The sequence below is a fragment of the Ancylobacter sp. genome (assembly GCF_965249975.1).
GTDB lineage: Bacteria > Pseudomonadota > Alphaproteobacteria > Rhizobiales > Xanthobacteraceae > Ancylobacter.
The window spans coordinates 287,501-398,315 of the sequence record NZ_CBDFNE010000015.1; the positions used below are offsets into that span (position 1 = coordinate 287,501).

A 110,815-nucleotide genomic window follows, 5' to 3' on the forward strand; every position below is an offset into this window, starting at 1 on the left:
CCGGGATAGCGGCGCGTCGTCCCGGAAGGGTGCGGCAGCATTGCCCGAGAACCAGACGCCGGGATTGCGCAGACCGACGATGGATCCCAGGCGGCGCAGCGTTGCGGGCGGCCCAAACAGGAAACAGGAGCGCAGCCAAGCCTGGGACCTGCAGCCGAGGAAATCGACCGGGTCACTATAACTGTCGATGTGCCCCAGCATCACGTCGCGACCAAGCAGATTGGCCAGAAGCGGCATGCCGATGCGCTCGATATAGGCGGTGTAGAGCTGGCGGTAGGCCGAGGTGACGAAATGGACGAAATCATAGCGGGTAAGATCGAGGCGGAACGTCTCCAGCGCCCGCTCCCAGGCGGAGAATTCCCAGCAGGCATTTGAACCGCCGAGCAGCCATGTGCCATCCGCCTGCTTGTCGCGTGTGCCTTCCGGGAGCGCATTGTCGATGATGACGCAGTCGATCCGAGCGCTGGAAAGCCGATCGGCATAGTAGCCGAGCAGCTCTTCATGGGCGTGAGGATACTTCTCGGTACCGTGGCGGACAAAAAGGCTGAGAATGTTCATGAACGGGCGCGCGTTGATGAGCGGAACAGGTGCCGGATCCTGCCTTAAGTGGAGCGGGGGATCGATGTGCCTGAGGCGCGGAAGGCCGACATTGGCATGCTCGTCACATGGTAAGCTCAGCCGCGCGAGGCGCGTGACCCACTTCACCCACGGAAAGGCGGCGGCTCAGCAAGGCCTGGAACTCGGCATAAACATGCTCCGGTGACAGCAGAGCACTGATGGTATCGCGCGCCTCGATCAGCCGATCTCCGGCCGCCGCGTCGCGAAGCAGGGCGATCACGCTCTCACCGAAGGCATACCAATCGGTCACGCACGCACAATAGGTGCGGAGTTCGGGGGAGAGGCCATCGACGCCAGAGGGCCACAGAACGATGGGCCGCAACTGGCTCAGCGCCTCCAGGGTCTTGATCTTCACCCCCGTACCAGCGACGGCGGGATTGATGACGAGGCGGGCCGCAGCATAGGCGTCGCCGAGGTCTTCCAGATGGCCAAGCCAGCGGACATTGGGCTCATGACCCGTCAGAATCCTGCCCACCGATCCCACAACATGGAGCCGTGCCGCCGGCACCGCCGCGCGCACACGCGGCCAGGCAAAACGCAGGAAGTCCCGGAGGCCCTTCACGTTCATTTCATTGTGGGACGCCACCATCAGCACCACCGGCTCGGCAGGTTGCCCGGCGGCCGGTGACGACACGTCCATATCCACGCCGACGGTCAGCACCGGAGCATCAAGGCCAAGGGCGCGGAGTTCGTCCGCCTCGTCGGGCTGTATCGCGAGAACGGCATCCACGCCGCTCAGCAGATCCCGCTCCTCCGCCGGCATCAGCGCGAGCGTGTCTTCGATGCCAAACCGCACAACCTTGCTCGCCTTCGCGGAGAAGACATCGATGGTATCGACGATCTTCGTCACGTCGGGCCGAAGCAGAGGCACGCCGCGCGTCATGAAGCAGTAGCTCAGCAGGAAGGCGAAGGGCTTGGCCGCTGCATCGATCGCACACATGACCTCCAGCAGGAGATCAGGGCAGAACGTTCGCGTGATCGACAGGATCCGCCCATCGCTGTTCGCATCCTCCCTCAGGGCCTCCGCGAAGTTCCGGACATCGACGCCGGACAATGACCCAAGAACCTCCGCGAGATCCTGTCGCGCCAGGTGAACCCGCAGTTCACCCTCGCGCCCAACGACCACGACATTGTCGAACTCCGCCGCGAGCGCGACAGCACGCTCCGGTGCGAGTTCCTCCCCCGGCAACGGACAAACGATCAGCAGCAGATCAAGGCCACGCGCGCGCAGCCAGCGTGTGAGCTGCAGGATGCGGTACTCATTGCCGGCCCGGGGTGGGCAGGGCGACACATGTGACACGCACACCATGAGCGGAGCCTTCCGAGCGACCGTCCGGGCAACACCACGCTCCGTCAGACCCTGCAATCGGATGGTGAGTTGAGGCCCGTTGTCATCCGTTCTCGTTGCCGCAACCGGGCGGCGTTTCGGCAGGCCTGCGCGCATTTTCTGGCGCAGCTTCCTCAGGCCGGTTCGAAAGGATGCCTCCGCTCGGATAAAGGGCCTCACAAGCTTGAAGATGTTCGACCGCTCGGTCGCCGCCACGACCTGCCGGAGATCAGCCAGTTCGCGACGCTGTGCCTCGCATTCATGAGCGAGACGATGTTGAGCCTCGACAACACGATGATGGGCCTGCTCAAGTGCCGCATGCTCGAAGGCACTTGCCACGCGGCCCCCACATCCGGCGGCAAGGCCCGCGCGCAGGATTTCATCGATATATTGCGGCTTCTGAAGCAGCGCGTAGGCGAGATCATCGAGACTGTTGAGTTCGAATATCTGCCAGTTCGGGTCGGTCAGCGCCGCGATTTCGTCGCGCCGCTCGGGCGGCACGCCGACGATGGCCGCCTCCCGCGCCACGCCGAACATGTTTTCCCGCGCGCCAAACCAGTTGTCCGGATTGAAGGCATCCGCGACATGCACGAACAGCGCGTAGCCGAGAGAGGTGAGTTCGGCAAAACTCCGCGCGCCATCGGCTAGCGAATTACATTCCGCATAGATGACGGGCTTCAATCGCGTGATGGTTTCGGCCGCACCGCGCAGCACCGCATCCTCCGCGCCCTCGACATCGAGCTTGATGAGGTCACAGCGCCGAAGATCCAGACTGTCGATGGCCACGACCGCCACCTCGTCGAAGGTTCCTGCGTCGGCCTGCGCCGACCGAACACCCAAACCTGCGAAATTCGCCGCTTCGTCCGTCTTCATCACGTCGAGACGAGCCTGGCCCGGCGCCGCGCCCACCGCTGCGTGATGAAGATGGACGCGATTAAGCCCATTCGCGCGAATATTCGTCTCAAGGAGCGCGAATGAACGTGACTGCGGCTCGAAGGCATGGACCTGCCCTTCATCCCCCACGCGGTGCGCGAAGGCGAGCGCGTGGGTGCCGACGAAGGCCCCGACATCAATGACTGTCCCGCCCGACGGAATGACGTGGCGCAAGAAGCGCAGTTCATTCTCCGCCCACTCGCCATAGGCCCGCAAGGCGACCCCGATGACGGTATCCTTGGTGAAGAACCGAAGGGCGCCGTAACGCCCCTGAACCTCTTCCGTCAGGGAGTCGTGAGGAATGGACGGTGCCCTGGGCATGATCGAACGGTCCCTTACGCGCTGGCCAGCATGGCTTCCCGGATCAGCCAACGCCGTCCGTCGAAGCCGGCAATGGCGGCATGAGTGGCGTCGAGCATCACACGCGCGCAATCCGCCCAACGTGGCTCCGGCGCCCCTTCCGATAGGATCGGAGTCGCGATCGCGACCGGGGTGGCATGAAGCGCTGCGCCGACAGCCGCGACGAGATCATTCTCCAGACGGAAGGTCACGATCCGCTCTGGATGGGACGAGAGCGCGCCGATCTCGTCCCACAGCGCGCTTTCCCGCACGATGATCGTCTTGCCATAGGCGATCGCCTCTCCCACGGGGAGGCCAAATCCTTCGTAGTGCGACGGGAACACCACGACCGCTGCATCCGCGAACAGCCGCGCGATACGGGCGGGCGACAGGGCGCCACTTTCCATCGCGATCACGTTTGCCGACGGGACATCTTTCGCGCCTATGGAGATGAAGGACGTATAAGGAAAAGCCGTCGAAAGACTGGACAGCGTCGCGGCGACGTCCTTGTGGTCATAGCTGTTACCCATCACCAGCACGTAGGGCGCATCGGCGACGCGGCCCGCCTCCGGATCGCCAACGATCTCGGCCGGGTCCATGCTTAGATGGGTCACGAGCAGGGGCAGCCGCTCATCCGGATAAAAGCGAAAGACGTACCGATCGCGGCTATAGGCGGATATGAAGAAAAGCGTATCCGCTACCTGCCCGAGAACGGTCCAGGCACGGCCAAGCCCCGGCACCGCCGCGTAGATGATGTCCCATGCGATCGTATCGAGCATGTTGAACATGATCAGGCCCGCCACATGATGAAGATCCCGGATCGTTGAGATCGCCCAGGGCTGGTCCAGCAGGATCGCTGCCATGAACCCGCCTTGCGGGCCGCCATGCTGGAAATCGAAACTGGGGAACAAGACCTTCAGCCGATGAAACCGGGCGGCTTCCTCGGCAACAAGAACGCTGATGCGCACGCGCGGATCGGCAAGATCGTGAAACCCGCGCAACAAGCCAACAATGCACACGGCTGTCCCGTTCATCACCGGGTGCAGGCCCTTGCAATCCAAGAGAATCCGCGGACGCCCATCATCGTCGAAGGCGTCGGTCAGGATTCTCTCCAGCCGGTGTTCAGGCATGTCCCGCATCATCTCAGCGGAATGCTCGGCATCACCCGGCGGCACCCCGGCCGGTAGAACGCGGTAAGCCGTTGTGCCGCCGGGCCAGGGAACGATCGTGCGATTGCAGATGAGGCTGCGATAGCCGCGCCGCCTCAGGCCCCGCAACATCGCAGCATAGGCCTCACTGAGCGAGGTGGCCGCGAGAGGCGGCACCGCCGCCACCGCCTGCGGCGTCATCACCTGAAGAGGGGAGAGCAACTCAGGGGCCACGTAATGCGCTGGCAACAAGGCGGCCGCGGCCGCCCCGAGCTTCCATTCAGAAACGCCGGGAAGCCCGAATATGTGCCGGGCCTCCACATCACTGAAGCGAGGCTGGACGGTCGCCACCATAGGATCACGATCGGCTTCGGCTGAAAGCGCCTGCAGGGTTTGGTTGCGCCAGCGCCACGCACCGATAATGAGGGCCAGCGCTCGGCCGCGTTCAGCAGCGCCGGCAAGGGCAAAGCCGAGGCCTGCCAACGCATCGGTGAAGACCTGGGCGGGGCGCAGCGTCTCGATGAGCGCTGCATCGCCCCCCGTGGGCAGCACGATAGTGACCTGTCGACCTTCGAAGAGACCCTCTTCCAGCGCGACCCGCTGCACATAGGCCGGGAGATCGACAGCAAGGTCCTGGGTGAGATCCAGGAAGATGTCGAAAGCCGATGGTTGCATCGTGTTCACGCGGCACTCGAATCGCGCTGTGAGAAGGTTATCGCGTACAGCAAAACCTCTGGCGCGAGCAATGTCGCTGGCGGCGGCTCACCGTGGCCCGTCCATCGGACACGATGCTCGAATGAAGCGGCTCGGCCCGCTCACCGCAGATGCTGCGTGACCCGTCGCTCCGAGGAGCGGGATCGCCAAGCCCAAAACGACAAAAGCCCCGCTATCGCGAGGCCTTTCTGACGTAGGAAAATTTGGAGCGGGCGATGGGATTCGAACCCACGACCCCAACCTTGGCAAGGTTGTGCTCTACCCCTGAGCTACACCCGCCCGCTCCGTCGTCCGCGTCGGCTTTCGTTGCCGCCCCGAACGGGACGCCTCTATGCCCCAGCCTCGCGGAGATTGCAACGGGGTCCCGCAGGATTTCTCACAGCCTGTTGACGGTGCCACGTTCAGGCGAGCTGACCGGGGGCGGAAGATCAGAAGACACGCTGGGTGAAGGCGTCGGCGAGGCGCAGGTCATCGCCCGCACGCTCCAGCCGATAGTGATGGATACGTTCCCGGGCACCGCGTTCATCCATCAGGCGGCGGACCACGACGCGCTCGCCCGGATCGATGTTGCCGTGAAAATAGACCTCGCGCCGGCGCGTTGTCGCCTGTGGCGCCGACCGGCCGTCGAAATGCCACTCGGCGCGATCAATCAGGGCAATGAAGCTCGAGAAATAGAGAAAGCCGGCGCCGTTGAAATCCTGTGCGGGGCAGGGATCGAACGTGACGCACCCGTCCTCGACAAGGCCGGCGGCGGCGAATCGGGGCTCCGGCGCCGCTCCGGTGCTGCGGAAGGTTGCGGCGCGTGCGGCGAGCGATTCGCCGGCACGGCCAAGTGCCATGAGTGGGGGCATGAGCTTGGGGAACGCCTCCAGCGCTACGCGCGCCACGGTATGATTGCCGCCTCTAGGCGCCCGGCGCACAAAGGTGGAGACCAGATTCACCGTGCCGACCGGCCGACCCCGACAGGTCAGCTCGTGCCGGCTGGCACATTGGGTGTGGGTCAGACGGCATAGGGTGGTGCGGATGGTCAATCGGTCGTTCTCGCCCAGCACGGCGAAGTCAGCCTGTTCCACCGACAGCGCCCGGAACGCGGCGTAGACCGGCGCGCCATCCGTGGCGCGGAAATCGGGAACGGACCGCCCCGCCAGCTGCGCCAGGCCCATCCAGTGCCGGTGGCCGAGTTCTTTCAGCAGCCAGACCTCGGAGAGGCCGGCGAGGCAGAGCTGCGGCATGCCGAGCAGCAGCGTCTCCTCCGCCACGAAGACCTCTATCGCGGCAGGTCCCTCCGACGGGAGCGCGATATTCATGCGGCGGTGTCCCGGTCGGCGAGGGTAGCTTCGGCACTGGCGCGGCGCTCGGCGATGTGGGCGACGATATGGGCGGCGTCGCGCCCGACGCTGCCGAAGCGTCCCGAACCCCATGTGTGGAGCCAGGGCAGGCCGATGAAGTACACACCCTCCTGCGCGGTTACCCCCCGCCGGTGCTGCGGGTGGCCGGCGCCATTGAACACCGGCGCGTCGAGCCAGCGGAAATCAGGCCGGAAACCGATGCACCAGATGATGGCGGCGATGCCCGAGGCGGCGAGGTCGAGCGCGGGCCGCTCCCGCTCCGGCTGCCACACCGGCGTGTAGACCGAGGGCGGCGGCGCGGTGAGGCCTTTCTCCGCGATGTGCTTGTCGATGGCAGCGTTGATGCCGTTATAAGTGCGGTCGGCGTCGTCCAGCGCCTGGGCAAGATTGGTGTCGAACAGGAGATTCGTCCCGTCAAAGTCCCGCAAGACGCCGAACAGCTCCATCCCTTCCGTCGCGAAGCGGCGCAGGTCGATGTCGCGCCCGCCGTCGCGGCCGGTGACATAATGATTGGTGTTGTCGCGCACCCCTTCGCGCAGCGGGTGCTGCTCCACCGGCATGTCGTAATAGCCCATATCGGCCAACCAGGTGACGACATCGCGGCCGCGATAGAAGCGGGCGCAGCGCGGGGCATTGCCCACGGCGAGGAAGACCTTGCGGCCGGCAAGGTGCAGATCCTCCGCGATCTGGGCGCCGGACTGGCCGGAGCCGACGACCAGCACCGCGCCATCCGGCAGCTGGCCGGCATTGCGGTACGCGGCGGAATGGAGTTGCACGAGCGCGGGCGGCAGGCGCTCGGCCATGCGCGGAACGATCGGCTCGTGATAGCCGCCGGAGGCCACGACGACCGCGTCAGCGCTGACATCGCCGGCGGAGGTGGCGACGAGAAAACCCCCTTCGGGGCGTCGGCTGACGCGGCGTACCGTCACCCCTTCGCGGATCGGCGGATCGACCTTGGCACGGAACGCCTTGAGATATTCTAGGATTTCGTCCTTCTTCATGAAGCCGTCCGGGTCCGGGCCGGCATAGGGATGGCCCGGCAGGTCGCATTGCCAGTTCGGGGTGACGAGACAGAAATTGTCCCAGCGCTGGCTTTCCCAGGCGTGCATGGCCGTGCGCTTCTCCAGCACCAGATGGTCGATACCGGCCGCGGTGAGGTGGTAGCTGGTCGACAGACCCGCCTGCCCGCCCCCGACAATGACCACGGGATAATGCGCGATACGATTCTCGTTCATGGGTGGCTCCGGCTCATTCCGCGAATGCTTCGACGGCGACGCGGGCATCGGGATGGGTGGCATAGGCTTGGCCCGCCTGCTCCAGCCGGGCGAGCTGGCCCATGGCGCGGGAACAGGGAAAGCCGTAGCGGGCCTCGACCCGCTGGCTGGCGATGGTGAGAGCCTCGCGGCAGCGCCGCAGGAAATCCGCCAAAGCGTAGCTTTCACCTGAAGTTAGGTAGTCCTTGATGACCAGCGAGGGCGAGTAGCAGCTCTCCAGCGCGCCGTCCGGCCAGCGAATGGTGAAGCGCATTTCAGGCATGGACCGGCTCCGCGAGGCGCTCATAGGTGGAAAGATGCGCCCGCGCGGTGGCGGCCCAATCGAATCGGGCGGCGGCCAGCGGACCCTTTTTGGCAAGCCGCGCAAGGGTTTGCGGCTGCAAGGCGAGCATGAGCGCGTCGGCGATGGAAGCGGGATGCAGCGGATCGCACCACACGGTCTCATCCTCGCCGATATGTTCGGTGAAGGGCGGAATCCGGGAGATCACCGTCGGCACGCCACAGGCCATGGCCTCCAGCGCCACCAGGCCGAAGCCCTCCTTCACCGAGGCGAAGGCGAGCACGTCGGCGAGGCGGTAGAGCGCCGGCATATCGTCCTGCGGTAGCGGCCCGGTGCGGATGACCGCCTCGGTCGGCAGGCCGGACGCGGCGAGCAAATCCTTGAATTCGTTGAGATAGTCGTGATGGTCGAGCACGCTGGCGCCGCCGGCGATGACGAGCTGCGCGTGCGGATGCATCGCGCGAAGCTGTTGGAAAGCCTGCAGAATCCGGCAGCTGTTCTTGCGGGCCTCAACCCCGCCGACGCTGAGCACGATGGGCCCGGGTCCGAGCCCCAACCGGGCCGCCAGCGCCGCCTCCCGACCGTCGGGCTTGGGCGTGAAGCGCTTGGTATCTATGCCATTTCCGACCAGAACGGCGTCGATCCCGAAGGTCTCGCGCAACAGGTCCTGCCAGAGATGGCTGACGACGAAATGCCGGTCGGCGGCGCGAATCGATCGATTTTGCAAGGCCTTAAGTTCGGGATCGCGGAAGGCGTCGACATGATGCACGGTGCGCGCGAAGCCAGGGATCAGGCCGCGCTCCTTTAGCGTGGCCAGCGCGTTGGCGGATATCCCGTCCTGGGCATGGAACACATCGAAGCGGCGATGCTCCAAAGCATTGAAATAGTGGACATATTCGTCCGCGCGTTGGCGTACCATCGCCGCCACGTCGCCCGGGGCAGGCGCGGCGGGGACGCTCACCGTCGCGCACAGGCTGGGCCGGAAAAACCCCGCGCCGCGCGAGTCCGGCGCGTGCACGACGGCCTCGAAACCCAGCCGTACCAACGCTTCGCCGAGTTCCAGCGCGTGGACGACGCCGCCGCGCGGGTTGGTGGAATGGGCGAGAATCGCGATGCGCAGGGGCCGCTTCATGCCGCGTCCTCCGCCGGTCCGCAGCCGATGAGCGGCGCGCGGGCGAAATCCCACACGGTGTCAACCTCAAGCCCTTGGCGGACCGTGACTTTCCGTTCCGCCGTGACGGTGCCGACCATCGCCGCCGCAATGCCCCGTTCGGCGAGGCTGGTGAGTACGATGGGAAGGACAGTGTGTCCGATTGGGATGATGTAGCCGAAGCTCGGGAAGGTCATCAGCCAGCGCGCGGGATCGACCCCCTCGGGGGCGGGCACGGCGTCGAGGTCGATCTCGATGCCGACCCCGGAGCCCTCCGCCAGCATGGCGGCGGTGCCGACCAGCCCCGCCTGGCTGATGTCCTTGGCCGCGCGGGCCAGCCCCGCCTCGGCGAGGCGGGGCAGCAGCTCGAGATCGCCGCGCAGCCGCTCGGCCGGCGCGCCGGTGGCGGCGTCCCAATTGGAAAAGGGTTCGCGGTAGCGCCCGCGCAGATCGATGGCCGCCACCAGCACCTCGCCCGGGCGGGCGTCGAAGGAGGTGAGCAGGCGTTTCGCCCGACCCAACACGGCGACGGAGAGCTGGCCCTGCTCGCTCGCCAGATTGGTATGCCCGCCGACAATGGGCACGCCGAAGCGGGCTGAGGCGGCGCGCAGCCCCTCCAGCACCGGGGCGGCGCCGTCTTCTCCCCTGGCCCACACCGCATCGACCACCGCGAGCGGGCGCCCGCCCATGGCGGCGATGTCGGAGAGATTGACCATCACCCCGCACCAGCCGGCGAACCAGGGATCGGCGGCGACGAAGCCGTTCATGAAGCCTTCGATGGCGAACAGCAGATAGCCCTCGCCATCGGGGATCGCCGCGCAGTCGTCGCCGACGCGGATGGCCTCGCGCCCGTCAAAGCCGAGCCGGGCGGCGGCGCGGGCGATATCGGCCTTGGAGGCGAGGCCGGCCGAGGCGCGTAGCCGGCTTACGACCTCGGAGAAGGCCACCCCGGCGAAGTCGAGCCGACCGGCGGCGGGGCGGGCGAGAGTGAGTGACATGCGCCCTCCCCTCCTCACGCCACCCGGCGCGGCTGGGCGTGGAAGCCGGTTTCCGCGTCATGGATCGGCGGGTAATGCGCGAGATCGGCGCGCATCAGCACGTGCGGCCGGCCATGCAGCTGCTTTTCCTCCACAATGTCCCAGCGCAGCCGGCGGAACAGCAGCGCGTTCTGGCTCTGCACATGGGCGAGGAAGGTGGTGCAGCCGCGCGCATGGGCGGAACACACGGCGAGGCGGATCAGCGCCGCGCCCAATGCGCCGACCTTGCGGTAATCCTCCGCCACGGCAAGGCGCGAGCCCCACCATTCCCCCGGCGCGGCCTCGTGAATCCGCACCGTGCCCACCACATCGTCGGCTAATAAACCCAGCATGGAGACGGCAACCAGCGGAATGGCCACCTCGTCGATCGGGTCGCGGTCATCGCCGTCGAACAGGCCCTGCTCCTGGCAGAACACCTCGTGGCGCAGGCGGGCGGCGCCGCGCCTCTCCCAGGTCTGGGTGGCGAACTTCACCTGGAAATCGGCGGCGCGGAAGGGGCGGAAGGGCTCGAACATCACGCGCACCCTCCCGTCACCGCGCCCTGCCGCTCATAGGTGGCCAGCGCCGAACAGGCGCCGCATTTGGCGCAGCCCGCCTTCGCCTCCGTGGCCTTCAGCCCCGTCGCCCGCAGCATGCCGGCGAGCGGGCCGAGGATGGAGTTCATGAAGGCGGGCGTGGGCGTCGGGTGGCTTTCCAGCGGCGTGCCGGAAATCGGCACGAAGGGCACGACGAAGGGATAGACGCCCATGCGGGTGAGCCGGTCGCAGACGGAAAGGATGTCCCCGGCGGTGTCGCCGAGCCCGGCGAGGATGTAGGTCGACACTTGCCCGCGCCCGAACACCGGCACGGCGGCGGCAAAGGCCGCGAAATAGCGCTCCACCGACACCTGCGCCTTGCCGGGCATGATGCGGTGCCGCACCTCCTCGGTGCAGGCTTCCAGATGCATGCCGAGCGCGTCGGCGCCGGCCTCGAACATGCGGGCGAACCAGGCATCGTCATCGGGCGGCTCGCACTGCACCTGAATGGGCAGGTTCACCGCCGCCTTCACCGCCGCCGCGCTTTCCGCGAGGATCGCCGCGCCGCGGTCCTTGCCCGGCGGGGTGCCTGTCGTCATGACCATGTGCTTGACGCCGTCGAGCTCCACGGCGGCCTTGGCGACTTCGGCGAGCTGCGCCGGGGTCTTGCGCTCGATGGTGCGGCCCGCCGCCAAGGACTGGCCGATGGCGCAGAACTGGCAGGTCTTGGTGCGGCTCTGATAGCGGATGCAGCTTTGCAGCACCGTCGTCGCCAGCACGTCGCGCCCATGCAGCACGGCAATTTTGGAATAGGGAACGCCGTCGGCGGTGGTGAGGCCGTAGAATTTCGGCTGCAGGGGAAACGACACCTCGCCCAGCACCAGCCCGTCGCGGCTGATGCGGCTTTTCCCGAAGGCGTCCGGCTTCTCCACGAGATAGGGGCTCTCGAAGGCCGGCGCGGTGTGGACGGGCACCATCACCGTCATGCCGTCGAGCGTCATCGCCTTGTGGTCGGATGGCCCGGCCCCGCCCCGGCGCGAATCGGCGCCGGCGCGCGGATCAACCAGCCGCACCCCGTAGGACTGCAATTCGTTGATCAGCTGCTGCGTCGGCAGCGGCGTGAGCTCCCGCGCGAGATCCATCGGCTTCATCGGAAACGCTCCCTGTCAGGACGGGGCCATCGGCCCCGGCGGTGGTGTGGACGGGCACGGCCGGGCGAGTGTCGTGGTGGAGGCTGAGCAGTTCCGGCCGGGCGTAGTGGCCGACCGAATCCATCATCCGCTTGCGCTTGGTGATGAGGCCCATGTCGAGATCGGCGACGAGGATGCCCTCGCCGGACGTGAGCGGGGGCACGACATGGCTGCCCTCCGGCGAGATGATCGCCGTCATGCAGCCGCCGGTGAGGGCGCGGCGCAGCTTCTCCTCGGGGGAGATGCGGGCAATCTGTTCCTCGGTCAGCCAGCCGGTGGCGTTGACGACGAAGCAGCCCGATTCCAGCGCGTGGTGGCGGATCGTCACCTCGATCTGCTCGGCGAAGATCGACCCGACCAGCGAGCCGGGAAACTGCGCGACGTGGATTTCCTCGTGCTGCGCCATCAGCGCGTAGCGGGCGAGCGGGTTGTAATGCTCCCAGCAGGCCAGCGCGCCGACGCGCCCCACCGCCGTCTCCACCACCTTCAGCCCGGCGCCATCGCCCTGGCCCCAGATCATCCGCTCATGGAAGGTGGGGGTGATCTTGCGGCGCTTGAGCTTGAGCGCGCCATCGGCGTCGAAGATCAGCTGGGTATTATAAAGCGAGCCATGGTCGCGCTCATTCACCCCCAGCACGACGACCACGCCGAGCCGGCGGGCGCTGGCGCTCACCGCCTCCGTCACCGGGCCGGGGATGAGCACGGCCTGCTCATACAGCCGCAAATGCTCCGGCCCTGTCAGCACCGGGGGCAGGACGAAGGAGAAATAGGGATACCAGGGCAGGAAGGTTTCGGGGAACACGACGAGCTTGGCGCCCTTGGCCGCCGCCTCTTCCAGCGCCGCGAGCACGCGGGCGAGCGTGCCTTCCAGCGTGTCGAGATCGGGCGCGATCTGCACCGCGGCGACGCGGACCATTTTCTTTTCGGCCACTTTGCTCTCGGCCATGGCGGCCTCCCGGTTGGTCGTCATCCCGGACGGCGGCACGCCGCCGATCCGGGACCGCTCGGTCAGTGGACAGCCGTCACAGCGTCCACGTGTCGAGGATGAAGGCGTTCTCGCGGCGGTGGAGCAGCACGATGTCGAGCACGTCGAGCGGGCTGACCGGGATGATGCCGGGGATCAGCGCGCCCTCGCCATGGCCGTACAGCGCCTGCAGGGCGAAGCGGCAGGCATAGACCTTGCCGCCATCGTTCAGGATCTTCTCGATGCGGTTGTTGAAGTTGAGATGGCCGGGAAAGGCCTCGTCGCCAAGTTTGGGGAAGCCGCGCTGCACGCCGAGCGTGACGCCGGGGCCATAGAGCAGCACCGAGGTCTCGAAGCCCTTCTGGATCAGGCGCGAGGCCTGGAGCAGATTGACGAGGCCGATCGAGCCCTCGAAGGCGACGGTGTGAAAGGTGATGAGCGCCTTTTCGCCGGGGGCGGCTTTGACGTCCTCGAACTTCTTCTCTTCATAATCGACAAGCACGTCGCCCTTGGCATGGGCCGGCACGGTGATGGTGGCCATGTCGCTCTCCTTGGCTGCTGCAATGGGCCGGCGGGGAACCTGCATTGGGGGCCGGGCGGAACAGGCAATGCAATCAAGGTGCCAATTGATGGAATGATGAAAGAATCAGCAAAACAGTCAAATTACATTCAATAATACATACAATTAATCTGAGGACGGCGGCGAGGCGGTGGCGAGAGAACGGGCGGACGCTGAGAGAACAGGCGGGACTCTGCACGCTTGCTGCGCAGGCACGGCACGTCGGCGCGAGACTGGCTCTACGCAGCAAGTTGTGGACCAGGGGTGACAGGCCACCTTTGCAACATTATACAGTCAATTACGGCAAGGCCGGGAGGATACCGTCTTCCCGGCCGACCGCCATGAGCGCCGGGCTCGATCTCCGCTCGGGCAGACGATCCCGGATCGGCCTTGCGGCCGTCCGGGATGACGACAGGTGAACGCATGGCCGACTGGATTCCCGACCTCAGCCGCTCCGACAAGCCGCGCTACCTCGCCATTGCCGACCTGATCGGCGAGGACATCCGCGCCGGGCGGCTTTCCATCGGCGACCGGCTTCCGCCGCAGAGGAAGCTCGCGGCCCGGCTCGACATCGACTTCACCACCGTGGCGCGCGGCTATGTCGAGGCGCAGAAGCGCGGCCTGGTCGAATCGCGCGTCGGCCAGGGCACCTTCGTCACCGGCGCGCCGCGCCCGAAGACGCGTACACCCGCCGCGCCCAAGCCCGGCACGGTCGATCTCTCCATGAACCTGCCGCCCGAGCCGGACGACCCGGCGCTGATCGAGCGCATGCAGGAGGGGCTGGCCGAGGTGGCGCGCGATCTGGTCAGCCTGCTGCGCTATCAGGGCTTCGGCGGCACGGTGGCGGACAAGGACGCGGCGTCCGCCTGGCTGGGGCGGCGCGCGCTGGTGCCGGCGCAGGAGCGCATCTTCGTCACGCCGGGCGCGCATCCCGCGCTGCTCGGCATTTTCGGCCTGCTGGCGCGGCCGGGCGAGACGATCCTGTGCGAGGCGATCACCTATCCCGGCGTGCGTGCTATCGCCGCCCAGCTCGGCATCAAGCTTCACGGCCTGCCGATGGACCGTGACGGCATCGACCCCGACGCTTTTGCTGCCGCCTGCCGCGACCTCGCGCCCAAGGCGCTCTATCTCAACCCGACGCTGCAGAACCCGACCACGCTGACCATTCCCGAGGAACGGCGCGAGGCGATCGCCAAGGTGGCGCGGCGCTTCGGCGTGCCGATCGTCGAGGACGACGCCTATGGCTTCGTGCCGCCGCACGGCCCGCCGCCGCTGGCCGCCATCGCCCCGGACCTCACCTGGCACATAGCGGGGCTGGCCAAGTGCATCGGCGCCGGGCTGCGCGCCGCCTATGTGGTGGCGCCGGAGGTGCGCGCCGGCTACGCCTTCGCCAGCGCCCTGCGCACCGCCAATGTCATGGCCTCGCCGCTGACCACCGCGCTGGCGACGCGCTGGATCGAGGACGGCACCGCCGACACGCTGCTGCGCTTCATCCGCACCGAAGCCGCCGCGCGGCAGGCGCTGGCGAGCGAGGTTCTGCCCAAGGGCAGCTTCCGCGCCGACCCGCTGAGCTTCAATCTCTGGATCGAGCTGCCCGCGCCGTGGACCCGCTCGGCCTTTGTCGGCCATATGCGTTCCACCGGCATCGGCGTGGTGGCGAGCGACGCCTTCACCGTCACCGCCCCCACGGTGGAGGCGGTGCGCGTCTGCCTCGGCGGCCCGGCGACGCGCGCGCAGATCCGCTCGGCGCTGGACTTCATGGCGCACGCGCTGGAAGAATCGCCCGAGGTAGTGTCGGCGGTGATGTGAGCGGGCCTGCGTGCTTCGAGGCCCGGCCGATGGCCGGGCACCTCAGGATGACGACGTTCCGACCACACAAGCCACCGTCATGCTGAGGTGCCGGCCGACAGGCCGGCCTCGAAGCACGCACGCGGTCGCCCACCCCCTCACCCCAGTGCCCGCGCCGCCGTCACGAGCCGGTCGACATCGCCCTCCGAGGTGGCGAAGGAGGTGACGAGGCGCACCACGCCCGCGCCCCAGCGGTCGGTGTAGAAGCGGAAGCCCTGCGCCAGCAGGCCCTCGCAGATGGGCGCGGGCAGGCGGACGAACAGCATGTTCGCCTCCACCTTCCCCTGTATCTCCACCCCGGCAATGCCTGAGAGCCCGGCGGCCAGCCGCGCCGCCATGGCATTGGCGTGGCGGGCATTGGCGAGCCAGAGATCGCCGTCGAGATAGGCGTCCATCTGCGCGGCGAGAAACCGCATCTTGGAGGAAAGGTGCCCGGCACGCTTGCGGCGGAAGGCGAGCTCGCCGGCGCGGGCGGGGTCGAACAGCACGATGGCCTCCACCCCCAGCGCGCCATTCTTGGTGGCGCCGAAGGAGAGAATGTCGACCCCCGCCTTCCACGTCATCTCGGCGGGCGATGCGCCCAGCGCCGCCACCGCATTGGCGAAGCGCGAGCCGTCCATGTGCAAGGGCAAGCCGGCCTCCCGGCACACCGCGCCGAGGGCGGCGGTCTCGTCCACGGAATAGAGCGTGCCGAGCTCGGTCGCCTGGGTGATGGAGACGCAGGAGGGCTGCACGCAATGCACATCGCCCCGGTTGCGGCGGGCGGCCACCGCCAGCGCTTCGGGATCGATCTTCGCGTTCGCCCCCGGCACATGCACCAGCTTGGCGCCGCCGGTGAAGAATTCCGGCGCGCCGCATTCATCATTCTCGATATGGCTATCAGGATGGCACAGCACCGCGCCCCAGGGCGGGGTGAGAACGGACAAGGCCAGCGCATTGGCGGCGGTGCCGGTGGAAACCAGCAGCACGCTCACCTCGTGCTCGAACAGCGCGGCGAGCTTCGCCTCGACGCGGGCGGAAATCGCGTCGGCGCCATAGGAGGGCATCGGCCCTTCATTGGCCGCCGCCAGCGCTTGGAGGATGGCGGGCGAGATTCCGGCGACATTGTCGCTGCCGAAGCCAGGCGGGCGGGAGGCGGGGGTGTCGGTCACGGCGGGTCCTGCGGCGGTGAGGAACGGTTCGACAAGGGAGGAGACCCAGCCGGGGCGCTTGTCAATCGCGCCGGCGCGGCGTTCCCTGCGTCAAGTGCCGGATGGCGCGCGCCCGCGCGACGGGGTTAGATGGCGCGCATGAGTGCCCGCGACCATGTCGTCGCCGACCAGGAGGCGATCTTCGCCCTGCTCGCCGACCCCTCCACCTACGGCGTGAGCGACCCCGTCCGCCGTATCGACACCCATGGCGCGGTGATCTTTCTCGCCGGTGACACGGTGTACAAGATCAAGCGCGCGGTGCGCTTCTCCTTCATGGATTTCTCCACGCTGGAACAGCGCCGGCGGGCCTGCGCCCGCGAAGTGGAACTGAACCGCGCCACCGCGCCGGCGCTTTATCGCGGGCTCGTGCCGATCCTGCGGCGGAACGGGACGCTGCATCTGGGCCGGGTGGGCGCGAGTGACGCATCGGGCGAGATCGTGGAATGGGCGGTTGAGATGCGCCGCTTCGACGAGAACGCGACGCTCGACCATGTGGCGGCGCGCGAGGGGCTATCCCCCGCGCTGATCGATGCGCTGGCGCAGGCGGTGGAGCGGGCGCACCGGCAGGCCCCTGTTGTGGCCGGCACCAGCGGCCGCGCGTTGCGGGCGGTGGCGCGCAACGTCGTCGCCGGGCTGCGCGAGACACCCGACCTGCTGCCGCCGGCGCAGGTCGCCGCGCTGGAAGCGGCCTTTCTCGAAGCCTTCGACCGGCTGGAACCGCTGCTGGCCCGCCGCGCGGCGGCCGGCGAGGTGCGGCGCTGCCATGGCGACCTGCATCTGCGCAACATCGCGCTCATCGACGGCGCGCCGGTGCTGTTCGACGCGCTGGAATTCGACGAGGCACTCGCCACCACCGACCGGCTCTACGACCTCGCCTTCCTCATCATGGACATCGCCATGCGGGGCATGGCGTTCGCGGCGAATCGGCTGCTCAACCGCTACCTCATCGCCTGTGGCGACGACCCGCCCTATGACGGGCTGGGGGCACTGCCGCTGTTTCTCGCTCTTCGCGCCGCGATACGCGCGCAGGTGGGCGCGGCGGCGGCGGCCTTTCGCGACCCGGCCGGCCGGCAAGCGGCGGGCGCGGATGCACGCGCCTATCTCGCCTATGCGCAGGCGGCTCTGACGCCGCGTGCGGTGAAGCTGGTGGCGGTGGGCGGCCTCTCCGGTTCCGGCAAGAGCACGCTCGCCGCCGCGCTGGCGCCCTTCCTCGGGCCGGCACCCGGCGCGGTGCATCTGCGCTCGGATGTCGAGCGCAAGCGGCTCAACGGCACGCCGGAGCTGGAGCGCCTGCCGCCGGAGGCCTATTCGCTGGACATGACGCAACAGGTCTATGCCGTGCTGCGCGAGCGGGCGGAGGCGGTGCTGGCCGCCGGTCATGCGGTGATTGTCGATGCCGTGCACCAGCGCCCCGACGAGCGGGCGGACATTGCCGCCCTGGCGCAGGAAGGCGGGGTGGATTTTCTCGGCCTGTGGCTGGACGCGCCGGTGGAGGCGCTGACCGACCGCGTGACCGCACGACGCGGCGACGCCTCCGACGCCACGGCGGAAGTGGTGCGCTGGCAGGCGGGCCGCGAGGCCGGCCCGCTCGACTGGGTGCGGCTGGATTCCGCCCGGCCGCCCGCCACCGTTCTGGCGCAGGCCCGGGCGCTGCTGGAGGGGTAAAGATCAGTTCGGCGGCGCGCTCTCGGCGGCACGGGCGCGGGCGTCGGCGACCACGTCCTTGAAGCCCTGATAGTCGAGGGCGGCGGCGACCTTGAACGGGCCGACGAGATAGACCGGCGTGCCCGGCAGGCCGAGCGCCTCGGCCTGGTCGTTGGTGCGCCGGAGCAGGGCGCCGATCTCGCCGGCATGCGCCTTGAGGTCCTTGGCCAGCTTCTTGCGGTCGATGCCGGCCGCGCCCAGCGCCTCGCTCATCCGCTCGGTGGAGGCGCGGGCGGGCATCTTCATCAGCACCTTGTGGGCGTCGAGATAGCGGCCCTGATACGTCGCGGCCAGCGCCAGCTGGGCGGCGACGACGGAGGATTCCGACAGGATCGGCCAGTCCTTGTAGACGAGGCGGATCTTGCCGTCCTCGGCCACGAGCCGTTCGAGCTCGGGGAGCGACTTGCGGCAATAGCCGCAGTGATAGTCGAAGAAGGCGACGATGGTGACATCGCCCTGCGGGTTGCCGAAGGTCGGGGTCTGCTTGTCATTGAGCAGGGCGTCGACATCGAGCGTCTTCGCCGCCGGCGGCTTCACCTCCGGCGTGGCCGCGAGAACCGGCAGCGCGGCGGCAACAAGGGCGCCGGCGGCGGTGAGGAGCAGCGCGCGGCGCTTCATCGGAACGTCCTTCTGGCTGCGGGCACGCCCGACGGGACGCAGCCGCCGAACTAGCGGGGGCGCAGCCCGTCGAGGAGAAGGCGCTGCACGTTGCGCGTAGCCTCTTCGACAAACGCCTCCTCGTCCAGCCCCCTGCCGAGCAGCGCGTCGATCTGCGGCGCGAAGTCGGCATAGTGTTGCGTCGTCGCCCACAGCGCGAAGATGAGGTGGTGCGGATCGACCGGCGCCAGCTTGCCGGCGGCGATCCAGCCGCGGATCACCCCCGCCTTGGCCTCGACCAGCTGCCGGAGCGTGGTCTCCAGTTCCGGCAGCAGCAGCGGCGCGCCCTGCACCACTTCCAGGCAGAACAGCCGCGAGGCTTCCGGGTGGGTGCGCGAGAAGCGGATCTTGCGGGCGATATAGGCGCGGATGCCCTCCACCGGGTCGCTCTCCACCTCCAGCGCGCGCAAGGGGTCCAGCCACTCGTCGAGCAGCCGGCTCAGCACCCCGACATAGACCTCTTCCTTGGAGGCGAAATAGTAGAACAGATTGGTCTTCGAGACGGCGGCCGTGCGGGCGATCTGCTCCACCGTGGTGCCGTGCAGGCCCTGGCGGGAGAACAGCGCCAGCCCGGCATCGAGAATGGCGCCGCGCTTTTCGGCGAGGCGGCGCAGGCGGTGCGGCGTCTTCGGCCGGGCCGGCGTCGCGGCACGGGAGGGCCGCGCCGGTTCGGCGGGATGCGCGGCTCTCGGCGAAGGCTTGGTCCCCTGGCTCATGCCCTGACATGGCACGGAAAGGAAAGCCACCGCAATATGCCGGCGCGGACGCGGCGATTCGGGCCGACCGCGCCGGTCCACGCGGAGCGACGAAATTCCCATGGCGACGCGCCACGCTTCCACCTTACTCGCCTCCACCTTCCTCGCCGCCGCCCTGCTGCTCGCGGCCGCCGCGCCGGCCCCGGCGCGGGCGCAAGTGGCCGAGCCGGTCACCGTGCAAGCGGCCCCGATCGAGCGCTTCGATGCCGGCGGCGCGCGGCGCTTCGGGCCGCTGGAGTTTCGCGGCGGGCTGGTGCTGTCCTCGCCCTCGCCCCAGTTCGGCGGGCTCTCCGGCCTCATCGTGGACGAGGCCGGCGCGCATTTTCTCGCCGTCACCGACAAGGGCTGGTGGCTCTCCGGCCGCATCGTCAGCGAGGGCGACACGCCCGTCGGCATTGCGGAGGCCCGCATGGCGCCGATGCGCACCGCCAAGGGCGCGACGCTGGCGAGCCAGGGGCGCGGCGATGTGGAATCGCTCGCCCGCATTCCCGGCGGCGTGCTGGTGGGGATCGAGCGCGTGCAGGAAGTCTGGCGCTTCGATGGGCCGGACCCGCTGGTGGCGACCGGGCGCCGGCTGATTTCCGACCCGGCGCTCTCACGGCTCGGCAGCAATCAGGGCCCGGAGACGCTGCTTGCCCCGCCCGGCGGCGTGCCGGCGGCGGTGATCGTCATCGGCGAGGAAAGCCCGGACGACGCGAACGCCCTGCCCGGCTTCCTGTTCGACCCCCTCGCCGGCCCGAAGCTGAAGGGCCGCTTCACGATCACCCGCACGGACGAGTTCGACGCCACCGACGCGGCGCTTGCCGATGATGGCCACGTCTATCTGCTGGAACGGCGCTTCGACCTGCTGCGCGGCGTCGCCCTGCGCCTTCGCCGCTTTCCGCTCAGTGCCATCCAGCCGGGCGCGGTGATCGAGGGCGAGGTGCTGCTCAGCGCCAACCGGGTGGCCGCGATCGACAACATGGAAGGCCTCGCCCTTCACCGCAACGCGGCGGGCGAGCTGATCCTGACGCTGATTTCCGACGACAATTTCTCGCCGCTGCAGCGCACGCTGCTGCTGCGCTTCGCACTGGTCGAATGAGGTGGGAGACGGAAAGGCGCCTCAGCGAGCGCCGGGGGCCGCGCGCCAGGGCTTGAGCCAGCCCATCAGCGCGCCATAGGGCAGCAGCGCGAGCAGCGCGCAGGCGGCCTTAACCAGGAAATCGAAATAGGCGAGGCCCATCCACAGCGGCACGGTAATGCCGGTCGAGGCATAGGTGACGGGGAAGGACATGTCGGCATCGCCAGCGAAGGCCAGCGAGAAGAACAGCGCCGTGTCGATGGCCGACCCGAACAGGCTGCCGGCGAGCGGCGCCTGCCACCAGCTCATCCGGCGCAGGCGGTTGAAGACGCCGATGTCGAGCAGCTGGCCGAACAGGAACGCGGTGCCCGAGGCCAGCGCGATGCGCGGCGTCGCCAGCCAGATCGACAGCACCACCGCGAGGGCGAAGCCGAAATAGACCACCTGCCGGGCGACGGCGGGGCCGAAGCGGCGATTGGTCAGGTCATTGACGAGAAAGGCGACGGGATAGGAGAAGGCGCCCCAGGTCAGCACTTCCTGAAGCCCGAAGGCTTGCACGGGGTACTGGACAAGCACGTTCGACGCCGCCACCACCGCCATCATGGAGAGGACGGGGAGGGCGAGCGTCTTGAACGCGATCTCGGAGCCGGCGAGCTTCATCGGCTCAGGCGGCGGCAGCGACGCTCGCCTTGGCGACGGCGCGCTTCAGCTCGGCCGCCTTCGGCGACAGTTCTTCGCTGCGGGCCTTCAGCAGGAACGCATCGAGGCCGCCGCGATGATCGACGGTCTTGAGGGCATTGGCGCTCACGCGGAGCTTCACCGACCGCTTCAGCACGTCGCTGGTGAGCGTGACGTTCACCAGGTTCGGCAGAAAGCGCCGACGGGTCTTGCGGTTGGAGTGGCTCACGAGATTGCCGGTCAGAACCGCCTTCCCGGTAAGTTCGCACCGACGCGACATCGTGGACTTCCTTGTATCAAAACCGATGCGTCGCAGGCATTTGTGAGCGCCCGACGATCCCGCATGCGGCATCCGTGGAAATTAGAGTGCGCTCCTATAAGGGGATGACCCAGGCCCGTCAAGGCCGGAGCGGCAGGAGTCCGCCGCCCCTGTCATGGCGCTGTCGTGTTCGTGAGCGGGCGAGTCACAGTTCCGCCGCCTTCCCCCCACATCCGAAACCGGGATAAATTCACGCTTCGTCCGGCCGGCGGGGCCGATTCGGGAATAGCCTTCATGATGCGCGCCTGCCTCACGGCTTTCCTCGCGCTCGCCGGCGCGGGCACGATGGTGACGGATGCCTTCGCCGACGGGCGGCTGGACGCCCGCTACCGGCTGTCGCTGGGCGGGCTGGAACTCGGCCGTGTCGCGCTTCTCGTCGAGATCGACAGCAATTCCTATATCGCCTCCGGCAGCGGGCGGCTCACCGGGGTGGTGCAGGCGGTCTCCACCGGCAAGGGCACGGCGGGCGCGCGCGGCGCCATCAGCGGCGGCGCGCTCGCCCCGCGCAGCTTCGCCATGGAAGCGGAATCCGACAAGAAGAGCGAGGCCATCCGCCTGGTGATGACCCCCGCCGGCGTGTCGGACATGCGCGTCGAGCCACCCGTCATTCCCTCCCCCGACCGGGTGCCGGTGGCGGACAAGGACAAGCGCGGCATTTTCGATCCGATGACGGCGGCTCTGGTTCTGGTGCCCGGCACCGAGGCGCCGGTGTCGGAAAAGGCGTGCGATCGCACGCTCGCCATCTTCGACGGCCGCCAGCGCTACGATCTCGTGCTCTCCTATGAGCGCATTGACGAGGTGAAGGCTGACAAGGGCTATGCCGGCCCGGCCGTGGTCTGCCGCGTCGCCTATCGCCCGGTGTCCGGCCACAAGCCGAACCGCGCCGGCGTGAAGTACATGATGAAGAACAAGGACATGTTCGTGTGGCTGGCGCCGGTGGCCGGCACCCGCGTGCTGGTGCCGTTCCGCGCCTCGGTCGCCACCGCCATCGGCATCGCCGCGCTGGAGGCGGAAGCCTTCGAGACGCGCGAAATGGTCGGCACCCGCGCCACCCCGGCCAAGGCGGGACTGCCCTGAGCGTTCGGGAATGCCCTGAGCCTTTGAGCCATTTCGCGCGCGGGACGAGCAATCGGCCGGGGGCGTGCCCATATGCGGCTTCCCATGCTAAAAGGCGCCCGCCGGCGTTCCCCGCGACGGCGCGACGCCATGACTTTTCTGAACGGCTTTTTCTGAACGGCTCCAGCTGAACGGCTCAATGAACATCGCCGCCCCGCCGGCCCAACTGCGCTCCGACACCAAGCCCCTGCTGCCGCAGCAGCGCGCGCGCGGCGTCACCGCCGTTCTGGGCCCCACCAATACCGGCAAGACCAGCCTGGCCATCGAGCGCATGCTCGGCCATTCCTCCGGGCTGATCGGCCTGCCGCTGCGCCTGCTCGCCCGCGAGGTCTATGGCAAGCTGGTGGAACGCGCCGGCGAGCACAATGTGGCGCTGATCACCGGCGAGGAGCGCATCAAGCCGGACAATCCGCGCTACTGGGTCGCCACCGTCGAGGCGATGCCTAGGGATCTCGATGTCGCCTTCGTGGCGCTGGACGAAATCCAGATCGCCGCCGATCTCGACCGGGGCCACGTCTTCACCGAGCGGCTGCTGAACCGGCGCGGCCGCGAGGAGACGCTGCTGCTCGGCGCCGCCACCATGCGCCCGCTGGTGGAGAAGCTGCTGCCGGGCGTGAGCATTCTGGTGCGCCCGCGCCTGTCCAACCTCACCTTCGCCGGCGAGAAGAAGATCACCCGCCTGCCGCGCCGCTCGGCCATCGTCGCCTTCTCGGCCGACGAGGTCTATGCCATCGCCGAGCTGATCCGCCGCCAGCAGGGCGGGGCGGCGGTGGTGCTGGGCGCGCTCTCCCCGCGCACCCGCAACGCGCAGGTCGCGATGTACCAGAATGGCGACGTCGATTATCTCGTCGCCACCGACGCCATCGGCATGGGGCTCAATCTCGATGTCGACCATGTCGCCTTTGCCGGCGACACCAAATTCGACGGCTGGCAGTTCCGCCGGCTGAACCCGGGCGAGATGGCGCAGATCGCCGGCCGCGCCGGCCGCGCCCAGCGCGACGGCACCTTCGGCACGACCGGGCGCTGCGCGCCCTTCGACGCGGAAATGGTCGAGCGGCTGGAAGCGCACGCCTTCGAGCCGCACCGCATGGCGCAATGGCGCAACAGCCAGCTGGATTTTTCCAGCATCGAGGCGCTGAACCGCTCGCTTTCCATCCCGCCGCGCGAGGAGGGGCTGACCCGCGCCCCCACCGCCGACGACGTGCTGGTGCTGGAACGGCTGGCCGGCGATCCCGCCATCCGCCGCCTCGCCAACAGCGCGCCGGCGATCGAACGGCTGTGGGAAGCCTGCCAGCTGCCGGACTACCGGAAGGTGTCCCCGGCCTCCCATTCCGACCTCGTGGCGACGGTCTATGCCGACCTGATGCAGCGCGGAAGGCTCTCCACCGAGTGGTTTGCCAAACAAGTGGCCTTGGCGGACCGAGCGGAAGGTGACATAGACACCCTGTCGGGACGCATAGCGCAGGTCCGTACTCTGACCTTCGCGGCAAACCGGCCGGACTGGCTCGACGACCCGGAACACTGGCAGGGTGTCACGCGGCGTGTGGAGGATAGGCTGTCCGATGCGCTTCACGAGCGGCTCGCCCACCGCTTCGTCGATCGCCGGACCAGCGTGCTGATGAGACGCCTGCGAGAGAACGCAATGCTCGAAACAGAAATCACCAAGACCGGCGACGTCGTCGTTGAAGGCCATGTGATCGGCCACCTTCTCGGATTCCAGTTCGCCGCGGACGCTTCCGCCGGCGGGCCGGAGGCCAAGGCGCTGCGCGCCGCCGCCCAGAAGGCGCTCGCCGGCGAGATCGAGGCCCGCGCCAAGCGCCTGTCCGAGGCGGGCGACGATGCCTTCGTGCTCTCCACCGACGGCACGCTGCGCTGGATCGGCGATCCCGTCGCCAAGCTCATTCCCGGCGAGGAGGTTCTCACCCCCCGCCTCAAGGTCATCGCCGACGAGCACCTCACCGGCCCGGCCCGCGACGCGGTGCAGGCACGCATCGAATTGTGGCTGAAGGCGCATATCGAGAAGCTGCTCGGCGCCCTGCTCGTGCTCGGCAAGGCCGAGGACGTGACCGGCATCGCCCGTGGCATCGCCTTCCAGCTGGTCGAATCGCTCGGTGTGCTGGAACGCCACCGCGTGGCCGAGGAGATGAAGGCGCTGCCGCAGGAGGCCCGCGCCGTGCTGCGCGGCCATGGCGTGCGCTTCGGCGCCCACCACATCTACCTGCCGACCCTGCTGAAGCCGGCCCCGCGCGCGCTGGCCGCCCAGCTCTGGGCGCTCAAGCATGGCGGGCTGCAGCAGAAGGGGCTGGACGAACTCCCGCACCTCGCCGCTTCCGGCCGCACCTCGATCCCGGTCGATCCGGAAATCCAGAAGGGGCTCTACCGCGCCGTCGGTTTCCGCGTGGCGGGCGAGCGGGCGGTGCGCGTCGACATTCTCGAACGCCTCGCCGACCTCATCCGCCCGGCGCTGGCCTGGCGGCCCAATTCGCCCGGCGAGAAGCCGGCGGGCGCCTTTGACGGCAATGGTTTCATCGCCACCGTCGCCATGACCTCGCTGGCCGGCTGCGCGGGCGAGGACTTCGCCTCCATCCTGCGCTCGCTCGGCTATCGCCTGGAGCGCCGCCCGGCGCCGGTGGAGACGCCGGCGGTGGCCGAAGTGGCGGCGACCGAGACGAGCGCGATCGAGACTCCCGTCCTCGAGGCCCCTGCCATTGAAGCGGCGGCGGACATGGCCGCCCCGGACGTGCCGGTCGGCACCGATGTCGCTTTCGACCAGACCGTCGAGCCGGCGCTGGAAGAGGCCCCCGCCGCCATCGAGGTGCGCGAGGCGCTGCCGGTGGATGACGGCGCGGTTAGCGGCGAGGTGTTCACCGATCCCGTCTTCGACCAGACCGTCGAGCCGGCGCTGGAGCCGGCGGCGGAGGCCGCGGCGCCGGTGATCGAGGCGGCGCCGGCGGAACCGGCCACGACCGACGCGACGGTGGTCGACGTGGCGCCCGCCGAGGGGGCGCCCGAGGCCACGCCTGAGGTGCCCGCCGAGCCGGCGATGATCGAAATCTGGCGTCCCGGCCGTCCGCCGGGGCAGAACCGCCCGGCCTATGGCGCCCGCCGTGGCGGACGCGACAGCAACAATCGCGACGGCAATAATCGCGACGGCTCGCCGCAGGACCGCTCCGGCGCGCGTGGTCAGGCTCCGGCGGAAGCCGGCGCCACTGAGGCCCGCCGCGAGCGCCCGCAAGGCGAACGTCCTCAGGGCGAACGTCCGCAGGGCGACCGTCCCCAGGGCGAGCGTCCGGAAGGCGAACGCGGCCGCCGCCCGCCGCGCGACGACCGGCGCGAGCGCCGGCCCGAGCGCGCCGAAGGCGAGCGCGAGCCGCGCCGTGACGACAACCGCCGCGATTCCGGCCCGCGCCCGCCGCGCCCGGAACGGGGCGAGCGCCCGGACCACCGCGCCGGCCAGAACCGGCCGGAGCACCGGAACGAGCATCGCAGCGAACCGCGCCGCGACAAGCCGGTCGATCCCGATTCGCCCTTTGCCGCCCTGCTCGCCCTCAAGGCGCGCATGGAGGCGGAGAAGAAGGGCGGCTGAGCCCCATGCGCGGCGCCGGCTCCCGCCCCCGTTCCGGCCCGCCTGCGGCCGGCGTGGAAGCGGAGCCCGTCCGCCAGCGGCTTGATGTCTGGCTGTTCCACGCCCGCTGCGTGCGCACCCGCACCAGCGCGGCCGATCTGGTGAAAGCGGGGCGGGTGCGGCTGAATGGCGCGCGCGTCACCGCCCCCAGCCATCCCGTCCGCATCGGCGATGTGCTCACCCTTTCGCTCGATTCCCGGGTAAGGCTGTGGCGCGTGACCGGATTCATCGAACGGCGGGGGGATGCGCCCACCGCCCTCACCACCTATGTAGAAGTGACGGCGGAGTCGGCCCTCTCGCTGCCGCCGGACGGACCGAGCTCCTAGAGCACGTTCCGACCTGATTGCATCGCAATCAGATCGGAAAACGTCCTCTATCAATCATCAAGAGACTGATTCACCGATCAGCTTGATTCAAGCTGATCGGATCAGGCTCTCGCCGCGCGGCAGGTCTGCCATGCGCCGCGCCCATGCAGCCAAGCGCGGGATGGTGTTGCGCGGCCCCGGCAGGTGCGCTAGGGGAGCCGTTGCGGGGTTGTCCGGCGCCTCTAATTCACATGCCCCGCACGGAGACTGGATCAATGACCTACGTAGTCACGGATAATTGCATCAAGTGCAAATACACCGACTGCGTCTCCGTCTGTCCGGTGGACTGCTTCTATGAGGGTGAGAACTTCCTCGTCATCCACCCGGACGAGTGCATCGATTGCGGCGTGTGCGAGCCGGAATGCCCGGCCGAGGCGATCAAGCCGGATACCGAGCCGGGCCTCGACAAATGGCTGACGCTCAACGCCGACTACGCCAAGGTCTGGCCGAACATCACCGACCGCAAGGACCCGCTCCCCGACGCCAAGGAGTGGGACGGTGTGCCCGACAAGCTACAGTATCTCTCGCCCGAACCGGGTAAGCAGGACTGAGCGGCGGCCGTAACGGCAGCCTGCTGACCGCGCCTTTCTCCGCTGCCGCTTCCGCCGGCGGCGGCGCCGTGGTATGCGCTGCAATGCGGCAGTATTTTGATTCTCCCCAGATTTGTGCTATATAGCCCTTCGTGCAGTCGATTGGGTTTGCCATGGCGCAACGCTCCCTTCCCGGAGCGCCCCTCCCGGAACCGATGTCGGGTCTTCGCTCCTCGTGCGGCGCACGCCGCGGGAAGAGCATCCCTGAATTTTCCGTCGACGGCTGAAGTACGGCTCCCGCATCCGCGGGGCGCCGGGGTGTTTCTTTTCCCTGCGGCTGGGCCGCAGGCGGCAGCGCGCCGAGGGCGACGCGGCGCCGGATGAACCGAGACCCAGGAGCAGGCACAGAATGACGTCGACCAAGAAGCCGTCCAGCAACATCCGCCAGGGTTTCAAGACGGGCGAGCACATCGTCTATCCGTCCCATGGCGTCGGGCGTATTATGGCGATCGAGGACCAGGAAGTTGCGGGCTTCAAGCTTGAGCTGTTCGTCATCCATTTCGAGAAGGACAAGATGACGCTGCGCGTCCCCGTGCCGAAGATCGCTTCGGTCGGCATGCGCAAGCTCTCCGAGCCGACGGTGATGAAGAAGGCGCTGGAAACCCTCAAGGGCCGCGCCCGCGTGAAGCGCACCATGTGGAGCCGCCGCGCCCAGGAATATGAGGCCAAGATCAATTCCGGGGACCTCGTCGCGATCTCCGAAGTGGTGCGCGACCTCTACCGTTCCGAGGCGCAGCCCGAGCAGTCCTATTCCGAGCGCCAGCTTTATGAAGCCGCGCTCGACCGCATGGCGCGCGAACTCGCCGCCGTCGACAATCTGACGGAAACCGAGGCGATCAAGCTCATCGAGCAGAACCTGCTCAAGGGCCCGCGCCGCACCGGCAAGGGCGAGGCGGAAGCCGATGCCGCCGAGGCCGATGACGAGGCCGACACGGAGGAAGCCGCCGCCTGAGGCGCGCCGCACCCCGGCGCTCCGTCGCTGACAAGACCCGAAAGGCCCGGCCCGCGCCGGGCCTTTTCATTGACAAGGCTCGTTCATTGACAAGACCCGTTCATTGACACGGCCCGCTGGCGCCCTATCTCGCGGCGCCCGCGCGGGAACTTCCTGCCCCCCGGCGCGTTGATGCCCCGTTCGGGCCTGGGCGCGGCGCCCCCGGCGGTCATCCGCCGGTGCATGCCGTCGCCCGCCCGGCAGGTTCGGGGAGAGGCGCATGAGCGAACAGGCCACCCGCAGCACCCAGATGGCGCGCACCGCAATGGCGACGCCGCTGCTCGAACGCGAGGAAGAATACGACCTCGCCCGCCGCTGGAGCGAGCAAGGCGACCAGAAGGCGCTGCACGCGCTCATTCACGCCCATATGCGCCTCGCCCTCGCCATTGCCCGCCGCTTCCGCAATTACGGGCTGCCCATGTCCGACCTGGTGCAGGAAGGCCATATCGGGCTGATGGAAGCCGCCGCCCGCTTCGAGACGACGCGCGAGGTGCGCTTCTCCACCTATGCCACCTGGTGGATCCGCGCCGCGATCCAGGACTATGTGCTGCGCAACTGGTCGATCGTGCGCGGCGGCACCTCCTCTGGCCAGAAGGCGCTGTTCTTCAATCTGCGCCGGGTGCGGGCGCGGCTGGAGCGCGCCAATGAAGGTGGCGCCGCCCCGACCCGCGAGGAACTGCACCGCTCCATCGCCGAAAAGCTCGGCGTGAGCTCCACCGAGGTGGCGCGCATGGATGCGCGGCTGAACATTCCCGACCTCTCGCTCAACGCACCTGTCGCCGCCGGCGAGGAGGACGGAGCGGAGCGGCTCGACCAGCTGGTGGCCACCGATCCGCTGCCCGACGAACAGGTGAGCCGGGAAATCGACGGCGAGCGCCAGCGGCGCTGGCTCATCGGCGCGCTGCGAGGACTCAATGACCGCGAATTCCGCATCATCAAGGCGCGCCGGCTGACCGATGAGAGCGAGACGCTGGAAGTGCTCGGCGCCCGGCTGGGCATTTCCAAGGAGCGGGTGCGGCAGATCGAGAGCCGCGCCATCGAGAAGCTGCGCTTCGCGCTGACCAACGGGCCGGACGTGCCGCGCGGTGCCTTCACCGCCTGAAGCAGGCCCGAGGCGCAGCCTCGGCAGCCGACCTCCGCCTATTCCGCGATGATCTTGTAGGGCTCGCCATAGCCGAGCTTGTCGCCGCGATTGAGCCCGTTGAGGATCAGGAACCGCTCCAGCGCCTTGTCCTGCACGTCCATCTTCGCCGCCATCCGCTCCGGCGTGTCGGTCAGGCCGGCGGTGACGATGCGCAGGCGCAGCGGCTTGACGTTTTCCGCCTCCTCGATCGACACGCGGCGGAAGGTTTCCGCCGCCTCGCGGAAGGCGCGGTCGAGCTCCGGCGTCAATTCGCGCGCGGCGAAGATCAGCCGGTAGACATCGCTGCCGAAGCGTATGGCGAACATGCGGAACGACCACTGGTCGCCGCGCGCCACCGCCGTGGCGGCGGGGAAGCCGTTGAGCACGAGGCTTTCCACCGTGGAGATCTCCACCCCCTCGATCCAGCCTGAAGACAGGTACTGCGACAGCGACTGGTCGCCGGCGACGCGCACCGCATCGAGCCGCAGCGCCTCGCGCCCCGAGGCGCTGGCGCCCAGCACCGCCTGCGAGGTGTTCTCCAGCGTGAAGCCGGCGGGGGCGGTGAAGGTGAAGCCGAGCTTGGGATGGAAGAACCGGCTGCCGCGCACGAAGCCTTCCTTCGGGTCGTCGCCATAGACCAGCCCGTCGATCGCGGCCAGATATTGCTTGCGGTCGCGCTCCCCCGGCTTGTCCGGCGAGGCATATTCGCGCGCATTGGCCATGACGATGGAAATGCGCTCCGGCGTCGCCGGGTGCGTGGCGAGGAAATCGGGCGAATCCGCGCCGGCGCTCTGGTTCATCGACATGGAGCGCATGCCTGCCTGCCGGCCCATGGTGGTGAGGAAGCGCTCGGCGCCATAGGGATCGAAGCCGGCGCGGGCGCTGATGCCAACCCCGATCGCGTCCGCCTCCAGTTCCTGCCCGCGCGAGAAGCTGGCGAGCGACACACGGCTGCGCGCCAGCGCCAGCGCGCCGAGATCGGAATCGTTCACCACATCGGAAATGACGCGGCTGACCAGCACCGCCTGCTTCATCTGGTCCTCGCGCGTCGCCGCGTGATTGGCGATGACATGCGCCATTTCATGCGCCAGCACCGAGGCGAGCTCGGCATTGTCGGAGGACAGGGCCAGCAGGCCGCGCGTCACATAGAGCGAGCCATTGGGCAGGGCGAAGGCGTTGACCGCCGGGGAATTGAGGATGGTGACGCGGTAATGCAGATCCGGCCGCTCCGAGGCGGCGACGAGGCGCGCCACCACGACCTCGATCTGCTTCTGCAGCTTGGGGTCGTTATAGGCCCCGCCATAGGAGGCGACGAGCCGCTCATGTTCCTTGCGCTGCGCCGGGGTCAGCGCGTCGTCGCGGCTGATCGCCGAGGGGGCGGAAGCCTGCTTGTCGTCGACGGCGGCGCAGCCGGCCACAAGGAGCGCGGCCGCGAGCAGCAGGGCGCGCGGCAACAAGGCGAGCGCCCGCGCGCGCCCGAATGGCGCGGCCCGCTGCGTCCCGCTTGTGCTCCTCGCTCCTGTCACTCGTCCCCCGTCGGCCGTACCCGGCCTTCTGCCCCATTTTCCATGCCGCCGCCGCGCGGCGCCTGCGCCGCGTCCCCGGCGAGTTCGATCTGCTCAGCCCGCCGCACGGTGATCGCCGGCCCGCCGGCCTCGAACAGCGTGCCGCGCAGCCGCACAAGGCGCCCGGCAAGATCGGCCGGCGCCAGACCGCGCGCCGCCAACGACGCCTGGCCTTCGGCCTCGACCCTTCCCGTCATATCCTGCCGCCAAACCCGGCCAAAATTGAGGTAATCCACGCGGGCCGTCTTTCCAACGTCAAGAATATGGCCTGCCACGATTGTGAACCGCCCCTGCTGCGCGCGCAAAGCGGCGATATTGGCGGCCGCGAGCGGCAGCTGGCGCCACAGCGCGCGCCGTTCGCGCCGCGCCTCGGCTTCCGCCGCCAGCCAGGCGGGCAGGCAGGCGAGCACCGCGTCTTCCGGCCGCGCCAAGGCGAGGCCCTCGCGCAACAGCGCCTGCTGCAGGGTCGGCCCCTCTTCCGCCACCGCAGTCGCGCCGGGATCGGCGATCAGGGCGGCGCGCCGGCCGTAACGGTCGCGCGCCGGCCCGGCGGCGAAGGCGATCTCGCGCCCCGCGACCCGCTCCACGAGCGCCGCCCGCCAGCTCACCGTCGTGCCCGCGCCGCCGCCCCCCAGCCCGGCGGGCCGCAGGACGGAACCGTCATCCAGGACGAGATCGCCAGACGCCATCACGTCAGCGACATGGCCGCGCGCGAGCGGCACCGGCAGGCAGGGCGCGGAGACGGAAGCCGGCGGCGGGGAGGCGGCAAGAACCGCCCCTGGGACCAGCAGGCCGATGGCCGCGAGCAGCCACGGCGCGAGTCTCGCCCGGACGCGGGCACAGACGCGCGGGTCAGACGGCTTGGAGGTCGTGCGCATCGCCATGGCGTTTTCCACGCGCCTCCGGCCCGTGGCTCCCGTGCCTTTGCGGCAGCCTAGCGCAAAGCCCGCCCCTCGCCCACCCCGCCTGGGCGGGGCCTGTGCGCGGCAGAACGGCGATGCTCCCGGGCCCCCTTGATCGCCGCGCCGGATTCGGGTCATGTACGCGCGGTCACTCCCGGTAGCTCAGCAGGATAGAGCACAGGTTTCCTAAACCTGGGGTCAGGGGTTCGATTCCCTTCCGGGAGGCCGCCACCCATCCCGTTTTTTCAGATATTTAGCGCGGCGATTGTCTTATCGAATGGAGCGGTTGGACAATCACCGTTCGCGATTCATTCCGTAGGTCTTCGCCATCGTCTTTACCGCATCAGCGATGTAAAGATTGACCTGTGCATCTGTTTCAGGGTGAGCGGCGCGCGTGCAGATCGGCGCATCCTCGCCTCGGCGATCAAGCGACTTGAACCGGGCGATGTGCTTCTGGTCACGCGGCTCGATCGGCTCGCCCGCCCCACGCGCGACGCTCGAAGAGCCCCCCTACTCCAGTCAGTGTTTTTCCTGTTGCCCCTGGTGGGTCCAATGATACCGTTAGGTCAATGTTGCTGGAGATTGCGAGCAACATACGGATGGCTCGTTGAGCGGCGGGCTTATTCGGCTGGGGTTCATTGCGCTGCAAATGGCGCGGTGACGGTACTCCTGCGATAACGCAGGGAGCGGGGGACGAATGTCTAAGTTGGTATTTCGGGGCGCCCTGATGGCGTCCACAGCTCTCATGGCCCTCTCGCTGTCCTGTGCGACCGTCCGTGCCAATGGCTACGACATTCTCGAAGTGAGCGCTCCGCCTCCCGGTCAGAGCGAGACCCTCAGCTCAAGCCAGACCTGGGATCAGGTCCTCGTCGGGATTTCCACGGGTGAGACCGGCACGCTGACGGTGGGCGCCGGAGCGACGCTGACGACGACAGGGGATGGCGCCACGATTGCCAGCACTTATACGGCAGGTGGGATAATTGGCCGAAACAGCGGGTCGACGGGTACGGCGATCCTGAGTGGCGCTGGTGCGACCTGGACCGATTCGAGCAACTTCCTCATCGTCGGCGATTCGGGCAGCGGCACGCTGCAAATGTCTGCCGGCACGACCTTAAACACCAATGGTGTTTTGATCGGGAACGGCGCCGGCAGCCGCGGTGCGCTCACACTCAACGGCGCGGACGCGGCGTGGAACAACACCGTGCGCGTCGAGGTGGGCCGTGCGGGCACTGGCAGCATCATCGTGTCCGGAGGGGCGTCGGTTGTGAACCAGCAGGCGCTGCGCATCGGCCAGGGCACCGGCTATGTCGATCAATGGGCGACCGGTAGCGGATCGGTGACGGTCACGGGCGCGGGCAGTCGCTGGGTAAATTCGCTGGTGAGCGGAACGCATGTGCAGATCGCGACCGAAGCCGGTGCGGTCGGTAGCCTTACCGTTACCGATGGCGGCTCCTTCGAGACTTCGGCGGGCGGCCTCTATGCGGGCGCGGGCGCCACGATAACCGTCACCGGCGTTGGATCGGCGCTCCTCGTGGGAACCGCCCATGCGACGCCGCCCGTCGACTGGAACGACGGCGACGGCTGGCTCAGTGCCGGCGACAGCACCGTGGTCATCAGTGGTGGCGCAAAGCTGGACGCGGATGCGAGCTATATCGACGGGCCGGCCGGCACCGGCTCCATTCTCGTGACCGGCGAGGGCACCACCTGGCACAACTGGCTCAACATCTTCGTCGGCGGCAACGGCAATGGTGTCGCCACCACCGGCCACGCCACAGTGGCCGATGGAGCTGTGGCCACGTCCTATACGGCCGCAGCGGGCACCGATGTCGGCTCGACCGGCACGCTGCTGATCACCGGCAAGGGCACCCTGTTTCAGGTGCTTTCCCGTGATGGCTACGCCGGCAACTTCCGCGCCGGTAGTTCGGGCAACGGCACGGTTACCGTGCAGGACGGCGCGACGCTCTCCGCCGTCAACGTGATCATCGCCGATTATGCCACCTCGACGGGCGTGCTCAACATCGGTGCCGCCGAAGGCGATGCGCCGGTGGCCCCCGGCACCGTGCTCGGAACCAACGGTGTGCGCTTCGGCGATGGCGATGCCACGTTGGTGTTTAACCACACCAGCAGTGGGCTGACCTTCAACAACCTGCTGTCGGGAACGGGAGGCGCGATCCGTCATCTGGCCGGCGTTACCGATTTTACCGTGGATTCGCCCGGTTTCACCGGCACGCTCGATCTGATCGGCGGCACCGTGAAGCTCAATGCTGACATTGCCGGCCTTGACGTGAATGTGGGGGCCGGCGGCACGCTCGGTGGCAATGGCACGCTGAAGTCGCTCACCGTCGCGCAGGGGGGAACGGTTTCGCCGGGCAATTCCATCGGCACCCTGGTCGTCAATGGTGACGTGAACCTGGTGCCTGGCGCGGTCTATGTCGTCGAGCTGGGCAGTGCCGGCAATAGCGACCTCATCACCGCCACCGGCCAGGCCTTCCTCAATGGAGCGACCGTGCACCTCGTGCCCGTCGACCCCGAGGCGAGCTACAAGCTGCCGCAGGTCTATACCATCGTCGCGGCCACTGGCGGGGTCGATGGCAATTTCGGCAAGGTGACGACGGAATCGCTGTTCCTTTCGGTCGATGTGGACGACCTCTCCAGCGCGATCAACGTGGTGATTGCGGTGTCCGACAACGCTTTCGCCAGCGTCGCTGCCAGCGCAAACCAACGCGCGACCGCTGCCGCGCTGAGCCGGCTGCCGCAGTCCGGGGCGCCTCTCGGGCTCTACAATTCCGTGCTTTTCCTCACGTCTGCGAGCGAGGCGCGTTGGGCCTATGACCAGCTCTCCGGCGAGGTGCACGCCTCGACCCAGAGCCTGTTCATCGAGCAGTCGTCGCTGATCCGTGGTGCGCTGAATGATCGCCTGCGCGCGGCTCAGGGCCGGGTGGGTGCCTCCTCCGGCCCGGTTGTCGGATGGGCGGAGACGCCCTCCCTTGCCTATGCCGCGCCCGGGGCGGTGCAGAGCGCCGACGCCTCCATGGCGCTGAAGGCGGTCGCGCTGCCCGCGACCACCGAGCGTTTCGCCTTCTGGAGCACGGCCTTCGGCAATTGGGGCGAGATGGACGGCAACGCAAACGCCGCCAGCCTGTCCAACTCCACCGGCGGCTTCCTGATCGGCGTCGATGGCGTGGTCGGCGAGGGCTGGCGGCTGGGTCTGGCCGGCGGCTACAGCTATACGGACTTCTCGATCTCCGGACGCAACGCGTCGGGCAATAGCGACAACTGGCATATCGCCCTTTATGGCGGCAATGTCTGGGGCCCGCTCGCCTTGCGCACCGGCCTTGCCTATACGTGGCAGGATGTTTCGACCCACCGCTCGGTGGCCTTTACTGGCTATGCCGACAGCCTCTCGGCCGACTACGATGCCGGAACGGTGCTGGCTTTTGGCGAACTCGGCTATCGGTTTGACGCCATGGGCGTCGCCTTCGAGCCCTTCGCCAATCTCGCTTATGTGAGCCTGAGCCAGGACGGCTACACCGAGCGCGGCGGCGCGGCGGCATTGACCGGCGGTTCCGAGACCATGGACACGAGCTTCAGCACGCTGGGTCTTCGCCTGTCCAAGGAAGTCGCCTTCGGCGCCAGCACGGCCACGCTGCGCGGGGCGCTCGGGTGGCGGCATGCCTTTGGCGACATTTCGCCCACGGTGTCGCAGGCCTTCGTCGGTTGGGACGCGTTCACGGTCACCGGCGTGCCGATTGCCGAGGATGCGGCGGTGCTGGAAGCCGGCATCGACATGCTCGTTACCCCGTCCGCGACGCTTGGCATCGCCTATACCGGCCAGTATGGCGACGGTGTCACCGAGAACGGCTTCAATGCGAGATTGAGCGTGAAGTTCTGAGGCCGTGCCGAGCATTCACTGCCTAGGCGGGTGCAGCCAAGCCCGCCTGAGGTTCTGAGAGGGCTACGCACGCGTGAGGGGCCGAGCCTCCCGGAACCCGTTTCATGCGTGCGCGTAATTGCGCACGCGCGAGAGCACGGGAACGCCGAGGGCAACGTCAAAGGTACCTGAGATGGCAACCCGGATCTCCCACGCGAAATCCACCTTGATCGGGGCACCCTGCAATTCGAGGAAGGTGCTCACGACATTGGCCGAGGTCCGCACCTCTCGCACAATCGGCAGGGAGCGCGTCAGCAAGGCGCTGAGATGCGTAGCCTGAACAGTGTTGCGCAGCAGGCGGTAGCCTTCGGCCGAGGCGCACATGAAATTGACGTTGTTCAGTTGCCGGTATTCGTCCAAAGCGAGGACGAGGGCCGCGCCGCCGCCGAGATAACATCCGGCCTTCTCAAGCAGAGTCCCGTCAAAGGCGCCGAGCAGCTCCGCGATCCGCTGGCGATCCCCGGTCTCAGCCATGCAGCACGCCGTTCCCGGCTGTGAGGATCAGGCGCTCCAGGAGCTCGCGCTCATGGGGCGGCATGTTCCCCTGATCGACATGCCGTCCATTTCGCTCATCGAGCGAGAGGGCGCCTTTCGCGGTGAGCCGCATGTCGGAATCCATGTTCCAGGCAATGAGGCGTAGCTGCGGGAAATCGCCGATGCGGATCGTCGCTTCCTCCTCACCGAGCCCGGCACCGCGGCAGTCGTCCGCCGCGGGAGGCTCTGGCTTCGGTGGAATCGTCCCCTAGCGCTTGGGCACGGTCCCGCCCCCTCTCACCTTTCCCCCGCCTCAGAACTTCAGCGAGAACTGGGCGGTGAAGGTGTTCTGCGAGGCGTCGCCGGCGAGTTGGCCGGCATAGGTGGCGCCGATCTGCGCATTGGGCGAGAGCGCGTAGCTCAGACCCGCCTCCACGAGCAGCGCATCCTCCGCCACCGGCACGCCCGACACGCTGAACGGCGTCAGCCCACCGGCGAACTGCATGGTCGAGCTCGGCGTCACATCGCCAAAGGCATGCTGCCAGCCCAGCGTCGCATAGGGGGTCAGCGTGCGCCCGCCCACCTCCACCGTGGTGGCCAGCCGCACGCCGAGCGTGGAGTAGAACGTGCTCATGTCGTCGGTGGAGACGGACAGCGCCGCCGCCCCGCCCTCTTCGCCGAGCGAGGCGCCCGACACATTGACATAGGCGAGGCCGAGGAACGGCTCGAAGGCGATGGCGCCCACGTCCACATCATAGCCGATCTCGCCGAAGACCTGCGCCGTGCCGGTCGTGTCGCTGCCCTTGAGCGACTCGGCAAAGCCCGGGAACACCACGCTGCGCGACACAGAAAGATCGTGCCAAGTGTAGGCGGCGCCGCCGCGCAGCGCCACGGCGCCATACTGCGCCCCGGCATAGAGGCCGAGATCGTAATTATTCGCCGAGCCCGACGACGAACGCCCGTCGACATCGAAGGTCGAGCGGCTATAGCCGCCGAACAGGCCGGCGCGGGCATTCTCCGCCACCGACACATCCGCGCCCATGAGGAAGCCGCCGATAGTGTTGGAGATGCTGGCGGCGTTGCCATTGGACCAGCTGTTGCCCCAGCCGCCATAGCCCTGCGCCCACAGGGTCGGCGTGTAGCCCTCGGCCAGTTGCGCCTTTACCGGGCCGGGGCCATAGGCGAGCGGGGAGACGCCCGGCGCGGTCAGCGCCTGGCGCAGCCGCCCGCTCACCGCGTCGCGGACATAGATCGACTGCTGCTGCAGCACGCTGCTCACCGACGCATAGGCCTCGCCCGAGAGCGCGTCGAAGGCGGCGGGCGCGGCGTTCTCCGGCAGCATCAGCAGCGCGTCATAGATCGCATTGCCGCTCCCCAGCGTCTGCGCCGCCGTGGCGGTGCTGAACTGGTTCGGCGTGCGCGCATAGTCGGCGAAGGACACGCCGTTATAGTGGAGCAGCAGGTAGATGTTGTTGGTGTCGGACTCGAGCGCGGCGTCGAGGAAGGCGTAGTTCTCGGTCACGCTGCCGAAAGTGCCGGTGACGCCGCCCGTCGCGGTGATGATGGCGTAACGGCTGTCCACCTCATATTTGCCGGGCACGGCGACCAGTTCCACCTTGGCGCCCGGATCGATGTCCACAATCCCGCTCGCAACGACGAGATCATGCTCCCCGGACGGGGTCACATCCACGCGATAGATGGAATCGGCGTTAAAGCTGAGGCTGGAAACATTGATCTGGCCCGGGGAATTGCCGGGCGCCAGCGTTCCGCCGGAGTTGATGGCGACGATGTTGACCGTGCCGTTACCGCTGAGGACCGAGCCATCTCCTACCGACAATGTGTTGGCGCCGGCGAACTGGTCGCCGGCCAGGTGCAGCGTCGCCCCGTCCTGCACCGACACATAGCTGTCGATACCGGTGGCACCGGTATAAGTGAACGTACCGCCGCCGCTAAAGACCACCGCCGTCCCCGCCGCAGCGGTGATATTATTGGCGATCGTGGTGCTGTTTGACCGGTTGAAGACCAGCATGCTCAACCCGTCGACCGTGATATCGCCCGCCACCGACCCAGTGGTGCCGCCGGCGCCGATATAGAGATAGGCGCCGTTGACCGCGGTCGTCCCGGTATAGGTGTTGTCACCACTCAACGTGAACTCGCCGCCGCCAATCACCGTCACGCTGCCCGTGCCCTCGATGACACCGGCAAAGGTGGTGGCCCCCTTCACGTCCGCCGAGATGTTCTTCCCGCCGAGGACGACCCGGCTGTCCGCCTCGGTGCTGGCGAGGTTCCTGATCCGTGCGCCATTTTTGGTGCCAGAAATGTCCAGCGTCGCCTTCCCCAGCGTGACGCTGCGGGCGTCGTCGAGACTGCCCGGTCCGCTCAGCGCCAGTGTGCCGGCGCTGATGGTGACGGCGCCGTCGTACTTCGTGTTGCTTTTGGTAAGGACCAGCGTGCCGGCCCCACTCTTGGTCAAGGTGCCGCTGCCGTAGAGCCCGCTTTCGATGGTCAGCGTCTTGTCGGCAGCGACGGAGAAGGTGCCGCCCAATTCGCCGGCATCATTGCCAAGGGTGAAGGCGCGCGAGGTGGTGAGGGTTTCGGTCACAGCCAGCGTGCCGCCCTCCATCGCGACCGCCGCCGAGACATCGCCGAGGCTTTTGTCATCGCTGATCGAGAGCGTGCCTTCCCGGAGCGTCCAGGGAACCGTGCTGGCGGAGAGGTCACCGGTCAGAGTCCAGGTGGAGGTGCCGCTCTTCACCAGCAGGCCGAAACCGCCGGAGAAGCCCCCCAGGGTCGCAGCGCCGATGGTGACATTGTTGGTGCCGCCGAGAATGAGCGTGTCGGCATTGCCGTAATGGGTGACGCCGCCGAGGAGATCGGCGAGGTCACCCTCCCCATCGCCGCGCAGTTCGAGCGAATTGGTGCCAGTGCCAAACGCGATGGCGGCGGCGCGGGTCGTTCCGTCCCCGCCGAGGCCGCCCTGCACGGTGACGGTGCCGTCGAGGATGATCTTGGAATTGGTGGCCGCGATGCCGACACCGCCGGAACCATCGACAAAGGTCGGGTCCGCCACCCCCCCGGCGCCGCCGGACACGGTGGCGCCGTTGGCGACGGTGATTGTGGAATTGTAGGCGAAGATGGCGGTACCGCCATCGCCAGCCGTGCCGTTGAAGCCCTGAGTGAGGGTACCACCAGCGCCGCCCGTCACATTCGCGTTGATGTTGAGAATGGATGTGCCGGATTCGGCGAGATCAGCCCCGTTGCCGGCGAAGGCACCGATACCCCCCAATCCAGCTTTGAACGCGATTGGGTTATCGGCCGCGCCGCCCGCGCCGCCGGATACGGCCGCGTTCACATTGATGGTGGACGTGCCGAAGCCTGCGACGGTTTGGATATAGAGCCCCGTTCCGCCCTGGCCCCCCTGGTAACCGCCCGAGATAACGTCACCACCGGCTCCGCCGGTCGCCGTGCCCTGCACGGTCAGAACCGCCGGACTGGACGACTGATTGGCAAAGAGCAGGCCCGCGCCGCCCGCCTCTCCTGCCGCGGTGTCATACGCGTCCGTACCAGCGCCGGCACCACCACCGGCACCGCCGATGGCTGAGGCCGAAGTGGCGAACGTCACACTGGCTTGCCCGTCGACGACCTGAAGAGCAAAGCCGGCGCCGCCGCTGCCGCCGAAGCCGCCATTGGTACCCGACCCGCCGGCGCCGCCCGCGCCACCGAGAAAGTCCGCCGCGATCGAGGTGGCTCCGCCGCCAACCGAGACCACCGCGCCAAAGCCGCCACCGCCACCACCGCCGCCGCCACCGCCACCACCGCCGCCGCCACCGCCGCCATCGCCGCCCGTCCCGCCCGCGCCGCCCGTGAAGCTGGCAGAAGCGTTATCGAGGCTGCTGGCATCTCCGACATAGCCGTGCGCGGCGCCACCGCCGCCGCCACCGGCCGCGGCGCCAGCCCCTCCGGCGCCGCCATTGGCGCCGAGTCCGGTTCCGCCGATACCGCCAAATCCGCCGCCTTCATCGCCGCCGCCGGTACCGCCCACGCCGCCGCTGGAACCGGCGCCGCCGCCACCGCCGCCCTCCGTCCCGGTGAGTGTTCCATCTGAACCGGCGCCGCCCGCCGTCGTATACCCAGCCTTGCCACCGGCGGTGCCCTGGCCCCCATTGCCGCCATTGCCACCAATGCTGAATTCCAGCGCGCCGGCCGACGCGGTGAGCATCAGCAGCGCCGCGGAGGCGAGCAGCGAAGCACGCAGGCAGGCGCTCGCGCGGGTGGACGAACGGACGGGCGTGGTAGCGGAAACAAACGGACGCATCGGCCCCCCAGCCTAGATGTACCGACGCACTAACGGTATTTTCGTAGGATTCCACGTAGCGGTGCGCCCGGCAACGTGCCACCGCCGATGGAAGATCGTTGCCGATTGTAAACAGGCATACCGTCGCATTTCTGCAACATCGCCGCAGCAGGCGGCCGGCTTAGAGCGCTGCGTCTGCGGGCTGGGCCAACAGCGGAGCGGCGCTTCACCCCGTCCTCCCGCGCGGCAGGTGCCAGCCTTGCCCGCCAGACGCTGATTCGGCTCCGGTGCGGTGCCCACATCTGGGGCCTCTCGCTGATCTGGACCCCACCGCCCGGCGGAAAGCCAGCGATGCCCGACGCACGCACTCTGTCCCCCTGCGCGGGGTAAGTGAGGGAATGTTGACATGGGGCCTGCATCGCTGGGCCATCAGTCATTGAAGGTGACTGTTGATCCCGGTCGATGCCGGCCCTCGCCGCGGCAGCCTCCACCTCCGGGCGAAGACGCTTGAAGCCGAGGACCCGGCACAGGGGGAGAAAGGCCCGCTCGAACGAGCCAAGGATCAGGGCCACGAAGTCGAGCGCGCCACGCCCGGCCTTGATCGCCGTCTCCTTGCCGCTCCTGAACGGCCATTTGCCCGCGTCGCCGAGTTTGACAGCCATGCCCGCCGCGCCGCGCCAGACACCTCCCGGACGGCTGGCTCCGCGTGGCTGAGAAAGGCGAGTGTCCTCCGCGAGCGGCAACGGCGATGCTGCAGTGAACCCCGGCCACCCGAATGGCCAGGTGCCGCACGCACGCGATTTAGTGTAGCCGATCTGGCACTTGGCGCGCGCCCCTACGCAGGGCTCGCCTCACAAACGCTGAAAACTCATTTCTTGAAATCCACCTTCTCCGATACATATTTCGCCACCTCAACTCGACCCTGTATACCTCTCGCTTCTTTTATTTTAACTGATATATCAGGCCAATATTGTAGGGCGTATCGATATCTTATTACCGCGACCATCCCAAGCGTTATTACTATCGCTATAATTGAAGAGATCAAAATAACAAAAACAGAATAATCCTTATTTCGCGTCTGCGCATTCGATGCTATTAATGCAAATAATGCTATGAATATAACAATTTTGTACGACCTTTTTATTTCGATTATACAAAGATACGACAAAACAAATAATATATTCATATCACAAAAACCCATTAAGCGATGATCGCGCCCTGCCTTTCGCCTGCACCGGCCGCCTGAATTGTCCAGCGCACCCTCTCTGTACGCCCTTCGCGGCTAACGCCGATGGCCACACCTGCAAATACAAAACTATCAACGTGGGACGACATCATCACGCATCAACGTAATCATCTCAACGAGGTCATATTGATCGTACGATACATGAAAAGAATACTTCGCACCGTCAAACCGATCCCATGATTTCCCCGATTTGGTAGGGACTCCTAGACGATGACGCACGTCATGAGAACTACAACCAATACGAACGTCTAATCTATCAGATAGATCGCTCTCTCTGGATACAAATATCGTTGTAATTCGTTTGTCTTCATCGCAGTGAAATTCAAACCCATATTCCTCACAAGCGTACATACAATAGTATTCAGGTAAGTCGTTTACTTCACTAAGCGCGAACTTATAGTTTCTAAACGGCTCATCATTGAGCAACGCTTCAACGTTAACTCCAATGTAATCCTGCATCATCTTGCTTTTGCTATTCATGCTTAAATCGCTTTGTCAGAATCGCGTTCAGCCACCGCCTTCTCGAATGCATCATGGTCGCGTTTGGCAGCTTTATCGAGGTCCAACGCATCTTCGCGTTGACAATCTTTTATGTTGCGTCCCCCAAAGGCGGGACTTGTACGTTCGTGCACCCATCTCGGAGAGGCGACGCTGGATTTGCCTTCGCCCGTGGGCAGCGCAACAGGGCCGGGCGGCGCGCCGATAATCTGCCCGTTTGCCGCCGGCATCAGCGAAATACCGTCCTCGTGGCGCTTGATCCCTTGGGATGGGCTTGCCTAACTAGCCGGGCAAGCTCATGCGGGGCTTTGGGGGATGTCATGTCGGCGAATTGGATGGGCGGCTATGTCAGCGATGTCGCCTACACATTGGGCTATTACCGCGAACTTTCTCCGGCCTTTCTCACCTATGTCTGCGAATCCAACGGCGTGAAGGGCCCGCCGGCGGGGCGGCGGCTGCGCTATTGTGAACTGGGCTGCGGGCGCGGCTATGGGACCGCCCTGCTTGCCGCCGCCAATCCCGACATGGATTTCGTCGGCATCGATTTCAACCCGACCCATATCGCCGAGGCGCGTGCCTTCGCCGACAAGGTCGGCCTTCCCAATCTCACCTTCCTGGAAGCGAGCTTCGGCGATGCGGGGGCGTCCAGCGACCCGGTGCTGGACGATCTCGACTTCGTCACCCTTCACGGTGTTTTCACCTGGGTCAGCCCGGAGGCGCAGCGGGACATCGTCGCCTTTCTGCGCACGCGGCTGCGGCCCGGCGGCATCGCTTATGTGAGCTACAACACCTATCCCGGCTGGGCCGCCATCACGCCGCTGCAGCATATGATCCGCGAGGTGGCCGCCCGTTCGACCGGCGACAGCCTCGCCCGCATCAAGCGTGCGCGCGAGGTCATGAGCCAGCTGGCGCGGCCGGGCTGCGCCTATACCGCGCAGAACCCGGCGGTGCGGACCCGGATCCAGAACCTCGCGCAGCAGGACGCGAACTACCTGGTTCACGAGTTCCTGCATGATACATGGTCGCCGATCTATGTGACGCAGGCCTTCGAGCAGTTCCGCGAGGCAAAGCTCACCTTTATCGGCTCGGCCTCAATCGCGGAGAATCGGCTCTCCTTCGCCGTGCCGAAGGACATGCATGAGCTGGTGACCTCGGCGACCGACCTCGCCATGCGCGAGCAGGTGAAGGACTTCGCGGTCAACAAGCAGTTCCGTCGCGACGTCTATGTGAAAGGGCCGATCGCGCTGACCACGGCCGAGCAGCGGCAGGCCTTCGAGCGCGCCCGCTTCGCCCTCACCTCGATCGGCGCCGGGGCGAAGGAGAGCTGGAAGGTTCCCTCCGGCGACGCACGGCCCAAGGCGGGGTTGGTGGCCGCCCTCGCGGCGCGCCTTGGCGAGGGTTCCGCAACGGGAGCGGAGCTTCTCGAGCGGACACGTCCCGAGGGCTTCAGCGACAAGGATGTGGAGGTGGTGCTCGAACTCCTCGTGCACAACGGCGCTGTGCTTCCCTGCCGGCCCGACGGCGGCGAAGGCGACCAGAGCGCGGCGCGCCGGTTCAATGCGGCGATCTGCGCGATGGCCTCCGTCGCCGACACCCACCGCTTCCTCGCGGCGCCGGTGGCGGGCTCGGCGATCTCCGCCAGCCAGTTCGACCGTCTCGCGCTCCCCGCGCTTCTCAGCGCGCCGGACGCCTCCGCGACGGAAGTCGCGGGGCGGGTGATCAGGGAGATCGAGGCGTCGGGACAGAAGATGCGGCGGGGCGACCGGGCGCTCGGCGCGGCGGACGCCGCCGAACTGGCCGAGCCGATCGAAAAGCTGCGCAAAGGCCTGTTGCCGCTCTGGCGCCATCTCGGCATCGCGGTCTGATCCGCGCGCGGCGGCACGTGCGGCCAGGCGGCCGCGCGCGCCCGCCCGTCAGCGCGCCTGGCACAAGGCCGGGCCGTTCTCGCCGGCGGTGACGACGCCCATCGCGATGCCGTAGATCGCCTCCAGCGGGCCGAGCAGGGTGCGGCCGCCGGCACCGAAGCGGACCGCCTCGCGCGCGAACAGCGGCGCCTCATCCGCCATGCTGCACGCCGAAGGCAACGCGCAGCGCGTGGTTGACCGAGGCCGGCAGCACCGACATATGCGTCTCACCCAGCAGGAACTGATAGGACGTCGCCAGGCCCGGCACGGACGCCAGGCGCTCGGCCATCTCCCGCGTATTGTCGACGATCCGGCTCTCCAGGAAGCTGGCAAGGCGCTTTTCCGCGTCTTCGGCCCCGATCTGGAACGGGGCGAGCTGCTGCTCATATTCGCCAACCAGCAGCAACAGACGAACGTCGCCCCGCTTTGCCCCGCCCTGCCCCGCCGCGACGAAAGCCTGCGCCCGGTCGACGATGCCCGCGCCCTCCCACCAGATCGCCGGGCTGGCGGAAATCCAACCGGCGAAGGCGTCGGGCTTCTGGAACAAGGCGTGCAGCACGAACAGGCCGCCGAATGAATGGCCGAAGATCGCCTGACGGCCAGCATCCACGGGCACCCGGCGGGCGACCTCGGGTTTCAGTTCATTCTCGATGAAGGCGAAGAACGCGTCCGCGCCGCCGGTGCGGACCGGCGGGCCGCCCTCGACGAAGGGCGGGTAGGTCTGGCCCGGCGGTGGGCCGAGATCCCAGGAGCGGCGCAAGCTGTCATAGGCCTCCTCGGTGGGATAGCCGACCGCGACGATCACCCCGAAGGTGATGCCCGTGCCGAGCGTATAGGGCGCCTGCGCCCGCATGGCCTCCACCGCCGTGGCGATGACGGCGTTGCCGTCCAGCAGGTACAGCACCGGCCAGCCGCCAGCGGGCGATTCGCCCGGCGGGGTGTAGAGAAAGATGCGGTGCGGCTCGCCGCCTTCGCGCGAGGCGAGGTCGAACTGCACAGTGCCGGGGATGCGGGCGGGGATCGTCATGCGCTGTGTCTCCGTGCCAGCAGCCACATCAGGGCCGGGCAACCGATGAAGGTGGCGGTCAGGCCCGCCGGGATCTGCCAGGGAAAGGCGAGCGTTCGGCCGAGCCAGTCCGCCGCCACCATGAGGATGGCCCCGAGCAGCGCCGCGGCGACGAGCTGTGGCAGGGCCCGCTGCAGCCCGAGAAAGCGGGCGAGATGCGGCGCCATCAGCCCGACAAAGGTGAGCGGGCCGATCACCAGCGTCGCCACCGCCGTCATCGCCGCGGTCAGCACCAGCAGCACGACCTGGCTCCGGCGGGGCGACAGGCCGAGCGCGGTGGATGTCGGCGCGCCGAGCGGCACGATGTCGAGCCAGCGCGCGACCAGCGGCAGGGCGGCGAGGCTGGCCATGGCCGCCGCCGCCGCGACGGCCGCATCGGTCGCGGTCGCGCCATAGGTCGATCCGGTCATCCAGTTGAGCAGCAGCATGGCGCGCGGATCGCCGCCCGCCATCAACCCCGTGACCAGCGCGTCGAACATCGCCCCGAGCGCGACGCCGGCGAGCAGCATGCGCTCCGGCACGGCGACGCGGCTGCGGCCCAGCGCGAGAATGGCGAGCAGGGCCAGCAGGGCGCCCAGAGTCGCGGCGCCGAGCTGCGTCCCGCGTGCGCTCGACTCCAGAACGAACAGAGCGAGGATGAGGCCGAAGGCGGCGCCGGCGCTCACCCCCAGCACTTCCGGACTTGCCATCGGGTTGCCGGTCAGGCGCTGCAGCATACCCCCGGCGCAGGCCAGCATCACCCCGGCGGCGAGGGCGGCAATGGCCCGCGGCCAGCGCCAAGGCACGAGATCGGGCGCGACGCTCCAGCCCTCCGGCCCATAGCCGATGCCGAGCGACAGCAGGAGAAGCACCACGAGCACCAGCCCGAGCCCGCCGAGAATGACAAGCGGCCGGGCGGCGCGGCGGACGGCCTCTTCCGGCCCGGCGGGCCGCTGCAGCGAGAGGCGCAGACGCGTGACCAGCCATAGCAGCAGCGGCGCGCCGAACAGGGCGGTGGCGGCGCCGGTCGGCACCATTTCGGCGGCATCGCCGGCGAGCCGCTGCACGCCCTGGTCGGTCAGCCACAGCAGCGCCGCGCCGAGCAGGGTCGCGCCGAGCAGGCGGGGCCCGACCCGCCGGGCGCCGGCGGCGTTCACTAGTGCCGGTGCCGCCAGCCCGATGAAGCCGATGACGCCGACCGTGCCGACGACGAAGCCGGTGAGGGCGACGGCGAGGGCGAGAGTGGAGAGCCGGATCAGCGGCACGGACAGGCCCAGGCCCTTCGCCTGGTCGTCCTCGAGGGTCAACAAGGTGAGCGGGCGCACCAGAAGCGCGGCGGCCACGCCGGCAAGCGCCAGCCGTGGCGCCAGGAAGCGGGGAATCTCCCAGTCTTGCTGGCTCAGCGAGCCACCGCCCCAGATGAACAGGCCGGCGAGGTAATGGCTGTTGAACAGCGCGAGCATCGCCGCCAGCGCGCCGCAGTACAGACTCACCACCATGCCGGCCAGCACGACGGTGAGCGGGGAAAGCCGCCGCGACCAGGAGAGGCCGAGCACGACCAGCGCGGCGGCGAGCCCGCCGGCCATCGCCGTCCATTCCCGCCCCACCGCCAGCAGCCCCGGCGCCCACAGCATCGCCATCGCCAGGGCGAGATTGGCACCCGCCGAAACACCGAGCGTGGTCGGCGACGCCAGCGGGTTGCGCAGCGCCATTTGCAGCAGCGCCCCGGCAAGGCCGAGCGCGCCGCCGCACAGCAGCGAGGTGACGAGGCGCGGCGCGTAGCTATAGCGCACCAGCATCTGGCGGATATCGGCAATGTCGGGGGCCGCCAACGCCTCCAGCCAGAGCGAGGTGGGAAGCCGCAGCGCCAGGGTTGACAGGCTGAGCCCAAGCGCGGCGAGCGCCAGAAGGCCGATCAGGCTTCCGGGACCGAAAGAAAGCCGGCTCGTCATCCGCGCGGCGCTCCGGAGAGGGTCGCTTGCAGCAGCCGCGCGAAGCGCATGGCAGAGGGCAGCATGCCGAACATCAGCACCGGCGGCATCGCCTGCACCAGCTCCGCCCGCACGAAGCCAAGCGCGTTCCACAGAGGTGAGCGGGCCAGCGCCGCCGTCACGTCGGCGGCGATCGGCTCGACATAGATCAGCCGCGCCGCGGGCGCCCTGGCCAATTGCTCGATCCCCACCGTGGCGAAGCCCCAGTAATTGGTGGGTCCCTGCCAGGCATTGGTGAGGCCGCACAACGTCAGCACGTCGTCGAACAGGCTCTTGGTGCCATAGACGCGGACATGGCGGGTATCCATGAAGCTGACCAGAAACACCGGCGTGGCGACCACCGGCACGAGGGCGGCACGGGTCTCGTCCATGCGCGCCGCGCTGGCGGCGATCAGCGCCTCGCCCTCGCGTGACCGGCCGATCAGCCCGGCGAGCCGACGTGTGGCATCGAGGCTGCGGGAATAGGGCGTGCCGGGGTCAGGGGTGTTGATGGCGAAGCTCTCGGTGCGGGCGAGACGGTGCAGCACCGGGAGAAGGCCGGCGAGATAGGGGGTGGTGAGGATGAGATCGGGTTTCAGCGCCTGCAGCAGTTCGATATTGGCTTCCTGCGCCGCCCCCAGATTGACCACCCCCGGCGGCATGGCCGGCTCCACCACCCAGGTCGCCCATTGATCCGCCTCGGCGATGGCGACCGGCGTCACGCCCAGCGCCAGCAAGGTTTCGGCGAGGCCGTAATCGAGCGAGACGATCCGCGCCGGCGCCGCGTCCGCCCACAGACGGGACGGCGCCGCGACAAGGCCGAGCGCCGCCCCCGCGAGCAGGCCGCGCCGGGTGACAGGGTGGAGGGCGGGCACGACGGGCACCTACCAGCGGTACTTCAGCCCGGCTATGACGGTGCGCGGCATGCCCTCATAGCAATAGCCGACATCGCAGGTGACGTATTCTTCGTTGAGCAGGTTCTGGGCATTGAGCTGCGCGCTCCAGCCCTTGAGCCGGACATCGAGGTACGAGAAGTCATAGCTCAGCTTGGCGTCGACCAGCGTGTAGGCGCTGTTCTGGAACGTGTTGAGCGAGTCGCCCCAGGTGGCGCCGGTGTAGCGCACGCCCGCGCCGATCCCCAGCCCGGCCAGCTTGCTGCCCTCCTGGAACTGGTAATCCACCCAGAGGGAGAAGGCGTTCTGCGGCTGTCCCGACGGCGTGAGCCCGATCGTCTCGGGATCGCCCTCCACATTGGTGAGGTCGAGATAGGTGTAGGCGCCACGCAACTTCAGGCCCTTGCCGAGATTGGCCACCGCTTCCAGTTCGAAGCCGCGTGCCCGCACCTCGGCGGTCTGGACCTGGAACAGCGGATTGGTGGGGTCGGTGGTGAGGCCGTTCTCCTGGTTGATCTGGAACACGGCGGCGGTGACGTAGCCGTCGAAGCCGACCGGGGCATACTTCACACCGGCTTCGATCTGGCGGGCCGTCGTCGGGTCGAACACATTGCCGTTGATGTCGACGCCAAGATTGGGCGCGAAGGAGGTGGCGTAGCTCACATAGGGAGCGATGCCGTTGTCGAACAGATAGGTCAGGCCGACACGGCCGGTGAAGGCGTTGTCGTCAATATTCTCGGTGGTGTTGGCGAGGAGATCCTCATCCCTGGTCTCGACCCAGTCATAGCGGCCGGTGAGCGTGAGTATCCAGCGGTCGAACGTCGCCTGTTCCTGCACATAGAGGCCGGTCTGGCTCTGCTTCTGATCGTAGCGCGCGTAGTTGAGCGGAGGATCGAAGGTCGGGCCGAGCGGCTGGCCGTTAAACAGGGAAATGTCCGAGGCGGTGCCATAGCCGATGCCGCCATCGAGAGCGAGATAGGAATAGTCTAGTCCGAACAGCAGCTTGTGGACGACCGGCCCGGTGGAAAAATCGGCCTGGAGCTGGTTGTCGACGACAAAGGAGTCCAGCGTGTCGTGGACATAGCCGGTGTAGCGGCTGGCGGTGCCCGCCTCGTAGTCATAGGCGGAGATGCCGTTGTAGCGCACATGGGTGTCGGCATCGCCGTAGCGCAGGTTCTGACGGACGGTGAATACCTCATTGAACTCGTGCTCGGCGAGGTAGCCGATCCGCCACTGGTTCTGCTTGAGGCTGTTATAGTCGCCGATGCTCTGGCTGAAGGGCGCGTTGACGCTGCCGTTCCAGCCGAAATAGGGCATGGCGGCGGGCGTCTCCGACTGCTGGTACTCGCCAAGGAAGGTGATCTTGGTCTGGTCGTTCGGCTTCCAGGTCACGGCCGGCGCGATATAGGCCATGTCGTTCACGCCGCCGCCGAGCGTGTTGGGCGAGCCGGCGTCGCGCAACACGCCGGTCAGGCGGTAAAGTAACGTGCCGTCCTTATCGACCGGCCCGCCGACATCGAACTGTCCCTGCCACAGATCGTAATTGCCGCCCTGCAGCTCCACCTCGCCGAAGGCTTCCTCCGTCGGGCGCTTCGAGGTGATGTCGACGAGACCGCCGGGCGAGCCGAGTCCATAGAGCGCGGAGCTGGGCCCACGCAGAATGGTGACGCTGTCGACCCCATAGGGCTCGACCTTGAAGATCGACATGTTGGCACCGGGAAGCCGGAGCCCGTCCCGATAGATGCCGTTATAGGTGACGTCGAAGCCGCGAATGGAAAAGGAATCGAAGCGCGGGTCGAAGCCGCTCTCCTGCGTGCGCACGCCCGGCGTGTAGGCCACCGCCTCGGTGAGGGTCTGCACGTTGCGGTCATTGAGCTCGTCGCGGGTGACGACGGAGATGGACTGGGGGGTCTCGATCAGCGGCGTGTCGGTCTTGGTGCCGACATCGCTGGTGGTGGCGACATAGCCGACCGTACCGCTGCCCTGCACGTCGATGGTGCCGAGTTCGATCGCCCCGTCCGGGCTGGTGCCGGCCGCGTTGGTCGCGCTGGGATCGACGATGGTGACCTGATTCGGCCCGGTGAAGCGGTAGGTGAGGCCGGTGCCGGCGAGCAGGCGGGCCAGCGCCTCCGCCGGCGTCAGCGTGCCCGACACCGCCGAGGAGCGGCGGCCCTGCAGCTTCGCCGTGTCATAGAAAACCTGGACCCCGGCGCGCTGGGCGAAGAGGAGCACCCCGCGATTGAGATCCTGCGCGGGAATGTCGAAGGCGATACGGCCGGCCACCGCGGAGGCGGGCTGCTGGGCAACAGCGAGACCGGGCAGCGCGACGGAAGCAAGAAGCCCGGCGACCAACCCTGCCGTCAACCCGCGATGCCGTGCGGGAGAGCCCGCCATAGACCGCTTCTCAGCCATTTCTGTTCGTCCCCTCGTGCCAGCGCCTGGTCGCTGGAGGGGAAGACAACCGGGAGGCCCGGACCCCGTAAAAAAAATCGCGCCCTCAGTACAGCACGGTCACCAGCGGCGGCAGGGAGGAGGCGCGCGCGCCGAGTTCCGCCGTGATGGTGCGGATGACATCGTCGAGATTTCCGCTCGCGAACACGCCGCTGACCTTGCGCTGGGCGAGCCGGGGATCGGCGATGACGATGCGCCCGCGCCGGTAGCGGTTGAGCCGGCGCACCACGTCCTCCAGCGGCACCGAATCGAACACGAGCAGGCCCCGCCGCCAGGCGGTCGCTTCCTCGACATTGGCGGCGGCGACCGGGCCGAGGCCATGCGTCCCGCTATAGGCCACCGCAGAGCCCGGCACGAGCACGACGCGCTCCGCACCATCCTGAGGAAGGTCGAGCGCGATTTCGATGCGGTGCTCGATCGCGGTGACGCGGGCGCCCGTCTCCCACTCTTCGATCTGAAACTGGGTGCCGAGCGCGGTGGTGGTGCCCTGCGCCGCCGCCACCACGAAGGGACGCCGCTCCCCGCCCGCGCGCGGCGCCGCCTGGAAGAAGGCTTCGCCGGAGAGCAGAACGACCCGGCGCTCCTCATCGGTGAAGTCGACCGCGATGGCACTGTCCGGCCCGAGATCGACCAGACTGCCATCGGCAAGCGTGATCTGACGCGTCTGCCCCGGCTCGGTGCGCCAGTCGGCCGCGAGCGCGATCCAGGGATCGCCGATCTGGAAGCGCAGGGCGAGCAGGCCGGCGGCGAGAAGCAGCACGGCGCCGGCCATGCCGGCCCGGCCGAGACTCCCCCGCCGCCGGGGACGCGGCACGGCACGCAGCGGACCGGGTTCGCGGCGCAGAACGGCAAGGCTGCGCCAGGCGCTGTGCGCCTCTTCGAACGCGGCGCGATGATCGGGGTCGGCGTCGAGCCAGGCGCGGAAGGCGGTGCGCTCGGCCTCGTCCAGCGGCCCGCCGTCGAGACGGGCGACCCAGAGCGCGGCGCGCCGGTCGGTGTCCGACGATTGATCCTCGTTCACGCCCTCATCCCCGAAAGCCGCGCCGCAATGTCCTCATGCGAAGAGGACAACCGGCGCGGCCGAAACCCGTAAAGAGCCGCTGATCTAGCGCGCGCGCAGGCGCTGCGTCACGTGCTGGATCGCCAGCGCCAGGTGCTTCTGCACCGTGCTTTCGGAAAGGGAAAGCGCGCGCGCCACCTCCGGCTGGGTCAGGCCGTCGACGCGATTCAGCACGAAGATCTGCTGGGTGCGCGGCGGCAATTCGCCGATGAAGCGTTGCAGGCGTTCAAGCTGCAACGTCGCGTCCGCGGCATCTTCCGGCGACGGCGCATCCGCCGCGACCGCGCCCAGCCATTCATGCGGCACGCTGTCGGTGCGGCGGCGGGATTCCTGTTTGCGGTGATTGAGCAGGAGGTTGCGGGCGATGGTGTAGAGATAGGCGCGCACATCCTGGATACGGGTTTCCGGCCGCTCGATCACCCGCAGAAAGGTGTCCTGCACGAGGTCGGAGGCCAGATGCGTATCACCAAGCCGGCCCCGGAGATAATTGCGTAACTCCGGCCCATGCGTGTGGAACGCGATTTTCAGATCGGCAGTCACCGTGTCCAAACCTCATGCACCGTGGCGGCGCGGCTGATGATCCGGGTTCACACTTACGTGAAAATAAATAGTCTATCAATATCAATAGTTTAGAGATCATCTAAGGTGGAGCGGCGTGTTCGCGGCGGTGAGGGCAGATCGAGTCCGACCCGGCGCTGGGGCACGCACTTAAACACATTGTCTCGTAGTATATATCTACGGAAACCGACTGACTGCTGTGAGATATTGACCTCCCTCCCCGGCGTCTCTAAGAACGCCTCGCGTGAGGTTGATGCTGGCACCTGCCCGACGACGGCTCGGTGCCGTCGGCGAAGACGGTCCGGCCACGCTCCCCGGGCGCGGCGAGCTCGCTTTGCCCGTCCCGTGGCGCGGACGTCCGCACCCGCGCGCTGACAAGCGGCGGCGATCAGGAGAGAGAGGCGGATTCGATGTCGTCGGAACGGATGACGCACCTCAGGCGTCTGGAAGCGGAATCCATCTTCATCATGCGGGAGGTGGCGGCCGAGTTCGCCAACCCCGTGATGCTCTATTCCATCGGCAAGGATTCGGCCGTGATGCTGCATCTCGCGGCCAAGGCGTTCTATCCCTCGCCCCCGCCCTTCCCGCTGATGCATATCGACACGACGTGGAAGTTCCGCGAGATGATCGCCTTCCGCGACGCCATGGCCAAGCGCCTCGGCTTCAAGCTGCTGGTCCATACCAACCAGGACGGGGTGGCGCGCGGCATCAACCCGTTCGACCACGGGTCCTCGTTCTATACCCATGTGATGAAGACCGAAGCGCTGAAGGAGGCGCTGACGTTGCACGGCTTCGACGCCGCTTTTGGCGGTGCGCGCCGTGACGAGGAGAAGAGCCGCGCCAAGGAGCGGGTGTTCTCCTTCCGCACCGCCAGCCATGGCTGGGACCCCAAGAGCCAGCGCCCGGAACTCTGGAACCTCTACAATGCCCGCGTGCGGCCGGGGGAATCGATCCGCGTCTTCCCGCTGTCCAACTGGACCGAACTCGACATCTGGCAATACATCCTCGCCGAGAACATCCCCATCGTTCCGCTCTATTTCGCCGCTGAACGGCCGGTGGTGGAACGCGGCGGCCAACTCATCATGGTCGATGACGAGCGCCTGCCGCTGGCGCCGGGCGAGGTGCCGCAAATGAAGCGGGTGCGCTTCCGCACGCTCGGCTGCTACCCGCTCACCGCAGCCATCGAAAGCGATGCCGACACGCTGGAGGCCATTGTCGGCGAGATGCTGCTCGCCCGAACCTCCGAGCGCGCCGGCCGGCTGATCGACCATGACGAGGCCGCCTCGATGGAGAAGAAGAAGCGCGAGGGCTATTTCTGATGAATGAGGCGATCACCTCCCTCGGCGCCGCCGACTATCTCGCCCGCCATGAAGACAAGGGCCTGCTGCGCTTTCTCACCTGCGGCAGCGTGGATGACGGCAAGTCCACCCTGATCGGCCGGCTGCTCTACGACACCAAGCTGCTGTTCGAGGACCAGCTGGAGACGCTCGCCTCGGATTCGCGCAAGCATGGCACCGCCGGCGAGGATCTCGATTTCGCGCTGCTGGTCGACGGGCTGGCGGCCGAGCGCGAACAGGGCATCACCATCGATGTCGCCTATCGCTTCTTCGCCACCGAGAAGCGCAAATTCATCGTCGCCGACACGCCGGGCCACGAGCAGTACACCCGCAACATGGCGACCGGCGCCTCCAATTCCGACGTGGCGGTGATCCTCGTCGATGCGCGCAAGGGCATCCTCACCCAGACACGGCGGCATTCCTTCATCGTCTCGCTGCTAGGGCTGAAGGATGTGGTGCTGGCGGTCAACAAGATCGACCTGATGGACTATTCCCAGGCGGTCTTCGACCAGATCGTCGCGGAATACCGCGCCTTCGCGGCACAGTTCGGCTTCCGCACGCTGGTGCCGATCCCGATCTCCGCCCGCCATGGCGACAATGTCATCGCCTGCAGCGCCAACACGTCCTGGTATGACGGCCCCTCGCTGCTCGACCATCTTGACACGCTGGAGGTGGAGGACGGCGCCCATACGCGCCCGTTCCGTCTGCCGGTGCAGTGGGTCAACCGGCCGAACCTGAACTTCCGCGGCTTCTCCGGCACAATCGCGTCAGGCACGGTGCGGGTGGGCGAGGCGGTAGCGGTCGCCGGCTCGGGTGCGACCTCGCGCGTCGCCGCCATCGTCACCGCCGACGGAGAACTGCCCGAAGCCGGCGCCGGCCAGGCGGTGACGCTGACTCTGGAAGACGAAATCGACGCCTCGCGCGGCGACGTGATCGCGGCGGCGACGGCGCGGCCGGAGGTCTCCGACCAGTTCGCCGCCCATCTGATCTGGATGCATGAGGACGCGCTGCTGCCCGGCCGCCCCTATGTCATGAAGATCGGCACGCGCAACGTCGTCATGTCGGTGACCGAGATCAAGCACCGCATCGACGTGAACAGCTTCCAGAAGCTGGCCGCCAAGACGCTGGTGCTGAACGATGTCGCGGTGGTCAACATCGCCACCCATGAGCCGATCGCGCTCGACCCCTTCGCCGAAATCCCCCAGACCGGCGCCTTCATCGTCATCGACCGCATGACCAACCAGACGGTCGGCGCCGGCATGGTCGATTTCAGCCTGCGGCGGGCGACCAATGTGCACTGGCAGGCGCTGGACGTGTCCAAGGCCAGCCGCTCCGGGCTGAAGCTGCAGAAGCCGGCGGTGCTGTGGTTCACCGGCCTCTCGGGCGCCGGCAAGTCGACCATCACCAATCTGGTCGAGAAGCGCCTCAACGCGCTCGGCAAGCACACCTATCTGCTCGATGGCGACAATGTCCGCCACGGGCTGAACAAGGATCTCGGCTTCACCGATGCCGACCGGGTGGAGAACATCCGCCGGGTCGCGGAAGTGTCGCGGCTGATGGTGGATGCCGGGCTGATCGTGCTCGTCTCCTTCATCTCGCCCTTCCGCGCCGAGCGGCAGATGGCGCGCGAGCTGCTGGACGCCGGCGAATTCGTCGAAATCTTCGTCGACACGCCGCTGGACGTGGCGGAAGCGCGCGATGTGAAGGGGCTGTACAAGCGGGCGCGGGCCGGACAGATCCGCAACTTCACCGGCATCGACAGCCCCTATGAGCCACCGCTCGCCGCCGAGATCACCATCGAGAGCGGGGCACTGGCCGCCGAGGCCGCCGCCGAGCGCATCTTCGCCTATCTGCTGGACCAGGGCTATCTCAGCTGAGCCGGCGCGACGCCGTCATCGCCCCGCTGGGGCGGGACGGCGGGGCCGGGAGTGATGATGCTGAAAGAACTGGTGCGGGCGGTCGGACTCGAACCGACACTCTGTCACCAGAAACGGATTTTGAGTCCGCCGCGTCTACCGATTCCGCCACGCCCGCGCGGAGCGCTGTCTATAACGAAACGACGCGCGCCGCCAAGAGAAAAGCCGGCTGCGGTCAACAGCCGGCTTTCATGGCCGCGCAGGATCGGCGCGTATCACTGGGCGGGGGCGCAGGTGCCGAAGGAGGTCAGCACCTTGCCGCCGGCGAGCGTGGTCAGGGTCGCCTCGGGCTTGGCGAGCGACAGCTGGATCGCCCAGGCGGCCATATTGTCATTGCCGTCGAGAATCAGCGTGTCGCCATCGCCGATGACACTCTGGATCGAGCTGATATGCGGCACCTTGTCGTCCGACACGCTGGCGATGATCTGCTCGCCGAAATGGATGAGGAAATGCGCCGGCAGATCGATCGTGCCCAGCTCCGGCGAGGGATTGCAGCCCGCTGCGGTGCAGACGAACACCTTCTCGAACGTGCAGGCGATCGGCGCCGGGAGCGTTTCCCCTGCCGGGGCCGGCGGCGGCACAGCGGCGGAGGGCCCGGTGGAGGCGCCGGAGGAATCCAGCGCCTGCGTCTCCTGCGCCTGCGCGGCGGCGAGACCAAGGAGCAGGCAGAGCGCGGTAGCGGCCGTCTTCAGCATGGGAGTGCCCTGATGCGTGACCGGAAGGAGCGGAGCGAAGCGTCTCAGTAGACCGGCGTGCGGCACGGCGGGTAGGGCGGCGCGCCGCAATAGCCCGGGCCATAGACCGGACGCGGCGGCGGGGGCGGATAATAGGCTGGCGGGGGCGGCGGCGGCGGGGCGTAATAATAGGTCTTGGGCTGGTTCACCGCCGCGGTGACGGCCGAGCCGACCAGCGCGCCGGCGACAAGCCCGCCGATCAGCGCGCCGGTCGAATTGCCGGCACGGGCCGGCGGGCTCACCGCCAGCAGCGGCAGGGCGACGGCAAGCGCCAGTGTCGCCCGGATCGTCCACCCCAGGAATTTGCACCCCAGGAATTTGCACCCCAGGAATTTGCACCCCAGGAATTTGGTGCCGAAGACGTTCATGTCCGACCTCGCGATTCGCTCGCTCGACTATCGCGCGCGGCCCGGCCGGCGGCAAGGCCGCACCGTTGCGCGACGATGAGGCCCATCCCGCCCCGCCGTGCCGGCCGCGACCGGCGAACCATTCTCCGCGTGCCGCGTTGTTGGGGGTCGGCAGCCCTAGGGCATGGAGAGTGGAGAAGGATATGGACAGACGAGGTTTTTTGCTCGGCCTGGCCGGCGTGCTTGGCGCGGGCAGCGCCGCCGGCGCGCTGTTGACATCGTCGGCCGAAGCGGCGTTGCTGAACCAGTTGCGGGACATCGCCCCCGATGCGGAAGAGAGCCTGGACGCGGTCGCGCACGCGCCGGACGGCACGCCGATCGAGTCGACCCAATGGGGCCCGCCCGGCCCGCCGCCTCCCGGCTGGCGCCGCCGCCGTCGCCGCCGCCGGGTGTGCGCGGTGCGTCGCGACCGCTGGGGCCGCCCGGTGCGCCGCTGCTGGTATGTCTATCGCTAGCGTTTGACCGTCTCTGATGATCGAGGCCGCGAGGGGGTACTCCCGTCGCGGCCTTTGTCGTCAGACGATCTCGATTGCCGTACGCGGCCCGAGCCGGGCGATCAGGCGGCGCAGATCGCCCGGACGAAAGGCGACGCAGCCCGCCGTGGGCTCGAAGGCACCGCGCGCGATATGGAGAAACACCGCCGAGCCGCGATGGGCGCGGCGGGGGCGGCTGTTATGGTCGAGCACGACCACGAGATCATACAGCCCGTCCGCCCGCCACATCTCTTCATGCGAGGCGGGAAACGGCCGCTTGACCGGCCGGTTGTAACGGCCATGGCGCGGCGCGTCGCACCAGCCATCGTCAGGCTTGATGCGAAACACCGGAAGGCGCGTGACTGGGCGGGGGCCATGATCGGCGCGATAGCGCACCTCTCGCGCGTGCCAGATGCCCTTTGGCGTCGCGCCGTCACCTTCTCGCTTGTCGGCGCGGATTCCCGACCGGCCCAGCGCGACGGGAACAGGCCGGCCATCGACAAGCAGCCAGCCACGCTGGCGCCCATTGAGCGGACCGCCGGGTCGCGCGGCGACACGCAGGCGGGAAAGGCTGTGGGATTTTCCGTGTGATTCTGTGCGAAGGGTCTTCTTCTTCACGCCATTTCCGTTCACGATCACGTCACGAACCGGCAGCACCTTCGTCCCACGAGTCCTCGACGCTTGCCGAATGCGCTTCGCCTGCCTACTCGGGGCATACGGCATTTCACTCCAACCTCGCGTGAGAGTGGACGCACGAGGCACCTGGGACAAGGGCTTCGACGAGCGGCCTCTCTCGGGAACGCGATTATTCGGGAAAGCGATATGGCGAACGCTCTGCGAGTTTTGGTGGTCGACGACGACAAGGATCTGCGCGAGGCGCTGGTCGAACAGCTCTCGCTCTATGACGAATTCGAGGTGGTCTCCGTCGACAGTGCCAATGCCGCGATCAGCGAAGTCGAATCGACACGCGTCGATCTGGTGCTGATGGATGTCGGCCTGCCGGACAAGGACGGGCGCGAGGCGGTGCGGGTGATGCGCCAGAACGGCTTCAAGGCGCCCGTCATCATGCTGACCGGCCACGACACGGACAGCGACACCATCATGGGGCTGGAAGCCGGCGCCAATGACTATGTCGCCAAGCCGTTCCGATTCGCCGTGCTGCTCGCCCGCATCCGCGCGCAGATGCGCTCGCATGAGGCGAGCGAGGACGCGGTCTTCACCATCGGGCCCTACACGTTCCGCCCCGGCGCCAAGATGTTGGTGACCGAGCGCAATTCCAAGATCCGTCTCACCGAGAAGGAAACGGCCATTCTGCGCTATCTCTACCGGGCTGGAAAAAAGCCGGTGGCGCGCGAAATACTTCTGCAGGAAGTGTGGGGCTATAATTCAGGCGTGACGACCCATACGCTTGAGACGCATATATATCGCCTGCGCCAGAAGATCGAGAAAGACCCCTCCCACCCCAGCCTGCTTGCCACCGAGGCTGGCGGCTACAAATTGCTGCCCTGACTGGCCGATTGATTCGTCCGGCCTTGGAGTTTCGCCCGCCGAATGTCCATCGAGGACGACATCGCCTTTCTGGAACGTGTGCCGACGCTCGCATTGATGGGGCGGGAGGCGCTGCGCGTCATCGCGATCAGCGTGGACCATTTCACGCTGGCGCGCGGGCAGACGCTGTTTCACGAGGGTGAGCCGGCCGATTGCGCCTATGTGGTGCAGCAAGGCAGCCTGCGGGTGGCGCCGGAGGATCCGCAGCTGGCGATGCGCCCGGGCCAGAGCATCCGCGCCGGCGAAGGCGCGCTGATCGGCGAGATGGCGCTCCTCACCGAAACACGCCGCCCCGCCACTGCCACGGCGCTGGAACCGGCGGAGGTGCTGCGCATTCCCCGCAACATGTTCCTGCGCACGCTGGAAAGCTATCCCGATGCCGCGCGGGAACTCACCCGCCGGCTGAGCGAGCGCGTCTCCGCCACCCTTGCCGATCTCGAACGCGTGCGCGAGCGGCTGGAGGCGATCGAGGACGTGCCGCGGCCATGATTCCGGTCGCCCCCCGGGTCTGGCTCGACGAGGACGAGGTCGAGGAAACCTTCATCCGCGCCTCCGGGCCGGGCGGGCAGAACGTCAATAAAGTGTCGAGCGCCGTGCAGCTGCGCTTCGACGTGCGCGGCTCCAAGACCTTGGCGGACCACGTGAAAGAGCGGCTGGAGCTGCTGGCCGGGCGGCGCCTGACCAAGGAGGGCGTGCTGGTTCTGGTGGCGCAGCGCTACCGCACGCAGGAGCAGAATCGGGCGGATGCGCTGGCGCGGCTGGTGGAGCTGGTGCGCGAGGCGGCGGTGGTGCCGATCACCCGCCGGCCGACCCGCCCGACCCTCGGCTCGAAGATCCGCCGGCTGGAAGGCAAGGCGAAGCGCTCCGGCATCAAGTCGCTGCGCCGCGACCGGCCTTCGGGCGGCAGCGAGGATTGAGCCCAGCTAACCCCTAGAAATCCGTAGCGATTCCCTTCACTTCCCAATCGCCGTAGCGCACAGGCTCGGGGCCGTCGCGGCCGTCGATTTCCCTGGGCCCGACCACCGGCGCGGCGGACGCGGCGCGGCGGGCTTCGGCCTCGGCCAGCGCCCGCGCGGCGGCGGGGGTGAGCGGACGGCGCGGGGCCGGCGCAACGCTCTCGGTGGCCTGACCGGTGAGTGCGGTGAGGTGGAGTGTGGGACCGATCGGTGCGGTGGGATCGCTCTGGCTCATGCGCCATTGGAACCACTCGCCGCGCGCCGGCGTCAAGAGCGATCCGCTCACGAGCGCGCGACGCGCCGGCGCTGGGCTGCCAATCTTGCGCGGCCTGCCGGGCGCTCCCATTTCCCCACCGACATGCCGCAACCTGCGGCGTATGAGGGAACGATGAATTATTTCCGTACGGCCATCCTGCTCGCGGGCATGACCGCGCTGTTCATGGGCGTCGGCTTCATGATCGGCGGCCAGGGCGGCATGATGATCGCGCTGCTGGTTGCCGCCGGCATGAATGTGTTCAGCTACTGGAATTCCGACCGCATGGTGCTGTCCATGTACGGCGCCCGCGAGGTCGACCGGGCCAGCGCGCCGGAATTCTACGGCATGGTGGAGGAGCTGGCGGCGCGCGCGCAGCTGCCCATGCCGCGCGTCTACCTCATGGACAATCCCCAGCCCAACGCCTTCGCCACCGGCCGCAACCCGCAAAACGCGGCGGTGGCCGCCACGACAGGCCTGCTCCATTCGCTGTCGCGCGAGGAGGTGGCCGGGGTGATGGCGCATGAGCTGGCGCATGTGAAGAATTACGACACGCTGACCATGACCATCACCGCCACGCTGGCGGGCGCCATTTCCATGCTGGCGAATTTCGCCATGTTCTTCGGCGGCAACCGCAACAACAACAACGGCTTCGGCATACTCGGCACCATCGCGATGGTCATCCTCGCCCCGCTCGCCGCCATGGTGGTGCAGATGGCGGTGTCGCGTTCGCGCGAATATGAGGCGGACAAGCTCGGGGCTGAGATCTGCGGCCAGCCCATGTGGCTCGCCTCGGCGCTGGCGAAGATTTCCAATGCCGCGCATGCGGTGCCGAACATGCCGGCCGAACACAACCCGGCCACCGCGCATATGTTCATCATCAACCCGCTGTCGGGCGAGCGGATGGACAATCTGTTCTCCACCCACCCCGCCACCGAGAACCGCATCGCCGCGCTGCAGGCGCTGGCGCAGCAGATGGATTCGGGCGGCGGCTACAGTTCCGCAGCGCCGCAGGGCGGGCCGTGGGCGAGGGGCGGGGCTTCGCGAGCGGCGGGCCGTCCGGCCGGCAATCCCTGGGGCCGGCGCGGCGACGACGGCCGGCGCGGCCCTTGGGGCTGAGCGCGGGAGCGCTTTCGGGCGCAGCGCAGGCTGGGCGCCGGCAGCCCCGGTTTTCCAGCCCTGCGCCTTGATCGCGCGCGCATCGCGTCCCCATTGCCGCCGTGACGCTTGAAAAAGCCGCGCTTCGCCGCTATCAGAGCCGCGCGTGCCGCTTTAGCTCAGTTGGTAGAGCATCGCATTCGTAATGCGGAGGTCGTCAGTTCGAGTCTGACAAGCGGCACCATTCCTCCGCCCCGGCTTTGAGAGCCCGGCCGCACCCCTTTCCCCCTTTCCCCCTTTGCGTCATTCGTTCCGCGCCCCCGCGCGCCCTCATCCCCGGGCGTGAGCCGCGATGCCGTGTTTGCGCTGGTGCGCGGGAAATTTGTGGGTGGCCGGGTCAAGCCCGGCCATGAGGGGGCGTTGGGTTGAGAGGATGAGCCGGCGCCGCTTCCCCTTCGCTCGATACGGGTCCCTTCCCCAGCCAAGGCCGGGAGCGCGCTTCGACACCACCCCCGTTCGGTAAAGTGCCGAAGAGTGCTGCGCTGGGCTCCTGATCGCCTTCCGCTAATGCTGCGGGCGTTGGGACAAGGGGGGCGGTTCAATACCCCAACGCCCTTATGACAAGCGGCGTCCGCTCCCTCTCCCCGTGGGGGAGAGGGTTGGGGAGAGGGGTACTTGCCCTTCCGCCCCGGCGTACCCCCTCACCGACCCGCTTCGCGGGCCACCTCTCCCCAATGGGGAGAGGCACGTCGCGGGGCAGCGCCGAGCATGGACTGCGCCCCGCTGGACATCGGCTGCGCCCCAGATGTCCCTTGCCGCCAATGGTGAGTGCCACGCCTGGTCTTCGTCGCCCACGGGGTAACAGCGGCGACGCCTGTAATCATCCGATTATATCGGATGATTTGTGCGATATAATGCGTTGGATCGAACGATCATCTCCTGCGACGAAGGTGGTGCCGCAAGGGGAGACGCATCATGGTCGCACATGTCGAGATGGCCGAGGACACCCGCACCACCGAGCTCCGCGCCGCCAAGGTCTATGCCGCCAAGGTCCATGCCGCGAAGCACCCGACCGCGAAGATCGCGCCCGCCGCGCTGCTGCCCGGCCTCGCGCTGACGGCGGGCATTGCCGGCCTCGGCTTCGCGCTGCGCCAGCTGCCCATGGTCGGGGTGCTGAGCCCGATGATCCTCGCCATCATGATCGGCATCGGCTTTCATAATCTCATCGGCACGCCGGCACGGGCCAAGCCCGGCGTCACCTTCGCCATGCGGCGCATCCTGCGGGCGGCCATCGTGCTGCTGGGGCTGCAGCTCACCGCCGCGCAGGTGGCGGAAGTGGGTGCCACCGGCCTCGCGGTGATCGCCCTCACGCTCGTTTCCACCTTCCTGTTCACCACCTGGCTCGGCCGGCTGATGGGGGTGGAGCGTGGCCTCGCCCAGCTGATCGCCGCCGGCACCTCGATCTGCGGCGCCTCGGCGGTGATCGCCACCAACACGGTGACGCGCGCCCATGACGAGGATGTCGCCTATGCGGTGGCCTGCGTCACCGTGTTCGGCTCGGTGGCGATGTTCCTCTACCCCCTGCTCCCCGTGGTGCTCGGCCTGTCCCCGCACGCCTATGGGCTGTGGGCCGGCGCCTCGATCCACGAGATCGCCCAGGTGGTGGCCGCCGCCTATCAGGGTGGGCCGGCGGCGGGCGAATTCGGCACCATCGCCAAGCTGTCGCGGGTGATGCTGCTGGCGCCGATGGTGATCGCCCTCGGGCTGATGGCGGCGCGCCAGGCCCGCAGCCGCGGCGAGGATGCCGGCCGCGCCCGTCCGCCCATGCCGTGGTTCGTGCTCGGCTTTCTGGCCATGGTGGCGCTCAACAGCGTGGTGACGATGCCGGCCGAGATGAAGGCGGCGCTGGTGCTCGCCACCACCTTCATGCTCTCCATGGCGCTGGCGGCCATGGGGCTGGAGACCGACATCGCCAAGCTGCGCGCCAAGGGCGTGCGCCCCTTCCTGCTCGGCCTCGCCGCCTTCGTCTTCATCGCCCTGTTCAGCCTCGCTCTGGTAAAGATGACCGCCTGAGCGAGGCCGAGGACGGTGGATGACCCTGGAACAGCTGCGCATCTTCGTCGCCGTGGCGGAGCGTGAGCACATCACGCAGGCCGCGCGGGACATCCACCTCACCCCTTCCGCCACCAGCGCGGCCATCGCGGCGCTGGAAGCGCGCCACGCCACCAAGCTGTTCGACCGGGTGGGGCGCGGCATCGTGCTCACCGAAGCCGGGCGGCTGTTCCTGCCGGAGGCGCGCGCCGTGCTGGCCCGCGCCAGCGCCGCCGAGAAGGTGCTGGCCGACCTCGCCGGGCTGGTGCATGGCACGCTGGCGCTGGCGGGCAGCCAGACGGTGGCCAATTACTGGCTGCCACCGCTGATCGAGGCCTATCGCCGCCGCTATCCCGGCGTTTGCGTCAGCCTTTCCATCGGCAACACCGATTTCGTCGCCGCCCTGGTGCAGGAAGGGGCCGCCGATCTCGGCTTCATCGAGGGCGGCATCGAGACCCCGGTGCTGGCCACCGCCGCGGTGGCGCAGGACGAAATGGTGCTGGTGGCGCCGGTGACGCATCCCTGGCACTGGCGCCCGCCGCGCGCGCCGGCCGAGCTCATCGACGGCCCCTGGGTGCTGCGCGAGCCGGGATCGGGCACCCGCGCCATGCTGGAAGCCTATCTCGACGCGGCGGGGATCGCGCCCGCCAGCCTGCGCGTCGTGCTCGACTATCCCTCGAACGAGGCGGTGCGGGCGGCGGTGGAAGCCGGCAGCGGGGTGACGGTGATCTCGCGCCGGGTGGTGGAAGGCGCCCTCCGCGCCGGCACCATGGCGCTGATCGACTACCCCCTGCCCGCGCGCCCCTTTCTCTCGCTGCGCCACCGCGAGCGCTACACCACCAAGGCGGCGCAGGCCTTTCTCGCGCTGGCCGGGGAGGACCGGGCCGCCGCCGCACAGGGGTGAGGCGCGGGCGTGAGGGCGCGGGCCGGGACCTCACGCGGTGGAAACTCGTCCTTCCCCGCGTTTCGGCGTGGCGCCGGGCAGCCGGGACCGCCACACTGGCGCGAAGGGTGCGTGGCACGATTAGGGCGGCACATGGTAGGCGCGGAGCGCGAGACGACGGCGGCCGGCCGGCACCAGCGGCGCATCGGCGTGGTCGACATGCTGCGCGGCCTCGCGGCCAGCGCCGTGGTGCTGCAGCATGTGGCGGAATCCTCCGGCCGGGCGGAGCTGTGGCCGCTGCTGGAAGCCGCGCCCGGCGTGTTCGGCGTGGTGCTGTTCTTCCTCATCAGCGGCTTCGTCATTCCGCTCTCGCTGCGCGGCGCGCCGCGCTGGCAGGATTTCGCGCTGCGGCGGCTGCTGCGCATCTATCCGCTCACCTTGTTCGCCTTCGCCCTGCTCGGCGGGCTGATGGCTCTCGGCGCCATCCCGGCGCTGCCCGGAATCTCCGATTCCACCTATGTCTGGCTGATGAACCTGCTGCTGCTGCAGGATGTCGTCGGCGTGCCCGGCCTGCTTGGCGTCACCTGGACGCTGCCGATCGAATTCGCCTGGTACGGGCTGTTCGGGCTCTGCGTCTTCACGCTCGGCCGGCGCGGGCTGCGGCTCCTGGCGCTGGCCTTTCCGCTCGGCCTCGCCGCGCTGGTCGTGTTCTCGCTGCTCTCCGGGGTGCGCCTGCCCTTCGGCCGGATCGGCATGCTGTACGCGGCCGTGGTCGGCATGCAGGTCTATCGCCATGCCGAAGGCGAGATTTCCCGCCGGGACGTGGTGGGCGCGGCGGTGGCCTTCGTGCTGCTGATGCTGATCGCGAACGGCGTGGCGTTCGGCTATTTCACCCACCCATCGATCCGGCTGCACCACGCGCTGGTGCCGTGGCTGCTGGCCTCGCTGCTGTTCTTCGCCGCCCTGTCCGGGGTGGCGACGCCGCAGGGGTGGCTGGCGCGGGCGCTGCTTTTCCTCGGCCGGATCAGCTTCTCGGTCTATCTGCTGCACCCGATCGTCATGGTGCTGGTCCACCCCTATGCCGAGGGCTACGGCTTCATCCTCGCCGTCTGCGGGCTCACGCTGCCGTTGGCCTGGCTGAGCTTCACCTATGTGGAGACGCCGGGCATCGCGCTGGGGCGGGCGCTGGTGCGCCTTCGCCCTGCCCCTGCCACCAGCTTCTAGCGGTGGCCGAAAATGGCGCTGCCGACCCGCACATGGGTGGCGCCGAGCGTGATCGCGGTCTCGTAATCGCCGCTCATGCCCATGGAGAGGGTCTTGAGCCCATGGCGCGCGGCGATCTTCGCCAGCAGGGCGAAATGCGGCGCCGCCGGCTCGTCGGCCGGGGGAATGCACATCAGCCCCTCGATCGCCAGCCCGTGCGCGTCGCGACAGTCGGCGAGAAAGGCATCGACCTCGTGCGGGGCGACGCCGGCCTTTTGCGGCTCCTCGCCGGTATTGACCTGCACCAGCAGGCGCGGGGCCGGCGGGGCGCCCTCGCGGCGCAGTTCCTTGGCGAGGGCGGCGGCGAGCGAGGGGCGGTCCAGCGTCTGGATCACGTCGAAGAGGCCGAGCGCCTCGCGCACCTTGTTGGTCTGCAGCGGGCCGATCAGATGGAGTTCGAGATCGGGATGGGCCGCGCGCAGGGCCGGCCATTTGCCCGCCGTCTCCTGCACCCGGTTCTCGCCGAAGCGGCGCTGGCCGGCGGCGATGACGGGGGCGATGTCTTCCGCGCCGAAGGTCTTCGACACCGCGATCAGCTGAACCGAGGCGGGATCGCGCCCCGCATCCACGCAGGCCTGGGCGATGCGGGCGCGCACCTCGTCCAGCCGGGCGGTGATCGCGTTCGCGGCAGCGGTCTCGTCGCGGATGGGTTCCATGGCGCTCTCCTGCTTCGGACCCCGACCAGATACGCCAATCGCGCCCGCGCGCAAACGCGGGCCTCGCGGAAAACGCCGCAGCGCAGCGAAAGGTTGACCGGGAACGCGACTTGGTGCCTAGTCCGGCGCCATTACCTGAACCCTTGCGGCTCCTTAGTCGACGTCCGCCTATCCAAGAAGCCTGTCCATGAGCACCGAGCGCTACAACGCCCGCGAGGCCGAGCCCCGCTGGCAGAAGATCTGGGACGAACGCGGAATCTACCGCACCCGCAACGACGATCCGCGTCCCAAATACTATGTGCTCGAAATGTTCCCCTACCCCTCGGGGCGCATCCATATCGGCCATGGCCGCAACTATGTGATGGGCGACGTGGTGGCGCGCTTCAAGCGGATGAAGGGCTTCAACGTGCTCCACCCCATGGGCTGGGACGCGTTCGGCCTGCCGGCGGAGAACGCCGCCATCGAGCGCAAGACGCATCCGGGCAAGTGGACCTACGAGAACATCGCCACCATGCGCGAGCAGCTGAAGCTGCTCGGCCTGTCGCTCGACTGGTCGCGCGAGATCGCCACCTGCGATCCCTCCTATTATGGCGAGCAGCAGCGCATCTTCCTCGATTTCCTCAAAGGCGGCTTCGTCTACCGCCGCGAGAGCGAGGTGAACTGGGACCCGGTCGACAACACCGTGCTCGCCAATGAGCAGGTGATCGACGGGCGCGGCTGGCGTTCCGGCGCGCTGGTGGAACGGCGCAAGCTGGCGCAGTGGTTCTTCCGCATTTCCGACGCCTCCGAGGAACTGCTCGCCGGGCTCGACACGCTGGAGCGCTGGCCCGACAAGGTGCGGCTGATGCAGCGCAACTGGATCGGCCGCTCGGAAGGGCTGCATGTGCGCTTCGCGCTGGCCGACGCGCCGGCGGGGCGGCCCGAAAGCCTGCCGAGCGAAATCAAGGTCTACACCACCCGGCCGGACACGCTGTTCGGCGCCGCTTTCCTTGCCCTTTCCCCCGGCCACCCCGTGACCGAGACCCTGGCCGCCGGCAACCCGGCGCTGGCGAGCTTCGTCGAGGAATGCCGGCGCGGCGGCACCTCCACCGCCGAGATCGAGACCCAGGAAAAGATGGGCTTCGACACCGGGCTGAAGGTGCGCCACCCCTTGGGCGGGCCGGATCTGCCGGTCTATGTCGCCAATTTCGTGCTGATGGAATACGGCACCGGCGCCATTTTCGGCTGCCCGGCGCATGACCAGCGCGACCATGACTTCGCCCGCAAATACGCCCTGCCGATCACCCCGGTCGTGCTGCCGCCCGATGTCGACCCCGCCGGTTTCTCGGTGGCGGAGGCGCCCTATGAGGGCGAGGGCGTGCTGTTCAATTCCGGCTTCCTCGACGGCCTCACCGTGCCGGCGGCCAAGGAGAAGGTGGCGCTGCGGCTGGAGAACGAGATTCTCGGCAACGCGCCCGTCGGCGAGCGGGCGGTGAATTACCGCCTGCGCGACTGGGGCATTTCGCGCCAGCGCTATTGGGGCTGCCCGATCCCGATCATCCATTGCGATTCCTGCGGCCCGGTGCCGGTGCCGGACGACCAGCTTCCCGTGAAGCTGCCGGAGGACGTGTCCTTCGACCAGCCCGGCAACCCGCTGGACCGCCACCCGAGCTGGAAGCATGTGAACTGCCCGCAGTGCGGCGCGCCGGCCCGGCGCGAAACCGACACGATGGACACGTTCGTCGATTCCTCGTGGTACTTCGCCCGCTTCGCCGCCGAGCCCGGCACCGCGCCGCTGCAGAAGGGCGCCGCCGACCAGTGGCTGCCGGTGGACCAGTATATTGGCGGCATCGAGCACGCGATCCTGCACCTGCTCTATTCCCGCTTCTTCATCCGCACGCTGAAGAAGCTCGGCCGCGTCTCCGTGGCCGAGCCCTTCGCCGGCTTGTTCACGCAGGGCATGATCGTCCACGAGACCTATAAGGACGCGGAAGGCCGCTGGCTGTTCCCCGAAGAGGTGGAACGCGACGCCGCCGGCCAGCCGGTGAAGGTTGGCACCGGCGAGAAGGTGACGGTCGGCGCGCCGGAGAAGATGTCGAAGTCGAAGAAGAATGTCGTGCCGCCGGAAGTGGTGGCCGACACCTATGGCGTCGACAGCGCCCGCTGGTTCATGCTCTCCGACACCCCGCCCGAGCGCGACAGCGAATGGACGGACAAGGGCATCGAGGGCGCCTGGCGCTTCGTGCAGCGCGTGTGGCGCCTCGTCGGCGACACCGCCGCCCTGGTGCCCGGCGCGGTGGCGCGGCCGGATGATTTCGGTACCGAATCGCTGGCGCTGCGCCGCGCCTCGCACAAGCTGGCGGCGCAGGTGGCCGAGGATATCGAGCGGCTGCGCTTCAACGTGGCGGTGGCGCGCGTGCACGGCTTCGCCAATGTGTTCGGCGAGGCGCTGGCGGGCGCGCGCAAGACGGCGGAGGCCGGCGCGCTGGCGCCCGACCTCGCCTTCGCCCTGCGTGAGGCCGCAGGCTTCCTTCTTTCCGTTGTGGCGCCGATGGTGCCGCATCTCGCCGAGGAATGCGGGCAGGTGCTGAACGGCGCCGGGCTGATGGCGCAGGCGCACTGGCCCGAGGTGGATGAAGCGCTGCTGGTGGACGACACCGTTACGCTGCCGATTCAGATCAATGGCAAGCGGCGCGGCGAGATCGTGGTGCCGAAGGCGGCCAGCCCCGCCGAAGTGGAGAAGGCGGTGCTCGCCCTCGACCTGATCGCGCAGGCCCTCGACGGACGCGCCCCGAAGCGTATCATCGTCGTGCCGCAAAGGATTGTGAATGTCGTCGCCTGACCGGAGGAACACGATGCCCTCACGCCGCCGCCTGCTCGGTCTCGCCGGGGCGGGACTGCTCGCCCTTTCCACGGCGGGCTGTTTCCAGCCCATGTATGCCGAGACCACGCCCGGCCAGGGCTCGTCCCTGCAGGACAGCTTCAGCCAGGTGGAAGTGGTGTTCGCGCAGGGCCGCGTCGCCGACGAGGTGCGCAACGACCTGATCTTCGCCCTGACCGGCGGCGCCGGCAATCCGACGGGCGTCCCCTACAAGCTGTTCCTCGACGTGGCGAGCAAGACCAACCAGGCCTCCGTCGTCAGCCCGCTCACCGGCCTGCCGGAAGTGGAGATCGTCTCGGTGGACGTCTCGTGGAAGCTGTTCGACGCCGGCAACCTCAAGACGCCGCTGCGCACCGGCAAAGCCATCGGCAAGGCCTCGCTCGATAGCGGCTATCAGCGTTTCGCCCGCGCCCGCGCCATTCGCGACGCCGAAAACCGCTCGGCCACCGTCGCCGCCGAAACGATCAAGAGCCAGCTCGCCTCCTATTTCGTCACCGGCGGTCCGAAGACCGCCGCCCCGGGCGCTACCGCCCCTGTGACGACCGCGCCGCTGACCGAAGCGCCCGCCCCGGCGCCCGCGACCGCCGCGCCGAAGAGCTGAGGCATGGTCGCCGTACGGCCGGGCGATGTCGAGGCGACGCTGAGCCGCCTCGACCCGCTGCGCCCTGTGCTGCTGCTGTTCGGCCCGGATAGCGGCCTGGTGCGCGAGCGCGCCAAGGCCTATCTCGCCCGCGCCAGCGCGGGTTCCGACGATCCTTTCGGCCTGATCCGGCTCGACGGCGACGAGATTTCCGGCGATCCCGGACGGCTGGTCGACGAGGCCGGTACGGTGGCGCTGTTCGGCGGCCGCCGCGTGGTCTCGCTGCGCGTCGGCTCGCGCAATGTGGTGCCCGCGGTTGAAGCGCTGCTGGCCCAGCCGCCCGAACAGGCGATCGTCGTCATCGAGGCCGGCGATCTCAAGCGCGGCCAAGGCTTGCGGGCGGTGTGCGAAGCCTCGCCGCATGCGCTGGCCATCGCCTGCTATGCCGATAGCGAACGCGACCTTAGCCGGCTTATCGACACCATGATGGCCGAGGCCGGCACCCAGCTCGACCGCGACGCGCGCGGCGAACTGATGGCGCTGCTCGGCGGCGACCGCATGGCCTCGCGCGGCGAGATCGCCAAGCTGCTGCTTTACGCCGCCGGCGAACCGCGCATCACCAGCGCCCATGTGCGCGCCATTGTCGGCGACGCGTCCAGTCTCGCGCTCGACGAAATCGCCGACGCCACCTTTGCCGGCCAGCCCGCCGACATGGCGAGCGCCTTCGCCAAGGCCACCGGCGAGGGCATGCGGGCGGATATCGTGCTGGGGGCGGTGTGCCGCACCGCGCAGGCGCTGCACCAGATGCGTCTCGCCATTGAGGCCGGCGGCAGCGTCGAGCGGGCGGTGGAAGGCGCGCGGCCGGCGATCCATTTCCGCCGCAAGCCCTTCGTCGAGAAGGCTCTGCGCAGCTGGACCGTCACCCGGCTGGAGACGGCGCTGTTCGCGCTGGACGATGCGTTGCTCGCCGCCCGCCGCAATGCCGCGCTCGGGCCGGCCATCGCCGAGCGGGCGCTGCTGCAGGTGGCGGCGCAGGCCCGGCGCGGCTGAGACGGCGCGCCCGGCTTAGACGCCGGCGAGCCGGCGGCAGACCTCGTCGAGCTGATCGAGCGAGGAATAGCGGATGCGGATCTCGCCCGCCTCGCCATCATGCTTCAGCGTCACCGCGAGTCCGAGCTCGTCGGACAGCCGGCGCTGCAGGGCGGCGGTGTCGGCGTCGAGCGCCGGGTGCTTCGGCTTCTTCGGCGGCTTGCCGGCCGCTTCCGCCTTGGCGACGTTGAGCTCCTGCGCCAGCGCCTCGATGGCGCGCACATTCATGCCCTGCTCGACAATCGCCCGCGCCAGCGCTTCGGGATCGTCCTGCGTCAACAGCGCCCGCGCATGGCCGGCGGAGAGGCGGCCATCGGCGAGATAGGCCTTCACCGGTTCCGGCAGGCGCAGCAGCCGCATCGTATTGGCGACATGGCTGCGGCTCTTGCCGATGACGCGGGCGAGATCGTTCTGCGAATAGCCGAACTGGTCGGCGAGCGACTGGTAGCCCGCCGCCTCTTCCAGCGGGTTGAGATCGGCGCGCTGGACGTTCTCGATGATGGCGATTTCCAGCGCCTCGCGGTCATTGACCTCGACGACGACGATCGGCACCTCATGAATGCCGGCCCGCTGCGACGCCCGCCAGCGACGTTCGCCGGCGACGATCTCATAGGCGTCGCGCTCGCCGGCGACCTGGCGCACGACGATGGGCTGGATGATGCCGCGCTCGCGGATGGAAGCGGCGAGATCCTCAAGGTCCGCCTCGGCAAAGCTGCGGCGCGGGTTGCGTGGATTGGCGCGCAGAAAGGCCAGCGGCACCTTGCGCGCCCCGCCGGGGACACGGGCCCGCTCATTGGCCGCGCCGCCATCCTCGCCCATATCGCCGATCAGCGCCGCCAGGCCGCGCCCGAGCCGCGAGCGGCCGCCGTCTTCCGCCATCGCCATCGCTCCCTCCCTCAGGCCGCCGCGACGCGCAGGCTGCGCTCGCGCTGAATTATTTCGGAAGCGAGACGAAGATAGGCCTGCGACCCCACGCATTTGAGATCGTAGAGCAGGACCGGCTTGCCATAGGACGGCGCTTCCGACACCCGCACATTGCGCGGGATGATGGTCTCATAGACCTTGGCGCCCATGAACTGGCGCACATCGTCCACCACCTGGGTGGAGAGATTGTTGCGCGCGTCGAACATGGTCAGCACGATGCCATGAATGGACAGGCCGGGATTGAGCGTGGTGCGCACCTGCTCGACGGTCTTCAGCAGCTGCGACAGACCTTCCAGCGCGAAGAACTCGCATTGCAGCGGCACCAGAATCGCGTTGGACGCCGCCATGGCGTTGACCGTGATCAGGTTGAGCGACGGCGGGCAGTCGATCAGCACATAGGTGTATTCGGGATCCGTTCGTTCCGGGTCCGAATCGGCTGTCCCGTTCAGCCGCCGAATGGCGTCGCGCAGGCGGAAGGCGCGGTCGCGCTGGCTGGCCAGTTCCAGTTCAATGCCGGAGAGGTCCAGCGTCGAGGGCGCGATGTGCAGACGCGGCACTGCGGTTTCCAGCACCGCGTCGCGCAGCTCGATCTCGCCGGTCAGTACATCATAGGTGGAGACGCGCCGACGGCTGCGCTCGATGCCGAGCCCGGTGGAGGCATTGCCCTGCGGGTCGAGATCGATGATCAGCACCGTCTCGCCAATGGCCGCGAGGGCGGTACCGAGATTGATCGCCGTCGTGGTCTTGCCGACGCCGCCCTTCTGGTTGGCGAGGGCGAGCACGCGGGGAACTGCCCGGGGCGCGGCGGGAGCGAGCGAAGCCTCAGTCATGATGTCCACCCTGCAAAAAACCGACCTCTCCGGCCGCGTCGGCCCTCAAGGGAACCGCGCTGCGGACGATCAGGACATGCCCGCCGCCACCGGTCAGGCTGGGCGAGATTTCACTGTTGATTCTCCAAGATTTAGCTGACTCGGTCAATTCGTTATCAACATCTTGTCCCTTCAGGAACAGGCCCGTCGCCCCCTGTGCAAGGAACGGCGCCACCAGCTGGAGCAGGCGCGGCAATGGCGCAAGCGCGCGGGCCGAAACGACCTCGACGCCCGGCGCCAGCGCGCCGGCGACCTGCTCGATGCGCGACGGGACCACCGTGACGGGAAGGTCCGCCAGCCGCGCCGCCTCGCGCAAAAAGGCGGCCTTGCGGCTATCGCTCTCCACCAGCGTCACATCCGCGTCCGGCCGCTCCGCCAGCGCCGCCGCGACGACGAGGCCGGGAAAGCCGCCGCCGGAGCCGAGATCGACCCAGCGTGTGGCCGTTCCGGCCAGTGGGAGCAGCTGCAGCGAATCCGCTACATGCCGCGTCCACACCACGGGGAGCGTGGCCGGCGCGACGAGATTGATGGTGCGCTGCCATTTCTGGAGAAGGGCGACGATGATGTCGAGCCGCTGTTCTGTTTCACGTGAAACAGGCGTGAGGCTCATTGCATGGGCGCGGTCGGACGAATCGTTCTGGGACATGGCGCAGCATACCGCATCGGCGGCCGGGGATCAGCGAAAGACCGGGGGTCGCGCCGGTTCAGGAGGCCCGCTTTGCATGGGCGGCGAGCAGTGCGAGCGCGGCGGGGGTCATGCCATCGATGCGACCCGCCTGACCAATGGTACGGGGCCGAATCGATTCCAGCTTGGCCTTGAGCTCATTGGAGAGTCCCGCCAACCCGCGATAGTCCATCTCCGCCAGTTCGGCCGCTTCCTCGCGGCGGAAGGCGGCGATATCGGCCTCCTGCCGATGGAGATAGACGGCGTATTTGGCATCGACCTCGACCTGCTCGCCAATGCGCGCCTCTTCCGCCTGTGCCTCCGGCCAGATGCGGCAGATATCGGCCCAGTCGACCTGCGGGTAGGAGAGAAGGTCGAACGCCGTGCGCCGCTGGCCGTCGCGATTAAGGGTGAGGCCGTGCCGGTCCCCCTCCCCCGGGGTGATGGAGACCGAATGTGCCCAGGCCGTCACCCGCGCCAGCGCCTCCCGGCGCCCGGCGAAGTGGTGGCGGCGGGCGTCGCCGACGAGCCCGAGCGCCTCGCCCTTGGCCGTGAGCCGCTGATCGGCATTGTCCGCGCGCAGCGAGAGACGGTACTCCGCCCGCGAGGTGAACATGCGGTACGGCTCCGACACACCGCGCGTGACGAGATCGTCGATCATCACGCCGATATAGGCTTCCGCCCGATCGAAAGTCGCGCCGTCCTGGCCACCGGCGCGGCGGGCGGCATTGAGCCCGGCGACCAGCCCTTGTGCGGCCGCTTCCTCATAGCCCGTCGTGCCGTTGATCTGGCCGGCAAGGAAAAGGCCGCGCGCCTGGCGCACCTCCAGCGTCGGCTCCAGCTCGCGCGGGTCGACATGGTCGTATTCGATGGCATAGCCGGGCCGCAGCACCTCGACCCGTTCCAGCCCCGGAATGGTTGCCAGCAGCGCGCGCTGCACCTCTTCCGGCAGCGAGGTGGAAATGCCGTTGGGATAGACGGTGGGGTCGTCCAGCCCCTCCGGCTCCAGAAAAATCTGGTGGCCGTCGCGCTCGCCGAAGCGGACGATCTTGTCCTCGATCGACGGGCAGTAGCGTGGGCCGACGCTCTGGATATTGCCGGAATACATGGCCGAGCGCGCGATATTGGCGCGGATCACCGCATGGGTTTCCGGCGTGGTTCGGGTGATGCCACACATCACCTGCGGGTTGGTGATGGCGGTGGTGAGCGCCGAGAACGGTTCGGGCGGCGTGTCGCCCTCCTGCATCTCCAGCCCCGCCCAGTCGATGGTGCGTCCGTCGAGACGCGGCGGCGTGCCGGTCTTCAGCCGGCCGAGCCGCAGCCCGAGCGCGGCGAGCGACGAGGAGAGCCCACGCGCCGGCGCCTCCCCCATGCGGCCCGCCGGGATCTGCCGGTCGCCGATGTGGATCAGTCCGTTGAGAAACGTGCCCGTCGTGATGACGACGGCGCCCGCCGCGACATGGCGGCCATCCGCCAGCACCAGCCCGGCAACGCGGCCATCCTGCATGATGAGGCGGTCGGCTTCGCCTTCGACCACCGACAGGTTCGGCTGCGAATCGATTTCCCGCTGCATCGCCTGCGCGTAAAGCTTGCGGTCGGCCTGGGCGCGCGGGCCGCGCACCGCCGGTCCCTTGCGCCGGTTGAGCAGCCGGAACTGGATGCCGCCCTGATCGGCGACACGGCCCATCAGCCCGTCCAGCGCGTCGATCTCGCGGACCAGATGGCCCTTGCCGAGCCCGCCAATCGCCGGGTTGCACGACATGGTGCCGAGCGTGGCGTGGCTGTGCGTCACCAGCGCGGTACGGGCACCGAGCCGGGCGGCCGCGGCCGCCGCCTCGGTGCCGGCATGCCCGCCACCGACGATGACGACATCGAAGTGAAGATCGGGAGATGCGGAAGCGCTGGTCATGGGCTCGCGGATCATGGCTCGCGGTTCATGGGCTCGCGGCGTTTTCGCGCGTCGCTGAAAGCACGCGCACGGATCGGCCGGCAAAGGGAGAGTGCCGTTTGAGCCAGCGTTTCGCCGCGCCGTCAAGTCGCGGGGGTGGCGCCTTTGTGGTGGAGAACGCGCGGAGCTGATTCACGTGAAACATTTCGTTTACGAATCGGCCCCGCTGCGGCCGGTGTTTCACGTGAATCCGAGGGCGTTACGGGAGCCTATTTGCCGATGCAGAATTCGCGGAACACGACATCGAGAAGATCCTCGACGCCGATGGCGCCGGTCATCCGGCCCAGCGCCCGCGCGGCGAGGCGCAGCTCTTCGGCGAGGAGTTCGTCGTCGAGACGATCCCACTGCGCGAGGGCGTGGGCGATGTGGGTTCGTGCCTCTTCGGCACTGCTGCGGTGCCGTGCCCGCAGCAGCGCCGGGTGCTCCCCCGCCGCCCGCTCAGCGATGAAGCGGCCAAGGGCGCCGGTGAGTTCTTCCAACCCCTCGCCCCGCGCGGCGGAAACCGTCAGCTGATGGCGCGCCCAGGCAACCTCGAGCGTGGGGGAGCCCTCCGCCCGGTCGACCTTGTTGCCGAGCAGCCAAAGCGGCGCGTCGGCCGTCACGGGGGCCTCGGCCGGCGCGGCGCCGTCGGTGAGATCGTGTACCCAGAGAACGAGGTCGGCTTCCGCCATGCGAGCACGGGCGCGGCGAATGCCTTCCGCCTCCACCCGGCTTTCCGCCTCGCGCAGGCCGGCGGTGTCGACCAGCGTGGCCTTGTGGCCGTCAAGGTCGAGCGCGACTTCCAGCAGGTCGCGCGTCGTGCCCGGTTCATCGGAAACGATGGCGACCTCGCGCCGGGCGAGCGCGTTGAGCAGCGACGACTTGCCGGCATTGGGCAGGCCGGCAATGGCGATGAGCGCTCCCTCGCGTACCAGCGCGCCGCGCCGGTCCGCCAACGCACGGGTAAGTTCGTCCAGAAGCGCCACCACTTCCGGCTTTGCCAGCGCCCGCGCTCCGGCCGGCACGTCGTCCTCATCGGCGAAGTCGATGCCCGCTTCCACCAGCGCCATGGCGCGGATGAGCCGGCCGCGCCAGGCTTCCACCTGCTGGCCGAGATGGCCGAAGGCATGGGCGAAGGCCAGCCGGCGCTGCGCCTGCGTCTCGGCCGCGATCAGGTCGGCGAGGCCTTCGGCTTCGGTCAGGTCCATCCGCCCATTGAGAAAAGCGCGGCGGGTGAACTCGCCCGCTTCCGCCGGCCGCAGGCCGGGCACCTCCAGCACCCCGCCGAGCACGGCGGCGACCACGGCGCGGCCACCATGGATCTGCAGCTCCGCCATGTCCTCGCCGGTCGCGCTGCGCGGGCCGGGGAACCACAGCACGAGCCCCTGGTCCAGCATCTCGCCGGAGACGGGATGGCGCAGCCGGGCGAGCTGGGCGCGGCGCGGCTCCGGCAGGCGCCCGGCGAGCGCTTCGAGCGCCGCCCCCGCCTGCGGGCCGGAGAGGCGAATGACCGCCACCGCCCCGCCGGTGCCGGAAGAGACCGCCGCGATGGTGTCGCCCCGCGCCCGGCCCGGTGCCCCGCCCCCTGCCCCACCGCCCGGACCGGTCGCCTTTGCGTCGGCCGCGATTGCGCTATTTTTCTGCACGTCCACCCGCTACGCCCTATCTGTTGAATCGGCCGCCTTGACCCGCGGCCACGATACCCCGTCCCAAGCCGGAGCGTCATCTTGCCCAACCAGCTCGCCGCCGCCGCCAGCCCCTATCTGCTCCAGCACAAGGACAACCCCGTCGACTGGTGGGAATGGACGCCGGAGGCCTTCGCCGAGGCGCGGCGCAGCAACCGGCCGATCCTGCTCTCCATCGGCTATGCCGCCTGCCATTGGTGCCATGTGATGGCGCATGAGAGCTTCGAGGACGCGGCGACGGCGGCGGTGATGAACGAGCTGTTCGTCAACATCAAGGTCGATCGCGAGGAGCGGCCGGAGGTCGACCAGATCTACATGGCAGCCCTCCAGCAGCTCGGCGTGCAGGGCGGCTGGCCGATGACCATGTTCCTCGATGCCGAGGGCGCACCCTTCTGGGGCGGTACCTATTTCCCCAAGGAGGCGCGCTATGGCCAGCCCGCCTTCACCGATGTGCTGAAGACCATGGCGAACGCCTATGCCGCCAGTGATCCGCGCATTGCCCAGAACCGCGTGGCGCTGCTGGAGCGGCTGCGGCAGAAGGCGCGGCCGGCGGGCCAGGTGGTGATCGGCACCAATGAGCTCGACGATATCGCCGGCCGCGTTCTCGGTATCATGGACACCGAGCATGGCGGGCTGCAGGGCTCGCCGAAATTCCCCAACACGCCGTTCCTCGAACTGCTGTGGCGCGGCTGGGAGCGCACCGGCCGGCAAAAGCTGCGCGACGCGGCGCTGCACGCGCTGGACGGCATGAGCGAGGGCGGCATCTACGACCATATCGGCGGCGGCTATTCCCGCTACAGCGTCGATGACCGCTGGCTGGTGCCGCATTTCGAGAAGATGCTCTACGACAATGCGCAGATCCTCGACCTGCTCGGCCTCGGCTATGCCGAGACCGGGGCCGAGCTTTTTCGCGCCCGCGCCATTGAGACGGTGGGCTGGCTGCAGCGGGAAATGCTGACCGAGGGCGGCGCCTTCGCCGCCAGCCTCGACGCCGATTCCGAGGGCCATGAGGGCCGCTATTATGTCTGGACGCTGAAGCAGGTGCTGGAGGCGCTGGGGGCGCAGGACGCGGAATTTTTCGCCCGCCATTACGACATCGCCCCGTTCGGCAACTGGGAAGGCGTGTCGATTCCCAACCGGCTGAAGGAGATGGAGCGCTCGGGCGCCGACGAGGTGCGGCTCGCCATGCTGCGCGACAAGCTGCTGGCCGTGCGCGAAAAGCGCGTGCCGCCCGGCCGCGACGACAAGGTTCTGGCCGACTGGAACGGGCTGATGATCGCGGCGCTGGTCGGCGCCGCCCCGCGCATCGGCCGGCCGGAATGGGTGGAGCTGGCCGCCGGCGCCTTCCGTTTCATCGCCGAATCGATGGTGAAGGACGGACGGCTCGGTCATAGCTGGCGCGCGGGCCGGCTGGTCTTCCCCGGTCTCGCTTCCGACTACGCCGCGATGATCGGCGCGGCGTTGGCGCTGGCCGAAGCGACGGGCGAGCCCGCCTATCTCGACCGGGCGGTTGAGTGGCAAGGGATGCTGGAGCGGCATCACGCGACGGAAGCGGGCGGCTATTACCTCACCGCCGACGACGCGGAAGGGCTGATCCTGCGCCCGGAGGCCACCGCCGATGACGCCGTGACCAACCCGCAGGCGCTGATCGCCCGCAACCTGGTGCGGCTCGCGATCTTGACCGGGGACGACGCCTATCGCGCCCGCGCCGACCGCCTGTTCGCGGCTCTGCTGCCGCGCGCTGCGCCGAACCTCTACAGCCATGCCGGCCTGCTGAACGCGCTCGACACGAGGCTGCGGGCGCGCGAGGTCGTCGTCATCGGCGCGGGTGCAGAGGCGGAGACCCTCGCGGAGGCCGCCCGGCGCCTGCCGCTGGCAGATGTCAGCGTGCAACGCGTGACCGGCCCCTCCACCCTGCCCGCCGATCACCCGGCGCGCGCGAAGGCGACAAGCGTGACGAGCGACACCAGCGGGTCAGCCGCCGCCTTCGTCTGCGCCGGCGGCAGCTGCTCGCTGCCCGTTACGGAGGTGAATCGACTGGAGGAGCTGCTCCGCGGCAGCTGAAGGGAGGGCCGATGACGCCCCCTCGGCTTGCCGGCATGAGCGGGCGATTGGCGCGCCGCCGGCGGCATCTTTGGGCGAAATCGGCCCTTGCGGCGGCGGGTGTGGGTAAGCCTGTGGATAATCCGGGGAGAAAATCCCGCACCCCCGCACAAATCAACAGAAACGGGCGCTGGCGGCCGTTTTGCCTTTTGTGATGGATGAATCGGACGACACGTCTCTCGCCCGCCCTGAGTCATTTCTGGAGGCCATCATTTCGTAAGCGAAATGATGAATTTTAGGCGAATTTGCCAGAGATATAGAAGATTCGGACGCCTTTATTGCGAACCCGCAATCAGCGGCGCTGGCGCCGCATTCCCGGACGGTTATCCGTGTCCAGCCGGCTGAACTTCACATTGGCCAGCATCAGCGGCACCACCAGCATGAGCGCGCCGGCGAGGTCCGCCTGCAGCACATAAGCGAGCCCGAGTTCGGCCCGCACCGCCGGCCCGATGACGGGATCGGCGAAATCGGCGATGAGGCTGGCGACGAACAAAGCCGTGGGCAGCCACACGGCGAGGGGAAGCCACCAGCGCCGGCAGGCCATGACCCAGCTGAGCGCGGCGATGCCGATAACGAACAGCCAGAGTTCCGCTGGCGGCGGCTCACGTTCCGCGACGCCGGCCTGCACCGGCAGCGCCAGAAGCAGTGTGAGGGGAAGCGCCATGACGGAAAGCCGGTAGAACTGCCCTGCCCTCATGCCCGCCTCCCCGCGGTCTCGTTTCGGCTTTGCGCCTTAGGTGTTCATGGAATCGAAGAAGTCGCCATTGGTCTTGGTCTGGCGCAGCTTGTCGACCAGGAACTCGATCGCGTCGACCGTGCCCATCGGGTTGAGAATGCGGCGCAGGACGTACATTTTCTTCAAAACGTCGGCCGGCACAAGCAGCTCTTCCTTGCGGGTGCCCGAGCGGGTGATGTCGATCGCCGGGAACACGCGCTTGTCCGACACCTTGCGGTCGAGGATGACCTCGGAATTGCCGGTGCCCTTGAACTCTTCGAAGATCACTTCGTCCATGCGCGAGCCGGTATCGACCAGCGCCGTGGCGATGATGGTGAGCGAGCCACCCTCTTCGATGTTGCGCGCCGCGCCGAAGAAGCGCTTGGGCCGCTGCAGGGCATTGGCGTCGACGCCGCCGGTCAGCACCTTGCCCGACGACGGCACCACCGTGTTGTAGGCACGGCCGAGACGGGTGATGGAGTCGAGAAGGATGACCACGTCGCGCTTGTGCTCAACGAGGCGCTTGGCCTTCTCGATTACCATCTCGGCGACCTGCACATGGCGCTGCGCCGGCTCGTCGAAGGTGGAGGAGACGACCTCGCCCTTCACCGAGCGCTGCATGTCGGTGACTTCCTCCGGCCGCTCGTCGATGAGCAGCACGATGAGGTAGCACTCGGGATGGTTGGTGGTGATGGACTGGGCGATGTTCTGCAGCAGCACCGTCTTGCCGGTGCGCGGCGGCGCGACGATGAGGCCGCGCTGGCCCTTGCCGATAGGCGCCACGACATCGATGACGCGGGCCGAGAAATCCTTGCGGGTGGGGTCTTCGATTTCCAGCTTCAGCCGCTCGTCGGGATAGAGCGGGGTCAGGTTGTCGAAGTTGATCTTGTGCCGGATCTTGTCCGGGTCCTCGAAATTGATCGTGTTGACCTTGAGGAGGGCGAAATAGCGCTCCCCATCCTTCGGGGAGCGGATCTGGCCTTCGACCGTGTCACCCGTCCGCAGGCCGAAGCGGCGGATCTGGCTGGGCGAGACATAGATGTCGTCAGGGCCCGGGAGGTAGTTCGCGTCCGGGGAGCGCAGGAAGCCGAACCCGTCGGAGAGGATCTCGACCACGCCCTCGCCGATGATGTCGGTGTCCTTGGCGGCGAGCTGCTTGAGAATGGCGAACATCAGCTCCTGCTTGCGCAGCGTGCTGGCGTTCTCGACCTCAAGCTCCTCGGCGAACACCAGAAGTTCGGCGGGGTTCTTGGACTTGAGGTCCTGGAGCTTCATTTCCCCCATGGGAAAAGGCCTCGATATCTAAATGTGGACGTAGCCGGCCGGGAAGTCCCGCCGAAACGACAAAAGGTGGGAAGCGCTGGTCTGCGGACCCAGGCCGAGGGGATCGGCTTCTTATCCGGCACACCGTGCGGCATCGGGGAAGATGCCCGCCTGAACGGAGCGACAGCCAGCTTCGTGGAGTTCGCGCACCATAGGCAAAGGCACGATTCGGCGCAAGTGCGCCGCGTGACGCTTTGAACGCGTCAAAACGGCTTTACGATGACCATGATGACGATGCCGATCATCAACAGCGTCGGCACCTCGTTCATGATGCGGTAGAAGCGGGCCGGGCGGACATTGCGGTCGGCGGCGAAATCCTTCACCCAGCGCGACAGCGCGCCATGAAAGCCGCTCATCGCCAGCACCAGCGCCAGTTTCACGTGAAACCAGCCCGACGTGAACCAGCCTCCGTCCCAGGCGAGCCAGAGGCCGGCGAGCCAAGCGACGATCATCGCCGGGTTCATGATCGCCTTGAGCAGGCGCCGTTCCATCACCTTGAAGGTTTCCGATTGCGGCGAACCCTTGGGCGCGTCGCAGTGATAGACCATCAGCCGCGGCAGATAGAGCATGCCGGCCATCCAGGAGATGATGGCGATCACATGCAGCACCTTGATCCACTCATACAGCATGGAACGCCTTCGATCCTCGCCTGGAGCCTGATCCGATCAGGTTGCATCAACCTGATCGGTGAATCAGTCTCTAAAGTATTGATAGAGAACGTTTTACCGATCTGATTGCGATGCAATCGGATCGGAACGTGCTCTAGACGCCGCGAATCCGCGCGATCATCCGCTCGACATGGGCGATCGGCGTTTCCGGGCGGATGCCATGGCCGAGATTGAACACATGCGAGGCGCCGTGGAAATCCGCGAGAATGGCGTCGATGGCGGAATCGAGCGCCGCGCCGCCGGCGATGAGGGTGAGCGGATCGAGATTGCCCTGCAACGCGCATTTGCCGCCCAGCGCATAGCGGGTCGCCTTGCGGTCGGCGGTCCAGTCGAGGCCCACCGCGTTCACCCCCGTCGCCTGCACCATCTCGGTAAGCCCGGACAGCGTCGCCCCCTTGGGAAAGGCGATGATGCGCGCGTTGGGCACTTCCGCCCGCACGGCGGCGACGATGCGGCGGATCGGGTCGATGGACCAGCGGCGGAAGCTCTCAGGGTCCAGCACCCCGGCCCAGCTGTCGAAAATCTGCACCGCATCGGCGCCCGCCTTGAGCTGGCCCACGAGATAACGCGCGGAGGTTTCCACCAAGAGATCGATCAGCGCGGTGAAGAACGCCGGGTCCCGCAGCGAGGCGAGGCGCGCCGGCGCCTGGTCCGGCGTGCCGCGCCCGGCGATCATATAGGTCGCCACCGTCCATGGCGCGCCGCAGAAACCGAGCAGCGCCGTCTCAGCGGGCAGCTCGGCGCGGATGCGGCTGACCGCTTCCAGAACCCGGTCGATCTTGTCCGGGTCGAGCGTCTCGCGCAGCGCCGCCAGTTCCGCGCCAGTGGTGACAGGCACCAGACGCGGGCCCTCGCCGGCCTCGAAGGTCATCGGACAGCCGAGCGCGTGCGGCACGACGAGGATGTCGGAGAAGAGGATCGCCGCATCGAAGCCGAAACGGCGGATCGGCTGCAGCGTCACCTCGACGGCATAGTCGGGCGTGTAGCACAGGGTGAGGAAATCGCCGGCCTTGGCCCGCACCTCGCGATATTCCGGGAGATAGCGTCCAGCCTGGCGCATCATCCAGATCGGGGTGCGGCTGGGCACATGGCCTTCCAGCGCTTGGAGCAGGATCGGCTTCTTCGTCACGCTGGCCCCTGCCGTGGCGCTGTCCATTCCGGCGCTTTCCATCCGCTTGTCCCCTGCCTCTTCATACTTCTTTAAGCACTTTGAATAGAAGGTTGTCTGTGTAGTGAGCAGGGGATTAGAGATGTTCCTCCCCGCCCACAACAGACCCCCAGCCTTGCCGCGGACCGGCCGCGCGCAGACGAATCCAAAATTCAGCCGGTTTAAGGGCTTAAGCGCCGCGTGCGGGGTTATCCACGCAGTTCGCCGCAGGCGCCTTGATAAAGCGCACAGGGTCTCGCCTGTGGAGGAAATCCGGCGCTGTCCCCAGCCCTCCCCTTGCGAACCGTCGAAGGGCGTGGCTTGTTCCCATTCTATGCACAGGCCTGTGGATGAACGGCGTGACTGACGCCAACCGCCCGTCGGAGAGCTACTACCATCTCCATCTCGTCTCGGATTCCACCGGCGAGACGCTGATTAGCGTCGGCCGGGCGGCGGCGGCGCAGTATGACGTGAAGCCGATCGAGCACATTTATCCGCTGGTGCGCTCGCACAAGCAGCTCGACAAGGTGGTGCAGGCGATCGACGAATTTCCCGGCATCGTGCTCTACACGCTGACCGATCCGGAACTGCGCAACCGGCTGAAGACCTATTGCCGCGACCATGGCGTGCCGGTGCTCTCGGTGCTGGCGCCTGTCGTGCAGCTGTTCCAGGCCTATCTCGGCGGCGCGCCGGAGCCGCGCGTCGGTGGCCAGCACCAGCTCGACGGCGATTATTTCCGCCGCATCGACGCGATGAACTTCACCGTGATGCATGATGACGGCCAGCATGTGGACGGGCTGGAAGCCGCCGATGTCGTGCTGCTCGGCATTTCCCGCTCCTCGAAGACGCCGACCAGCATCTATCTCGCCAATCGCGGCATCAAGACCGCCAATATCCCGCTGGTGCCGAGCCTGCCGGTGCCGCCGGGCCTCGCCGAGCTCAAGCGCCCCTTGATCGTCGGCCTGCTCGCCAGTGCCGACCGGGTGGTGGAAATCCGCCGCAACCGGCTGCTCGGGCTGAATGCGGCGCAGACCGCCGACACCTATACCGACCGCGAGGCGGTGGCGGAGGAGATCGCCTTTTCCCGCCGGCTCTGCGCCCGCCATGGCTGGCCGATGATCGATGTCACCCGCCGCTCCATCGAGGAGACGGCGGCGGCGATCATTGCCTTGCTGCAGGAGCGCCGGCGGAAGCAGACCGAGAATCCCAATGGCTGACATGGCGCCCGGAAATCCGTTGTGGCGCGGGGGGGCGCCGCTGGTGCTCGCCTCGAAGAGCGCCGCACGCCGCGCGCTGCTGGAGGCCGCCCGCGTGCCGTTCGAGGCGGTCAACGTCGCGGTCGATGAGCGCGCCATCGAGGCCGAGGCGGTGCGCGATGGCGCCGATCCCGCCACTGTCGCGCTCACCCTGGCGCGGGCCAAGGCGTTGGCGGGGGCGGCGGCGCATCCCGGCCGGCACGTCATCGGTGCCGATCAGACGCTGGCGCTGGGCGACGAGGCGCTGCACAAGCCGGCGGACCGGACGGCGGCGAGGGCGCAGATCGCCCGCCTCGCCGGGCGTACCCATAGCCTGCATTCGGCCGTGGCGGTGGCGCGCGACGGGGAGGTGCTGTGGGCGACCGTGGAGAGCGCGCATCTCACCGTGCGACCGCTCGATGGCGAGGCGATCGAGGCCTATCTGGATGCGGCGGGCGAGGCGGTGCTGTCCAGCGTCGGCGGCTACCAGCTGGAAGGGCTGGGCATTCACCTGTTCGAGCGTGTCGAGGGCGACCATTCGGTGATATTGGGGCTGCCACTGCTGCCCCTGCTCGGCTTTCTGCGCTCCGAAGGACTTCTGCTGTGACCCGTCATGTCGCGATCATCGGCCATCCCGTCAGCCATTCGCGCTCGCCGCTGATCCATGGCTACTGGCTGGCCCAGCACGGCATCGATGGCAGCTACGGCGTCCGCGACGTTCCGCCGGCCGAGATCGACGGTTTTCTCGGCGCTTTCGCCGCCTCCGGCCTCGTCGGCGGCAATGTCACCGTGCCGCATAAGGAAGCCGCCTTCCGCGCCTGCGCGGCGCGTGATGCGGTGGCGGAGGCGCTCGGCGCGGTGAACACGATCTGGCTTGAAGATGGCGCTCTCCACGGGGCCAACACCGATGTGCACGGTTTCCTCGCCAATCTCGACGCTGCCGAGCCGGAATGGGCGCGGGCGCTGGGCGAGGCGGTGGTGCTGGGCGCCGGCGGCGCGGCGCGGGCAATTGTCTATGGGCTGTTGCAGCGCGGCGTCGATCGCGTGGTGGTGGCCAACCGGACGCTGGAACGGGCGCAGGCGCTGCGCGACCAGTTTGGCCCGCGTGTGCTGCCGGTGGAGTGGCGCGACCTCGGTGGGCGGCTGATCGGCTGCCGGCTGCTGGTCAACACCACCTCGCTCGGCATGAAGGGCCAGCCGCCGCTCGATATCGACCTTTCCGCGCTCTCGCCGGACGCGCTGGTGACGGACATCGTCTATGTGCCGCTGGAAACGCCGCTCCTGAGGGCCGCCAAGGCGCGCGGCCTTGCCACGGTGGATGGTCTCGGCATGCTGCTGCACCAGGCGGTGCCGGGCTTCGAGCGCTGGTTCGGCGTGCGCCCGCAGGTGACGGCGGAACTGCGCGCCCTCGCTATCGCCGACCTCAAGGCCAAAGGGCAGTTCGCGTGAGGGGGACGTTCGCGTGAGCCCTCGCCCGCCCTTCCGCCTCGGCCTCACCGGCTCGATCGGCATGGGCAAATCCACCACCGCGCAGATTTTCCGCGAGCTGGGTGTGCCGGTGCACGATGCCGACGCGGCCGTTCATGCGCTTTATGGCGCCGAGGGCGTCGCCCCGGTCGAAGCCGCCTTTCCCGGCGTGACGCAGGGCGGGCGGATCGACCGCACCCTGCTCGGCGCCCGCGTGCTGGGCGATGAGGCGGCGATGAAGCGGCTGGAAGCCATCGTCCACCCGCTGGTGCACGCGCGCGAAAAGGCGTTTCTGGAGGCGGCGGCGGCTGCCGGCGCGCCCATCGCCGTGCTCGACATCCCGCTGCTGTTCGAGACCGGCGGCGAGAACCGCGTCGACGCCGTGCTGGTGGTCAGCGCCCCGGAATCGGTGCAGCGCGCCCGGGTTCTGGCCCGGCCGGGCATGACGGAAGAGAAATTTGCCGCCATCCTTGCCCGGCAGGTGCCGGATGGCGAAAAGCGGCAGCGGGCCGATCATGTGATCGACACCGGCCATGGGCTCGACCGCGCTCGCGCGGCGGTGGCGGCGCTGCTGGACGAGCTGCGGGCACTGCGCGGCGACGAGGAAGGGAAAAGCGATGCGTGAGATCGTGCTCGACACCGAGACCACCGGCCTCAACCCGCTCACCGGCGACCGTCTGGTGGAGATCGGCTGTGTCGAGATCTACAACCGCATCCCGACGGGGCAGGTCTACCATGTCTATCTGAACCCGCAGCGCGACATGCCGGTGGAGGCGTTCAACGTCCACGGCCTCTCGACCGAATTCCTCGCCGACAAGCCGCTCTTCGCGCAGGTGGTGGACGATTTCCTCGCCTTCATCGCCGGCGATCCGCTGGTTATTCATAACGCCGCCTTCGATATCGGCTTCCTCAATGCGGAGCTGGCGAAGGTCGGGCGGCCGGCACTCACCTTCGACCGCGTGGTCGACACGCTGTCCCTGGCGCGGCGGCGGCACCCGGGTGCGTCGAATCGTCTCGATGACCTGATGAACCGCTACGGCATCGACTCCTCCCGCCGCACCAAGCACGGGGCGCTGCTCGATTCCGAATTGCTGGCCGAGGTCTATGCCGAGCTGTGCGGCGGCAAGCAGACGGCGCTGAGCCTGACCATGGTGGAGACGTCGACCACGGTGGTGATCGAGGGACAGGTGGCGGCACCGCTGCAGCGCCCCCGCCCGCTGGCGCCGCGCCGGAGCCCGGAAGAGGCGACGGCGCATGCCGCCTTCATCGCCACGCTGGGCGAAAACGCCATCTGGAACGAGTACACGGCCGGTAGCTGACGCCGCCGGCCGTGTCGTAAAGCGTCGGATGCGGCAAGCCGCGTCAGGAAGCGAGCACGTTGCTCGGCGCCTGCTGGGCCATGCGCTGGCGATACAGCGTGACGAAATCGACCGGGTCGATCATCAGCGGCGGGAAGCCGCCATTGCGCACCGTGTCGGCGACGATCTGCCGCGCGAAGGGGAACAGCATGCGCGGGCATTCGATGAGCACGAAGGGGTGGATGGTCTCCTGCGCCACGTTCTGGGCGCGGAAGATGCCGGCATAGACCAGCTCCAGCGCGAACAGCGTCTTGCCGTTCAGCTCGGCCTTGGCCTCGACGTTCAGCTCGACTTCATATTCGGCGCCGTCGCGCAGCGGCTTGGCGCCGACATTGATCTGGATGCCGATCTGCGGCTGGCCCTTGACGACCAGCGATTCCGGCGCGCCCGGATTTTCGAAGGACAGGTCTTTCGTGTACTGCGTCAGCACCTGAAGCGTCGGCATCTGGGCGTTGTCGGTCTCAGCCATAGGTTTCTCCGTGGGGTTCGCCGGCATCGCCCTCAGGGGCGCCGGCGATGGTGCCGCTGGGTCGGTCGTTCCGCCTCAGCCGGTCTTGCAAAGGGCGGGTGTCGCTAACACGGTTGGGTGCGGCTCACAAGCGCGCGGCACGCTTTGCGCGGCCTCCTGCGGATGTGGGCGACGGCGGCGCTTGGCGGACGCGGCGGCTGTGCTCTACTGTGGCCGGGATGTCAGGTTATCGCCCTGCTGCTCCGCCGAAGTGATGACCCTGCGGCAGGGACGGGGTGGCGAAATCGGCCAGACGTCGTAAATAGGTCATGTCAACCGGCCGGCCCGTCCTTGGAAGGCGCCGCGCGGACACCACATGAGGCACAGTCCCGCGCCGGAACGGCTCCGGCGGGGCCAACAGCGGCGAACTGCGACGTGTTCGATATTTATACGATCATCTTCCTGGCCCTCGCCGTGTTCATCTTCATACGGCTGCGGAGCGTGCTGGGGCAGCGGACGGGGCGGGAGCGGCCGCCTTACGATCCCTATTCGCGCCGCGATGCCGCCAAGGCGCCCGTGGGCGCCTCCGACAAGGTGGTGAATTTCCCCGGCACCGCCACCGACACGCCGGCCGTGCCCGCGCCGGTGGAACCGGTGGAAGACGCCGAGCCCGCCCCGGCGCGCTGGGCCGGCATCGCCGAGGTTGGTTCGGCCGTGGCCAATGGCCTCGACGCCATCGCCGCGCAGGAGCGCGAGTTCGACGCCAAGCACTTCCTCACCGGTGCCCGCGCGGCCTATGAGATGATCATCGTCGCCTTCGCCAATGGCGACCGCGCCAGCCTGAAGGACCTTCTGGCGCGCGACGTGTTCGACGGCTTCAGCGCCGCCATCGCCGAGCGCGAGCAGCGCGGCGAGAAGATGGAAACGCAGTTCGTCGGCATCGAGAAGGCCGAGATCATCGAAGCTGAGGCGCGCGGACGCAGCGCGCAGATCACCGTGCGCTTCCTCTCGCAGCTGATCTCCGTCACCCGCGACCGCAATGGCGGCGTGGTGGACGGCGATCCCGAGCAGGTTGCCGACGTGACCGATGTGTGGACCTTCGCGCGCGAACTTGGCGCCCGCGACCCCAACTGGAAGCTGGTCGCCACCGAAGCGGCTTCGTGAGAAGATGACGGGGTGCGCACGCCTCTCGTCCTCCCCGCTCTTCTCCTCGTTCTGACCGGCGCCCTCGCCGGCGGGGGCAGCGGCGCGCAGGCCGCCCCTGCCCCGCTGTTTCCGCAGGCGGTGCTGGAGCCGACCCGTTTCGCCGACCTGCCCGGCTGGGCCGGTGACGACCACGCCAAGGCGCTCGCCACCTTCCGCCGCAGTTGCACGGCGCTCACCCGCAAGCCGGACCTCGTTCGTCCGCCCCGCCCCGTCTTCACCGCCTTGCGGCCCATCTGCGCCCGTGCGGCGCGGTTGCCGAAGCAGCCGGGCGAGGCGACGGCGCGAAAATTCTTCGAGCGCGAATTCCGTCCCTACATCATCACCGCGCTGGACAAGCCGGACGGCTTCCTCACCGGCTATTACGAGCCGGAAGTGGAGGGGTCGCGCACCCGCTCCGACGTGTTCGCCACGCCGCTCTATGCCCGGCCGCGCGACCTCATCATCGAGACCCCGCCGGGCGGCGGGCCGCCGACCAACAAAAGCGGCGCCTTCCGCGAGGTGGACGGCCGGCGCCTGCCCTATTTCGACCGTGCCGCCATCGAGGACGGGGCGCTGGGCGACCGGGCGGAGGTGGTGGCGTGGATCCGCGATCCCGCCGACGCCTTCTTCGCCCATATTCAAGGATCGGTGCGGGTGCGCCTGCCCGATGGCGAGGTGCTGCGGCTCAATTATGACGGCCATAACGGCCAGCCCTACACGCCGATCGGCCGGCTGCTGATCGAACGCGGGCTTGTGCCGCGCGAAAAGATGTCGATGGACGCCATTCGTGGCTATATCGCCGCCCATCCCGACGAAGGGCGCGCCTTGATGCGGCAGAACCGTTCCTATGTCTTTTTCCGCGTCGCCCGCGAACTGACCGCCGAGGACGGCGCCGTGGGCGCGCAGGGCCTGCCGCTGACCGCCGGGCGCTCGCTCGCCGTCGACAAGGCGATCCATGTCTACGGCACGCCCATTTTCCTCGACGCCGCGCTGCCGACCGGGCCGGACGGTGCGTCCGAGCCCTTCGAGCGGCTGATGATCGCGCAGGACACCGGATCGGCCATTATCGGCCCGGCGCGCGGCGACATCTTCTTCGGCGCGGGGCCTGAGGCGGGGACCATCGCCGGCCGGGTGCAGCATCCCGGCCGCTTCGTCCTGCTGCTGCCGCGCGCGCTCGATCCCGCCCGCGCCCGCGTGCCGCTGCCGAGGCCCCGGCCGGCGATCCCCGCTGCGCTGTCGGAGACGCCGTGATGGCGGGCAGCGATTCAGCCGGGCGCAGCCGCCGGCGGCGGCCGCTCGACGCCGAGGAAAAGGCGCTGTGGGAGCATGTGACCCGTTCCATCAAGCCGATCCGCCCGGTGAAGCGCGCCGCCCTCGCCAAGGCCGAGGCCGGCGGCGTGGTCGAAGCGCCGCCCGAGGCTGCCGCCGTGGCCGCCGCCAAGCCGGCCAAGGCCGTGCCCGCCGTCCCCAAGGTGCCGCCGAAGCCGCCGGCCCCGCCGCCGCTCGCCCCGCTGGAACCGAAGCTGCGCCGCCGGCTGTCGCGCGGGGTGGAGGTGGATGCGCGGCTGGATCTGCACGGCATGACCCAGGCCGCGGCGCATGGCCGGCTGATCGGCTTTCTGCGCGCGGCGCAGGGGGAGGGCCACGGGCTGGTGCTGGTGATTACCGGCAAGGGCGAGGCGATGAGCATGCTCGCCGGCGAGGGCGGGCGCGGGGTGCTGCGCCGGCTGGTGCCGCAATGGCTCGGCGCGCCGGAGCTGCGCACCATCGTGCTCGGCTTCGAGACCGCCGGGCGCGGCCATGGCGGGGAGGGCGCGCTCTATGTGCGGGTGCGGCGCCTGCGCGGAGGCCGGCTGTGACCCCCTTCGGCCGCCGCTTGCGTGAACTGCGCGCCGAGCGCGGGGTGACACTGAGCCAGATGGCCGAGGCGATCGGCGTTTCCGCCGCCTATCTCTCCGCCTTGGAACATGGCAAGCGCGGCCAGCCGACCTGGCTAATGCTCCAGCGCATCATCGCCTATTTCAACGTGATCTGGGACGAGGCGGAGGCGCTGCAGGTGCTGGCGGAGCTTTCCGACCCGCGCGTGGTGGTGGACACGTCCGGCCTCTCGCCCGAGGCCACCGAGCTGGCCAATCTTCTCGCCCGCGAGATCGCCACCCTGCCGCCGGAAGCGGTGGCGGAACTGCTTGGCCGGCTCAAGATCCTGGGACGGCCGGGGTAGCGGTGCGGTGGACCTGCGTGCTTCGAGACGCGGGGCAATGCCCCGCTCCTCAGCATGACACCCCTCGTCATCCTGAGGTGCTCGCGGAGCGAGCCTCGAAGGACGCAGAACATCGCCGATCCCATTCCTGCTGGGCATGTGGGGCGCCTTCCGAGCCAACGCCGGTTTAGCCACCTGCGTGCTTCGAGACGGCAGGCTCCGCCCGCCTCCTCAGCATGACGGGGGTATTTCCAGCGTCACTATCCGACTGCCCGTTTCACGTGAAACGCTGAGTCGGCTCAGCACTCGTTCCGGTGCCGAATCAGAGGATGTAGCGGCTCAGATCCGTGTTGCCGGCGAGGTCGGCGACGCGGGAGCGGACATAGTCGGCATCCACCACCACTCGGTCGCCGGCGCGGTCCGGCGCGGTGAAGGACAGATCGTCCAGCACCCGCTCGATCACCGTCTGCAGCCGCCGGGCGCCGATATTCTCCACGCTTGCGTTCACCTGCACGGCGATGTCGGCAATGGCCGCCACCGCGTCCTCGGTGATGATGAGTTCCACCCCTTCCGTACCCATCAGCGCCACCGACTGCTTGACGAGGCTGGCCTCGGTCTCGGTGAGAATGCGGGTGAAATCCTCGCGGGTCAGCGCTTCCAGCTCGACCCGGATCGGCAGCCGGCCCTGAAGTTCGGGCAGCAGGTCCGACGGCTTGGAGACGTGGAAGGCGCCGGAGGCGATGAACAAGATGTGGTCGGTCTTCACCGCCCCGTGCTTGGTGGAGACGGTGGTGCCCTCGATCAGCGGCAGCAGGTCGCGCTGCACGCCCTCGCGCGACACGTCCGCTCCCCCGCGCCGCTCAGAGCCGGCGATCTTGTCGATTTCGTCGAGGAAGACGATGCCGTTCTCCTCCACCGAGCGGATGGCTTCCTGCACGATGGCGTCCTGGTCGATCAGCTTGTCGGCTTCTTCCGAGAGCAGCAGCGGATGGGCGTCCTTCACCGTCACCCGGCGCGGCTTGGAGCGGCCGCCGAAGGCCTTGCCCAGCATGTCGCCGATGGAGACCGCGCCCATCTGCGCGCCGGGCATGCCGGGAATCTCGAACATCGGCATGCCCTGATTGCCCGAGGCGATCTCGATCTCGATTTCCTTGTCGTCCATCAGCCCGTCGCGCAGCTTCTTGCGGAAGCTCTCGCGGGTGCCAGATGAGGCGGTGGCGCCGACCAGCGCGTCGAGCACCCGCTCCTCGGCGGCGAGATGCGCCTTGGCCTCGACGCCCTTGCGGCGCACCTCGCGCACCAGGCCGATGCCGATTTCGACGAGGTCGCGGATGATCTGCTCGACATCACGCCCGACATAGCCGACCTCGGTGAACTTGGTCGCTTCCACCTTGAGGAAGGGCGCGCCGGCCAGCTTGGCGAGGCGGCGGGAGATTTCCGTCTTGCCGACGCCGGTGGGGCCGATCATCAGGATGTTCTTCGGCAGCACCTCCTCGCGCAGCTGCCCTTCCAGCTGCTGGCGGCGCCAGCGGTTGCGCAGGGCGATGGCGACCGCGCGCTTGGCCTTGTGCTGGCCGACAATGTAGCGGTCGAGCTCGGAGACGATTTCGCGGGGCGAGAAGCTGGTCATGACGATGAGGCGTTCCGCGTCGAGAGAGAAACAGGGGGATGGGGCAGGCGCTGCGCCAGGCGGGCCGGCAGGAGCGCGAGCACGCCGCGACGCAGCGGGTGCCAGAGCGCGCTCAGCAAGAGGATGAGGGCGCCGAGCACCAGCAGGCTCAGCGGTGTCGAGCTCTTGGTAAAGCCGGTCACCTCGATCAGCGAGGCGAAGGCGACGCCGGCATAGGAGAGGCCGGAAGCCAGCAGCGCGCGGCGGTCGATCAGCACCGCGACCACGCCGAGCACGGTGAACACCGCCAGCACCGGCAACGCGCCAGCCACCCCGGGGCTACCGTCCGGCCCGATGAAGCCGTGGATGAGCGGATGCACGATCAACGGCGCCGCCAGCATATGCAGCCAGAAGGCGATGTCGGTGCGCCGGGTGAGCCGCTGGGGGTCGCTCAGGTCGAAACGCATGGCGAGGGCGAAGATGCCGAGGCCGCAGGCCACGAGCAGGGGGTTGATAACCACGTTGAAGGCACCGGGCGCCGCGGCAGCCGCAACGCCCACCACGATCGCGACGACCGCGGCAGCGGTGGCGGCAAGGGCGATCGGCACCCTGAAACGCCAGTAATGCAATATCGTGGCAGCCAGCGCCCCAAGCCCGCCCAGTGGCGTTGTGAGCGGGTATTGGCTGAACCAACGCTCATTGGGGAGAAAGGGCATGTTGTCGCCCAGACATGCGGACACCGCGTAGAATACCGATCCGCAGAACACCACCAGCAGCACGATGCTGGGCAGGGCCATGCGCTGCACGCGGGTGAAGAATTCCGCCAGCAGCCAGCTGGCCGCGGCGACCACCACCCACGCAACGGCAGTCCCCAGCGTATCGCCGAAATAGCCCAGCGCACCGAGGAACAACGCCAGCCCGATGGTGACGAAGATGTCGCCGAAGCCGCCGACGAGGCGCAGCCGCTCGTCGTCGTCCGGCGGCGGGAGGGGGGCGGCGGTGCTCGGTGCCAGCTCGGCTTCCAGGGCGCGCAGGCGCTCGGCCTGTTCCGGCGAGATGATGCCGCGCTCGACCGCAGCGAGGACGGTCTGTTCTGAGAGGGTCACCCGATCGTCTCCACAACCACATTATGGTTGGTGTAGATGCAGATGTCGGCGGCGATGGCGAGGCTCTTGCGCACGATGGCCTCGGCGTCCTTGCCACTGTCGGCGAGCGCGCGGGCCGCCGCCAGCGCGAAGCCGCCGCCCGAGCCGATGGCGGCGATGCCGTTCTCCGGCTCCAGCACGTCGCCAGTGCCGGTGAGCACCAGCGTGACGTTGGCGTCGGCGACGATCATCATCGCTTCCAGCCGGCGCAGATAGCGGTCGGTGCGCCAGTCCTTGGCGAGCTCGACACAGGCGCGCTGCAACTGGCCGGGATACTGTTCCAGCTTGGCTTCCAGCCGCTCGAACAATGTGAAGGCATCCGCCGTGGCGCCGGCGAAGCCGCCGATCACGTCGCCCTTGCCCAGCCGGCGCACCTTGCGGGCGTTCGACTTCATCACCGTGTTGCCGAGCGTCACCTGCCCGTCGCCGCCAATGGCGACGCGCCCGTCGGCGCGGACGGAGACAATGGTGGTGCCGTAGATCGTGTCGGGGGAATGGGTCATGAAGGGCTCCGGTCGAGGCCCCTTACTTAAGGCCTCACTGCGCGGGCGCAACTCGCCGCGCGCGCGGCTGGCTGCTGTCATGCGTGCATATGGCATAGCACCCGCATAGCTGCTAAGAGGCGCGCTCTTTCCGGGAGCCCTTTGCCATGCGCACGGCCAGCATCACCCGCGCCACCAAGGAAACGCAGATCCGCCTCTCCGTCGATCTCGACGGCACGGGGAAGGCATTGATCGCGACCGGGGTGGGTTTCTTCGACCATATGCTGGACCTTCTGGCCCGCCATTCGCGCATCGACATGGAGATCGAGGCCAAGGGCGACCTGCATATCGACTTCCACCACACGGTGGAGGATGTCGGCATCGCGCTCGGCCAGGCGGTGAAGGCGGCGCTCGGCGATATGCGCGGCGTCACCCGCTATGCCAGCCTTCACCTGCCGATGGACGAGACGCTGACCCGCGTCGCGCTCGACATTTCCGGCCGGCCCTTCCTCGTGTTCCGCACCGAGTTCGCGGCGGCGAAGATCGGGGAGTTCGACACCGAGCTGGTGCGCGAATTCTTTCAGGCCTTCGCCATCAATGCCGGGCTGACCCTGCATGTGGAGACTCTCTATGGCGCCAACGCGCACCATATAGCGGAGAGCTGCTTCAAGGGTCTGGCCCGTGCGCTGCGCGCGGCAGTGGCCATCGATCCGGCGGCGGCGGGGGAAATCCCCTCCACCAAGGGCAGCCTCGGCGGCTGACAGGGCAGGAACGGCGGCATGGCGGTCTGGACGGTTTTCGAACCCGAGGAGGCGGAGACGCGGCGCAGCACCCAGCAATGGGCGGACGGCTTCGTCTTCGTGCCCGAACGCCTGTCCTGGAGCGCGCTGCTCTTCGCCCCGCTGGTGTTGCTGCGCCACCGCCTGTGGCTGGCCCTGCTCGGTTATGCGGTGCTGCAGGCGGCGGTGATCCTCGCTGTCAGCGTGCTCGACCTGCCCGACCGTGCGCTGGTGCTGCTGCTGGTCGGCAATAGCGCCGTCGCCGTGGGCCTGCCGGGCCTGCGGCGGTCAAAGCTGACCGCGCAGGGCTATGAGGAAGCGGGCTGCGTGGTGGCGCCGAAGCTGGAAGCCGCCGAACAGCGCTATTTCGACGCCCGGCTCGGCGACGTGGCCGCGCCGCGTCCGTTCCTGCCGCCGATGGGCGGCGCCCGTGCCCATGCCGGGGCGCGGCCGGCCGAGGCCGGCGTGCTCGGCCTGTTTCCGGAGGCGTCCCGATGACCCCACCCGCCCCCGTCGCCTTGATCGACTACGGTTCCGGCAATCTCCATTCCGCCGGCAAGGCGCTGGAGCGCGCCGCGCGCGAGGGTGGCAGCGGCAAGGCCGTGCTGGTCACCGCCGACCCCGACGTGGTGCGCCGCGCCGACCGCATCGTGCTGCCCGGCGTCGGCGCCTATGCCGATTGCCGGCGCGGCCTCGACGCCATCCCCGGCATGGTGGAGGCGCTGACCGAGGCGGTGATGGAACGGGGCCGCCCGTTCCTCGGCATCTGCGTCGGGCTGCAATTGATGGCGACGCGCGGGCTGGAGCATGGCGAAACCGCCGGGCTCGGCTGGATCGACGGCGACGTGGTGAAGATCGAGCCGGCCGATCCGGCGCTGAAGATCCCGCATATGGGCTGGAACTCGCTCGATGTGGCGCGTGCCCACCCGATCCTTGACGGCATTCCCACCGGTGCGGACGGGCTCGACGCCTATTTCGTGCATTCCTACCACCTCAAGGCCGCGCGCGCGGCGGACGTGATCGCCACCACCTCCTATGGCGGGGCGATCACCGCCATGGTCGGCCGCGACAACATCGCCGGAACGCAGTTCCATCCCGAGAAGAGCCAGCGCCTCGGCCTCGCCCTTCTCGCCAATTTCCTGAAGTGGGCGCCGTGATCCTCTTTCCCGCCATCGATCTCAAGGAAGGCAAGTGCGTGCGCCTGCAGCAGGGCGACATGGCACGCGCCACGATCTTCAACCACGACCCCGCCCAGCAGGCGGCGCAGTTCGAGGCCCAGGGCTTCCGTTATCTGCACATCGTCGATCTCGACGGTGCCTTCGCCGGTGCGCCGGTGAACGCGGCGCCGGTGGAGCGCATTCTCGAAGCCGTCACCATGCCGGTGCAGCTCGGCGGCGGCATTCGCGACATTGGCCGGGTCGAGGACTGGCTGGCCAAGGGCATCACCCGCGTCATCCTCGGCACGGCGGCGGTGCGCGACCCCGCCTTCGTCAGGCAAGCGGCGCGGCGCTTTCCCGGCCGTGTGGCGGTGGGGCTCGACGCCAAGGACGGGCGCGTGGCGGTGGAAGGCTGGGCCGAGACCTCGGACCTCACCGCGCTGGAACTGGCGCAGCGCTTCGAGGATGCCGGCGTCGCCGCCATCATCTACACCGACATCGCCCGCGACGGGTTGCTGAAGGGCCTCAATATGGAGGCGACCATCGCGTTGGCGGAGGCCATTTCCATTCCGGTCATCGCCTCGGGCGGGCTCGCCTCGCTCGACGACGTGAAGGCGCTGATGGAGCCGCGCGCGGCGAAGCTGGAAGGCGCCATCACCGGAAGGGCGCTCTATGATGGCCGGCTCGATCCGCGCGCCGCGCTGGCGCTGGTGGCGGGGCTGGCGGCATGAGCGACGCAGCCGCCCGGGGGGAGTCCATGCTGAAGGTCCGCGTCATTCCCTGCCTCGACGTGAAGGACGGCCGGGTCGTCAAGGGCGTGAAGTTCGTCGATCTGCGCGACGCCGGCGATCCCGTGGAAGCGGCCAAGGCCTATGACGCCGCCGGGGCGGACGAGCTCTGCTTCCTCGACATCACCGCGAGCGTCGAGGCGCGCAGCACGCTGATCGATGTGGTGAGCCGCACCGCCGAACAGTGCTTCATGCCGCTGACCGTCGGGGGCGGCGTGCGCACGGTGGAGGACATCCGCGCGCTGCTCAACGCCGGCGCCGACAAGGTGTCGATCAACACGGCGGCGGTGAACCGGCGGGAGTTCGTGCGCGAGGCGGCGGAAAAGTTCGGCGAGCAGTGCATCGTCGTCGCTATCGACGCCAAGAAGGTTTCCGCCGAGGGCGAGCCCGACCGCTGGGAGATCTTCACCCATGGCGGGCGCAACCGCACCGGCATTGACGCCGTGGAGTATGCGAAGGAGGTCGTCGCGCTCGGCGCCGGCGAGATCCTGCTCACCTCCATGGACCGCGACGGCACCGGCGAGGGCTTCGACCTGAAGCTGACGCGCGCCATTTCCGATGCGGTGAAAGTGCCGGTGATCGCCTCCGGCGGCGTCGGCACGCTCGATCACCTCGTGGATGGCATCCGCAATGGGGGGGCCTCGGCGGTGCTGGCGGCCTCGATCTTCCATTTCGGCACCTTCACCATCGGCGACGCCAAGGACGCCCTGGCGCAAGCCGGCCTGCCCGTCCGGCGCGGTGGCGCCGACATTGAGGAGACCGGCCGATGAATGCGACGCCCGCCCGCGTTACCCTCGAAGAGCTGGCCGCCATCGTCGCCCGCCGCGCCGCGGCCGAGGGTGAGCCGTCCTATACCCGCACCCTGCTGGCCAAGGGCGTCGCCAAATGCGCGCAGAAGCTGGGCGAAGAAGCGGTGGAAACGGCACTCGCCGCCGTCGGCACCGATACGAAAGCGGTCATTTCCGAAAGCGCCGATCTTCTCTACCATCTTGCCGTGCTGCTTCAGGCGCGCGGCGTGTCGCTGGATGACGTGTATGCGGAGCTCGGCCGCCGGACGAACCAGTCCGGCCTGGAGGAAAAGGCGTCCCGCCCCAAGGGCTGAGGGCGCCTTCCCCTTGTTTCCGACGGCGGTTCTCCGGCCGGCGGCCAGTATCCTGCCTTCAACTAAGGTGGTATACGGTCGACCAACGCCCGGCGCTTTGAATGTCCGGGCGAGCCGGGAAACGCTACCATGGACCTGAAGCTCGACGGGGCGGTGCTGTCGCCTTTCCGTCAATTCAGCCGCGCCGAATGGGCGGCTTTGCGCGCCGACACGCCCCAGCCCTTGAAGCCGGACGAGATCCAGCGGCTGCAGGGTCTCAATGACCGGCTGTCCCTCCCCGAGATCGAGGAAATCTACCTGCCGCTCTCGCGCCTGCTCTCGATCTATGTCGGGGCGACGCAGAAGCTGTTCCGGCAGATGCAGAAGTTTCTCGGCCCCGAGCAGAACGGCAAGATGCCCTACATCATCGGCGTCGCCGGCTCGGTGGCGGTGGGCAAGTCCACCACCGCCCGCGTGCTGCAGGCGCTGCTGGCGCGCTGGCCCAACACGCCGAAGGTCGCGCTGGTCACCACGGACGGCTTTCTGCTGCCCAATGCCATTCTCGAACAGGAAGGGCTGATGGGGCGCAAAGGCTTCCCGGAAAGCTACGACCTGCCGGCGCTCCTGCATTTTCTCACCGACATCAAAGCCGGCCGCCGGCCGGTGCGGGCGCCGCTCTACAGCCATTTCGACTATGACGTGACGCCCAATGCGGCGATCGAGGTGGACCAGCCCGACATCCTCATCGTCGAGGGGCTGAACGTGCTGCAGACCAGCCGCCCGCCAAAGGATGGCAAGGGCATTCCCTTCGTCTCCGACTTCTTCGACTTCAAGGTCTATATCGACGCCGACGAGACCATTCTGGAGCGCTGGTATGTCGAGCGCTTCATGCGGCTGCGCGAGACCGCCTTCCGCGATCCCAAAGCCTATTTCCACCGCTATTCCAGCCTCACCGGCGCGGAGGCGGACGCCACCGCCCGTGCCATCTGGCGCTCGATCAACCTGGTGAACCTGCGCGAGAATATCCTGCCCACCCGCCAGCGCGCCGACCTCATCCTGCGCAAGGGCGGCGACCATGAGGTCGAGGCGGTGGCGCTGAGGAAGCTCTAACATGACGACGGCGGTCGACATCGTGCCCGGCTGCCGCTACTGGCCGGGCTGGCTCGACCGCGAGGGGCAGGAAGCGCTGGCGGAAGAGCTGCGCGCCGTCCTCGCTGCGGCGCCGCTGTTCACCCCGCTCATGCCGCGCACCGGCAAGCCCTTCTCCGTCCGCATGTCCAATTGCGGGCCGCTCGGCTGGGTGTCGGACGTGTCCGGCTATCGCTACCAGCCGACCCATCCCGAGACCGGCCAGCCCTGGCCGCCCTTCCCGCCTATGCTGATCCGCGCCTGGGACGCGCTGGCGGGCGCTGATCTGGCGCCGGAGGCCTGCCTCATCAACTGGTATGGGCCGCAGGCGCGGATGGGGCTGCATCAGGACCGCGACGAGGAGGAGTTCGCGGCCCCGGTTCTCTCGCTCTCGCTCGGCGACGCCGCCTTGTTCCGCATCGGCGGCACGGCGCGCAGCGACCCCACCCGCTCGCTCCGCCTCGCCTCCGGCGACGCGCTGCTGCTGGCAGGGCCGGCGCGACCGGCCTTTCACGGCATTGACCGCATCTATCCCGGCACTTCGACGCTTCTGAAGCAGCCGGGACGCATCAATCTGACGTTACGGCGGGTACACAGGGCGGGCACGAGCGAAATTCGGCCTTGATGAATGCGCAGAAAGGGCGAAGTTACAGCCGCCTTGAGATTTGAAGGATTGCGAATGCGCCTTGTTGCCCGCCTTGCCGCCGCTGCCTTTGTCCTGGCGGCGCTCGCCCTTCCCGCCGCCGCCCAGCCGGTATTCGTCAATGACGGCACGATCGGTCTGGTGCCGCCGGAGGGTATGGTGCCCGTGCCCGGCGTGCCCGGATTCCAGGATCGCGCCGCCAGCGCCTCGCTGCTCGTGCTGGAAATGCCCAAGCCCGCTTATGAGGAGATCACCAAGAGCTTCGCTGCCAAGGAGCTGGAGAAGCAGGGCGTGACGGTGGAGGAGCGGCGCGACGTGACGCTCGCCGATGGTGTGCCGGCCGTCCTGCTCAAGGGCTTCCAGACCGTGGGCGCCGGGGCGCTGAAGAAATGGATCCTCATCGCCGGCGGCAAGGACCAGACCGGCATGATAACCGTGCAGTTCCCCGAGGCTTCCAGCAGCCGCTATCCCGACGCCAAGGTCGAGGAGGCGCTGAAGACGGTGGTGTTCCGCGCGCCCCCCAGCACCGAGGAAATGCTCGCCAAGCTGCCCTTCACGCTTGATCAGCTGAGCGGCTACAAGGTGATGAAGGTGATCGGCAACAATGCGGTGCTGCTCACCAAGGTCGATGCCGCTCCGGCGGACAAGGGCGAGCAGCAGTCCCAGTCCTTTTTCATCGTCGCCGTCGGGCCCGGAGAAATCCGCGAGGACGAGCGCGAGGCGGTGGCCAAGCGGGCGATCGCCAGCGTGCCGGGCATCAAGGAACTGCGCGTCGAGCGCGGCGGCCCGCTGCGCGTCGGCGGCCAGCCCGGCTATGAGCTGATCGCCAATGCGGTGGACCAGCAGAGCGGCGCGCCGGTGAAGGTGGCGCAGTGGCTCAGCTTCGGCCGCAGCGGCTATCTGCGCATGGTCGGCGTGGCGGCGACGGACAATTTCGATGCCGACTACACCGCCATGCGGGCCGTGCGCGACGGCGTGACCCTGCGCTGAGCCTCCGGACCAACCACAAAAAAGGGCCCCGCCGGGGCCCTTTTTCATGTCGGATGGGCCGGCGCGCGGAGCCCGGCTCAGTTTCCCGCCGGCGGGGCGTCCGTGGGCGCTGCCTTCGGCCCGCCCTTGGAGACGCCGACCAGCGCCGGGCGCAGCACGCGCTCGCCGAGCTTGTAGCCGGGCTGGATGACCTGAACCACGGTGCCGGACGGCACCTCGGTGTTCGGCACCTCGAACATCGCCTGATGCATGTTCGGGTCGAACTTCGTCCCTTCCGCCTCGATGCGCGCCACGCCGTGCTTGGACAGCGCGTGCAGCAACGCGCGGCCGGTCAGGTCGATGCCTTCCAGCAGCGTCTTCAGCGTGCCGTCGGCCTTGGCACGGGCCTCGGCGTCGATGGCGCCGAGCGCGCGCTCGAAATCGTCGGCCACGGTGAGGATGTCGCGGGCAAAGCCGGTGATGCCGTAGACCTTGGCGTCCGCCACCTCGCGCTCGGCGCGGCGGCGCACATTGTCGGCCTCGGCGAAGGCGCGCAGGAACTTGTCTTTCAGCGCGGCGATCTCGGCCTCGAGCTGTTCCTTCTCGGCGGCGAAGGCGGCAGCGAGGTCGTCCGGCGCGCCCGCAGCGCCGTGCTCGGCGTCGACAGTCTGATCACCCGTTTCGGGCTGGTCAGCCGGAGTGCGGTTTGCGTCGCTCATGAATACCTCGTCGAACAATGAATCCGTCCCGGCGGCAGGGCCGCGCGGACGCCCGCCATATCGGGGCGGAAGCAGCAAAAATCAAGCCGCGTCAATCCCCGGACCGGCGAGGACGCGGCTGACGACGCGGGCGGTGAAGTCGACCATCGGCACGATGCGGGCATAGTTGAGCCGCGTCGGCCCGATGACGCCGAGCACGCCGACCACCCTGCCCTGCCCATCGCGATAGGGCGCGACGATGGTGGAGGAGCCGGACAGCGAGAACAGCTTGTTCTCCGAGCCGATGAAAATACGCAGGCCCTGCGCGTCCTCGGCCCGCCCCAGAAGGTCCACGACCTCCTGCTTGGCTTCGAGATCGTCGAACAGCAGACGCACCCGCTCCAGATCCTCGATGGCGCGCAGATCGTGCAGCAGCCGCGTCTGGCCGCGCACGATGAGCCGCCGCTCGGCCTTGTCGCCGCCCGACCAGCTGGCCATGCCGCTTTCCACCACCCGCGCCGTCACCTCGTCCAGCTCGGCGCGGCGGGCGGCGAGAGTGCGCTCCACCTCGGTGCGCAGCTCCACCAGCGTGCGCCCACGCGTCAGCGCGCTGAGGAAATTGGTCGCTTCCACCAGCGCGGAGGAAGGCAGGCCCTTGGGCAGCGGCACGAGGCGGTTCTCCACCTCGCCATCGTCGGAGACGAGGATCAGCAGCGCACGGGTGGGGTCGAGCGGCACGAACTCGATATGTTTGAGTCGCACATCGCTCTTGCCCGTGGTGACGACGCCGGCGCCGCGCGACAGGCCGGAGAGCAGGTTCGACGCTTCCGCCAGCACCCCGTCCACCGTCTGGGCGCGGGCGGCGGCGCGCACCTGCGTCTCGATCGAGTTGCGCTCATCCTCGGAGACATCGCCGATCTCCAGCAGCGCATCGACGAAGAAGCGCAGCCCCAGCTCGGTCGGCAGCCGGCCGGCGCTGGTGTGGGGGGCGAAGATCAGCCCCGCCGCTTCCAGGTCCGCCATCACATTGCGCACCGAGGCGGGCGACAGCGTCATCGGAATGAGCCGCGAAATATTGCGCGAGCCGGCGGGCTCGCCCGTGGCGAGATAGGTCTCGACGATCTGCCGGAAAATCTCGCGCGAGCGCTCGTCGAGCCGCGCCAGCGACGGCGCGGTGGCGGAGAGAAATGGGTCGAGGGGCATCGCGGGGGCCTGTCCCTTGTCTCGTCTACCCGGTCATGGGTGTCTATTATCTCGGTAATCGCCGTCCATGTACAAGGCGGCGCGTGCTGAGGCCCCGTCATCGAGCCATGACGGGCGCCCGGCGATTGCACAGGGCGGGCGCCGCCCTTACAAGGTCCGCCCACAGGGCCCGTCGCGACGGGCCCGCCGCCGCCGTTCAGGAGATCGTCCGCATGCGCCCTTCCCGCCGCCTTCCCGACGAGATGCGGGCCGTGAGCTTCGAGCGCGGCGTGCTGCGCCATGCCGAGGGCTCCTGCCTCGTGAAGTTCGGCGAGACCCATGTGCTCGTCGCCGCCACGCTGGAAGAGCGGCTGCCGCCCTGGCTGAAGGGGCAGGGGCGCGGCTGGGTGACAGCGGAATACGGCATGCTGCCGCGCGCCACCCATGACCGCACGCGCCGCGAGGCCGCTGCCGGCAAGCAATCCGGCCGTACGCAGGAAATCCAGCGCCTCATCGGCCGTTCGCTGCGCGCGGTGATGGACCTGGAGAAGCTCGGCGAGCGGCAGATCACCATCGATTGCGACGTGATCCAGGCCGATGGCGGCACCCGCACCGCTTCCGTCACCGGGGCGTGGATCGCGCTGCATGACTGTCTGAGCTGGATGAAGGCGCGCGGCATGCTCTCCACCCTGCCGCTGCGCGATCATCTCGCCGCCGTTTCCTGCGGCATCATCGACGGCGAGCCGCGGCTCGATCTCGACTATGCCGAGGATTCCGAGGCACATACGGATGTGAACTTCGTCATGACCGGCTCCGGCGGTTTCGTCGAGGTGCAGGGCACGGCGGAGAAGACGCCGTTCACCGAGGACGAGTTCAACGCCATGCTCGGCCTCGCCCGCAAGGGCGTCGCCAAGCTGGTCGATCTGCAGAAGCTGGCCGTCGCATGAGCCCCGCTGCGCACCGCCGGCTGGAAGGCCGGGTCGTCATCGCCACCCATAATCCCGGCAAGCTCGAAGAGATGCGGGGCCTGCTGGCGCCCTATGGCATCGATGCCGTGTCCGCCGGCGAACTCGGCCTGCCCGAGCCGGAAGAGACTGGCCTCACCTTTGGGGAGAATGCCCGCATCAAGGCGATCGCCGCCGCCAACGCGTCGGGCCTGCCGGCTTTCGCCGACGATTCCGGCCTGTGCGTCGACGCGCTGGGCGGCGCGCCGGGGCTCTACACCGCCCGCTGGGCCGGGCCGGAAAAGGACTTCATGGCGGCGATGACCCGCGTGGAGGAGGAGCTGCGCGATGCCGGGGCGGAACTGCCCGACCTGCGCAAGGCGCATTTCATCTCCGCCTTGTGCCTCGCCTGGCCGGACGGGCATGTCGAGGATTTCGAGGGCGTGGTGAACGGCACGCTGGTATGGCCGCCGCGCGGGCCGGCCGGCTTCGGTTATGACCCGATGTTCCAGCCCGATGGCCATGAGCGCACCTTCGGCGAGATGAGCGGCGCGGAGAAGCACGGCCTGCCGCCGCATGGGCGTGGCCTCTCGCACCGGGCGCGGGCCTTCATGACGCTGGCGCAGGCCTGCCTTGGGGCGACGTTTGACTGAGCGCGCGCCCGCGCCGCCGCCGGTGGACCCCGGCTTCGGCGTCTATGTGCATTGGCCGTTCTGCAAGGCCAAATGCCCCTATTGCGACTTCAACTCGCATGTCCGCCACGCACCGCCGGACCAGGCGCGCTTCGTGGCGGCGTTCCGTGCCGAGATCGCCCATACGCGTGAGCGTATCGGCCAGCGGCGGACCCACAGCGTGTTCTTCGGTGGCGGCACGCCGTCGCTGATGGAACCGGCGACCGTCGGTGCCATTCTCGACGCCATCCATGCGGCCTGGCCGCTCGACGCGCGCGCCGAGGTGACGCTGGAGGCCAACCCCACCAGCGTCGAGGCCGGGCGGTTCCGCGGCTATCGCGCCGCGGGCGTCAACCGCGTCTCGCTCGGCGTGCAGGCCCTGGACGACGGCGCGCTGAAGGCGCTGGGGCGCATGCACAGCGCGCAGGAGGCGCTGGGCGCGGTGGCGGTGGCGCGCGCCGCCTTCGAGCGCGTCTCCTTCGATCTCATCTATGCCCGGCCGGACCAGCGACCGGCGGACTGGGCGGCGGAGCTGCGCCGCGCCATCGACGAGGGCTGCGAGCATCTCTCGCTCTACCAGCTGACCATTGAGGAGGGCACGCCCTTCGCCGCCCTGCACCGCGCCGGCCGGCTGATCGTGCCCGAGGACGAGGTCGCGCGCGCCCTGTGGGACGTGACGCAGGATACGACGCGCGCCGCAGGCCTGCCGGCCTATGAAATCTCCAACCACGCCCGCCCAGGGGCGGAGAGCCGGCATAATCTGCTCTACTGGCGCTATGGCGAATATGCCGGCATCGGGCCCGGCGCGCATGGACGGCTCGACACGCCGGAGGGGCGGGTCGCCACCTCCACCGAGCGCGGCCCGGAGGCATGGGTGGCGAAGGTGGAGGCGCAGGGCCATGGCGTCATCGCCGACGAGACGCTGACCCGCGCCGAGCAGGCCGACGAATATCTGCTGATGGGCCTGCGGCTCATGGAGGGCATCGACCGCGCCCGCTTCGCCCGGCTGGCGGGGCGCGGCTTCGACCCCGCGCGCGTGGCGGCGCTGCTGGAAGACGGCATGATCGAGGAACTGCCGGGCGACCGCCTGCGCGCCACCGCTCTCGGCCTGCCGGTGCTCGACGCCCTCGTCGCCGATCTGGCGGCGTGAAGATGTGCGCCTAGCTCAGATGGCCGTCATCCTGAGGTGCTTGGCCAAAGGCCAAGCCTCGAAGGATGCTCGTTAGGGCAGGTCCGAAGGAACCATCCTTCGAGGCTCGCTTCGCTCGCACCTTGGGATGACGCGGTTCTCTCGTGAGAGGGTGCCCCTCACCCCTGCGCGAAGCTGCGGGGGGCGGGGCTGACGATCTGCGAGGTCCCTCCGGAAATCTGCATCACCGCCAAACCGCGCTGATTGGTGCCGTCGGCGCGGAAGCGGAAAATGCCGTCGACGCCGGAAAAGCCCGAGGGGTTCTGGATCGCCGCATCGGTAATGCCGTTCTCGCCATAGGAGTTGACGAGCGCTGCCATCAGCGACACCGCATCATGCGAGAGCGTGGTGGTGCGCACCGGCTCGCTGCCGAAGCGGGCGCGGTAGCGGGCGGCGAAGGCGCGGAAGCCGGCCGTGTCCGGCGCGGCGAAGATTCCGCCATTCATCGCGGGATTGGCGAACAGCTTGGCATCGTCCCACAGGCCGGTGCCGATGAGCTGCTTGCCGGCGAGGCTGGCGCCCGAGCCCGACAGTGCCTGCACGATCTGCGGCACGGTATCGGCAGCGTCGGGGAGGAACACGGCGTCCGCCTGCGCCATCGAGCCGGCGAGCCGGCGCGCGGCTTCTGCCGCCTGGCCCGAGGCGTAGCGTTCCAGCCCGACCACGCGCCCGCCGACCACAGGCACGGTTTCGCGGAAGGCCGCCTCGACCACCGAGCCATAGGCATTGTCCGGCACCAGCCCGACATAGGAGCGCCGGCCCTGGGAGGCGGCGTAGCGGATCACCCGTTCCACATCGGTCTGCGGCAGGAAGCTGAGGAGATAGACCCCCTGCGTCGCCACATTGGTATCGGTGGAAAAGCCGACCAGCGGCACGCCGCGCTGGCGTGCTACCTGTCCGGCGGCGGCGACGGAATGGGCGAAGAGCGGCCCGATGAGCGCGCGGGCGCCCTCGTCCAGCGCCTGGCTGGCGGCGGCCTGTGCTCCCGGCCCGGTGCCGCCATCATCCTTGACGATGAGCCTTATGCGGGCGCCGGAAAATTCCGACAGCGCCATTTCCGCGGCGTTGCGCAGCGAGATGGCCACCGCGCCGGCATTGCCGCTGGCGCCGAGCGGCAGGATGAGGCCGATGGGGGTGCCGGTGCCGAGGGCGGGATTGGCGGCCGGCGGCGCTTCCGGCAGCGGCAGCGCCGCCTGGGGCGCCCCCATATCCGGCCCGGAGGAGCAGGCGGCCAGTCCCGCCGCGCCCGCCATGAGGAGAAAGCCGCGCCGGCTCGTCCGGGCGAGGCCTGTGCGGATCGCGGCCGTATCCCTAGCGTTCATGCGGTGCGTTCGGCTCGGCTGTGCGCCTGCCACCCTGGCCGACGTCGCCCACCTTTTTAGGACGGCGGGACTCGCGCTGTCACCTTCTCCGCAGGGCCGGAGGCGCGAAAGCGTTAAATATCCACGCGTTCGGCCGTCTTTCTGCGCCAGCGCGGGCCGCGCCGGTCCGGCACGCGGCGCATGACGCGGGCCGCGCGGCTCTCTACAATGCGCGCATGACCCTTTCTCCCGCTACCTCCGCTCCGTCTGAGACCACCGCGCCGCGCAGCTTCCGCATCGGCGCGCACAGCCTGCCCGCCACGCGCCCGCAGCCCGGGCTCTACATTGTCGCCACGCCGATCGGCAATCTCGGCGACGTGACCCTGCGCGCACTGGAAACCCTTGCCGGTGCCGACCTCATCGCCTGCGAGGACACCCGCGTCACCCGTCGGCTGCTGGAACGTTACGGTATCGAAACGAAACTCGTGGCCTATCACGACCACAATGCCGAACAGGCCCGACCGCGCCTGCTCGCCCGGCTCGCGGAAGGCGGGGTGGTGGCGCAGGTGTCGGATGCCGGCACGCCGCTGGTCTCCGACCCCGGCTACAAGCTGGTGGCGGCCGCCATCGAGGCCGGGCACCGGGTGATTCCGCTGCCGGGTGCTTCCGCGAGCCTTGCCGCGCTGGTGGCCGCCGGCCTGCCGACCGACCGCTTCTTCTTCGAGGGGTTCCTGCCGGCGAAAAGCGGCGCCCGCCGCACCCGCATCAGCGAATTGAAGACGCTGCCGGCGACGCTGATCCTTTATGAGAGCGGCCCGCGCCTGCCCGACAGCCTCGCCGACCTTGCGGATGGGCTCGGCCCGCGCCCGGCGGCGGTGTGCCGGGAACTTACCAAGACCTTCGAGGAGGCACGGCGCGGCACGCTGGACGCGCTCGCCGCCCATTACGCCGAGGCCGGCCCACCCAAGGGCGAGATCGTGCTGGTGATCGGCCCGCCCTTGGCGGAGGAATCCAGCGAGGCCGATCTCGACGCCGCGCTGAAAGCGGCCTTGGCCAGCCTTTCGGTGAAGGACGCGGCGGCGGCGGTGGCGACCGCGACCGGGCTTCCGCGCCGCGCCGTCTATGCCCGTGCGCTGGCCCTGCAGGGCGGCGATGGCTGACGGCGGCGCGCCGGCGGATGCGGGGCGCGCGCGGGCGCTGCAACGCCGCCAGGCCGCCTTCACCCGAGGCATGGCGGCGGAAGCCGCCGCCGCCGCCCTGTTCGAGGCCGAAGGCTTCGTCATTCTGGACCGGCGCGCCCGCACCCCGCGCGGCGAGATTGACCTGGTGGCGCGGCGCGGCGATCTCGTCGTCTTCATCGAGGTGAAGGCCCGCGCCTGCTTACGTTTCGCAGCCGAATCGATCCTGCCGCGCCAGCGCCGGCGGATCGTCGGCGCGGCGGAAATCTATCTCGCGCGCCATCCTGAACTCGCCACTCTCGACCAGCGGCTCGACGTGGTTCTCGTCGCGCCCGGCGCGCCGCCGCTGCATCTGCCGGGCGCGTTCGAGGCGGAATGAGCGCGGGGCACGAGGCCGTGGCGCGGCGACGCGCGAGCGACTAAACAGGGAGATGAAAATGCCGCCGGGCAAGACTGCCGCCGGCCGGCTCCCTCCTGTCGCAGACGGAACTCCCATGAGCCTCAACGTCGCCGTCCAGATGGACCCGATCGACCGCATCAACATTACCGGCGATTCCGCCTTCGCCCTGATGCTGGAAGCCCAGGCGCGCGGCCACGCGCTTGCCTATTACACGCCCGACCGCATGGCGATGCGCGATGGCGAGGTGTTCGCCACCGTGCACCCGCTGGAGGTGCGCGATGTGAAGGGCGACCACTACACGCTTGGCGAGGCGCGGCGGGTGCGGCTCGACACGTTCGACGTGATCCTGATGCGGCAGGACCCGCCCTTCGACATGAGCTACATCACCGCCACGCATCTGCTGGAGCGCATTCACCCGAAGACGCTGGTGGTGAACGACCCGGCCCATGTGCGCAACGCGCCGGAGAAAATCTTCGTCACCGAATTCCCGGACCTGATGCCGCCGACGCTGATCACCCGCGACCTCAACGAGATCAAGGCGTTCCGCGACGAATTCGGCGACATCGTGATGAAGCCGCTCTATGGCCATGGCGGCGCCTCGGTGTTCCGGCTCACCCGCGACGACCTGAATTTCGGCTCGCTCTATGATCTGTTCGCCACCACCTTCCGCGAGCCCTGGGTGGTGCAGCGCTTCCTCCCCGAGGTGAAGCACGGCGACAAGCGCATCATTCTGGTCGACGGCGTGTTCGCCGGCGCGGTGAACCGGGTGCCGAGCGAGGGCGATCTGCGCTCCAACATGGTGCGCGGCGGGGCGGCGGCGGAAACCGACCTGACGCCCCGCGAACGCGAGATCTGCGAGCGGCTGGGCCCGGCGCTGCGGGCGCGTGGGCTGCTGCTTACCGGTATCGACGTGATCGACGGCCATCTCACCGAGATCAACGTCACCGCCCCCACCGGCATTCGCGCCATCAAGCGCATTGGCGGGCCGGACATCGCGGTGACGGTGTGGGACATGATCGAGGCCAAGCGCCGCTGAGGCCGGGCCGACCGGCTCAAACGAAAACGGCACCGCCCCAGGGGACGGTGCCGTCGCGTTTCAAGCCGCGGGCTTGAGCGGCTCAGTGGACGCTGAGCGTCACCAATTCGTTCTGCATCGCGTTGGCGATCGCCGCTTCCCGGCTGTCGGTCAGCATGATCGGCGTGCCGTCGGCGGCATGCAGGGTGAACAGCACGAGACCGGGCGAGAGATGGGCCTGCGGGAACATTTCCGCCGCCTCTTCCGAACGGATGGTGCGCAGATAGGCGATGTGCCCGCCGCCGAGATTGGCGAAGTCTTCCGCGGTAAGAGCGCCAGCGAGCGCCGAACCGGCGGAAGCGGGGTCGATGTGAAATTCATTGGTCATGATCGGCTACTCCTCTGCGTACAGTCGAGACCGCCTGGGGGACGTCGTCACTCATCCGTCGCAATGGTGATACGCCGGACGACGCGTTCCGGTTCCGGCCGCACCAATTCGACGCAGAGCAGGCCGTTCTTCAGTTCGGCGCCGATCACCTTCATGCCTTCGGCCAGCACGAAGACGCGCTGGAACTGGCGGGCGGCGATGCCCCGGTGAAGAAAGACCCGCCCGGGCTCTTCGCTCTGGCGGCCGCGGATGACGAGTTCCTTCTCCTCCACCGTCACATCGAGCTGCTCGCGGGTGAAGCCCGCGACGGCCAGGGTGATGCGGAGTTTTTCCGGCTGATCCGGCGTGGCCACCCGCTCGATATTGTAGGGCGGGTACCCGTCGGAACCTTTCATGACACGGTCGAGCGCCCGCTCGACCTCGTCAAAGCCGAGCAGGAAGGGGCTCGACAGCGAGGGAATACGCGACATGCTCCCAAAGTCCTCGTCTGAAGCGACTTTGTGTGATGGGACCCGGTGAAGGCATCCCGTTGGGAAGCGATATGGGCGCGTGCCGGTCACTGCGCAAGACGCCGGACATGCGTGGAGAGTCGCAGGGGGAATGCAGAAGGCGCAGCCGGCTGCGCCGGGCGATGGCCGCGCCGCGACCTCCAGCCTTCTCGCGCGCCGTGGATTCCGGTTCGCGGCAAGACAAATACGCTGGAACAAACGCTTGGAGCCTTTCGGCCGAACAGGTGTTCAGCGGGGCTTCAAGAGGGGCGAGGCGATGGGCTCTCCGTGCCGCGCTCAGGCGGCGTGGCGCTCGCCATTGACGCCGAAATGGTCGAGATAGCGCGGGTTGATCTTCTCCACCGGCAGCACGATCAGCACATCGGTGGTGCCGAACTGGCGATCGATCACCGCGCCGCGCCCGATCTGCGCGCCGAGGCGCAGATAGCCCTTGATGAGCGGCGGCAGCGCCAGCAGCGCCGCCTTGGCGTCCAGCGCCTCCACCGAAACAAGGTCCATCGGCGCGGCATGTTGCGGCAGCGCCTGCGCCGCCCATTCCGGATCGGTCGGCGCGAAATGGTGCAGGAAGGCCAGCGGACGGGCGAGTGCCTGCGGGTCGCAGCCCTCCAGGCTGGCGCAGCCGAACATCACGTCGATGCCGTGGCGGCGCACATAGGCCCAGATGCCGTGCCAGAGCAGCTCCACCGTGCGCTTGGTGCGGTAGGATGAGAGCACGCAAGAGCGGCCGAGTTCGAGGAAGCGGCGGTGCGGGTGGCGCGCCAGCAGCGGGGCGATGTCGAACTCGCTCGCCGTGTAGAAACCATTGTGCCGGTCGGCGATCTCCTGCCGCAGCAGGCGGTAGGTGCCGACGACGCGCGGCACGCGCTTGCCGCGCACCATGCGGCAGGAGTCATGGTCGAGCACGAGAAGGTGATCGCAAATGCCGTCAAAGGCGTCGACATCGCGCCGGGCGAGCCGCATGGCGGCGGCGGGGGTCGCCGACATTTCCTCGTAGAACACTTCGTAGCGCAGCCGCTGGGCGCGGCGCACATCCGCCGCCGTCACCGCGAGCCGCACTTCCAGCGTACCGATGCGCCCCAATGTCGCCGGGCCGGGCTCGCCACGGCTGCCGCGATGGCGGACGCCGGAATAGGAGCGCAAGGCCGGCATCAGGCGGGAGGGGGTGAGCGCCGCCGGCACCAGCCGCAACGGTGCCGCGCCGGGCAGGGCCGTTCGAGGGGCAAAGAAGCTGCGCAGCGCCGAGAGGCCGGGAGCGTTGAGCGGGGCGGCAAAGCGCGAGGCGGGCGGT

The 110,815-nt window shown here is 68.3% G+C and carries 105 protein-coding genes and 4 tRNA genes (2 of these 109 cut by a window edge); 52 read left to right on the plus strand and 57 right to left on the minus strand.

All coding sequences use genetic code 11. From position 1 onward, the window contains the following. From ACP2AH_RS12110 to ACP2AH_RS12170, 13 genes are all read right to left on the minus strand, one after another. On the minus strand, nucleotides 1-558 hold the 5' portion of the coding sequence (locus tag ACP2AH_RS12110; RefSeq protein ID WP_425106026.1) for a hypothetical protein. 273 nt of this gene lie to the left of the window's left edge; only the first 558 of its 831 coding nucleotides appear in the window; its start codon is at nucleotides 556-558; its stop codon lies off the left edge, out of view. 103 nt (nucleotides 559-661) lie between these two features. Then, nucleotides 662-3,199 (minus strand): FkbM family methyltransferase, encoded by a 2,538-nt coding sequence (locus tag ACP2AH_RS12115; protein WP_425106027.1) that lies wholly within the window; start codon nucleotides 3,197-3,199, stop codon nucleotides 662-664. 14 nt (nucleotides 3,200-3,213) lie between these two features. After that, nucleotides 3,214-5,040, minus strand: coding sequence for a glycosyltransferase (locus ACP2AH_RS12120; RefSeq protein WP_425106164.1), 1,827 nt, complete (start codon nucleotides 5,038-5,040; stop codon nucleotides 3,214-3,216). 243 nt (nucleotides 5,041-5,283) lie between these two features. After that, a tRNA-Gly gene (locus tag ACP2AH_RS12125) sits at nucleotides 5,284-5,358 on the minus strand. A 149-nt stretch (nucleotides 5,359-5,507) separates the two neighbouring features. Continuing rightward, nucleotides 5,508-6,338, minus strand: coding sequence for a Pnap_2097 family protein (locus ACP2AH_RS12130; RefSeq protein ID WP_425106028.1), 831 nt, complete (start codon nucleotides 6,336-6,338; stop codon nucleotides 5,508-5,510). A 44-nt stretch (nucleotides 6,339-6,382) separates the two neighbouring features. After that, a complete protein-coding gene (locus ACP2AH_RS12135) occupies nucleotides 6,383-7,663 on the minus strand; it encodes an MSMEG_0569 family flavin-dependent oxidoreductase (protein WP_425106029.1) in 1,281 nt (426 codons plus the stop codon). A 13-nt stretch (nucleotides 7,664-7,676) separates the two neighbouring features. Further along, nucleotides 7,677-7,964 carry an MSMEG_0570 family nitrogen starvation response protein gene (locus ACP2AH_RS12140; RefSeq protein ID WP_425106030.1) on the minus strand — a complete coding sequence of 96 codons (288 nt, stop codon included), beginning with the start codon at nucleotides 7,962-7,964 and terminating at the stop codon, nucleotides 7,677-7,679. Then, a complete protein-coding gene (locus ACP2AH_RS12145; RefSeq protein ID WP_425106031.1) occupies nucleotides 7,957-9,114 on the minus strand; it encodes an MSMEG_0565 family glycosyltransferase in 1,158 nt (385 codons plus the stop codon). The genes ACP2AH_RS12140 and ACP2AH_RS12145 overlap by 8 nt, the downstream gene beginning before the upstream one ends. Beyond that, on the minus strand, nucleotides 9,111-10,130 hold the full coding sequence (locus tag ACP2AH_RS12150) for a sll0787 family AIR synthase-like protein (protein ID WP_425106032.1): 1,020 nt from the start codon (nucleotides 10,128-10,130) through the stop codon (nucleotides 9,111-9,113). Before ACP2AH_RS12150 ends, ACP2AH_RS12145 begins: the two co-directional genes overlap by 4 nt. Before the next feature lie 14 nt (nucleotides 10,131-10,144). Next, a complete protein-coding gene (locus tag ACP2AH_RS12155; RefSeq protein ID WP_425106033.1) occupies nucleotides 10,145-10,687 on the minus strand; it encodes an MSMEG_0567/Sll0786 family nitrogen starvation N-acetyltransferase in 543 nt (180 codons plus the stop codon). Then, a complete protein-coding gene (locus ACP2AH_RS12160; RefSeq protein ID WP_425106165.1) occupies nucleotides 10,684-11,826 on the minus strand; it encodes an MSMEG_0568 family radical SAM protein in 1,143 nt (380 codons plus the stop codon). The genes ACP2AH_RS12155 and ACP2AH_RS12160 overlap by 4 nt, the downstream gene beginning before the upstream one ends. Next, on the minus strand, nucleotides 11,744-12,820 hold the full coding sequence (locus ACP2AH_RS12165; protein WP_425106034.1) for a Nit6803 family nitrilase: 1,077 nt from the start codon (nucleotides 12,818-12,820) through the stop codon (nucleotides 11,744-11,746). The genes ACP2AH_RS12160 and ACP2AH_RS12165 overlap by 83 nt, the downstream gene beginning before the upstream one ends. Before the next feature lie 76 nt (nucleotides 12,821-12,896). After that, nucleotides 12,897-13,379 carry an MSMEG_0572/Sll0783 family nitrogen starvation response protein gene (locus ACP2AH_RS12170; RefSeq protein WP_244449980.1) on the minus strand — a complete coding sequence of 161 codons (483 nt, stop codon included), beginning with the start codon at nucleotides 13,377-13,379 and terminating at the stop codon, nucleotides 12,897-12,899. A gap of 441 nt (nucleotides 13,380-13,820) precedes the next feature. On the opposite strand from ACP2AH_RS12170, the gene ACP2AH_RS12175 reads away from it, so the two are divergent. Further along, on the plus strand, nucleotides 13,821-15,206 hold the full coding sequence (locus tag ACP2AH_RS12175; protein ID WP_425106035.1) for a PLP-dependent aminotransferase family protein: 1,386 nt from the start codon (nucleotides 13,821-13,823) through the stop codon (nucleotides 15,204-15,206). 137 nt (nucleotides 15,207-15,343) lie between these two features. Here the strand turns inward: ACP2AH_RS12175 and ACP2AH_RS12180 are convergent, their stop codons facing one another. Further along, on the minus strand, nucleotides 15,344-16,396 hold the full coding sequence (locus ACP2AH_RS12180; RefSeq protein ID WP_425106036.1) for a threonine aldolase family protein: 1,053 nt from the start codon (nucleotides 16,394-16,396) through the stop codon (nucleotides 15,344-15,346). Between the two features lie 138 nt (nucleotides 16,397-16,534). Here ACP2AH_RS12180 and ACP2AH_RS12185 point away from each other — a divergent pair, with 138 nt between their 5' ends. Next, nucleotides 16,535-18,100, plus strand: a complete 1,566-nt coding sequence (locus tag ACP2AH_RS12185; RefSeq protein ID WP_425106037.1) for an AAA family ATPase — start codon at nucleotides 16,535-16,537, stop codon at nucleotides 18,098-18,100. 3 nt (nucleotides 18,101-18,103) lie between these two features. On the opposite strand, the gene ACP2AH_RS12190 is transcribed toward ACP2AH_RS12185, so the two are convergent. Then, a complete protein-coding gene (locus tag ACP2AH_RS12190) occupies nucleotides 18,104-18,757 on the minus strand; it encodes a DsbA family protein (RefSeq protein WP_425106038.1) in 654 nt (217 codons plus the stop codon). A gap of 50 nt (nucleotides 18,758-18,807) precedes the next feature. After that, complete coding sequence (gene rutR, locus ACP2AH_RS12195; protein ID WP_425106039.1) at nucleotides 18,808-19,512, minus strand: HTH-type transcriptional regulator RutR; 705 nt, start codon at nucleotides 19,510-19,512, stop codon at nucleotides 18,808-18,810. Between the two features lie 100 nt (nucleotides 19,513-19,612). On the opposite strand from rutR, the gene ACP2AH_RS12200 reads away from it, so the two are divergent. Further along, nucleotides 19,613-20,632 (plus strand): esterase-like activity of phytase family protein, encoded by a 1,020-nt coding sequence (locus ACP2AH_RS12200; RefSeq protein WP_425106040.1) that lies wholly within the window; start codon nucleotides 19,613-19,615, stop codon nucleotides 20,630-20,632. A gap of 21 nt (nucleotides 20,633-20,653) precedes the next feature. Here the strand turns inward: ACP2AH_RS12200 and ACP2AH_RS12205 are convergent, their stop codons facing one another. Together ACP2AH_RS12205 and rpmB are read right to left on the minus strand one after the other, a co-directional pair. Further along, nucleotides 20,654-21,271 (minus strand): queuosine precursor transporter, encoded by a 618-nt coding sequence (locus ACP2AH_RS12205; protein WP_425106041.1) that lies wholly within the window; start codon nucleotides 21,269-21,271, stop codon nucleotides 20,654-20,656. Between the two features lie 4 nt (nucleotides 21,272-21,275). Next, nucleotides 21,276-21,569 (minus strand): 50S ribosomal protein L28, encoded by a 294-nt coding sequence (rpmB, locus tag ACP2AH_RS12210; RefSeq protein WP_244449972.1) that lies wholly within the window; start codon nucleotides 21,567-21,569, stop codon nucleotides 21,276-21,278. A gap of 273 nt (nucleotides 21,570-21,842) precedes the next feature. On the opposite strand from rpmB, the gene ACP2AH_RS12215 reads away from it, so the two are divergent. The 6 genes from ACP2AH_RS12215 (at nucleotide 21,843) to ACP2AH_RS12240 (ending at nucleotide 29,397) form a co-directional block, all read left to right on the plus strand. Further along, entirely contained in the window at nucleotides 21,843-22,685 is an 843-nt protein-coding gene (locus ACP2AH_RS12215) for a DUF3108 domain-containing protein (RefSeq protein ID WP_425106042.1), read from the plus strand. Nucleotides 22,686-22,863: 178 nt separating this feature from the next. Further along, a complete protein-coding gene (locus tag ACP2AH_RS12220; protein WP_425106043.1) occupies nucleotides 22,864-26,310 on the plus strand; it encodes a helicase-related protein in 3,447 nt (1,148 codons plus the stop codon). Between the two features lie 5 nt (nucleotides 26,311-26,315). Then, nucleotides 26,316-26,675, plus strand: a complete 360-nt coding sequence (locus ACP2AH_RS12225; protein WP_425106044.1) for an RNA-binding S4 domain-containing protein — start codon at nucleotides 26,316-26,318, stop codon at nucleotides 26,673-26,675. Between the two features lie 254 nt (nucleotides 26,676-26,929). Then, the gene (gene fdxA, locus ACP2AH_RS12230; protein ID WP_307023397.1) at nucleotides 26,930-27,265 is read left to right on the plus strand and encodes a ferredoxin FdxA; all 336 of its coding nucleotides are present in this window, start codon (nucleotides 26,930-26,932) and stop codon (nucleotides 27,263-27,265) included. A gap of 388 nt (nucleotides 27,266-27,653) precedes the next feature. After that, nucleotides 27,654-28,256, plus strand: a complete 603-nt coding sequence (locus tag ACP2AH_RS12235; RefSeq protein WP_307023399.1) for a CarD family transcriptional regulator — start codon at nucleotides 27,654-27,656, stop codon at nucleotides 28,254-28,256. A gap of 259 nt (nucleotides 28,257-28,515) precedes the next feature. Beyond that, nucleotides 28,516-29,397 carry an RNA polymerase factor sigma-32 gene (locus ACP2AH_RS12240; RefSeq protein WP_425106045.1) on the plus strand — a complete coding sequence of 294 codons (882 nt, stop codon included), beginning with the start codon at nucleotides 28,516-28,518 and terminating at the stop codon, nucleotides 29,395-29,397. Nucleotides 29,398-29,435: 38 nt separating this feature from the next. Here ACP2AH_RS12240 and ACP2AH_RS12245 read toward each other — a convergent pair whose 3' ends face one another. Together ACP2AH_RS12245 and ACP2AH_RS12250 are read right to left on the minus strand one after the other, a co-directional pair. Next, a complete protein-coding gene (locus ACP2AH_RS12245; RefSeq protein ID WP_425106046.1) occupies nucleotides 29,436-30,875 on the minus strand; it encodes a M48 family metalloprotease in 1,440 nt (479 codons plus the stop codon). A gap of 65 nt (nucleotides 30,876-30,940) precedes the next feature. Continuing rightward, entirely contained in the window at nucleotides 30,941-31,867 is a 927-nt protein-coding gene (locus tag ACP2AH_RS12250; RefSeq protein ID WP_425106047.1) for a nuclease, read from the minus strand. A gap of 169 nt (nucleotides 31,868-32,036) precedes the next feature. On the opposite strand from ACP2AH_RS12250, the gene ACP2AH_RS12255 reads away from it, so the two are divergent. From ACP2AH_RS12255 to ACP2AH_RS12265, 3 genes are all read left to right on the plus strand, one after another. Next, nucleotides 32,037-32,110 (plus strand) — tRNA-Arg (locus tag ACP2AH_RS12255). A 156-nt stretch (nucleotides 32,111-32,266) separates the two neighbouring features. Further along, nucleotides 32,267-32,563 carry a recombinase family protein gene (locus ACP2AH_RS12260; protein WP_425106048.1) on the plus strand — a complete coding sequence of 99 codons (297 nt, stop codon included), beginning with the start codon at nucleotides 32,267-32,269 and terminating at the stop codon, nucleotides 32,561-32,563. A 49-nt stretch (nucleotides 32,564-32,612) separates the two neighbouring features. Next, entirely contained in the window at nucleotides 32,613-35,777 is a 3,165-nt protein-coding gene (locus tag ACP2AH_RS12265) for an autotransporter domain-containing protein (protein WP_425106049.1), read from the plus strand. A 102-nt stretch (nucleotides 35,778-35,879) separates the two neighbouring features. Here ACP2AH_RS12265 and ACP2AH_RS12270 read toward each other — a convergent pair whose 3' ends face one another. From ACP2AH_RS12270 to ACP2AH_RS12290, 5 genes are all read right to left on the minus strand, one after another. After that, nucleotides 35,880-36,290, minus strand: coding sequence for a hypothetical protein (locus tag ACP2AH_RS12270; protein WP_425106050.1), 411 nt, complete (start codon nucleotides 36,288-36,290; stop codon nucleotides 35,880-35,882). Then, the gene (locus ACP2AH_RS12275) at nucleotides 36,283-36,423 is read right to left on the minus strand and encodes a hypothetical protein (protein ID WP_425106051.1); all 141 of its coding nucleotides are present in this window, start codon (nucleotides 36,421-36,423) and stop codon (nucleotides 36,283-36,285) included. The genes ACP2AH_RS12270 and ACP2AH_RS12275 overlap by 8 nt, the downstream gene beginning before the upstream one ends. 180 nt (nucleotides 36,424-36,603) lie before the next feature. Further along, nucleotides 36,604-40,605 carry an autotransporter domain-containing protein gene (locus tag ACP2AH_RS12280; protein WP_425106052.1) on the minus strand — a complete coding sequence of 1,334 codons (4,002 nt, stop codon included), beginning with the start codon at nucleotides 40,603-40,605 and terminating at the stop codon, nucleotides 36,604-36,606. A 1,297-nt stretch (nucleotides 40,606-41,902) separates the two neighbouring features. After that, nucleotides 41,903-42,310 (minus strand): hypothetical protein, encoded by a 408-nt coding sequence (locus tag ACP2AH_RS12285; RefSeq protein ID WP_425106053.1) that lies wholly within the window; start codon nucleotides 42,308-42,310, stop codon nucleotides 41,903-41,905. A gap of 2 nt (nucleotides 42,311-42,312) precedes the next feature. Then, a complete protein-coding gene (locus ACP2AH_RS12290; protein WP_425106054.1) occupies nucleotides 42,313-42,558 on the minus strand; it encodes a hypothetical protein in 246 nt (81 codons plus the stop codon). A 90-nt stretch (nucleotides 42,559-42,648) separates the two neighbouring features. Here ACP2AH_RS12290 and ACP2AH_RS12295 point away from each other — a divergent pair, with 90 nt between their 5' ends. Further along, nucleotides 42,649-44,193: a class I SAM-dependent methyltransferase gene (locus tag ACP2AH_RS12295; protein WP_425106055.1), complete on the plus strand. Its 1,545-nt coding sequence runs from the start codon at nucleotides 42,649-42,651 to the stop codon at nucleotides 44,191-44,193. Nucleotides 44,194-44,241: 48 nt separating this feature from the next. Here the strand turns inward: ACP2AH_RS12295 and ACP2AH_RS12300 are convergent, their stop codons facing one another. The 7 genes from ACP2AH_RS12300 to ACP2AH_RS12330 form a co-directional block, all read right to left on the minus strand. Next, nucleotides 44,242-44,394, minus strand: a complete 153-nt coding sequence (locus ACP2AH_RS12300) for a hypothetical protein (protein ID WP_425106056.1) — start codon at nucleotides 44,392-44,394, stop codon at nucleotides 44,242-44,244. After that, nucleotides 44,384-45,259 (minus strand): alpha/beta hydrolase, encoded by an 876-nt coding sequence (locus ACP2AH_RS12305; RefSeq protein WP_425106057.1) that lies wholly within the window; start codon nucleotides 45,257-45,259, stop codon nucleotides 44,384-44,386. Before ACP2AH_RS12305 ends, ACP2AH_RS12300 begins: the two co-directional genes overlap by 11 nt. Then, nucleotides 45,256-47,229, minus strand: coding sequence for a Fe(3+)-hydroxamate ABC transporter permease FhuB (gene fhuB / locus ACP2AH_RS12310; protein ID WP_425106058.1), 1,974 nt, complete (start codon nucleotides 47,227-47,229; stop codon nucleotides 45,256-45,258). Before fhuB ends, ACP2AH_RS12305 begins: the two co-directional genes overlap by 4 nt. Beyond that, nucleotides 47,226-48,122, minus strand: a complete 897-nt coding sequence (locus tag ACP2AH_RS12315; RefSeq protein ID WP_425106059.1) for an ABC transporter substrate-binding protein — start codon at nucleotides 48,120-48,122, stop codon at nucleotides 47,226-47,228. The genes fhuB and ACP2AH_RS12315 overlap by 4 nt, the downstream gene beginning before the upstream one ends. 9 nt (nucleotides 48,123-48,131) lie before the next feature. Beyond that, nucleotides 48,132-50,534 (minus strand): TonB-dependent siderophore receptor, encoded by a 2,403-nt coding sequence (locus ACP2AH_RS12320; protein ID WP_425106060.1) that lies wholly within the window; start codon nucleotides 50,532-50,534, stop codon nucleotides 48,132-48,134. Nucleotides 50,535-50,637: 103 nt separating this feature from the next. Next, entirely contained in the window at nucleotides 50,638-51,612 is a 975-nt protein-coding gene (locus tag ACP2AH_RS12325; RefSeq protein WP_425106061.1) for a FecR family protein, read from the minus strand. Between the two features lie 84 nt (nucleotides 51,613-51,696). Beyond that, entirely contained in the window at nucleotides 51,697-52,191 is a 495-nt protein-coding gene (locus ACP2AH_RS12330) for an RNA polymerase sigma factor (protein WP_425106062.1), read from the minus strand. A 428-nt stretch (nucleotides 52,192-52,619) separates the two neighbouring features. Here ACP2AH_RS12330 and cysD point away from each other — a divergent pair, with 428 nt between their 5' ends. Next, nucleotides 52,620-53,528: a sulfate adenylyltransferase subunit CysD gene (cysD, locus tag ACP2AH_RS12335; RefSeq protein ID WP_425106063.1), complete on the plus strand. Its 909-nt coding sequence runs from the start codon at nucleotides 52,620-52,622 to the stop codon at nucleotides 53,526-53,528. Beyond that, entirely contained in the window at nucleotides 53,528-55,423 is a 1,896-nt protein-coding gene (cysN, locus tag ACP2AH_RS12340) for a sulfate adenylyltransferase subunit CysN (protein WP_425106064.1), read from the plus strand. Before cysD ends, cysN begins: the two co-directional genes overlap by 1 nt. A 70-nt stretch (nucleotides 55,424-55,493) precedes the next feature. Here cysN and ACP2AH_RS12345 read toward each other — a convergent pair. The 3 genes from ACP2AH_RS12345 to ACP2AH_RS12355 all read right to left on the minus strand — a co-directional run bounded on the left by ACP2AH_RS12345 (nucleotide 55,494) and on the right by ACP2AH_RS12355 (nucleotide 56,564). After that, nucleotides 55,494-55,580: transfer RNA gene (locus tag ACP2AH_RS12345), tRNA-Leu, on the minus strand. 97 nt (nucleotides 55,581-55,677) lie between these two features. Further along, on the minus strand, nucleotides 55,678-56,157 hold the full coding sequence (locus ACP2AH_RS12350; RefSeq protein ID WP_421699020.1) for a hypothetical protein: 480 nt from the start codon (nucleotides 56,155-56,157) through the stop codon (nucleotides 55,678-55,680). Between the two features lie 44 nt (nucleotides 56,158-56,201). Continuing rightward, nucleotides 56,202-56,564: a hypothetical protein gene (locus ACP2AH_RS12355; protein ID WP_425106065.1), complete on the minus strand. Its 363-nt coding sequence runs from the start codon at nucleotides 56,562-56,564 to the stop codon at nucleotides 56,202-56,204. Between the two features lie 170 nt (nucleotides 56,565-56,734). Here ACP2AH_RS12355 and ACP2AH_RS12360 point away from each other — a divergent pair, with 170 nt between their 5' ends. Beyond that, nucleotides 56,735-57,058: a hypothetical protein gene (locus tag ACP2AH_RS12360; RefSeq protein WP_425106066.1), complete on the plus strand. Its 324-nt coding sequence runs from the start codon at nucleotides 56,735-56,737 to the stop codon at nucleotides 57,056-57,058. A 60-nt stretch (nucleotides 57,059-57,118) separates the two neighbouring features. On the opposite strand, the gene ACP2AH_RS12365 is transcribed toward ACP2AH_RS12360, so the two are convergent. Next, nucleotides 57,119-57,799: a L,D-transpeptidase family protein gene (locus ACP2AH_RS12365; protein ID WP_425106166.1), complete on the minus strand. Its 681-nt coding sequence runs from the start codon at nucleotides 57,797-57,799 to the stop codon at nucleotides 57,119-57,121. Nucleotides 57,800-57,898: 99 nt separating this feature from the next. Between ACP2AH_RS12365 and ACP2AH_RS12370 the strand changes: the two genes are divergently transcribed. Genes ACP2AH_RS12370 through arfB form a run of 3 tightly spaced genes read left to right on the plus strand, consistent with a single transcriptional unit; the run spans nucleotide 57,899 to nucleotide 59,541 of the window. Continuing rightward, the gene (locus tag ACP2AH_RS12370) at nucleotides 57,899-58,585 is read left to right on the plus strand and encodes a response regulator transcription factor (RefSeq protein ID WP_371348273.1); all 687 of its coding nucleotides are present in this window, start codon (nucleotides 57,899-57,901) and stop codon (nucleotides 58,583-58,585) included. A 42-nt stretch (nucleotides 58,586-58,627) separates the two neighbouring features. Next, complete coding sequence (locus ACP2AH_RS12375) at nucleotides 58,628-59,113, plus strand: Crp/Fnr family transcriptional regulator (protein ID WP_425106067.1); 486 nt, start codon at nucleotides 58,628-58,630, stop codon at nucleotides 59,111-59,113. Continuing rightward, entirely contained in the window at nucleotides 59,110-59,541 is a 432-nt protein-coding gene (gene arfB / locus ACP2AH_RS12380) for an alternative ribosome rescue aminoacyl-tRNA hydrolase ArfB (protein ID WP_425106068.1), read from the plus strand. The genes ACP2AH_RS12375 and arfB overlap by 4 nt, the downstream gene beginning before the upstream one ends. 13 nt (nucleotides 59,542-59,554) lie before the next feature. Here arfB and ACP2AH_RS12385 read toward each other — a convergent pair whose 3' ends face one another. Further along, on the minus strand, nucleotides 59,555-59,689 hold the full coding sequence (locus ACP2AH_RS12385) for a DUF1674 domain-containing protein (protein WP_425106167.1): 135 nt from the start codon (nucleotides 59,687-59,689) through the stop codon (nucleotides 59,555-59,557). 279 nt (nucleotides 59,690-59,968) lie between these two features. Here ACP2AH_RS12385 and htpX point away from each other — a divergent pair, with 279 nt between their 5' ends. From htpX to ACP2AH_RS12410, 5 genes are all read left to right on the plus strand, one after another. Continuing rightward, nucleotides 59,969-60,952, plus strand: coding sequence for a zinc metalloprotease HtpX (htpX, locus tag ACP2AH_RS12390; protein ID WP_425106069.1), 984 nt, complete (start codon nucleotides 59,969-59,971; stop codon nucleotides 60,950-60,952). 147 nt (nucleotides 60,953-61,099) lie between these two features. Continuing rightward, nucleotides 61,100-61,175: transfer RNA gene (locus ACP2AH_RS12395), tRNA-Thr, on the plus strand. Nucleotides 61,176-61,906: 731 nt separating this feature from the next. Further along, a complete protein-coding gene (locus ACP2AH_RS12400; RefSeq protein WP_425106070.1) occupies nucleotides 61,907-63,004 on the plus strand; it encodes a YeiH family protein in 1,098 nt (365 codons plus the stop codon). 19 nt (nucleotides 63,005-63,023) lie between these two features. Further along, nucleotides 63,024-63,926, plus strand: a complete 903-nt coding sequence (locus tag ACP2AH_RS12405; RefSeq protein ID WP_425106071.1) for a LysR family transcriptional regulator — start codon at nucleotides 63,024-63,026, stop codon at nucleotides 63,924-63,926. Between the two features lie 132 nt (nucleotides 63,927-64,058). Beyond that, entirely contained in the window at nucleotides 64,059-65,129 is a 1,071-nt protein-coding gene (locus tag ACP2AH_RS12410; RefSeq protein ID WP_425106072.1) for an acyltransferase family protein, read from the plus strand. Here the strand turns inward: ACP2AH_RS12410 and ACP2AH_RS12415 are convergent. Beyond that, a complete protein-coding gene (locus ACP2AH_RS12415; RefSeq protein WP_425106073.1) occupies nucleotides 65,126-65,824 on the minus strand; it encodes a YggS family pyridoxal phosphate-dependent enzyme in 699 nt (232 codons plus the stop codon). The two genes, ACP2AH_RS12410 and ACP2AH_RS12415, sit on opposite strands and share 4 nt — an antisense overlap. A gap of 187 nt (nucleotides 65,825-66,011) precedes the next feature. On the opposite strand from ACP2AH_RS12415, the gene leuS reads away from it, so the two are divergent. The 3 genes from leuS to holA are packed head-to-tail and all read left to right on the plus strand — an operon-like array spanning nucleotide 66,012 to nucleotide 70,314. Then, entirely contained in the window at nucleotides 66,012-68,645 is a 2,634-nt protein-coding gene (gene leuS / locus ACP2AH_RS12420; RefSeq protein WP_425106074.1) for a leucine--tRNA ligase, read from the plus strand. Nucleotides 68,646-68,658: 13 nt separating this feature from the next. Beyond that, nucleotides 68,659-69,285, plus strand: a complete 627-nt coding sequence (locus ACP2AH_RS12425; protein ID WP_425106075.1) for a hypothetical protein — start codon at nucleotides 68,659-68,661, stop codon at nucleotides 69,283-69,285. A 3-nt stretch (nucleotides 69,286-69,288) separates the two neighbouring features. After that, on the plus strand, nucleotides 69,289-70,314 hold the full coding sequence (gene holA, locus ACP2AH_RS12430) for a DNA polymerase III subunit delta (protein ID WP_425106076.1): 1,026 nt from the start codon (nucleotides 69,289-69,291) through the stop codon (nucleotides 70,312-70,314). 15 nt (nucleotides 70,315-70,329) lie between these two features. Here the strand turns inward: holA and ACP2AH_RS12435 are convergent, their stop codons facing one another. The 5 genes from ACP2AH_RS12435 to mnmE form a co-directional block, all read right to left on the minus strand. Beyond that, nucleotides 70,330-71,238 (minus strand): ParB/RepB/Spo0J family partition protein, encoded by a 909-nt coding sequence (locus ACP2AH_RS12435; protein WP_425106077.1) that lies wholly within the window; start codon nucleotides 71,236-71,238, stop codon nucleotides 70,330-70,332. Nucleotides 71,239-71,249: 11 nt separating this feature from the next. Next, entirely contained in the window at nucleotides 71,250-72,107 is an 858-nt protein-coding gene (locus ACP2AH_RS12440; RefSeq protein ID WP_244449947.1) for a ParA family protein, read from the minus strand. Next, nucleotides 72,100-72,792, minus strand: a complete 693-nt coding sequence (gene rsmG / locus ACP2AH_RS12445; protein WP_425106078.1) for a 16S rRNA (guanine(527)-N(7))-methyltransferase RsmG — start codon at nucleotides 72,790-72,792, stop codon at nucleotides 72,100-72,102. Before rsmG ends, ACP2AH_RS12440 begins: the two co-directional genes overlap by 8 nt. Nucleotides 72,793-72,850: 58 nt before the next feature. Continuing rightward, complete coding sequence (gene mnmG, locus ACP2AH_RS12450; RefSeq protein WP_425106079.1) at nucleotides 72,851-74,719, minus strand: tRNA uridine-5-carboxymethylaminomethyl(34) synthesis enzyme MnmG; 1,869 nt, start codon at nucleotides 74,717-74,719, stop codon at nucleotides 72,851-72,853. A 248-nt stretch (nucleotides 74,720-74,967) separates the two neighbouring features. Then, nucleotides 74,968-76,389 carry a tRNA uridine-5-carboxymethylaminomethyl(34) synthesis GTPase MnmE gene (mnmE, locus tag ACP2AH_RS12455; RefSeq protein WP_425106080.1) on the minus strand — a complete coding sequence of 474 codons (1,422 nt, stop codon included), beginning with the start codon at nucleotides 76,387-76,389 and terminating at the stop codon, nucleotides 74,968-74,970. 75 nt (nucleotides 76,390-76,464) lie between these two features. On the opposite strand from mnmE, the gene ACP2AH_RS12460 reads away from it, so the two are divergent. Further along, nucleotides 76,465-78,486 (plus strand): thioredoxin domain-containing protein, encoded by a 2,022-nt coding sequence (locus tag ACP2AH_RS12460; RefSeq protein ID WP_425106081.1) that lies wholly within the window; start codon nucleotides 76,465-76,467, stop codon nucleotides 78,484-78,486. Nucleotides 78,487-78,817: 331 nt separating this feature from the next. On the opposite strand, the gene ACP2AH_RS12465 is transcribed toward ACP2AH_RS12460, so the two are convergent. The 4 genes from ACP2AH_RS12465 to hemE form a co-directional block, all read right to left on the minus strand. Further along, nucleotides 78,818-79,222 carry a hypothetical protein gene (locus ACP2AH_RS12465; RefSeq protein WP_425106082.1) on the minus strand — a complete coding sequence of 135 codons (405 nt, stop codon included), beginning with the start codon at nucleotides 79,220-79,222 and terminating at the stop codon, nucleotides 78,818-78,820. Between the two features lie 36 nt (nucleotides 79,223-79,258). Next, nucleotides 79,259-80,524 (minus strand): transcription termination factor Rho, encoded by a 1,266-nt coding sequence (gene rho / locus ACP2AH_RS12470; protein WP_244449942.1) that lies wholly within the window; start codon nucleotides 80,522-80,524, stop codon nucleotides 79,259-79,261. A 242-nt stretch (nucleotides 80,525-80,766) separates the two neighbouring features. Continuing rightward, nucleotides 80,767-81,192 carry a protoporphyrinogen oxidase HemJ gene (gene hemJ, locus ACP2AH_RS12475; protein ID WP_421699000.1) on the minus strand — a complete coding sequence of 142 codons (426 nt, stop codon included), beginning with the start codon at nucleotides 81,190-81,192 and terminating at the stop codon, nucleotides 80,767-80,769. A gap of 133 nt (nucleotides 81,193-81,325) precedes the next feature. Then, entirely contained in the window at nucleotides 81,326-82,387 is a 1,062-nt protein-coding gene (gene hemE, locus ACP2AH_RS12480; protein WP_425106169.1) for a uroporphyrinogen decarboxylase, read from the minus strand. 341 nt (nucleotides 82,388-82,728) lie between these two features. On the opposite strand from hemE, the gene ACP2AH_RS12485 reads away from it, so the two are divergent. From ACP2AH_RS12485 to dnaQ, 5 genes are read left to right on the plus strand one after another with little or no spacing between them, the layout of a single operon-like run. Next, complete coding sequence (locus ACP2AH_RS12485; protein ID WP_307018578.1) at nucleotides 82,729-83,595, plus strand: pyruvate, water dikinase regulatory protein; 867 nt, start codon at nucleotides 82,729-82,731, stop codon at nucleotides 83,593-83,595. Continuing rightward, complete coding sequence (locus ACP2AH_RS12490) at nucleotides 83,588-84,220, plus strand: Maf family protein (protein ID WP_425106083.1); 633 nt, start codon at nucleotides 83,588-83,590, stop codon at nucleotides 84,218-84,220. Before ACP2AH_RS12485 ends, ACP2AH_RS12490 begins: the two co-directional genes overlap by 8 nt. Beyond that, a complete protein-coding gene (locus tag ACP2AH_RS12495; protein WP_425106084.1) occupies nucleotides 84,217-85,062 on the plus strand; it encodes a shikimate dehydrogenase in 846 nt (281 codons plus the stop codon). Before ACP2AH_RS12490 ends, ACP2AH_RS12495 begins: the two co-directional genes overlap by 4 nt. Nucleotides 85,063-85,075: 13 nt before the next feature. After that, nucleotides 85,076-85,705: a dephospho-CoA kinase gene (gene coaE / locus ACP2AH_RS12500; RefSeq protein WP_425106085.1), complete on the plus strand. Its 630-nt coding sequence runs from the start codon at nucleotides 85,076-85,078 to the stop codon at nucleotides 85,703-85,705. Then, complete coding sequence (gene dnaQ, locus ACP2AH_RS12505; RefSeq protein WP_425106086.1) at nucleotides 85,698-86,399, plus strand: DNA polymerase III subunit epsilon; 702 nt, start codon at nucleotides 85,698-85,700, stop codon at nucleotides 86,397-86,399. The genes coaE and dnaQ overlap by 8 nt, the downstream gene beginning before the upstream one ends. A 43-nt stretch (nucleotides 86,400-86,442) precedes the next feature. Here the strand turns inward: dnaQ and secB are convergent, their stop codons facing one another. Beyond that, nucleotides 86,443-86,907: a protein-export chaperone SecB gene (gene secB / locus ACP2AH_RS12510; RefSeq protein WP_425106087.1), complete on the minus strand. Its 465-nt coding sequence runs from the start codon at nucleotides 86,905-86,907 to the stop codon at nucleotides 86,443-86,445. 414 nt (nucleotides 86,908-87,321) lie between these two features. Here secB and ACP2AH_RS12515 point away from each other — a divergent pair, with 414 nt between their 5' ends. From ACP2AH_RS12515 to ACP2AH_RS12530, 4 genes are read left to right on the plus strand one after another with little or no spacing between them, the layout of a single operon-like run. Further along, entirely contained in the window at nucleotides 87,322-88,050 is a 729-nt protein-coding gene (locus tag ACP2AH_RS12515) for a Tim44/TimA family putative adaptor protein (RefSeq protein ID WP_425106088.1), read from the plus strand. Nucleotides 88,051-88,062: 12 nt separating this feature from the next. Then, nucleotides 88,063-89,322 carry a murein transglycosylase A gene (locus ACP2AH_RS12520; protein ID WP_425106089.1) on the plus strand — a complete coding sequence of 420 codons (1,260 nt, stop codon included), beginning with the start codon at nucleotides 88,063-88,065 and terminating at the stop codon, nucleotides 89,320-89,322. Beyond that, a complete protein-coding gene (locus tag ACP2AH_RS12525; protein ID WP_425106090.1) occupies nucleotides 89,322-89,930 on the plus strand; it encodes a Smr/MutS family protein in 609 nt (202 codons plus the stop codon). The genes ACP2AH_RS12520 and ACP2AH_RS12525 overlap by 1 nt, the downstream gene beginning before the upstream one ends. Next, nucleotides 89,927-90,292, plus strand: a complete 366-nt coding sequence (locus tag ACP2AH_RS12530; protein WP_425106091.1) for a helix-turn-helix domain-containing protein — start codon at nucleotides 89,927-89,929, stop codon at nucleotides 90,290-90,292. Before ACP2AH_RS12525 ends, ACP2AH_RS12530 begins: the two co-directional genes overlap by 4 nt. Nucleotides 90,293-90,593: 301 nt before the next feature. On the opposite strand, the gene hslU is transcribed toward ACP2AH_RS12530, so the two are convergent. Genes hslU through hslV form a run of 3 tightly spaced genes read right to left on the minus strand, consistent with a single transcriptional unit; the run spans nucleotide 90,594 to nucleotide 93,528 of the window. Beyond that, nucleotides 90,594-91,901 (minus strand): ATP-dependent protease ATPase subunit HslU, encoded by a 1,308-nt coding sequence (hslU, locus tag ACP2AH_RS12535; protein WP_244380371.1) that lies wholly within the window; start codon nucleotides 91,899-91,901, stop codon nucleotides 90,594-90,596. Further along, the gene (locus tag ACP2AH_RS12540) at nucleotides 91,898-92,986 is read right to left on the minus strand and encodes a hypothetical protein (protein WP_425106092.1); all 1,089 of its coding nucleotides are present in this window, start codon (nucleotides 92,984-92,986) and stop codon (nucleotides 91,898-91,900) included. The genes hslU and ACP2AH_RS12540 overlap by 4 nt, the downstream gene beginning before the upstream one ends. Continuing rightward, a complete protein-coding gene (hslV, locus tag ACP2AH_RS12545) occupies nucleotides 92,983-93,528 on the minus strand; it encodes an ATP-dependent protease subunit HslV (RefSeq protein ID WP_425106093.1) in 546 nt (181 codons plus the stop codon). The genes ACP2AH_RS12540 and hslV overlap by 4 nt, the downstream gene beginning before the upstream one ends. Before the next feature lie 146 nt (nucleotides 93,529-93,674). On the opposite strand from hslV, the gene hisB reads away from it, so the two are divergent. From hisB to ACP2AH_RS12590, 9 genes are all read left to right on the plus strand, one after another. Further along, nucleotides 93,675-94,268 (plus strand): imidazoleglycerol-phosphate dehydratase HisB, encoded by a 594-nt coding sequence (gene hisB / locus ACP2AH_RS12550; protein ID WP_425106094.1) that lies wholly within the window; start codon nucleotides 93,675-93,677, stop codon nucleotides 94,266-94,268. 18 nt (nucleotides 94,269-94,286) lie between these two features. Then, complete coding sequence (locus tag ACP2AH_RS12555) at nucleotides 94,287-94,784, plus strand: DUF2628 domain-containing protein (protein ID WP_425106095.1); 498 nt, start codon at nucleotides 94,287-94,289, stop codon at nucleotides 94,782-94,784. Continuing rightward, complete coding sequence (gene hisH, locus ACP2AH_RS12560; RefSeq protein ID WP_425106096.1) at nucleotides 94,781-95,443, plus strand: imidazole glycerol phosphate synthase subunit HisH; 663 nt, start codon at nucleotides 94,781-94,783, stop codon at nucleotides 95,441-95,443. The genes ACP2AH_RS12555 and hisH overlap by 4 nt, the downstream gene beginning before the upstream one ends. Continuing rightward, nucleotides 95,440-96,174: a 1-(5-phosphoribosyl)-5-[(5-phosphoribosylamino)methylideneamino]imidazole-4-carboxamide isomerase gene (gene hisA / locus ACP2AH_RS12565; protein ID WP_425106097.1), complete on the plus strand. Its 735-nt coding sequence runs from the start codon at nucleotides 95,440-95,442 to the stop codon at nucleotides 96,172-96,174. The genes hisH and hisA overlap by 4 nt, the downstream gene beginning before the upstream one ends. 26 nt (nucleotides 96,175-96,200) lie before the next feature. Beyond that, nucleotides 96,201-97,001 carry an imidazole glycerol phosphate synthase subunit HisF gene (gene hisF, locus ACP2AH_RS12570; RefSeq protein WP_425106170.1) on the plus strand — a complete coding sequence of 267 codons (801 nt, stop codon included), beginning with the start codon at nucleotides 96,201-96,203 and terminating at the stop codon, nucleotides 96,999-97,001. Then, entirely contained in the window at nucleotides 96,998-97,333 is a 336-nt protein-coding gene (locus ACP2AH_RS12575) for a phosphoribosyl-ATP diphosphatase (protein WP_421698984.1), read from the plus strand. Before hisF ends, ACP2AH_RS12575 begins: the two co-directional genes overlap by 4 nt. Before the next feature lie 129 nt (nucleotides 97,334-97,462). Next, nucleotides 97,463-98,422: a type I pantothenate kinase gene (gene coaA, locus ACP2AH_RS12580; protein ID WP_244380339.1), complete on the plus strand. Its 960-nt coding sequence runs from the start codon at nucleotides 97,463-97,465 to the stop codon at nucleotides 98,420-98,422. A 1-nt stretch (nucleotide 98,423) separates the two neighbouring features. Further along, nucleotides 98,424-99,065 carry an alpha-ketoglutarate-dependent dioxygenase AlkB family protein gene (locus tag ACP2AH_RS12585; RefSeq protein WP_425106098.1) on the plus strand — a complete coding sequence of 214 codons (642 nt, stop codon included), beginning with the start codon at nucleotides 98,424-98,426 and terminating at the stop codon, nucleotides 99,063-99,065. 54 nt (nucleotides 99,066-99,119) lie between these two features. Continuing rightward, nucleotides 99,120-100,073: a hypothetical protein gene (locus tag ACP2AH_RS12590; RefSeq protein WP_425106099.1), complete on the plus strand. Its 954-nt coding sequence runs from the start codon at nucleotides 99,120-99,122 to the stop codon at nucleotides 100,071-100,073. 77 nt (nucleotides 100,074-100,150) lie between these two features. Here the strand turns inward: ACP2AH_RS12590 and grpE are convergent, their stop codons facing one another. Together grpE and hrcA are read right to left on the minus strand one after the other, a co-directional pair. Then, nucleotides 100,151-100,771, minus strand: a complete 621-nt coding sequence (grpE, locus tag ACP2AH_RS12595; protein WP_425106100.1) for a nucleotide exchange factor GrpE — start codon at nucleotides 100,769-100,771, stop codon at nucleotides 100,151-100,153. 81 nt (nucleotides 100,772-100,852) lie between these two features. Then, on the minus strand, nucleotides 100,853-101,953 hold the full coding sequence (gene hrcA, locus ACP2AH_RS12600) for a heat-inducible transcriptional repressor HrcA (RefSeq protein ID WP_425106101.1): 1,101 nt from the start codon (nucleotides 101,951-101,953) through the stop codon (nucleotides 100,853-100,855). A 212-nt stretch (nucleotides 101,954-102,165) separates the two neighbouring features. Between hrcA and rph the strand changes: the two genes are divergently transcribed. The 3 genes from rph to hemW are packed head-to-tail and all read left to right on the plus strand — an operon-like array spanning nucleotide 102,166 to nucleotide 104,697. Next, complete coding sequence (rph, locus tag ACP2AH_RS12605) at nucleotides 102,166-102,879, plus strand: ribonuclease PH (protein ID WP_244380326.1); 714 nt, start codon at nucleotides 102,166-102,168, stop codon at nucleotides 102,877-102,879. Then, nucleotides 102,876-103,529 carry an RdgB/HAM1 family non-canonical purine NTP pyrophosphatase gene (rdgB, locus tag ACP2AH_RS12610; RefSeq protein ID WP_244380322.1) on the plus strand — a complete coding sequence of 218 codons (654 nt, stop codon included), beginning with the start codon at nucleotides 102,876-102,878 and terminating at the stop codon, nucleotides 103,527-103,529. The genes rph and rdgB overlap by 4 nt, the downstream gene beginning before the upstream one ends. Beyond that, complete coding sequence (hemW, locus tag ACP2AH_RS12615) at nucleotides 103,522-104,697, plus strand: radical SAM family heme chaperone HemW (RefSeq protein WP_425106102.1); 1,176 nt, start codon at nucleotides 103,522-103,524, stop codon at nucleotides 104,695-104,697. The genes rdgB and hemW overlap by 8 nt, the downstream gene beginning before the upstream one ends. 158 nt (nucleotides 104,698-104,855) lie before the next feature. Here the strand turns inward: hemW and ACP2AH_RS12620 are convergent, their stop codons facing one another. After that, the gene (locus ACP2AH_RS12620) at nucleotides 104,856-106,058 is read right to left on the minus strand and encodes a penicillin-binding protein activator (protein WP_425106103.1); all 1,203 of its coding nucleotides are present in this window, start codon (nucleotides 106,056-106,058) and stop codon (nucleotides 104,856-104,858) included. A gap of 215 nt (nucleotides 106,059-106,273) precedes the next feature. Here ACP2AH_RS12620 and rsmI point away from each other — a divergent pair, with 215 nt between their 5' ends. The 3 genes from rsmI (at nucleotide 106,274) to gshB (ending at nucleotide 108,651) form a co-directional block, all read left to right on the plus strand. Continuing rightward, the gene (gene rsmI, locus ACP2AH_RS12625; RefSeq protein ID WP_425106104.1) at nucleotides 106,274-107,197 is read left to right on the plus strand and encodes a 16S rRNA (cytidine(1402)-2'-O)-methyltransferase; all 924 of its coding nucleotides are present in this window, start codon (nucleotides 106,274-106,276) and stop codon (nucleotides 107,195-107,197) included. Next, entirely contained in the window at nucleotides 107,190-107,594 is a 405-nt protein-coding gene (locus ACP2AH_RS12630) for a YraN family protein (protein ID WP_425106105.1), read from the plus strand. The genes rsmI and ACP2AH_RS12630 overlap by 8 nt, the downstream gene beginning before the upstream one ends. 115 nt (nucleotides 107,595-107,709) lie before the next feature. Further along, entirely contained in the window at nucleotides 107,710-108,651 is a 942-nt protein-coding gene (gene gshB / locus ACP2AH_RS12635) for a glutathione synthase (RefSeq protein ID WP_425106106.1), read from the plus strand. An 82-nt stretch (nucleotides 108,652-108,733) separates the two neighbouring features. On the opposite strand, the gene ACP2AH_RS12640 is transcribed toward gshB, so the two are convergent. The 3 genes from ACP2AH_RS12640 to ACP2AH_RS12650 form a co-directional block, all read right to left on the minus strand. After that, nucleotides 108,734-109,018 carry a DUF1150 family protein gene (locus ACP2AH_RS12640; RefSeq protein WP_018388532.1) on the minus strand — a complete coding sequence of 95 codons (285 nt, stop codon included), beginning with the start codon at nucleotides 109,016-109,018 and terminating at the stop codon, nucleotides 108,734-108,736. Nucleotides 109,019-109,065: 47 nt separating this feature from the next. Beyond that, complete coding sequence (locus tag ACP2AH_RS12645) at nucleotides 109,066-109,488, minus strand: Hsp20 family protein (protein WP_307018637.1); 423 nt, start codon at nucleotides 109,486-109,488, stop codon at nucleotides 109,066-109,068. Between the two features lie 315 nt (nucleotides 109,489-109,803). Beyond that, nucleotides 109,804-110,815, minus strand: partial view of a GNAT family N-acetyltransferase gene (locus ACP2AH_RS12650; protein WP_425106107.1) — the 3' portion only. Its footprint extends 35 nt past the window's final position; 1,012 of the gene's 1,047 nt are visible here — the last part of the coding sequence; its start codon lies off the right edge, out of view; it ends in the stop codon at nucleotides 109,804-109,806.

What these genes read in the sequence shown, in the direction of transcription:
- rho (WP_244449942.1), bottom strand. Translation starts at nt 80,524, where the DNA reads ATGGGGGAAATGAAGCTCCAGGACCTCAAGTCCAAGAACCCCGCCGAA.
- grpE (WP_425106100.1), bottom strand. Translation starts at nt 100,771, where the DNA reads ATGAGCGACGCAAACCGCACTCCGGCTGACCAGCCCGAAACGGGTGAT.
- cysN (WP_425106064.1), top strand. Translation starts at nt 53,528, where the DNA reads ATGAATGAGGCGATCACCTCCCTCGGCGCCGCCGACTATCTCGCCCGC.
- ACP2AH_RS12120 (WP_425106164.1), bottom strand. Translation starts at nt 5,040, where the DNA reads ATGCAACCATCGGCTTTCGACATCTTCCTGGATCTCACCCAGGACCTT.
- ACP2AH_RS12160 (WP_425106165.1), bottom strand. Translation starts at nt 11,826, where the DNA reads ATGGATCTCGCGCGGGAGCTCACGCCGCTGCCGACGCAGCAGCTGATC.
- ACP2AH_RS12295 (WP_425106055.1), top strand. Translation starts at nt 42,649, where the DNA reads ATGTCGGCGAATTGGATGGGCGGCTATGTCAGCGATGTCGCCTACACA.
- ACP2AH_RS12285 (WP_425106053.1), bottom strand. Translation starts at nt 42,310, where the DNA reads ATGAATAGCAAAAGCAAGATGATGCAGGATTACATTGGAGTTAACGTT.
- rsmI (WP_425106104.1), top strand. Translation starts at nt 106,274, where the DNA reads ATGACCCTTTCTCCCGCTACCTCCGCTCCGTCTGAGACCACCGCGCCG.
- holA (WP_425106076.1), top strand. Translation starts at nt 69,289, where the DNA reads ATGGTCGCCGTACGGCCGGGCGATGTCGAGGCGACGCTGAGCCGCCTC.
- ACP2AH_RS12220 (WP_425106043.1), top strand. Translation starts at nt 22,864, where the DNA reads ATGAACATCGCCGCCCCGCCGGCCCAACTGCGCTCCGACACCAAGCCC.
- ACP2AH_RS12175 (WP_425106035.1), top strand. Translation starts at nt 13,821, where the DNA reads ATGGCCGACTGGATTCCCGACCTCAGCCGCTCCGACAAGCCGCGCTAC.
- rph (WP_244380326.1), top strand. Translation starts at nt 102,166, where the DNA reads ATGCGCCCTTCCCGCCGCCTTCCCGACGAGATGCGGGCCGTGAGCTTC.
- ACP2AH_RS12190 (WP_425106038.1), bottom strand. Translation starts at nt 18,757, where the DNA reads ATGAAGCGCCGCGCGCTGCTCCTCACCGCCGCCGGCGCCCTTGTTGCC.
- ACP2AH_RS12140 (WP_425106030.1), bottom strand. Translation starts at nt 7,964, where the DNA reads ATGCCTGAAATGCGCTTCACCATTCGCTGGCCGGACGGCGCGCTGGAG.
- coaA (WP_244380339.1), top strand. Translation starts at nt 97,463, where the DNA reads ATGGACCTGAAGCTCGACGGGGCGGTGCTGTCGCCTTTCCGTCAATTC.
- hrcA (WP_425106101.1), bottom strand. Translation starts at nt 101,953, where the DNA reads ATGCCCCTCGACCCATTTCTCTCCGCCACCGCGCCGTCGCTGGCGCGG.
- hslV (WP_425106093.1), bottom strand. Translation starts at nt 93,528, where the DNA reads ATGACCCATTCCCCCGACACGATCTACGGCACCACCATTGTCTCCGTC.
- gshB (WP_425106106.1), top strand. Translation starts at nt 107,710, where the DNA reads ATGAGCCTCAACGTCGCCGTCCAGATGGACCCGATCGACCGCATCAAC.
- ACP2AH_RS12645 (WP_307018637.1), bottom strand. Translation starts at nt 109,488, where the DNA reads ATGTCGCGTATTCCCTCGCTGTCGAGCCCCTTCCTGCTCGGCTTTGAC.
- rpmB (WP_244449972.1), bottom strand. Translation starts at nt 21,569, where the DNA reads ATGTCGCGTCGGTGCGAACTTACCGGGAAGGCGGTTCTGACCGGCAAT.
- ACP2AH_RS12410 (WP_425106072.1), top strand. Translation starts at nt 64,059, where the DNA reads ATGGTAGGCGCGGAGCGCGAGACGACGGCGGCCGGCCGGCACCAGCGG.
- rutR (WP_425106039.1), bottom strand. Translation starts at nt 19,512, where the DNA reads ATGAGCCAGGGGACCAAGCCTTCGCCGAGAGCCGCGCATCCCGCCGAA.
- hemJ (WP_421699000.1), bottom strand. Translation starts at nt 81,192, where the DNA reads ATGCTGTATGAGTGGATCAAGGTGCTGCATGTGATCGCCATCATCTCC.
- ACP2AH_RS12620 (WP_425106103.1), bottom strand. Translation starts at nt 106,058, where the DNA reads ATGAACGCTAGGGATACGGCCGCGATCCGCACAGGCCTCGCCCGGACG.
- ACP2AH_RS12135 (WP_425106029.1), bottom strand. Translation starts at nt 7,663, where the DNA reads ATGAACGAGAATCGTATCGCGCATTATCCCGTGGTCATTGTCGGGGGC.
- ACP2AH_RS12350 (WP_421699020.1), bottom strand. Translation starts at nt 56,157, where the DNA reads ATGCTGAAGACGGCCGCTACCGCGCTCTGCCTGCTCCTTGGTCTCGCC.
- htpX (WP_425106069.1), top strand. Translation starts at nt 59,969, where the DNA reads ATGAATTATTTCCGTACGGCCATCCTGCTCGCGGGCATGACCGCGCTG.
- leuS (WP_425106074.1), top strand. Translation starts at nt 66,012, where the DNA reads ATGAGCACCGAGCGCTACAACGCCCGCGAGGCCGAGCCCCGCTGGCAG.
- hisH (WP_425106096.1), top strand. Translation starts at nt 94,781, where the DNA reads ATGACCCCACCCGCCCCCGTCGCCTTGATCGACTACGGTTCCGGCAAT.
- ACP2AH_RS12265 (WP_425106049.1), top strand. Translation starts at nt 32,613, where the DNA reads ATGGCGTCCACAGCTCTCATGGCCCTCTCGCTGTCCTGTGCGACCGTC.
- ACP2AH_RS12275 (WP_425106051.1), bottom strand. Translation starts at nt 36,423, where the DNA reads ATGCGGCTCACCGCGAAAGGCGCCCTCTCGCTCGATGAGCGAAATGGA.
- cysD (WP_425106063.1), top strand. Translation starts at nt 52,620, where the DNA reads ATGTCGTCGGAACGGATGACGCACCTCAGGCGTCTGGAAGCGGAATCC.
- ACP2AH_RS12320 (WP_425106060.1), bottom strand. Translation starts at nt 50,534, where the DNA reads ATGGCGGGCTCTCCCGCACGGCATCGCGGGTTGACGGCAGGGTTGGTC.
- rdgB (WP_244380322.1), top strand. Translation starts at nt 102,876, where the DNA reads ATGAGCCCCGCTGCGCACCGCCGGCTGGAAGGCCGGGTCGTCATCGCC.
- ACP2AH_RS12440 (WP_244449947.1), bottom strand. Translation starts at nt 72,107, where the DNA reads ATGACTGAGGCTTCGCTCGCTCCCGCCGCGCCCCGGGCAGTTCCCCGC.
- ACP2AH_RS12280 (WP_425106052.1), bottom strand. Translation starts at nt 40,605, where the DNA reads ATGCGTCCGTTTGTTTCCGCTACCACGCCCGTCCGTTCGTCCACCCGC.
- ACP2AH_RS12575 (WP_421698984.1), top strand. Translation starts at nt 96,998, where the DNA reads ATGAATGCGACGCCCGCCCGCGTTACCCTCGAAGAGCTGGCCGCCATC.
- ACP2AH_RS12400 (WP_425106070.1), top strand. Translation starts at nt 61,907, where the DNA reads ATGGTCGCACATGTCGAGATGGCCGAGGACACCCGCACCACCGAGCTC.
- ACP2AH_RS12525 (WP_425106090.1), top strand. Translation starts at nt 89,322, where the DNA reads ATGGCGGGCAGCGATTCAGCCGGGCGCAGCCGCCGGCGGCGGCCGCTC.
- hslU (WP_244380371.1), bottom strand. Translation starts at nt 91,901, where the DNA reads ATGACCAGCTTCTCGCCCCGCGAAATCGTCTCCGAGCTCGACCGCTAC.
- ACP2AH_RS12490 (WP_425106083.1), top strand. Translation starts at nt 83,588, where the DNA reads ATGGCTGACATGGCGCCCGGAAATCCGTTGTGGCGCGGGGGGGCGCCG.
- ACP2AH_RS12170 (WP_244449980.1), bottom strand. Translation starts at nt 13,379, where the DNA reads ATGGCCACCATCACCGTGCCGGCCCATGCCAAGGGCGACGTGCTTGTC.
- ACP2AH_RS12640 (WP_018388532.1), bottom strand. Translation starts at nt 109,018, where the DNA reads ATGACCAATGAATTTCACATCGACCCCGCTTCCGCCGGTTCGGCGCTC.
- ACP2AH_RS12465 (WP_425106082.1), bottom strand. Translation starts at nt 79,222, where the DNA reads ATGAGGGCAGGGCAGTTCTACCGGCTTTCCGTCATGGCGCTTCCCCTC.
- ACP2AH_RS12375 (WP_425106067.1), top strand. Translation starts at nt 58,628, where the DNA reads ATGTCCATCGAGGACGACATCGCCTTTCTGGAACGTGTGCCGACGCTC.
- fhuB (WP_425106058.1), bottom strand. Translation starts at nt 47,229, where the DNA reads ATGACGAGCCGGCTTTCTTTCGGTCCCGGAAGCCTGATCGGCCTTCTG.
- hemE (WP_425106169.1), bottom strand. Translation starts at nt 82,387, where the DNA reads ATGGACAGCGCCACGGCAGGGGCCAGCGTGACGAAGAAGCCGATCCTG.
- ACP2AH_RS12200 (WP_425106040.1), top strand. Translation starts at nt 19,613, where the DNA reads ATGGCGACGCGCCACGCTTCCACCTTACTCGCCTCCACCTTCCTCGCC.
- ACP2AH_RS12485 (WP_307018578.1), top strand. Translation starts at nt 82,729, where the DNA reads ATGAACGGCGTGACTGACGCCAACCGCCCGTCGGAGAGCTACTACCAT.
- ACP2AH_RS12585 (WP_425106098.1), top strand. Translation starts at nt 98,424, where the DNA reads ATGACGACGGCGGTCGACATCGTGCCCGGCTGCCGCTACTGGCCGGGC.
- ACP2AH_RS12150 (WP_425106032.1), bottom strand. Translation starts at nt 10,130, where the DNA reads ATGTCACTCACTCTCGCCCGCCCCGCCGCCGGTCGGCTCGACTTCGCC.
- ACP2AH_RS12290 (WP_425106054.1), bottom strand. Translation starts at nt 42,558, where the DNA reads ATGCCGGCGGCAAACGGGCAGATTATCGGCGCGCCGCCCGGCCCTGTT.
- fdxA (WP_307023397.1), top strand. Translation starts at nt 26,930, where the DNA reads ATGACCTACGTAGTCACGGATAATTGCATCAAGTGCAAATACACCGAC.
- ACP2AH_RS12250 (WP_425106047.1), bottom strand. Translation starts at nt 31,867, where the DNA reads ATGGCGATGCGCACGACCTCCAAGCCGTCTGACCCGCGCGTCTGTGCC.
- ACP2AH_RS12165 (WP_425106034.1), bottom strand. Translation starts at nt 12,820, where the DNA reads ATGGCCGAGAGCAAAGTGGCCGAAAAGAAAATGGTCCGCGTCGCCGCG.
- ACP2AH_RS12590 (WP_425106099.1), top strand. Translation starts at nt 99,120, where the DNA reads ATGCGCCTTGTTGCCCGCCTTGCCGCCGCTGCCTTTGTCCTGGCGGCG.
- ACP2AH_RS12630 (WP_425106105.1), top strand. Translation starts at nt 107,190, where the DNA reads ATGGCTGACGGCGGCGCGCCGGCGGATGCGGGGCGCGCGCGGGCGCTG.
- secB (WP_425106087.1), bottom strand. Translation starts at nt 86,907, where the DNA reads ATGGCTGAGACCGACAACGCCCAGATGCCGACGCTTCAGGTGCTGACG.
- ACP2AH_RS12205 (WP_425106041.1), bottom strand. Translation starts at nt 21,271, where the DNA reads ATGAAGCTCGCCGGCTCCGAGATCGCGTTCAAGACGCTCGCCCTCCCC.
- ACP2AH_RS12405 (WP_425106071.1), top strand. Translation starts at nt 63,024, where the DNA reads ATGACCCTGGAACAGCTGCGCATCTTCGTCGCCGTGGCGGAGCGTGAG.
- ACP2AH_RS12235 (WP_307023399.1), top strand. Translation starts at nt 27,654, where the DNA reads ATGACGTCGACCAAGAAGCCGTCCAGCAACATCCGCCAGGGTTTCAAG.
- ACP2AH_RS12115 (WP_425106027.1), bottom strand. Translation starts at nt 3,199, where the DNA reads ATGCCCAGGGCACCGTCCATTCCTCACGACTCCCTGACGGAAGAGGTT.
- hisB (WP_425106094.1), top strand. Translation starts at nt 93,675, where the DNA reads ATGCGCACGGCCAGCATCACCCGCGCCACCAAGGAAACGCAGATCCGC.
- ACP2AH_RS12225 (WP_425106044.1), top strand. Translation starts at nt 26,316, where the DNA reads ATGCGCGGCGCCGGCTCCCGCCCCCGTTCCGGCCCGCCTGCGGCCGGC.
- ACP2AH_RS12435 (WP_425106077.1), bottom strand. Translation starts at nt 71,238, where the DNA reads ATGGCGATGGCGGAAGACGGCGGCCGCTCGCGGCTCGGGCGCGGCCTG.
- ACP2AH_RS12415 (WP_425106073.1), bottom strand. Translation starts at nt 65,824, where the DNA reads ATGGAACCCATCCGCGACGAGACCGCTGCCGCGAACGCGATCACCGCC.
- ACP2AH_RS12185 (WP_425106037.1), top strand. Translation starts at nt 16,535, where the DNA reads ATGAGTGCCCGCGACCATGTCGTCGCCGACCAGGAGGCGATCTTCGCC.
- mnmG (WP_425106079.1), bottom strand. Translation starts at nt 74,719, where the DNA reads ATGACCAGCGCTTCCGCATCTCCCGATCTTCACTTCGATGTCGTCATC.
- ACP2AH_RS12370 (WP_371348273.1), top strand. Translation starts at nt 57,899, where the DNA reads ATGGCGAACGCTCTGCGAGTTTTGGTGGTCGACGACGACAAGGATCTG.
- ACP2AH_RS12305 (WP_425106057.1), bottom strand. Translation starts at nt 45,259, where the DNA reads ATGACGATCCCCGCCCGCATCCCCGGCACTGTGCAGTTCGACCTCGCC.
- ACP2AH_RS12425 (WP_425106075.1), top strand. Translation starts at nt 68,659, where the DNA reads ATGCCCTCACGCCGCCGCCTGCTCGGTCTCGCCGGGGCGGGACTGCTC.
- rsmG (WP_425106078.1), bottom strand. Translation starts at nt 72,792, where the DNA reads ATGTCCCAGAACGATTCGTCCGACCGCGCCCATGCAATGAGCCTCACG.
- ACP2AH_RS12145 (WP_425106031.1), bottom strand. Translation starts at nt 9,114, where the DNA reads ATGAAGCGGCCCCTGCGCATCGCGATTCTCGCCCATTCCACCAACCCG.
- ACP2AH_RS12300 (WP_425106056.1), bottom strand. Translation starts at nt 44,394, where the DNA reads ATGGCGGATGAGGCGCCGCTGTTCGCGCGCGAGGCGGTCCGCTTCGGT.
- ACP2AH_RS12270 (WP_425106050.1), bottom strand. Translation starts at nt 36,290, where the DNA reads ATGGCTGAGACCGGGGATCGCCAGCGGATCGCGGAGCTGCTCGGCGCC.
- ACP2AH_RS12240 (WP_425106045.1), top strand. Translation starts at nt 28,516, where the DNA reads ATGAGCGAACAGGCCACCCGCAGCACCCAGATGGCGCGCACCGCAATG.
- dnaQ (WP_425106086.1), top strand. Translation starts at nt 85,698, where the DNA reads ATGCGTGAGATCGTGCTCGACACCGAGACCACCGGCCTCAACCCGCTC.
- ACP2AH_RS12365 (WP_425106166.1), bottom strand. Translation starts at nt 57,799, where the DNA reads ATGCCGTATGCCCCGAGTAGGCAGGCGAAGCGCATTCGGCAAGCGTCG.
- arfB (WP_425106068.1), top strand. Translation starts at nt 59,110, where the DNA reads ATGATTCCGGTCGCCCCCCGGGTCTGGCTCGACGAGGACGAGGTCGAG.
- ACP2AH_RS12215 (WP_425106042.1), top strand. Translation starts at nt 21,843, where the DNA reads ATGATGCGCGCCTGCCTCACGGCTTTCCTCGCGCTCGCCGGCGCGGGC.
- ACP2AH_RS12555 (WP_425106095.1), top strand. Translation starts at nt 94,287, where the DNA reads ATGGCGGTCTGGACGGTTTTCGAACCCGAGGAGGCGGAGACGCGGCGC.
- hisF (WP_425106170.1), top strand. Translation starts at nt 96,201, where the DNA reads ATGCTGAAGGTCCGCGTCATTCCCTGCCTCGACGTGAAGGACGGCCGG.
- ACP2AH_RS12355 (WP_425106065.1), bottom strand. Translation starts at nt 56,564, where the DNA reads ATGAACGTCTTCGGCACCAAATTCCTGGGGTGCAAATTCCTGGGGTGC.